The following is a 108,959-nucleotide window of genomic DNA, read 5'->3' as shown; positions in this document are numbered from 1 at the left end:
AGGGGCCTCAGATCGGCCGCACCAAAGTGTGTTTTTTCCTGCCCAGTGAAAGCTTTACGACGTTTTCCGGACTCAAATCCTGAAGCGTGACCGTGCGACGGTCATCGCTGACAGGCTGATCATTGAGCCGCACCGCACCGCCTTGCACATGCCGCCGCGCTTCGCCGTTGGACGCCGCCAGCCCGGCGGTCACCAGCAGCGCCAGGATGCCGACGCCGGCTTCGAGCTTGGCGTTTTCAACCTCGACGCTCGGCAGCGTCTCGGCGAGGGCACCTTCCTCGAAGGTCTTGCGTGCGGTTTCGCTGGCCTGTTCGGCGGCGCCGCGACCATGGAGCAACGCGGTGATCTCCGTGGCGAGGATCTTTTTCGCCTCGTTGATCTCGGACCCACCGAGCTTCTCCAGGCGCGCCACCTCGTCCAACGGCAGCGTCGTGTAGAGCTTCAGGAAACGGCCGACATCGGCGTCCTCCGTGTTGCGCCAATACTGCCAGAATTCGTAAGGCGAGAGCATCTCGGCATCGAGCCAGACCGCGCCCGCGGCGGACTTGCCCATCTTGGCGCCCGACGAGGTGGTGAGCAGCGGCGTCGTCAGCGCATAAAGCTGCGCGTCCTCCATGCGGCGACCGAGATCGATGCCGTTGATGATGTTGCCCCACTGGTCGGAGCCGCCCATCTGCAGACGGCAGCCGAGGCGCTTGTAGAGCTCGACGAAGTCGTAGGCCTGCAGGAGCATGTAGTTGAATTCGAGGAAGGACAACGACTGCTCGCGGTCGAGCCGCAGCTTGACGGAATCGAACGCCAGCATGCGGTTGACCGAAAAGTGACGGCCGACGTCGCGCAGGAAATTGACGTAGTTGATCTCCATCAGCCAGTCGGCGTTGTTGACCATGATCGCGTCATTCGGGCCGCTGCCGAATTTGAGATACGGCATGAAATTGCGGCGGATGCCGGCGAGATTGTCATCGATGTCGCGCGGTGTCAGAAGCTTGCGCGCCTCGTCCTTGAAGGAAGGGTCGCCGATCATCGAGGTGCCGCCGCCCATCAGGGCGATCGGCCGATGGCCGGTCTGCTGCAGCCAGTGCAACATCATGATCTGGATCAGCGAGCCGGCGTGCAGGCTCTTGGCGGTCGCGTCGAAGCCGATATAGGCCGTCACCGTCTCCTTGGCGAAGAGATCGTCCAGCCCGGCATCATCCGAGGTCTGGTGGATGAAGCCGCGCTCGCTCATCGTGCGCAGGAAATCGGATTTGAAGGCAGGCATCTTTTCTTTCCCGAAAGCGTCCGCCCGTCCGGCGCGGGCGTATGTGAAAGCGCGCGTTTAGCACCCAAGCGCGATCAGCAAAAGTGGATTCCGGTTTTGCGCCCGATCGTGCTTCGACCAGGGGCTTGGCAATCACTTGTTGTTGAAACGCCGCAAGCCGCCTCTCGGCGCGGATGCTTGCTTCATTGTTTGTGCTGGCGTAATGAGGCGCGCGCCAAAAGGTCCTTGCAGCCCACGACCTCAAGCGGCACCGCACGGCATCCACCCAATGCCATATCCGACGACAGAGCCCCACGCGACATGCCGGACGCATTGATATCCATCGTCATTCCTTGCAGGAACGAGGCGGCAAACCTGCCGCTGCTGATCGATGAAATCGAGGCGGCGATGACCGGGCGCGACTTCGAACTGATCATCGTCAACGACGGCTCGACCGACGAAACCGCAGCCGTTCTCGCCAGGCAGGCAGCACTTCGCCCGTTTCCCGTCAGGGAATTGCGGCACGAGAAATCCGCCGGCCAGAGCCTCTCGGTACGCTCCGGCGCCTGGGCGGCGCGCGGAAGCATCGTCGCCACGATCGACGGCGATGGCCAGAACGATCCTCAGTACATTCCCATGCTGGTCGACGCCTTGCGGCGGGCCGGGCCCGACTACGGCGCCGCGCAAGGGCAACGCCTGAAGCGCCGCGACAGCAAGGTCAAGCAACTGGCATCGCGGTTCGCCAACTGGCTGAGAAACGCCATCCTGCATGACGAGACGCGCGACACAGGCTGCGGCCTGAAGGCGGTCCACACCGAGATCCTGCGCAAGCTGCCGTTCTTCGACGGCACCCATCGTTTCGTTCCGGCGCTGGTCATCCAGGAAGGATACCATGTCGCGCATTGCGACGTCGTCGACCGCTCCCGCCGCCACGGCAAGTCGAACTACGGAATTTTCGACCGTGGCCTGCAGGGCGTGCTCGATCTCTGCGGCGTCTGGTGGCTGCGCCGCAGGCGTCGCCGGATGCCAAAAGTAGAGGAAATCACGCATGGTTAACGTGCTTCAGGAACTGGTGACCTGGATCCACCGGGTCTTCATCGAACAGTTCAACGCGTGGATCCTGCTCGGCTTCGTCGCCCAGTTCTTTTTCACCATGCGCTTCGTCGTGCAGTGGCTCGCATCGGAAAAGGCCAAGCGAAGCGTCGTGCCGATCGCCTTCTGGTTCTTCTCGCTGTTCGGCGGAGGTCTGTTGCTGATTTATGCGATCAAGCGGCAGGACCCGGTGTTCATCGCCGGCCAGGGCATGGGCTTGTTCATCTACATCAGAAATCTCTGGCTGATCGCCAATGAACGCAAGGCGGCGATGACGAAGGTCGATTGAGCGGCTTTGCGCATCAGGGAAGAATGGTCGGAGAGGCTGGAATATGGCGCTGAACAGGAACTACATCCTTCTTTTCCTGTTCAGCCTGGTGATGACGGTGTCGGGACTTGCGTCCATGCCGCCGCTGGACCGTGACGAGCCGCGCTTCGTCCAGGCCACCAAGCAGATGGTCGAGAGCGGCGATTATGTCGACATCCGCTTTCAGGACGCTTCGCGCTACCAGAAGCCGATCGGCATCTATTGGCTGCAATCCGCGGCCGTGGCTCTGAGCGGCAAGGGCGCCGCCGCACCAATATGGGTCTACCGCCTGGTGTCGACGCTGGGCATCGCCTTGGCCGTTCTCGGCATCGCCTGGACGGGCACCAGGCTTTTCGGAGCCAGTGCCGGCATCGCCGCCGGCCTGGTGATGGCGGCGATCTTCGCCACCGCCTTCGAGGGCCGCGACGCCAAGACCGATGCGATGCTGCTGGCCTGCTGCGTGGCGGCGCAGGGCGCGCTGGCGCAGATTTACCTGGCATCGCGCCGCAACGAGCCCGTCGCCGGCCATCTGTGGTGGATATTCTGGCTGGCGCAAGGGGCCGCGATCCTCATCAAGGGGCCGATCGCCCCACTGCTGTCGGCGCTCACCATCGCTGTCTTGTTTGCATTCGAACGCGACGGGCGCTGGCTGTCGAAGCTCAAGGTGGGGCGCGGCCTGCTGCTCGTCGTGCTGATCGTGTTGCCCTGGCTCGCCCTGATCACCTGGAAAAGCCACGGCGCCTTCCTCCAGCAGGCCGTCGGCAAGGATATGCTCGGCAAGGTCGCCCAGGGCGAGGAATCGCACGGCCTGCCGCCCGGCTTCTACATGTTGACCTATTCGCTGTTCATGTGGCCGTTCGGCCTGATCGCCGTCGGCGCCGGCCTGCAAGCCCTCAACCGGCTGCGCGACGATGTCAGGCTGCGCTTCTGCCTCGCCTGGTACATCCCCTTCTGGCTGGTATTCGAACTGATTCCGACCAAGCTGCCGCACTACGTGCTGCCGGCCTATCCCGGCATGGCGCTGCTGATCGGCTGGCTTTTGACATTGCAGCCGCAGGAAGCCAATGCGCCGCTCCGGCGCTGGCAGCAATGGTTGTGGTGGTCGACTGCATTCGGCCTGGTCGTGGTCAGCCTCGGCCTGGCTGCGGTCTGCGTGGGCGCCCCGATCTATCTCACCCATACTTTCTCGTGGTGGAGCATTCCGGCCGCCGCGTCGGCGCTCGGCGCCGGCTACCTGGCCTTCTCGCGACAGTTGCAAGTGCCGCTTGCCCGTATCGGCGCCGTCGCCGCCTGTGCGGGCATCGCCTACGGGTTGCTGTTTGGTATCATCGCCCCGTCCTTGAAGCCGATATGGCTGAGCCCGGCGATCAACCAGGCTGTGCGCGTCTACAAGCCTTGCGACACCTCGGTGCTGGCGTCGGCGCGGTATCACGAGCCGAGCCTTGTGTTCCTGGTGGGCACGAAAACGATACTGACCGACATCGATGGCGTGGCAAAGCATCTGCTTGCCGACCCCGCCTGCGCGCTGGGGCTGGCGCCGGTCGAGGATGAGCAGAAACTCAATGGATTGCTGGCGGGGCAAGGCAAGGCGGCGAGCCATCTTACGACGATCGACGGGCTCAACTTTTCATCGGGAGACAAAATGTCGCTCGGCCTCTTCCGTATCGCCCAATGAGTTCGACAATGGGATCGGGTTTTCAATGCTGGTGAAACCGCGCCCTTCCGTATCCGTTGCGCCCGCTGCGGTGGTGCGTCGGTCCGTTGGCAATTTCCGCGACACGCTGCGGATCGTGAGAGGGCGCTTCGCCGCTCGTTCCGCCTCGTATCCCAAGGTCCTATGGCCGCTCTGGATCTCGGCCTGGATTTTGCTCACGGCAGCGGCGTTCGTCGGCCTCGACACGCCGGCGGGACTGCTGCACGGCCGGTGGTCGGCGGGCTTCGGCCGGCTCGCCGAGTTCCTGACACAGTTCGGCCTGGGCGGCTGGTATCTCATCCCGCCGGCACTCTTGCTCATAGGGGCCAATCTGACGGACTGGCGAAGCCTGTCGCGGCGGTCATTGATGCTCGTCTACAACTGGACCTGCCTGGCGTTCCTTGCACTGAGCGCCGTCGGTCTGTCCGGCCTGCTGGTCAATGTCCTGAAATATGCGGTCGGCCGGGCGCGTCCGCTCTATTTTCAGGATCTCGGCGTGCTCTCGCTGCGTCCCTTCGCCTTCGATGCGCGCTTTGCCGGTTTCCCGTCCGGTCACGCCACGACCATGGGGGCCGTGTTCGGCATCCTGCTGCTTTTGTTCCCGCGGCGCTGGTACATCGCCTTGCCGATCACGGCCTGCATCGCCTCGACGCGGGTCTTCGTCGGCGCGCATTATCCGAGTGATACCGTCGCCGGCTTTGGTCTTGGCTTTGCCTTCGCGCTGGTTTGCGGACTGGTCTTTGCCCGGCTCGGCTTCATCTTCAGCCCGACACGATCGGGATTGCCGGTGCGCAAGCAGACGTTTCGGCTGATCGGTCGAACAAGCCGAACGGCCGTCTGATCCATCGAGCCTGGGATTTAGTCGCCGTTCAGTCCGCCATAGGACCTTACCAGGTTCACCATGTCGGACGAATTTGCCGTCTCGCTTTCAAGCCCGTGCGCAACGCCTGCGCGATCCGCGACGGGACGGTTCTGGCTGACCTTCCATTTGCCATGGATTTCGGCGATCTCGATCTCCAGCCCGATGATGCCCTTGATCTGCGACTGGATGAACGGGGCAGGCGCATCCGTTACCGCCCATGGCGCCTCACGCGTGCCTTCCTGCGATGCCGTCAGGTCGGCGATCTGCCGCGCCAGCCAGTCCTGATCATCGATCACCTTCGCGGTGCCGCGTACCTGCACGATGGCATAGTTCCAGGTCGGCACCACCTTGCCGGTCTCGCGCTTGGTCTCGTACCAGGACGGCGTCACATAGGCGTCGCTGCCCTGGAAGACGATCAGCACCGTCGAGGCCGGATTGTCGGCGATAAGCCGCCATTGCGGATTGGCTTTGGCCAGATGTGCGCGCAACCTGCCATTTGGCCCGACATCGGCGTCGATCAGGAACGGAATGGCGTCGGCGACCGGCCCTTCGGGTCCGCTGGAAACCAAGAGGCCGAGCGGATGTGCCCGGATCAGCCCGTGCAGCACCTCCGGCCGTGTTTCCTGGAAATGAGGAGGCTGGTACATCGCGATCATCCGTCCTTTAGCGCAGCCGCTTCGGGCGCGGATCCGACAATTCGCCGGCCAGCCGGCGATCGAGATAATCCGCGCATTCCTCGATCAGCAGTTCGGCATCGTTGGCGAAGAAATGATTGGCGCCGGGCAATGTCTTCTGCGTGATGGTGATGCCCTTTTGCGTGTGCAGCTTGTCGACCAGGCCTTGCACGTCCTTCGGCGGCGCCACCTTGTCAGCGTCGCCATGGATGATGAGCCCCGAGGAGGGGCAGGGGGCCAGGAAGGAAAAGTCGTAGGTGTTGGGTTGCGGCGCGACCGAGATGAAGCCTTCGATCTCGGGCCGGCGCATCAAAAGCTGCATGCCGATCCACGAGCCGAACGAATAGCCGGCAACCCAGCAACTCTTGGAATCCGGATGCAGCGACTGCACCCAGTCGAGTGCGGCGGCCGCATCCGACAATTCGCCGGTACCGTGATCGAATTCGCCTTGGCTGCGCCCGATGCCGCGGAAATTGAAGCGCAGCGTGGTGAAGTCGCGCTTCTGGAACATGTAGAAGAGGTCGTAGACGATTTTGTTGTTCATCGTCCCGCCGAATTGCGGGTGCGGATGCAAGACAATGGCAATCGGCGCGCTCTTTTCCTTCGAGGGCTGGTATCGACCCTCCAGACGGCCGGCCGGACCGGTGAAAATGACCTCAGGCATGAAATACTCCAACTTGGGTAATAAGAATGCGCGGCGCCCGGAGAACCTTCCTCTGGCCTTGACGCAGGGCGAGCGTCTTCATAGAAGCTAGTTTAGAATTGTTCAAAACTGGGTGGCCGGAACGCAATCGTCCGGCTGCCCGCGCCGCAAGCCGCGTAAATAGGACGGCTTGCCTTGGAATTTCAAGGAAATAACGCGATATCTCGGTGGAATGGCTTCTGACGGGACCAACTGGAAGAAAATGGCCGGAATGCGCGCCTATCTCGACTACAATGCCAGTGCGCCCCTGCTTGCAGCGGCACGCGAGGCTATGGTCGCGGCGCTCGATGTGGCCGCCAACCCATCATCGGTCCATGCCGAAGGGCGTGCGGCGCGTCGCCTGATCGAAACTGCAAGGCGTGATGTGGCGGAATTGGTGAAGGCCAAGGCTGGGCATGTCGTGTTCACGTCAGGCGCCACGGAAGCCGCCTCGACGCTGCTGACGCCCGATTGGCGGATGGGGCGCGGGACCATCCGCATGAGCCATCTCTATGTCTGCGAAGCCGACCACCCCTGCCTGTTGAACGGCGGGTCCTTCCCGGCCTCGCAGGTGACGCGGATCGGCGTCGACGCCAATGGAATTGTCGACCTCGAAGCAATGGCAAACGCGCTTGCCGCGCACGATAAGGCCGCCGGCCTGCCGCTGGTGGCAATCCATGCCGCCAACAATGAGACTGGTGTCATCCAGCCGGTCGATCGTATCGCCGAAATCGTAAAGGCGGTCGACGGTGTCCTCGTCGTAGACGCGGTTCAGGCGGCAGGGCGCATTTCGATCGACATTTCGGCGGGTTACGCCGACTATCTGATACTGTCGTCGCACAAGATTGGCGGCCCCAAGGGCGTCGGCGCCATCGTCGCCGCTGCCGATCTGATGATGCCGAAGCCGCTCATCAACGGCGGTGGCCAGGAAAAGGGCCATCGCGGCGGCACCGAGAACCTGCCCGGCATTGCGGGATTTGGCGCGGCGGCGCGGGAGGCTCTCATCGGATTGGAGGCCATCGACGCCCTGCGTCGGTGCCGCGACGAGATCGAGGCCATCGTTAAAATGTTGATACCGGACGTGGAAATCTTCGGAACCGGCGCACCGAGGCTTGCCAACACGACATTCTTCGCTATTCCCGGCGCCAAGGCCGAAACGGTACAGATCGCCTTCGACCTGGCCGGTGTGGCGCTGTCGGCGGGTTCCGCCTGCTCGTCGGGTAAAGTCGGTCCGAGCCATGTGCTGAAGGCCATGGGTCAAGGTGACAGTCCGGGTGCGTTGCGCTTGTCGATCGGCGCGGCGACCGGCGCGCAGGACATCGAGGCGTTCCGCCTGGCGTTGGCAGAAATCGCCGCACGTCGGGTGGGCAAGGAGAAGGCCGCGTAGCGGTTGGACGAATTTGGGCCTTTCGGCCTGGTAGAGCCGTGCGTTTCATGCTGGCCGGGTGAATTTCCGGCCGAGGCGCACTATATGAAACTTACGCCGCCGCGGGTGCTCCTTGGGTGCTTATCCGGCGGTGCCATAGTTTGAAAACTGTCGGGCCTTGACCCCGGCGTGGATGGAGAACGCATATGCCTGCTGTGCAGGACACGATCGATCGGGTCCGAAAGATCGACGTCGACCAATACAAATACGGGTTCCAGACCGAAATCGCTGTCGACAAGGCCCCCAAGGGCCTGAGCGAAGACATCATCCGTTTCATTTCAGCGAAGAAGGACGAACCGTCCTGGATGCTGGAATGGCGTCTGGAAGCCTATCGGCGCTGGCTGACGCTGGAAGAGCCGACCTGGGCGCGCGTCAACTATCCCAAGATCGATTTCCAGGACATCTATTACTACGCGGCGCCGAAGAGCACGCCCGGACCGAGCTCGCTCAGCGACGTCGATCCGGAGATCTTGAAGGTCTACGAGAAACTCGGCATTCCGCTGAAGGAGCAGGAGATCCTGGCCGGCGTGCAGAAGACCGATGCGTCCGAGCTCGAGGAAGCCAGCGACAACGTCTACAAGTCCGGCCGCGTCGCCGTCGACGCCGTGTTCGATTCGGTATCCGTCGTCACCACGTTCAAGAAGGAACTGGCGCAGGCGGGCGTCATCTTCTGCTCGATCTCGGAAGCCATCCGCGAGCATCCGGAACTGGTGAAGAAATATCTCGGCTCGGTCGTGCCGACGTCGGATAATTTTTATGCGACGCTGAATTCGGCCGTCTTCACCGACGGCTCGTTTGTCTTCGTGCCCAAGGGCGTTCGCTGCCCGATGGAACTGTCGACCTATTTCCGCATGAACGAGAAGAACACCGGCCAGTTCGAGCGCACGCTGATCATCGCCGAGGAGGGGGCCTACGTCTCCTATCTCGAAGGCTGCACGGCGCCGCAGCGCGACGAGAACCAGCTCCATGCCGCAGTCGTCGAACTGGTGGCGCTCGATGACGCCGAAATCAAATATTCCACCGTGCAGAACTGGTATCCCGGCGACGCCGAGGGCAAGGGCGGCATCTATAATTTCGTTACCAAGCGCGGCGATTGCCGTGGCCACCGCTCGAAGATCTCGTGGACGCAGGTCGAGACCGGCTCGGCGATCACGTGGAAATACCCGAGCTGCATCCTGCGCGGCGACGATTCCAGCGGCGAGTTCTATTCGATCGCCGTGTCGAACGGCTACCAACAGGTCGACAGCGGCACCAAGATGATCCATCTCGGCAAGAACACGTCGAGCCGCATCATCTCCAAGGGCATCGCCGCCGGTTTTTCGCAGAACACTTATCGCGGCCAGGTTTCGGCGCATCGCAAGGCGACCAATGCGCGCAACTTCACCAATTGCGACTCGCTGCTGATCGGCGACCAGTGCGGCGCACATACCGTGCCCTACATGGAAGCCAAGAACGCGACCGCGCAGTTCGAACACGAAGCGACGACGTCGAAGATTTCCGAGGACCAGAAGTTCTACGTCATGCAGCGCGGCATTCCGGAGGAGGAAGCGATCGCGCTCATCGTGAACGGCTTCGTCAAGGACGTCATCCAGCAGCTGCCGATGGAATTTGCCGTCGAGGCACAGAAGCTGATCGGGATCTCGCTCGAGGGCTCGGTCGGCTGACCAGACAGATATTCAGGAAACAAAAGAATGCTTGAGATCAAGAACCTGCATGCCCGCATCGTCGATGACGGCACCGAAATCATTCGCGGCCTGAACCTCTCGGTGAAAGCCGGCGAGGTCGCCGCGATCATGGGGCCGAATGGCTCGGGCAAGTCGACGCTGTCCTACATCCTCGCCGGCCGCGAGGACTACGAGGTCACCGAGGGCGATATCCTCTACAACGGCCAGTCGATCCTCGAAATGGATCCGGCCGAGCGCGCGACTTCGGGCATTTTCCTGGCCTTCCAGTATCCGATGGAGATACCGGGCGTGGCGACCATGGAATTCCTGAAGGTTGCCATGAACGAGCAGCGCAAGGCGCGCGGCGAGGAGCCGCTGAAGATCCCCGAATTCCTGAAGCGGGTGAAGGATGCCGCAGCCTCGCTCAACATGGACATGGCAATGCTGAAGCGGCCGCTCAATGTCGGCTTCTCCGGCGGCGAGAAGAAGCGCGCCGAGATCCTGCAGATGAAGCTTTTGGAACCAAAGCTCTGCGTGCTTGACGAGACCGATTCCGGGCTCGACATCGATGCGCTCAAGATCGTCTCCGATGGCGTCAACGCGCTGCGCTCGCCCGAGCGCGCCATTGTCGTCATCACGCACTATCAGCGGCTGCTCGAACACATCGTGCCCGACACCGTGCACGTGCTCTACAAGGGCCAGGTCATCAAGTCCGGCGACAAGTCGCTGGCGCTCGACCTCGAGGCCAATGGCTATGCCGGCGTGATCGGTGAAGCCGCGTGAGATGCCAGAAGGCAAGGTCAAACTGATGAACATGCACACACAACCCCAGCGGACACCGGCCGAAACAGCGTTGATCGACGCTTTCGGCGAACGGTTGTCGCTGCTGCCGGGCGACGGCGCGGTGATGTTGAAGCGCGACGACGCCATCGAGGCGGTGAAGCACGGACTGCCGACCCGGCGTATCGAATCCTGGCACTACACCGACCTGCGCCGGCTGCTGAATGCGGTGCCGGACTTCGACCCGACGGCCGTGGCCAAAGCCATCGCGCCAGTCGTTGAAGGTTCCACCGTGTTGCCGCTTCTCAACGGCGTGTCGAGCGCCAAAACGCCCGCAATCGAAGGCGTCAGCGTCCAGTGCCTGTCGGAGAAACTGACCGACGGCAGCATCGCGCCTGGGCTCGAGCCCTACGGCAGCGACGATGCCATCGGGGCGTTGAACACGGCTTTCGTCGCCGACGGTTATTTCGTCGACATCGCCGATGGCATCCAAGTGGAAAAGCCGATCGAATTGCAAAACCTGCAGGCCGGCGGCCAGACGCATGTACGCCTGGCCGTGCGCGCCGGCGCCGACGCCAAGGCTGTGATCGTCGAACGCCAGGCCGGCGAGGGCGCGGCCCTTGTCAGCTCGGTCAGCCAGCTCGTGCTCGGCGAAGGCGCCGAGGTGACGTGGCTGATCATCCAGGAGCAGCCGGACACGGCAACGCATCTGGCGCAGTTCAAGGCTCATATCGGCAAGAATGCGAAGCTGACGCTGTTCGTCATGAACGCCGGCGGCAAGCTCGTGCGCCAGGAGGTCGTGGTGAAGACGACGGGCGAGGGCGCTGACTTCCAATTGCGCGGCATCAACCTGCTGGCCGGCGACGCCCACACGGACACCACCATGGTGCTCGATCATGCGGTGCCGCACACCACGTCGACCGAAGTGATCCGCAATGTCGTGACCGGCAAGGCGCGTGGCGTCTTCCAGGGCCGCATCAACGTCCATCAATACGCGCAGAAGACCAACGCCAAAATGGCTTGCAACACGCTGCTTCTGTCGGACGACGGCGAGTTCTCGACCAAGCCGGAACTCGAAATCTTCGCCGACGACGTGGTCTGCGGTCATGGCGCCACCGTCACCGAGATCGACCACAACCATCTATTTTACCTGATGGCGCGCGGCATCGACGAGAAGAGCGCCCGTGGTCTGCTGGTGAAGGCCTTCATCGCCGAGGTGATCGAGGAACTGGACGACGAGGTGATCGTCGAGGCCCTGGAGACCAGGCTCGACGGCTGGTTTGCGGCGCATGGATGAGTGGATAGGGCTCGCTCCGGCGAACACCCCTGATCCGGCCGCTTCGCGGCCACCTTCTCCCACAAGGGGAGAAGGAAGAGCGCCTGACCTTCTCCCCTTGTGGGAGAAGGTGGATTGGCGCGAAGCGCCGAGACGGATGAGGGGCGTTGCACGGAATGAGGCGGTGCCTCAAGAGAGCTTATGATGGACCAGAAAGTCGAAACCTACGACGTCGAGGCGATCCGCCGCGATTTCCCGATTCTGTCACGCGAAGTCTACGGCAAACCTCTCGTCTATCTCGACAATGGCGCCTCGGCGCAGAAGCCGCAGGCGGTGCTCGACGCGGTCCAGCACGCCTATGCCCAGGAATACGCCAACGTCCATCGCGGCCTGCACTTCCTGTCCAATGCAGCGACCGACGCCTATGAGAAGGCGCGGGAGACGGTTCGCCGCTTCCTCAATGCGCCGAGCACCGACAATATCGTCTTCACCTCGAACACGACATCGGCGATCAACACGGTCGCCTATGGCTATGGCATGCCCAATATCGGCGAGGGCGACGAGATCGTGCTGTCGATCATGGAGCACCACTCCAACATCGTGCCATGGCATTTCATCCGCGAGCGGCAGGGCGCCAAACTGGTCTGGGTGCCGGTCGACGATCTCGGCGTCTTCCACATCGAGGAATTCGAGAAGCGGCTGACAGACCGGACGAAGCTGGTCGCTATCACGCAGATGTCGAACGCGCTGGGCACGGTGACGCCGATCAAGGAGATCGTGCGCATCGCGCATTCGCGCGGCATTCCCGTGCTCGTCGACGGCAGCCAGAGCGCTGTCCATATGCCCATCGACGTGCAGGACCTCGACTGCGATTTCTTCGTCTTCACCGGCCACAAGGTCTACGGTCCCTCCGGCATCGGTGTGCTCTATGGCAAGAAGGACATCTTGCAGCGCATGCGTCCGTTCATGGGTGGCGGCGAGATGATCGAGGAGGTGACCGAAGACATCGTCACCTACAACGACCCGCCGCACCGCTTCGAGGCCGGTACGCCGCCGATCGTCCAGGCGATCGGGCTCGGCGCCGCGCTCGATTACATGGAAAAGATCGGCCGCGAGCGCATCGCCGCGCACGAGGCCGATTTGAAGGACTATGCGCACGAGCGGCTGCGCGCCATCAACTCGCTGCGCATCTTCGGCGACGCGCCCGGCAAGGGCGCCATCATCTCGTTCGAGCTGCAAGGCATTCATGCCCATGACGTGTCGATGGTGATCGACCGGCAAGGCGTGGCTGTGCGCGCGGGCACCCATTGCGCCCAGCCCCTGTTGAAACGCTTCGGCGTAACCTCCACATGCAGGGCGTCGTTCGGCATGTATAATACGCGAGCCGAAGTCGATGCTTTGGCTGATGCGTTGGAAAAAGCGCGCAAGTTTTTCGGGTGACGATAATGGAAGATGCCAGCACAGCCACCGATGCTGTTCCCGACGCGGCCGCCAATGCGGTGGTTTCCGCGTCCGCCATTCCCGCCGACGAACTGGCGCGGCTGACCGACGACATCGTTTCGGCGCTGAAGACGGTCTACGACCCGGAAATCCCGGCCGATATCTACGAGCTTGGCCTCGTCTACAAGATCGACATCGAGGACGACCGCTCAGTCAAGATCGACATGACGCTGACCGCGCCCGGCTGCCCGGTGGCCGGCGAGATGCCGGGCTGGGTTGAGAACGCCGTCGGCGCCGTCGAAGGCGTGTCGGGCGTCGAGGTCAACATGACATTCGACCCGCCCTGGTCGCCCGATCGCATGTCGGAAGAGGCGCAGGTGGCGGTGGGCTGGTACTGACGTCGAGTCCGGCACACTTGCGCCAGTGGTAAAACTTCACCATTTTAGGTGAGGAATCATTCGGCAGGCCTTGAACCTGCATGGAATGGAGAAGGAAAAAGATGGGACGCTTTGCCGTCATCACGATGACCGAAAAGGCCGCCGACCGGGTGCGCGAGATCGTTGCCACGCGTGAGAATGCGCATGGCATTCGCCTCGGTATCAAGAAGGGCGGTTGCGCCGGCATGGAATACACGGTTGACCTGGTGACCGAACCCAATACCAAGGACGACCACATCGAGCGCGACGGCGCCCATGTCTATGTCGCGCCGGAAGCAGCACTTTTCCTGTTCGGCACCGAGATGGATTTCGAGCAGACGACGCTGCGCACCGGCTTCACCTTCCGCAACCCGAACCAGAGCTCGGCCTGCGGCTGCGGCGAATCCGTCGAACTGAAGCCGGCCGACCTCAAGGCGCTGGCAGAAGCACGCGCCTCCGCCTGACCTTCCTTCGTCCCGTTTACGGGGAGAAGGTGTCCCCCAGGGCCGGATGAGGGGCAGCGATAGCCCCGCTGCCGGCGTTCGTCATTCGAAAAGCCGCGCAATTGGCTTCCCGCCTGCTGCGCAGACCACTCCTCACCTCCCTTAGAACGCAGCGAAGACACTCACTCCACCCACGTCCCGGTCCGCTTATGCCAGGCGGCGATCGATTCCTCGGGATAGACGTCGAACACCTTGTCGCTCGGCCCGACATCGGGCTCGACCCAGTTGGCCTTGTATTTCAGCATCAGATGCACCTTGCTTGGCGGTTTCGGCAGGTCGCTGTCGATCGCCGAGGCGAAGGGATGGACGAGTTCCGGCCAGGTCGGGTCGTAGAGCCACAGCGCCGATCCGCATTTGCGGCAGAAATTGCGCTCTCCGGTCGAGATTTCGCAATGCGGATGTTCGTCGTCCTCGATCTCGGCCCGATAGACGCCGAGGCTGCTCTTGCCGCGGATGGTCATCGTCTCGTAGTCGGCGCCGAGATTGATGGCAAAACCGCCGCCGCCCTGCTGCTTGCGGCAGATCGAGCAGTAGCACAGCATGAACGGCACGGGCGTGTGGCTTTCCACCTCGAAACGAACGGCATTGCAGCGGCAGGAGCCTTTGAGCAGGACAGGCATGACGGGAAACTCCGGTCGATCCCCTTTCAACCTGTCAGCATGGTTTTGGTTGCGGCGATGACAAGGCCGGATCGCGGTGACATGATCCGCGCATGGACAATGAACGCATAGAAGAACTCTTCCAGAGCCTGGGCCCGGTCAGCATCCGCAAACTGTTCGGCGGCAAGGGCATCTATGCCGACGGCGTCATCGTCGCCATCGTGTTGCGCGGCGAATTGATGCTGAAAGCGGACGAGCAAAGCGCGCCCGACTTCGAGGCCGCCGGCTGCACGCAGTGGACCTACACCGGGTCCCGGCACGGCAAGCTGGTGGCGATGCCCTATTGGAGCATTCCCGACAGTGCCTTCGACGACCCCGACGAGATGGCGGTCTGGGCGCGGCGGGCCTATGAGGCGGGGCGAAGGGCGGGGAAGTGAAGCGCAGCCGTCGAGTTCCTTCACACCCCCCTCTGGCCTGCCGGCCATCTCCCCCGCAAGGGGGGAGATTGCCAGTTTCACTGGCGGCCTGTTTCTTCAACGTTGAAAATTGGCGAAAGCCGGTGTGACGTCTGATCTCCTCCTTGCGGGGGAGATGTCCGGCAGGACAGAGGGGGGGTGCCGTCCCGCCCACATCGGCCTACAGCGCCCTGGCAATCCGCGCCGCCAGCCGAGCATTGTTTTCCACCAGCGCGATGTTGGTCTTCAGGCTCCGGCCGCCGGTGAGTTCGAGGATTTTGGAGAGCAGGAATGGCGTCACCGCCTTGCCGGTGACGTTGAGCGCCTCGGCGGCCTTCTGGGCGGCCTCGATGTAGCCGGCCATCTCGCCGGCCGGGATTTCGTGATCCTCCGGCACCGGATTGGCGATCAGCATGCCGCCGCTCAGGCCCAGCGCCTGTCGCGTCTTGTAGAAATGCGCGATCTCTTCCGGCGCGTGCAAGGTCAGCGGCGCGCGGAACGGCGACTGCCGCGACCAGAAGGCCGGCATGGTCTCGCAGCCATGGCCGATCACGGGCACGCCGCGGGTCTCCAGCACCTCCAGCGTCTTTTCGATGTCGAGGATGGCCTTGGCCCCAGCCGAGACGACGATGACGGGCGTGCGCGCCAGCTCATCGAGATCAGCCGAAATGTCGAAGCTTTTTTCGGCGCCCTTGTGCACGCCGCCGATGCCGCCGGTGGCGAACACCCTTATCCCAACCATATGCGCGGCGATCATTGTGGCGGCAACCGTGGTGCCGCCGGTGCGCCCTTGCGCGACGGCGAAGCCGAGATCGGCGCGAGAGAGCTTCATGGCGTCGCCGGTCATGGCGAGCGATTCGCGTTCTCCGTCGGAGAGGCCGATCTTGATGCGGCCCGCCACCACGGCGATCGTCGCCGGCACCGCGCCGCCGTTCGCAATGATCCTTTCCACGTCGGCCGCCATGGCGCCATTGTCGGGGTAGGGCATGCCATGGGTTATGATGGTGCTTTCCAGCGCAACCACGGGCTTCCCGGCGGCCAAGGCTTGCGCCACCGGCGCGTGGACATCGATGAAGGGGCGGGCGGTGTCTGGGGTCATCTGGATCTCCAATCCGAAGTGCGGCGCATCCTTTCGGATGCCGGTCTCATGCCATTTCCTGCTCTTCGGGCACAAGAGCCAGCGCTTGCGCGAAAGTCGCCGTGGTGAAATCGGGAACGGCGCCCGCGCTTTCAATAGCCAGCGTCGCGGCGGCGACGCCCTCGCGCAGCGCCGCGCGCAAGGGCATGCCGCGCAGTAGGGCGGCGACCGTCGCGCCGGCAAGCGCATCGCCGGCGCCGGTGACGTCCACGACCTTTCTTGGAGGGGGCGGGACGACGGCAAAGCTGCCGTCGCGGTCGAAGCCCAGCACCGGGCCGCCGCCCGCCGTGACCACCGCGCTGTCGAGGCCGGCGCTTCTCAGCCCGTCGAGGACAGTTTTTTGAGAGGCGGCATCGTCAAGCCCGGCAAGCGCCACCGCCTCGCGCCTGTTCATGAAGGCGACGGCCAGGCCGCCGAGCACTGGTGTCAAGCGCACGACCTTGGCCGGTGAAATGGCAATGGCGAACACGGGCTTGCCGGCGGCAAGCGATACCAGCCGCTCCAGAGCCGCCGATGGCAGATTGACGTCGCACAGGACGGCATCTGCGGCGGCGATCTCCTCCCTCACCCTGGAGCGGCGGATCTGCTTTGCAAATGCCAGCTCATAAAGCGCCATGTCGGCAAAGCCGACGAGCAGTTCGCCCTCGCGGTCGATCAGCGCCGTATAGCTCGGCGTCGTGCGGTCGAGGAACACCGCGGACAGGTCGGCAATGCCTGCTTCGGCGATGGCGCGCGAAACCGTGTCGGCGGCGGCATCGCCGCCGCGCACCGACAGCAACGAGCCCGAGACGCCTCGCCGCACCGTGCTGCGCAATGCGTTGAAGACGCCGCCGCCAACGTCCTCGCGCATCGTGCCCGGGTTGGAGGCAGCCGGCACGTAAGCGCCGGACACCTGGCCGCGCCTGTCGATATGGGCGCCGCCCACCGCCAGGACTCTTGGAGATCTCACCATGCGCCGATATGACCTTTGTTGGCGGTCACGCACAAGCGCCATGCTGTGCGACGGAGCTTCGCAGGCAACAACCAGCGATTCGTGAGGCCGGCACGGCGAACCAGCCTGGCCTAATATTCGGGTCATGCTGGAGCCGAATCGTGAGACAAAAAAAGAACAAATCAGGATGTTGCTTATTTTTCAAATGCTTGATCCCTCTTGCCAAATGAGAACAAAAAAGGTACAAATAACCAAGGATTACGGATTGTCCGGCCTTCATTGACGACTACGGGGTGATGTATCATGGCTCAGAACAGCTTGCGGCTTGTAGAGGATAAGGCAGTGGACAAATCAAAGGCTCTGGATGCGGCGCTGTCGCAAATCGAGCGGGCTTTCGGCAAGGGCTCGATCATGCGGCTCGGCGCGAACGAGCAGGTCGTCGAGATCGAAACCGTGCCGACCGGCTCGCTCGGCCTCGACATCGCGCTTGGCGTCGGCGGCCTGCCGCGCGGCCGCATCATCGAGATCTACGGGCCGGAAAGCTCGGGTAAGACGACGCTGGCGCTGCACACGGTGGCGGAAGCCCAGAAGAAGGGCGGCATCTGCGCCTTCGTCGATGCCGAGCATGCGCTCGATCCGGTCTATGCCCGCAAGCTCGGCGTCGATCTCGAAAACCTCCTGATCTCGCAGCCTGACACTGGCGAGCAGGCGCTTGAGATCTGCGATACGCTGGTGCGCTCCGGCGCCATCGATGTGCTGGTGGTCGATTCGGTCGCGGCGCTGACGCCGCGCGCCGAAATCGAGGGCGAGATGGGCGATTCGCTGCCCGGCCTGCAGGCCCGCCTGATGAGCCAGGCGCTGCGCAAGCTGACCGCCTCGATCTCGCGCTCCAACACCATGGTCATCTTCATCAACCAGATCCGCATGAAGATCGGCGTCATGTTCGGCTCGCCCGAAACCACCACCGGCGGCAATGCGCTGAAATTTTACGCCTCGGTGCGTCTCGATATCCGCCGCATCGGCTCGGTCAAGGACCGCGACGAGGTCGTCGGCAACCAGACCCGCGTCAAGGTGGTCAAGAACAAGCTGGCGCCGCCCTTCAAGGTGGTCGAGTTCGACATCATGTACGGCGAAGGCGTGTCGAAGACAGGCGAGCTGGTCGATCTCGGCGTCAAGGCCGGCGTGGTCGAGAAGTCGGGCGCCTGGTTCTCCTACAATTCGCAGCGTCTCGGCCAGGGCCGCGAGAACGCGAAGCTGTTCCTGCGCGACAATCCCGATACGGCGCGCGAGATCGAACTTGCGCTCAGGCAGAACGCCGGACTGATCGCCGAGAAATTCCTTGAGAATGGCGGCTCCGAAGGTGGCGATGATGGGTTCGAGGATGAAGCCGGCGCGATGTAAGCGTTCGCCGGCGCAATTCAAGCGTTCGCCGGCGCGATCTAGCGTTCGGTTTATGGCCCGAGTTCGGCCATAATCCCGGTTCATCAATTTGAGCTTATGTAATCGAGTTCTGTAGTATTGCGTTTCGAACCGCCGGCCCCGTGCCGGCGGTTTGCGTTTTGGGTGGCTGGTGAACCGCGAATTGGCCGGCTTGCGTGTTTCTGGACAGGGTGCCAAGCGGCGGCTAAAAGGCCAGCTCCATCTTCTAAAGCAGAGCCCATTTTCCGCCGGTCCGGCCGGCGGCTCTCTCGAAAAGGCAGCATTCATGAGTGGCGTGAACGAGATCCGGTCGACATTTCTCGACTATTTCCGCAAGGAGGGTCACGAGGTCGTGGCGTCGAGCCCGCTTGTACCGCGCAACGATCCGACGCTGATGTTCACCAATGCCGGCATGGTGCAGTTCAAGAACGTCTTCACCGGCCTGGAGAAGCGGCCCTATTCGCGTGCCACGACCGCCCAGAAAAGCGTTCGCGCCGGCGGCAAGCACAACGACCTCGACAATGTCGGCTACACCGCGCGCCACCTGACCTTCTTCGAGATGCTCGGCAATTTCTCCTTCGGCGACTATTTCAAGGAGCGCGCCATCGAGTTGGCCTGGAACCTCATTACCAGGGAGTTCGGGCTTAAGAAGGACAAGCTGCTCGTCACCGTCTACCACACCGACGACGAGGCGGCCGGCTTCTGGAAGAAGATCGCCGGCTTTTCCGATGATCGCATCATCCGCATCCCAACCTCCGACAATTTCTGGGCGATGGGCGACACCGGGCCGTGCGGGCCATGCTCGGAAATTTTCATCGATCGCGGCGAGCACATCTGGGGCGGTCCGCCCGGCACCCCGGAGGAGGATGGCGACCGGTTCCTGGAATTCTGGAACCTGGTGTTCATGCAGTACGAGCAAGTGACGAAGGACGAGCGCATTGACCTGCCGCGCCCGTCGATCGACACCGGCATGGGGCTGGAGCGCATGGCCTCCATCCTGCAAGGCGTGGAAAGCGTGTTTGAGACCGACCTGTTCCGCCATCTGATCGATGCGGCGTCGTCCGCGCTCGGTCGCGGTCCCGACGCCGAGACCGTCGCATCCTATCGCGTCATAGCCGATCACCTGCGCTCGTCGTCGTTCCTGGTCGCAGACGGCGTGCTGCCATCGAATGAAGGCCGCGGCTATGTGCTGCGCCGCATCATGCGCCGCGCCATGCGCCATGCACAGCTGCTCGGTGCGAACGAGCCGCTGGTGTGGAAGCTGGTGCCGGCGCTGGTTCGCGAGATGGGTCAGGCCTATCCGGAACTGGTGCGCGGCGAACAGCTGATCACCGAGACGCTGAAGCTTGAAGAGACCAGGTTCCGCAAGACACTGGTGCGTGGCCTCGGTTTGCTGTCGGAGGCGACGGAAAAGCTCGGCGCCGGCGACATGCTGGACGGCGAGACGGCCTTCAAGCTTTACGACACCTATGGCTTCCCGCTCGACCTGACGCAGGATGCGCTGCGCCAGCGCAACATCTCGGTCGATCTTGCCGGCTTCACCAATGCGATGGAGCAGCAGAAGGCAGAGGCGCGTAAGCACTGGGCGGGCTCCGGCGAGGCGGCGACCGAAGCGGTCTGGTTCCCGGTGCGCGAAAAATCCGGCGCTACCGAATTCCTCGGCTACGAGACCGAGCAGGCGGAAGGCATTATCCAGGCGCTTGTCCGCGACGGCAAGACCGTCGACAGCGCCGGCAAGGGCGAAGCGGTAGCCGTAGTCGTCAACCAGACGCCGTTCTATGCCGAATCCGGCGGCCAGATGGGCGACACCGGAACCATTTCAGGCGAAGGCTTCTCGATCGAGATTTCCGATACGCAGAAGAAGGCCGACGGGCTGTTCGTGCATCTCGGCAAGGTGGTCAGCGGCACTGCCAGGACGGGTGCCGCCGTCGAGCTGAAGGTTGACCATGCGAGGCGCTCCAGGCTCCGCGCGAACCATTCCGCGACGCATCTGATCCATGAGGCGCTGCGCGAGGTGCTGGGCACCCATGTCGCACAGAAGGGTTCGCTGGTCGCGCCCGAGCGCCTGCGCTTCGACATCTCGCACAACAAGCCCATCTCGCCCTCGGAACTCGAGGAGGTCGAGCGCATGGCCAATGAGATCGTGGTGCAGAACAGCCCGGTGATCACGCGCCTGATGTCGGTCGACGATGCCATTGCCGAAGGCGCCATGGCGCTGTTCGGCGAGAAATACGGCGATGAGGTGCGCGTCGTGTCTATGGGCACGGGCCTACATGGCGCCAAGGCCAACCGCCCCTATTCGGTCGAGCTTTGCGGCGGCACGCATGTCAGGGCAACCGGTGACATCGGCCTGGTGCGCGTCGTGTCCGACAGCGCCGTCGCCGCAGGCGTGCGCCGCATCGAGGCGCTGACGGGCGAGGCCGCGCGCAAGCATCTCGACGAACAGGACCGGCGGCTGAAGGCGGCCGCGGCAACACTGAAAATCTCGCCGGCCGACGTGCCGGCGCGTGTTGAAGCCCTGCTCGAAGAGCGCAAGAAGCTCGAGAAGGAGCTCGCCGAAGCGCGCAAGAAGCTGGCGCTGGGCGGCGGGTCGCCCGCTGACGCGCCGGCCGCCAACGAGACCGTCGCGGGCGTCGGCTTCCTCGGCAAGTCGGTTTCCGGTGTCTCGCCGAAGGATCTGAAGCCGCTCGCCGATGCCGGCAAAAGCTCGCTCGGCTCCGGCGTGGTCGTGTTTGTCGGTGCGGGCGAGGACAACAAGGCGAGCGTCGTGGTCGCTGTCACCGATGATCTCGTCGGCCGCTTCAGCGCCGTCGACCTGGTGCGCGTCGCCTCCGCGGTACTCGGCGGGCAGGGCGGCGGCGGCCGGCCCGACATGGCGCAGGCCGGTGGCCCCGATGCCTCGAAGGCCGACGACGCGATTGCTGCGGTGAGGGCGGCGCTGGAGGCGGCGTGATTCATTGCAGAATTGGGGGGCAACGCTCCAGGCCGGTTGCTTCCCTTCGAGGTCGCGCGGCCCCTCATGATGGGCGGCGCGACATCAATGATCGGCTGTCCGCGAAATCGTTGACCTGAATCGAATATCGCTGCGCTGCGCTGTCGCAGATCAGCCGGCCTTTTCAGTCCTGGCAAAGCTTGCCTGTTTAGCAATACAATCCCACCAGTCCTGTATGTCGGCAAAGCGAGCCAGCAGTTTGCGCCCTTCCGCCACCTTGACGAAATAGCCGATGATCGGTGCCGCATGCAGGTCGGCGAGCGTCAGTTGATTGCCGAGCAACCACGGCCCCGGGGATCTCAATGATGAGAGCGCCTGAAGGACCGTTCCTGCTTGTCGTAATCCGCTGACAATCAGCGCTTCGTCAGGCGACGCCTTCTCCAGCCGCTCCACGGCGACGTCCCAGACCATGGCCCGATAGCCATAAGCGTCGAGCATGCCGATGATCTGGTTCATCCGCGCGCGGCCGCGCGGATCGTTCGGCTGCAAGGGCGGTCCGTCGAAAGCTTCATCGACATAGCGCGTGATCGCGCTGGCCTCGAACAGGCGAAAACCGTCATGCTCGAAGGCCGGGATGCGGCCGAACGGGTGGTGCTCGAAATACCAGCCGGGGATGCCCTCGGCGGCAAAGACATCGACCGGCACAAGCTCATAGTCGACGCCCTTCTCCTCCAGCGCCATGCGCGCTATGCGCACGTAAACGCTGTAGTCCGCGCCGTAGAGGACCGGTTTGGCCATGTTGCCAGTCCTTTGCTTTCGATTTTCGTTGGCCCAAAAAAGCGAAGGCTCCTTCCGGAGCCTTCGGCGTGTTGAACCCGCGGGTGCCTACGCCATCGCCTTCTGCAAATTCTCGTCGATCTTGTCGAGAAATCCGGTGGTCGACAGCCAAGGCTGGTCGGGGCCGATCAGCAGCGACAGGTCCTTGGTCATGAAGCCGGATTCGACCGTCTGGATGCAGACCTTTTCCAGCGTTTCGGCAAAACGCTTCAATTCGGCATTGTCGTCGAGCTTGGCGCGGTGGGCCAGCCCCCGGGTCCAGGCGAAGATCGAGGCGATCGAATTGGTGGAGGTTTCCTCGCCCTTCTGGTGCTGGCGATAGTGGCGCGTGACGGTGCCGTGCGCGGCTTCCGCTTCCACCGTCTTGCCGTCCGGCGTCATCAGCACCGAGGTCATCAGGCCAAGCGAGCCGAAACCCTGCGCCACCGTGTCGGACTGTACGTCGCCGTCATAGTTCTTGCAGGCCCAGACATAGCCGCCCGACCATTTCAGGCTGGAGGCCACCATGTCGTCGATCAGGCGGTGCTCGTACCACAGCTTCTTGGACTTGAACTCGGCCTCGAACTCAGCCTCGTAGACCTCCTGGAAAATATCCTTGAAGCGGCCGTCATAGGCCTTGAGGATGGTGTTCTTGGTCGAGAGATAGACCGGGTAGTTGCGCAGCAGGCCGTAGTTCAGCGAAGCGCGGGCGAATTCGCGGATCGACTCGTCGAGATTGTACATGGCCATGGCGACGCCGGCGCCGGGCGCGTCGAACACGTCGTGCTCGATCACCTGGCCATCCTCGCCGACGAACTTGATCGTCAGCTTGCCCTTGCCGGGAAAACGGAAATCGGTGGCGCGGTACTGGTCGCCATAGGCGTGGCGGCCGACGATGATCGGCTTGGTCCAGCCGGGCACCAGCCGCGGCACGTTCTTCATGATGATCGGCTCGCGGAAGATGGTGCCGCCGAGAATGTTGCGGATGGTGCCGTTCGGCGACTTCCACATCTTCTTCAGCTTGAATTCCTCGACGCGCTGCTCGTCGGGCGTGATGGTCGCGCATTTCACGCCGACGCCGTATTTTTTGATGGCGTTGGCCGAATCGACGGTCACCTGGTCGTTGGTGGCGTCGCGATGCTCGATGCCGAGGTCGTAATATTCAAGCTTGAGGTCGAGATAAGGGTGGATCAGCTTGTCCTTGATGAACTGCCAGATGATGCGGGTCATCTCGTCGCCGTCGAGTTCGACGACCGGGTTCGCCACCTTGATCTTCGCCATGGAAAGAATGCCTCGTTGCTGGGAAATGGGACGGCCTTGCCCGCGTGGCGTTCGGCCGGGGATGCGCCCCTATATCAAAGCGTTTTTGGCCGCGCAAACGACGATCGGTCACGAAAGCGAAGCGATCGCCCCGCCATTTGCGAATGGTTCATTTTCGCGGCCGAATATGGCAGGGGACGCTGAAATGCCGCAAACAGCAGTTCATTGACAATCATGCCCGTCACCAAAGATTCCGATACCGCTTCAGTCGCCAGCCCCGCCATCATCCTCGTGGAGCCGCAGCTCGGCGAGAATATCGGCATGGTTGCGCGCGCCATGGCCAATTTCGGCCTGGTCGAACTTCGCCTCGTCAACCCGCGCGACGGCTGGCCGAACGAGAAGGCGCGGGCGGCGGCCAGCCGCGCCGACCATGTCATCGACGCCGTCAAGGTTTTCGACGATCTCGCCACGGCGATGGCCGACCTGAATTTCGTTTTCGCGACCACCGCAAGGCAACGCGACGGCTTCAAGCCCGTGCGCGGGCCGGTCGAGGCGGGCAGGGTGCTCCGGGCTCGCCATGGCATGGGTCAGCGAACCGGCATCCTGTTCGGCCGCGAGCGTTTCGGCCTCTATAATGACGAGGTTGGCCTCGCCGACGAGATCGTCACTTTTCCGGTCGATCCCGATTTTTCCTCGCTCAACATCGCCCAGGCCGCGCTTCTCATGTCCTACGAGTGGATGAAATCCGGCCTCGAGGACGAGACCAAGACCAACTTTACGGGTCCGGACATGAAGCCGGCCAGCAAGGAAGAACTGCACGGCCTGTTCGCCTATCTCGAAGGCGCACTCGAAGCGCGCGGCTATTTCCGGCCGGCGCCGAAGAAGCCGAAGATGGTTGACAATCTGCGCGCCGTATTGACCCGGGCGGGATTTGCCGAGCCGGAGCTCAAGGTGCTGCGCGGCATCATCTCGTCGCTGGACAGGTTCTCGCCGGCGATGCCGCGCGGCGACGGCTCTCCGGGAGATGATCCAAGGCGGCTTCCGGCAGCGGCGCGCGCCGGCGGTCCCGGCCGCAAGACCAATGCGGATCGTCAGGTGGCCGATGACGACGACAACGCCGCGCCGCCGCTCGGCGGCAAGGGAACCGACAATGACTGATCAGCCGATCCTGATGTTCGATTCCGGCATTGGCGGGCTGACTGTGCTGCGCGAGGCGCGCGTGCTGATGCCCGACCGCCGCTTCGTCTACATCGCCGACGATGCCGCCTTCCCCTTTGGCGCCTGGGAGGAACCGGCGCTGCGGGTCCATATTCTCGACCTGTTCGGCAAATTGCTCGACCGGTTCGCCCCGGCCATCTCGGTCATCGCCTGCAACACCGCCTCGACGCTGGTGATCGATGCGTTGCGCGAGAGATTTCCCGGCCATCCCTTTGTCGGCACCGTGCCTGCGATCAAGCCGGCGGCGGAGCGTACCCGCTCCGGCCTCGTCTCCGTGCTGGCGACGCCGGGCACGGTGAAACGGCAATACACGCGCGACCTGATCAGCAAATGGGCGCAGAAGTGCCATGTCCGGCTGGTCGGTAGCGACCGCCTGGCGGGGCTGGCCGAAGCCTATATGCGCGAAGGGTTCGTCGACGAGGAAGCCGTGCGCGCCGAGATCTCCCCGTGTTTCATCGAGCGCGACGGCATGCGCACCGACATCGCCGTGCTCGCCTGTACGCACTATCCTTTTCTGGTCAACCGCATGCGCAAGACCGCACCCTGGCCGGTCGACTGGATCGATCCTGCCGAAGCGATCGCCCGGCGGGCGATGTCGCTGCTGTCGCCGGTCAATGGACCGTTGCCGCATGGTGAGCCGGACATCGCGGTCTTCACGTCCGGCAAGGCGGATTTTGCCACCAGCCGTTTGATGCAGGGCTTTGGACTGGCGGTCGCCTGATTTCCGGAACATTGGCGAGGCCGTTTCGTTTTCTCCCAGGCAATGAAGGGAGAAAAACCATGCCTGCCACCTCGAAAGCCCAGCAGAAGGCCGCCGGCGCCGCATTGTCGGCCAAGCGCGGCGAGACCAAGAAGAGCGAGCTCAAAGGCGCTTCCAAAGGGATGTACGAATCCATGAGCGAAAAGCAGCTCGAGGAATTCGCCGAAACCAAGCGCAAGGATCTGCCGGAGAAAAAGAAGCACTGAGGGAAGCGCTATTTGGCAACGCCCTTTGTGAAGGGCTCGTCCAATGGCAAGAAATAGGCCCGCGACGGGGTCGCAGGCCTTGATGTTATTGTCTGGTCAATGGCCGACGTAATCAGCGCCAGTGGCGGCTGTTAGCGCCAGTGGCAGCTGTTAGCGCCGGTGGCAGCTGTTAGCGCCAGTGGCAACGTCGCACTTTTTGGCGAATGACATGGCGGTGACCATGGCTCCAGACGACGCGCTTCCTGACCACAATCCGGCATACCTGATGAGGCCGGTGGCCTTGCCAATGCCTTGCCATCGCCGGCTCAGGAGTAATGACGGCCATCGATCCGGCCAACACCGTCGCACCAGTCAGGCTTAGAAAGAACTTCTTCATCCGAATTCAGGCTCCTCTGCTCAAGTCCCTTCCTGGAGCGGTTCAGCTTCGGGGAATCGCCGCCCCGCTCCGGTTTTTTTACACAATCCCGGGTAGAAACCGCTAGCGCTTTCCGGGAATTGTTCTAATACCGCGGGCGCGACAACCTCCCGCCGGATGCGACACCGCATTGAACAACAACACTGAAAATCGTAGATGGTCGCGGGGCGGCGCCAGTTGGAACCTTGACAGCGGTTAAATCTCTGTTTAACAGCGCTCCCAACACCGGGCCGCAACGCCCGGTGGTTTGTTTTGCATGCGCAAGACCTCGACGGAAGCCAGTCTGTTTTCCAAGGTCTTGTTTGAACTGACGTGTCCCGTGGGTTTTTCGCCGCGTTGCGTGGAAAAACCCTGTCAGGTCTCGAAAACGGAGGCCAGAGGAGGGCGCGTTTCCTTCACCCGGACCATGAGGCTCCGGGTTATGTTGTTTTGAAAGGGAATGCGATGAGCAAGCGCGAATCCGCGAAGTACAAGATCGACCGCCGTCTCGGCGAAAACATCTGGGGCCGCCCGAAGTCCCCGGTCAACAAGCGTGAATACGGCCCCGGCCAGCACGGCCAGCGCCGCAAGGGCAAGCTTTCCGATTTCGGCCTGCAGCTGCGCGCCAAGCAGAAGCTGAAAGGCCACTATGGCGACGTTTCGGAAAAGCAGTTCCGCAAGGTCTATGAAGAGGCCGATCGCCGCAAGGGCGACACCTCGGAGAACCTGATCGGCCTGCTCGAGTCGCGTCTGGACGCGGTCGTCTATCGCGCCAAGTTCGTTCCGACCATTTTCGCCGCCCGCCAGTTCGTCAACCACGGCCACGTCAACGTCAACGGCAAGCGCGTCAACATCGGCTCGTACCGCTGCAAGCCGGGCGACGTCGTCGAAGTGCGTGAAAAGTCGAAGCAGCTGGTGATCGTCCTGGAATCGGTCGGCCTCGCCGAGCGCGACGTGCCGGACTACATCGAAGCCGATCACAACAAGATGACCGCGACCTTCTTGCGCATCCCGGGCCTGGCGGACGTTCCGTTCGCCGTCCAGATGGAACCGAACCTCGTCGTCGAATTCTATTCGCGTTAAGCGAAGGCTTTTTGCGAGACCGGAAGGGGCCGCCCATCGAGGCGGCCTTTTCTTTGTCGGCCATGTCCGCTAATCCGGGCGGCAACGAAGCTCCGAACGTTCGTTGCTCCAGGATTTGGAACCGACGCCATGAACATGCTGCCAGACGCTCAATCGCTTGAGCAGGCCGCCGACATCGAAGGCGGTTTTCACCCGCTGTTCGCCGATGTGCCGTCTTCGGTCGAGTTCAACAAATTGCGCAAGCGGCTGCTGCGGCTGACCCGCCAGGCGATCGAGGATTTTTCGATGGTCAGGCCAGGCGAGCGCTGGCTGGTGGCCCTGTCGGGCGGCAAGGATTCCTACGGCCTGCTTGCCATGCTGCTGGACCTCAAATGGCGCGGCCTGCTGCCGGTGGAGCTGCTGGCCTGCAATCTCGACCAGGGCCAGCCGAACTTTCCCAAGCACATCCTGCCCGATTACCTCAATGCCCACGGCATTGCACACCGCATCGAATACCAGGACACCTACTCCGTCGTCACCGACAAGCTGCCGCAGGGCAGCACCTATTGCTCGCTCTGTTCACGCCTGCGGCGCGGTCATCTCTATCGCGTAGCCCGAGAGGAGGGGTGCTCGGCGCTGGTGCTCGGCCATCATCGCGAGGACATTCTCGAAACCTTCTTCATGAACCTGTTCCACGGCGGCCGTCTCGCCGCCATGCCGCCAAAGCTGCTCAACGACGAGGGCGACGTCATGGTGCTGCGGCCGCTGAGCTATTGCGCCGAAATCGATCTGGAAAAGCTCGCCGCGGCGATGCGGTTCCCGATCATCCCTTGCGATCTCTGCGGCAGCCAGGAAGGTCTCCAGCGCAACGCCATGAAGGCCATGCTCGACGATATCGAAAAGCGCATGCCCGGGCGCAAGGACACGATGCTGCGTGCGTTGTCCAACACCAGGCCGTCGCATCTGCTCGACAGGAAACTGTTCGATTTCGCCGCACTCGATGAAACGCTCTCCAGCAGGCAAGACATTTCCGATGACATTTGACGATACCGCGATCGACTGGCTGGCCAGCACCCTGGCCGAAGCAGCCGAAGCCGAAATCATGCCGCGCTTTCGCCGGTTGGGCGGCGGCGACGTCCGCCAGAAGACGTCGGCCGCCGACCTGGTGACGGAAGCCGACGTCAGTGCCGAGCGGCTGATCACCGCCAAGCTGCGTGAGCGCTACCCAACGGCCATGATTGTCGGCGAGGAAGCCTGTTCCGACAATCCGGCGCTGCTCGACGGTCTTGGCGATGCCGATCTGGCTTTCACCATCGACCCGGTGGACGGCACTTTCAATTTCGCTTCCGGCGTGCCGTTGTTCGGCGTCATGCTGGGTGTCGTGGTCCGGGGTGAGACCGTCGCAGGCATCATCCACGATCCGGTCGGCAAGGACTGGCTGATCGGCGCCAGGGGCGCCGGCAGCCATATCAGGCACGCGCATGGCAACCTGGAAAAAGTGCGTGTCGCGGCGCCCGTGCCGATCTCGGGAATGACCGGCTCCGTCTCCTGGCAGTACATGGCCGAACCAGAGCGGTCGCGGCTGGCGCGCAACCAGACGAAAATCCTGTCGCAATTCGCCTATCGCTGCGCCGCGCATGAATATCGCCTGCTGGCCAGCGGCCATGCCCATTTCGTCGTTTACAACAAGCTGATGCCGTGGGACCATCTGCCCGGTGTCCTGATTCATGCCGAGGCCGGCGGCCACGCCGCGCGTTTCGACGCCAGTGCCTACCTACCGTCGCATGTCGGCGGCGGCCTGCTTGTCGCACCCGACCGGGAAAGCTGGCGCGAGTTGCGCAGCGAACTCTGGGCGCAATAGCCGGCTGCCAATTCGATTACCCAGCCGAGCGCCGCAAAGGCGACAATTCAATGCAGATCGGCAATGTGCCCCGAGACGGGTTGATTCTGCGGCTGGAACATCTTGCCGCGTTCGGCGATGAAGATCATCAGCAGGGCTGCGACCGAGACGCTGCAGAAGCCGGCGGCCAATGGCGTCACCGTGCCGTTGAAAGCCTGGCCGATCAGCGTGCCGAGAATGCCGCCGAGAAACGTCTGCATGAAGCCCAGGATGGACGAGGCCGTGCCGGCCAGCTGACCAAGCGGCTCCATAGCCAAGGCATTGAAATTCGCGCCGAGCGCACCGAAAGGGAGCATGGCGCAGGCAAAGAAGGTGACGAACAGCCAGAGCGGCATCTTCATTTCCAGCGAAACGACCAGCCAGGCCAGGCTGATGACCAGAAACAACAGCAGCGCGCTCTGCGACAGGCGGCGCATGCCGATGCGGCCGACAAGACGCGAGTTCAGATAGTTGGAGAAGGCGAGCACGCCGGCAACGCCGGCAAAGATGACCGGAAACAATTCGCCGACATTGAATATGTCGACATAAATCTGCTGCGCCGAGGCGATGAAGCCGAACATGGCGCCGAAGATGAACGTACTGGCGAAGGCATAGCAGATCGCGACGCGGTTGGTCAGCACGATGCGGAACCCGCCGACAATGGCATTGACGGTCAATGGCCGGCGATATTCCGGATGTAGCGTCTCGGGCAGGCGCAGCAGCGACCAGGCCGAGACGACAAGCGCGCCGACGGCCATGGTGACGAAGATCAAATGCCAGGTCGCGAACAGCATGATGAACTGGCCGATGCCGGGAGCAATCACCGGGATCGCCATGAACACCATGAAGATCAGCGACATCACCTCGGCCATGCGCCGGCCATCGAACGTGTCGCGCACGATCGAGACGGCGATGACGCGGGTCGCGGCCGCACCGATGCCTTGCACGGCCCGGCAAAGTAGAAGCGTTTCAAAGCTTGGCGATATGGCGGCCGCGGCGGCCGCCGCCACATAAATGATCAGGCCGGCGACAAGCGGCGCACGGCGCCCGAATCGGTCCGAGAGCGGTCCGAAAAACAGCTGTCCGCCGCCAAAACCCAGAATATAGGCGGTGATGACATATTGCCGGTGGTTTTCGTTCTCGACGCCAAGCGAGGCGCCGATCTGCTGCAGCGCCGGCAGCATGATGTCGATGGCCAGTGAATTGAGCGCCATCAGCGCCGCGCACAGCGCGATGAACTCCCAGCGCGGAATGGGCAATTTGCTTGCCGATTGCGGTGCTGACGTCTGCTGGTCCACGGCAAGTCCGATCTCTCAAACGAAAACGCGCCGGTGGCCCGGCGCATTGGCTCGTCCTGGTCCGGGTCCCGGACGCAAAATTGCCGAGGCGGGGCTGCCCCGGTGCTCAGGGCATGTCGACGGCGACATGCCCAACCGAAATCAGGCGGCGCCTTTGACGCTCACGCCCTTCTCGACAAGGAATGTCTGCAACTCGCCCGCCTGGAACATTTCGCGCACGATGTCGCAGCCACCGACGAATTCGCCCTTTACATAGAGCTGAGGGATCGTCGGCCAGTTGGAGTACTCCTTGATGCCCTGGCGCAGTTCGGCCGAATCCAGCACGTTCACGCCTTTGTAGTCGGCGCCGATATAGTCGAGGATCTGGACAACCTGGCCGGAAAATCCGCACTGCGGGAAACCGGGCGTGCCCTTCATGAAAAGCACGACGTCGTTGCCCTTCACTTCGTTGTCGATGTAGTCGTTGATGCCGCTCATGGAATATCCTTTCCCGCCTGTGGGAGTCAGGCTCGAAGCTTTTCCATCAGATAAACCCATAGGTTGCCCGAAACAAGACTTTAGCCGCGTGGTGGCGTGAATGGCGCAAAAGATGCGGCGTTTTGGGCCAAGCGACTTTGGCGTTGGAAGCCCTAGTCCGGCACGCTGGTCTGCAGCGCCAGCGCGTGCAGCACGCCGCCCATATTGCCCTTCAGCGCGTCATAGACCATCTGGTGCTGCTGCACGCGGCTTTTTCCGCGAAAGCTCTCGGCGACCACTTCGGCCGCATAGTGATCGCCGTCGCCGGCAAGGTCACGGATGGTCACCCTGGCGTCCGGGATCCCCTCCTTGATCAGTTTTTCAATGTCGCGGGCATCCATTGCCATGGCAAATTCCTGTTTTTAGGGCGGGCTGCGGCGTGGCTGCCCGTGCGATGAGAGTCGGGGTGAACCTAAAGCCTTTCCGGCTGGGATTGAAGCCGTTCCGTCCAGCCCCAGCGCGATGGTGACTCACGACGCGTTCTCGCTCTGACCGCCGGCGTCGTCTGCGGGCTCGTCCTCGGGCGTCGAGAAGGTCCGCCCAAGGCTGAAGGTCAGCACATAGAGGGGAAGGTTGATCGCCAGGTTGGCAATCGGCAGGTAGGCGGTCATCCGCCAGACGGGCGAGAAGAACGGCTGGCCGTAGCCATCGCAGGCCAGCGAGGAGCCATACTCCCACAGTGCCCCCAATGCGGCCGCGACGGCGAAAAGTTTTATGCAGGTGAAGATGTGCCTTGTCCGTGCCCGGTCCGGCAGAAGCCGGCTCCAAAGCACCAGGCAGACAAGCGGAACTGCATAGAAAAGGTTTTGCAGGCCAAGCATCGGAAGCGTGTCGTTGGCCGCGGCGAGGAACTCCGCGCGTGTATCCAACCGGACGCAGACCTCGCTCGATGTCGTCGACAGCAGGAAAAAGACGAACGGGCCGAGAAACCAGAAGAAGAACAGCGATGGCCAGAAGACGACTGCAAGCAGTGCCCGGACGGCCAGTTTCCTGTGGTTGAGCATGATTTTTCCGAAAAAATCGTTTCCCACTTTTCGGGATCACGCTCTGCTCAAATGGTCTGATCCATGAAGCGCGGGAACCAGCCTTCGTGCGCGGCGGTCAATTCGCCGAGCGGGATCGCCCGTGCCTCGCCGAGTTTCAGCGTGTTGCCGCCGGTCGAGCCGATCCAGGGCGCGAAAATACCGAGTTCGCCTTGCTGTTTGCGGATCGCGTCCCAGTCCTCACTGTCTGGATCGATTGACAGCGTGAGGAGATAGCGGCCCTGGTCCTCGCCGAACCAGACCGGAATAGGATCGGTGCCGGCCAGTCCGGGGACCGTCGCGCCGATGCCTGATGCCATCGCCATCTCGGCCAGCGCGACCGCAATGCCGCCGTCGGAAACGTCGTGAGCCGCGGTGACGATGCCGGACGCGATGAGGGCGCGCACATGGTCGCCGACACGCTTTTCATGGTCGAGGTCGACCGGCGGCGGCGGGCCGTCGCTGCGGCCGTGGATGTCGCGCAAGTAGACCGATTGGCCGAGATGCGTGCCCCATGAGGCCGGCGCGCCGACCAGCAGGATCATCTGGCCTTGCGCAGCGAAGCCGGCCCGCACCATCTTCGACCAGTCGGCGATCAGCCCGACGCCGCCGATGGTCGGCGTCGGCAGGATGCCCTGGCCATTGGTTTCGTTGTAGAGCGAGACATTGCCGGAAACGATCGGGAAGCCGAGCGCGCGGCAGGCATCGCCAATGCCCTTCACCGCGCCGACCAACTGACCCATGATCTCCGGCCGTTCCGGATTGCCGAAATTGAGATTGTCGGTGGCGGCCAGCGGCAGCGCGCCGGTGGCGGTCAGATTGCGCCAGCATTCGGCCACCGCCTGCTTGCCGCCCTCATAGGGATCGGCCTCGCAATAGCGCGGCGTCACGTCCGACGAGAAAGCCAGCGCTTTGGTCGGATGGCCTTCGACCCGCACCACGCCGGCATCGCCACCGGGAAGCTGCAGCGAATTGCCCTGGATCAGCGTGTCGTACTGTTCCCACACCCAGCGGCGCGACGACAGGTCAGGGCCGCCGAGCAGCTTCAGCAGTGCGTCGGCGACATCGGCCTGCGGAATGTCATTGGCCGCAAGCGGCGCCGGCTTCTTCGGCTCGACCCACGGACGGTCATATTCCGGTGCCTTGTCGCCGAGATCCTTGATCGGCAGGTCCGCAACCTGATCACCCTGATGCAGGACGCGAAAGCGCAGATCGTCGGTCGTCTTGCCGACAATGGCGAAGTCGAGCCCCCATTTGTGGAAGATCGCCTCGGCCTCCTTTTCCTTTTCGGGGCGCAGCACCATCAGCATGCGCTCCTGGCTTTCCGACAGCATCATCTCGTAGGCGCTCATGCGCTCCTCGCGCACCGGAACCTTGTCGAGCTCGAGCTCGATGCCGAGATCCCCCTTGGCGCCCATCTCGACCGCCGAGCAGGTAAGGCCGGCAGCACCCATGTCCTGGATAGCGATGACCGCACCGGATGCCATCAGTTCGAGACATGCTTCAAGCAGGCACTTTTCGGTGAAGGGATCGCCGACCTGCACGGTCGGGCGCTTCTCGTCGATCTTGTCGTCGAATTCGGCCGAGGCCATGGTGGCGCCGCCTACGCCGTCGCGACCGGTCTTGGCGCCGAGATAGACGACCGGCAGGCCGACGCCCTTGGCCTCCGACAGGAAAATCGCGTCCGTCTTGGCAAGACCCGCGGCAAAAGCGTTGACCAGGATATTGCCATTGTAGCGGGCGTCGAAATTGACCTCGCCGCCGACCGTCGGCACGCCGAAGGAATTGCCGTAGCCGCCGACGCCGGAAACCACTCCCGCCACCAGGTGCCTGGTCTTGGGATGATCGGGAGCACCGAAGCGCAAGGCGTTCATCGCCGCGATCGGCCGCGCGCCCATGGTGAAGACGTCGCGCAATATGCCGCCGACGCCTGTCGCCGCCCCTTGGTAGGGTTCGATAAAGGAGGGGTGGTTGTGGCTCTCCATCTTGAAGACGACGCAGTCGCCGTCGCCGATATCGACCACGCCGGCATTCTCGCCGGGCCCCTGGATGACCCGCGGACCGGTCGTCGGCAGCGTGCGTAGCCATTTCTTCGAGGATTTATACGAGCAATGCTCGTTCCACATCGCCGAGAAGATGCCAAGTTCGGTGAAGCTCGGCTCGCGCCCGACGAGGTCGAGGATGCGCTGGTATTCGTCTGGCTTCAGCCCGTGCGCGGCAATGAGCTCGGGCGTGATCGGCACGGAATTGGAAATGGTCATGGGCAGCGGTTTTTATCCGTGGGAGCTTGGGATTTTGAGTCTCCTCTTATCGCAAGCTTTGCGGCCGATACACCCACGGACTGACGAAAAGTGGCTGAATCCGGAGAAAGCCGCGGCGCCTTGAACGCGCGTCCCACCGGACCGGACTCAACCGATGCGCCTCGGTCTTGCCTGGAGGCATGCCGTCGTCCTGAACCGCCGGCGCTCCAAGGCGATGCGGATCAGGAAAAACTGTCGTAGCCGGCGCGGCCTTCGTCGAGGAGCCTCCGGATCGCCGCAACGCCGTCCGCGATGTCCTTGCGCTGCCTGGGCTGCGAAATGCCGAAGCGCACGGCGTGGAAGACCTGCTCGGAACGGCCCGCCTTGAACTCGTCTTCGTCGTCGATCAGCACGCCGTGCTCGAGGCAGGCGTTCTTGAACGTGCCGGAAAGCCAGGGGTCGGGCAAGGTCAGCCAGACAAAGGGTATATTGTCCCGCGACTTGAACTCGAAGCCGGCCAAAGTCTCGCGCACGATGGCGGTGCGGGCGTTGATTTCGGCGATGGCGCGTTTGCGTATGTCCGCGGCCTGGCCCGACAGCACCAGCCGGGCATTCACCTCGGCCAGCAGGAAAGGCATGCCGCCGGTCATCATCTTGTGGGCAACACGGATGCGATGGCGATAAGCAGGCGGGCAGGAAAGCCAGCCGCCGCGAACGCCAGCCGCTACCGATTTCGACAGGCCGCCTGCGACGATGGTGCGCTCGGGTGCATAGTCGGCCAGCATTGGCGTCGGATCTTCGGTCAGGCCGCCGTAAAGATCGTCCTCGATAATGACGACATTGTATTCACGCGCGATCCGCGCGATTGCCTCACGTCGCGCTGCCGGCAGGATCGCCAGCGTCGGATTCTGCACCGTAGGCATCAGAAAGATCATCTTCGGGTGCTTTTGCGCGCAGACGCGCTCGAAATCGTCGGCGTTGAGACCCTGATGGTCCGATGCCACCAGCGCCGTGCGACGACCGATCAGGCCGGCGCTGCGCGAAATCTGCGAATAGGTCAGGTGCTCGAAGGCGACGTAATCGCCGGGCGTGGTCAGTGCGGCGATCGCCGCCATGACAGCGGCATGGGTGCCGAGCGTCGGCACGATCGTATCGGCGCTCGGTCGAAACGAGTTGCGCGACAGCCAACTGGCGCCGGCCTCGAACCAGCGCTCGGGAAAATCCCGCGTGTAGCTCGAAATCTCATGCGCATGATCCGAAGCCGTGCGCGACAGCACTTCGGTGACGATGGCGCCCTGGCCGACATCGGGCGCCGCGGTGCTGTCGAAGCGCAGCTTGCCGCGCGGCGCATCGATGTCGCGCGTGCCTTGCGCGTCCGGCGCTATGAAGTCGGGCTTCGCGTTCTGCCGGCCGAGGACATAGGTGCCGCGCCCGACCTCGCCGCTGACCAGCCCGCGCTCGCGCAACAATTGATAGGCCCTGCCGACCGTGCCGACGGTTGCGCCGATGTCATAGGCGAGATCCCGCTGCGGTGGCAGCTTTGCCCCGGCGTCGATCACGCCGCGGTCGATATCTGACTCAATGCTGTCAGCAAGGCGCTGATAAAGCGGGCCGGAGCTGGCGGTGAGGTCGGGAAGCCAATTTGTCATGGTGACAATTTTGTATATTGCGTCGAACGACGAGTCAATTCACATGCATTGTGTGGAATAAAAGAGTGCAATTTGCAGCTTTGGTAGAGCGAAGATGGATACAATCGAGACAATCAGCCAGACAGCCGCAGGATTGTTCGCCGCGCGACCTGTGGGCCGCGGCGGCTTTGTCAGCCGCATCGTGCGTATGGTCAAATCGCTGGGGCGCTGGATCGACGGCCTGCTGGAGCGCAGGCGCAGCCGGCTCGCCTTGCTGGACATGACCGACGATCAGTTGAAGGACATCGGCATTTCCCGCTGCGACGCCCATCGCGAAGGGATCAGGCCATTCTGGGAATGAACAGGCGCGATGCTGTGTTCAATCCTGCTTGCGTGGCTGCACAACTGGCGCCCTGATCCGCGACAGGCCGCGGTCCGCAAGCACGGCGCCAACGCATAGCGCCAGGAAAAGGGCGGTGATGGCCAGCGAGGCGATGGCGACGCTGGCGATGCCGTTCCTGGCGGCATCGAGGAACGGGTAGGGCACTTCGCCTGTTATGGACGCCCGCGCCAGCGCATAGGCCAGATAGGCGAGCGGATAAAGCATCCACCAGGAAACGTCTTGCCATCGCGTCTTGCCGTCGGCACCGGCGGCCAGCCACCACAGCACGAACAGTGCAGGCGTCACATAGTGCAGCAGCACGTCGCACAGCAGGAACAGGCCCTGCGGCTGCCAGAGGCGTGCCAGCACGGTGGCGTAGACCATGAAGACCACGGTGATGGCGACGGCGACGCCTGCCCGCATCCGCGCTCCGGCAAAGGCCGGAAACCAGGCATGGCCGGCGGGCGACAGCAGCGACGCATGGACGAGCACCGCACCGATGTTGGTCAGGATGGTAAAGAAGCTGAAGTAGAAGACGACCGAACCGATCAGGCCGCGGCCGGCTTCCATCGAGGCCGGAACGGTGATCGAGAACTGCAGGAAAAGACCGGCCAGCCCTGCGACCAGACCCGCGACCTGCAGCAGCCGGCCCATCTTACGCGGCGGCGGCGCAGGCCGGATTGCCGGCCTGCCAGCGGGCGATGTCGGAGCCGATGCGCGCGCCGAGCGGCTCGGCCATCAGCGGACCGAACACGTCTACACGGCTCGAATTGCCTTGCGCCTGCACCACCAGCAGCGGCTTGCCGCCATAATGCTTGGCCGGCACCAGCAGGAAGCGCGGCGTGCCGCTGAACGAATTCAGCTCATTGGCCATCTGGTAGGATTTGAAGGCCGGGTCCTTGCTGGCGATCCAGCATTTGTGGGCGGAGATCGCCACCTGTTCCATGGCCAGCAGCGCCGCGCTCTTGCCGGAAGGCGGCGGAGCGCTCTTCGGACCCGACTGGCAGGATGCCAGCGCAAGGCCGGCGGCAGCCAGGAGAGCAAAGCGAGCAATCGTCAGTCTCATCGTCAGGCCGCCCCCAGGTTCTGAAAGAATTTCGGAAGATATCAGGCGGCGATGCCGAGCGCGCCTTCGAACAACGCCCGCCCGTCATTGCCGCCATGTGCCGCTTCGATCAGGTTCTCGGGATGCGGCATCAGGCCCAGCACGTTGCCCTGGCTGCTGATGATGCCAGCGATGTCGTTGATCGAGCCGTTGGGATTGGTGCCGTCCGCATAGCGGAACACCACCTGGCCTTCGCCTTCCAGGCGTGCAAGCGTCTCGGCATCGGCGAAGTAGTTGCCGTCGTGATGCGCCACCGGCGAGCGGATGATCTGGCCCGGCTGGTAGCGGCGGGTGAACATGGTGTTGGCGTTGGCGATCTCGAGCTTCACCTGCCGGCAGACGAATTTGAGCGAGGAGTTGCGCATGAGCGCTCCCGGCAGCAGGCCGGCCTCGACCAGGATCTGGAAACCGTTGCAGACGCCGATGACCATGACGCCCTTGGCCGCCTTTTCAGCGACCGCCCGCATCACCGGCATGCGCGCCGCGATCGCGCCGCAGCGCAGATAGTCGCCGAAGGAGAAGCCGCCGGGAATGGCGATCAGGTCGACATCCGGGATTTCGGTGTCGGTTTGCCAGACCGTGGCTGGCGCCTTGCCGGAAATCTTGGTCAGCGCCGCGATCATATCGCGGTCGCGGTTAAGGCCAGGCAGGAGGACGACGGCTGATTTCATTTTGGTTCGTAAGGCCTCTGGGTTTCGGCAAGTTGGGGCATCCGTGCCTCCGGCACAACCTCAGGTAAGCGTCACACTATAGTTCTCAATCACCGTGTTCGCCAGCAGTCTGTCGCACATGGCCTTGAGATCGGCCTCGGCCTTGGCCTTGTCGGTCCCGGCGAGCTCGACGTCGAACACCTTGCCTTGCCGCACCGAGCCGATGCCCTCAAAACCTAGCCCCGACAGCGCATGCTCGATCGCCTTGCCTTGCGGGTCCAGCACGCCGTCTTTGAGGGTTACGGTGATACGGGCTTTCATCGATGCTCCTGAATGATCGGTATCGGTCTGCGCCGGACCTGCCGTTTCCGGCAAGCCCGTTGCTGGCAATTAGTGCTTCATGCCCTTCGGCGGCTCGCTCGACGCGACGAGCACCGGTCCGGTTGGACGCGGCGGCTCGTTCTCGTTCATGATACCGAGACGGCGGGCGACTTCCTGGTAGGCCTCCACGAGGCCGCCCATGTCGCGGCGGAAACGGTCCTTGTCGAGCTTGTCCTGCGTCGCCACGTCCCACAGCCGGCAGGAATCGGGCGAGATCTCGTCGGCGACGACGATGCGCATCATGTCGCCCTCGAACAGGCGTCCGCATTCGATCTTGAAATCGACGAGCTGGATGCCGACGCCCATGAACAGGCCGGACAGGAAGTCGTTGACGCGAATGGCCAGCGCCATGACGTCGTCGATTTCCTGCGGGCTCGCCCAGCCGAAGGCAGTGATGTGCTCTTCAGAGACCATCGGGTCGTCGAGCGCATCGGCCTTGTAATAGAATTCGATGATCGAGCGGGGCAGGACCGTGCCCTCCTCGATGCCAAGGCGCTTGGACAGCGAACCGGCGGCGACATTGCGCACCACCACTTCGAGCGGGATGATCTCGACCTCCTTGATCAGCTGCTCGCGCATGTTGAGCCGGCGGATGAAGTGGGTCGGAATGCCCATCCGGTTGAGATGATTGAAGATGTGCTCGGAAATGCGATTGTTAAGCACGCCCTTGCCATCGACGACTTCGTGTTTTTTCTTGTTGAACGCGGTGGCGTCATCCTTGAAGAACTGGATCAGCGTCCCGGGCTCAGGGCCTTCATAAAGTATCTTGGCCTTGCCTTCATAAATGCGGCGGCGATTTTTCATTTGATTTTTCTCTGGATTTGCGGGCAGGCGGCAAGCGACCAGTTCCTGTCCGTCTGCCTAAATTAGTGTGGCGACGGTGGCGTTCAATGCCGGTGTCTATCGTAATCGCCTTGTTTGCTCAATCGGCAAATCCTTTCAATCAACTGCTTTCGGGACCGAAATGCCGCAGCGCAGCAAGCCACGAAGCGTATTGACCGGCCGCCAGCCTTTTGGTTTGTGCTTCGCCATCACATATTCATCAATGCCAGCGAATCGATTTCCATCGGAGGGACGCCATGAGCAACATGAAGGATCGCGAAGAGGGTTTTGAGCGCAAATTCGTGTTCGACGAGGAGCTTCGGTTCAAGGCGTCGGCGCGCCGCAACAAGGCTCTCGGCCTGTGGGCCGCGGAAAAGCTCGGGAAATCCGGCGCCGAGGCCGATGCCTACGCCAAGGAAGTGGTTGTTTCCGATATCGAGGAAGCCGGCGATCACGACGTCTTCCGCAAGATCCGCAAGGATTTCGACGCTGCCGGCGTCAGCCAGTCGGACCATCAGATCCGCCGCACCATGGACGAATTGATGGCGCAGGCCATCGAGCAGATCAAGAACACCTGATCCGGCCGAAGCAGGTTCCGCAAAAATGTCCCACAATTTTGCGACGGAACCTGCGGCAAAAGAATGACTGGACCAATCGACCGCCCGGCCCAGCCGGGCGGTTTTTCTTTGCGTTTCCCGTCGTTTCCGGCTGAAACTGCGATCCTTAGCGAGGAAAGAGCCGATGTCCCTGAAATCCCGCCTTGCGGCCGATGAAACGCTGGTCACCGCATGGTCAGGCGTGCCGGACGCGCTGACCGTCGAAATCCTTGCCAGGCAGGGCTTCGATGCGGTCACGCTCGACATGCAGCATGGCGGCCATCATGAAGACAGCGTGTTGCGCGGCCTGGCGCCCGTGCTTGCCACCGGCAAGCCGGCATTGGTGCGTATTCCCGTCGGCCGTTTCGACATGGCCAGCCGGGCGCTCGATTTCGGCGCCGAGGCGGTGATCGCGCCGATGGTCAACTCGGTGGCGGATGCAAAACTGTTCGCTGCGGCGATGAAATACCCGCCGGTGGGCGAGCGCTCCTGGGGCCCCACCTATGCCTTCCCACGCCATGGCAAGGGTGATCATGCCGAATGGCTGCGCGACAGCAACCAGCGCACCATGGCCTTCGCCATGGTCGAGACGCGGGCGGCGCTCGATGCGCTGGACGGCATCCTCGATACACCCGGTATCGACGGCATTTTCCTGGGGCCATCGGACTTCTCGATTGCCTGGTCGAACGGCACGACCGTCAATTCGACGCTCGAAAGCATGATGGAAACGGTGGGTTCGATCGCCGAGCGTACCCGCAAGGCCGGCAAACATGCGGCGATCTACGTCATCGAACCGGCCATCGCCGGCCGCGTCGTGGCGATGGGCTACCGCCTGCTGGCCACAGGGTCCGAGCACGCGCTGATTTCACTAGGGGCGAAGACGCTGTTGAAAGGCATCAAGGATTCGATCGGCGGCTGAGAGCCGCGATCCGGTCGGGGTCGTCAGGCCTTCAGTTCGGTGAGAAATTTGGCGAAGGTCATCGAACCTTCGGGCCATGGGCCGAAGCCTGAATCGGTGTTGAGGTGACCGGCTTCACCGGCATCGATGAACAGAGATCCCCAGGCGCCGGCAATGTCCTCGGCGACGTGGAAGGCGCAGAACGGATCGTTGCGGCTGGCAATCACCATGGACGGGAAGGGCAACGGCTCGCGCGAGTAGGGGCCGAACGTCATCAGGTGCCTTGGCCGTACCTTCGGATTGGCGACATCGGGCGGCGCCACGAAGAATGCGCCGGCGACCGGCTTGCGAAACTGCGGGACGGCTTGCACCGCCGCGGCAACGCCAAGGGAATGCGCGACGAGGACGACGGGCTTCTCGGCTTCATTGACCGCTTTTGCCACGCCCGCCGTCCAGTCATCGCGCACGGGCTTCGACCATTCCGCCTGCTCGACGCGCCGCGCGGTCGACAGCTTTGACTGCCAGCGGGTCTGCCAGTGCTCGGGTCCGGAGTTGGTGTAGCCCGGGATGATGAGAATATCTGCGTCTTTGACTTTCATGGCGCTGAGATAGCGAGCGTGATTGCCTCATGCAACCGTCGATGGACACGCTCCTGCTTGCAATGGTGAACACCATGTTCGCTTTTCGCTGTCTTGTGTGAACGATCACGATCGCCGATTTGTCCTCTGGAAAGAAACAGCCGTGAAGGACCGCATTTGGTGCTGACACGATGTACAATGATCGCCGGCGCCGGGCTCCTGACCTCGGGGTTTATGCCAAAGCGTCGCCGCAACGGAGACAATCATGAGCGAACTGCCCTTTGCCGCCACCACGCCGGTGAGCGTTGCCCGGGTCGGGCTGAAGGCGCGCGACGCCGAAAGCCTAGCGGCCTACTATCGCGCTGTTGTCGGCTTGCAGGAATTAAGCCGCGCCGATGGCGCGATCACCCTGGGCGCCGCCAACCGTCCGCTGTTGGTGCTGGAGCCGGACGCCTCGGCCAAGCCTGACGATCCGCGCAGCGCCGGCCTGTTCCACACGGCTTTCCTGCTGCCCAGCCGTGCCGATCTCGGCCGCTGGATCAACCACGCCATATCAGACAAGATCGCCATAGAGGGCGCTTCGGACCATCTGGTCAGCGAAGCGCTGTACCTCACCGATCCCGAGGGCAACGGGATCGAGATCTATGCCGATCGCCGTCCGCAGGACTGGACGTGGAACGGCGACAAGATCGCGATGGCGACCGAACGGCTGAACATTCCTTCGGTCGTCGCCGAAGTGCCGGCGGGCGACGCGGGCTGGCAGGGAGCGCCTGAAAACAGCATTGTCGGCCACGTCCACCTGCGCGTCGGCCGGCCGGAAGAGGCGGAAGCCTGGTGGAAACAGGAATTCGGCTTCGACACGGTGGCGAAGTATGGCGGCCAGGCTGTGTTCCTGTCGTCAGGCCACTACCATCATCATATAGGCGCCAATGCGTGGCAGAGCGCCGGCGCCGGCCGCCGCGACCCGGCCCGGTCGGGCCTTGCCTGGGTCGAGATGCGTTCCGACAACGTGGCCAGTGAAACGACCCGCGAAGATCCGTGGGGCACGGTGATCAGGACCATTCCCGGCAAAGCGTGATCGGCAGTTACGTCCTGCGGTACCTTCTCCTCGTATAGCGACGGGGAGAAGGAAAGCCCCTCACGCCTCTCCGAACACCCGCCGGAAGATCGTGTCGACATGCTTGGTGTGGTAGCCCAGGTCGAATTTCTCGCGGATCTCGGCTTCCGGCAAGACGGCGGTGACGTCATTGTCGGCCAGTAGTTCTTCAAGAAAATCAGCGCCTTGCTCCCACACCTTCATGGCATTGCGCTGCACCAGCCGGTAGGCATCCTCACGGGAGACGCCGGCTTGCGTCAATGCCAGCAGCACGCGCTGTGAATGCACCAGGCCGCGGAATTTGTTCATGTTCTTCAGCATGTTGTCGGGATAGACGAGCAGTTTGTCGATGACGCTGGTCAGCCGCGCCAGCGCGAAATCCAGCGTCACCGTCGCATCCGGCCCGATCATGCGCTCGACGGAGGAATGCGAAATGTCGCGCTCGTGCCAGAGCGCCACATTCTCCATCGCCGGCAGCGCGAAGGAGCGCACCATGCGGGCAAGGCCGGTTAGGTTCTCGGTCAACACCGGGTTGCGCTTGTGCGGCATCGCCGACGAACCTTTCTGGCCAGGCGAAAAATACTCTTCGGCTTCCAGCACCTCGGTGCGCTGCAGATGCCGGATCTCGATCGCCAGCCGCTCCACCGACGATGCGATGACGCCGAGCGTGGCAAAGAACATGGCATGGCGGTCGCGCGGGATCACCTGCGTCGATACCGGCTCCGGCTTCAACCCGAGCTTTGCCGCGACATGCTCTTCGACATAAGGCTCGATATTGGCGAAGGTGCCGACCGCTCCCGAAATGGCGCAGGTGGCTATGTCCTCGCGAGCATGCACGAGCCGCTCGCGGCAGCGCGAAAATTCGGCATAGGCTTGCGCCAGCTTGACGCCGAAAGTGGTCGGCTCGGCATGGATGCCGTGGCTGCGGCCGATGGTGACGGTATCCTTGTGCTCGAAGGCGCGGCGCTTCAGCGCCGCAAGCAGCGCGTCGATGTCGGCCAGCAGCATGTCGCTGGCACGCGTGAGCTGCACCGCGAAACACGTGTCGAGAACGTCCGAGGATGTCATGCCCTGATGGATGAAGCGGGCGTCGGGTCCGACGAATTCGGCGAGATGGGTGAGAAAAGCGATGACGTCGTGCTTGGTGACGCGCTCGATCTCGTCGATCGCATCGACGTCGAACTTCGCGGCATTGCCTTTTTCCCAGATGGTCTTCGCCGCCTGTTTCGGGATGACGCCGAGTTCGGCCAGCGCGTCGCAGGCATGAGCCTCGATCTCGAACCAGATGCGGAACCGGGTTTCGGGCGACCATATGGCCACCATTTCCGGCCGGGAGTAGCGAGGGATCATCGGTCAGTCCTGACGTGTCGAGAAATTTGCCCGCGTCCTAACAGAGGCGGACAAAATGCTCAACGCCGCCGCCGCGCAAACCAGAGGCTGGCGGCAAACAAGGCGAGGAACCCGATCGGGAAATAGAGCCTGATGCCCAGCACCACGAACTGGTAGAGCGCCACCGCCATCGTGAAGACGAACTGAAGCCCCCAGGTGAGGGTGAAGGTGGGTGCATGCCATGCGGCATAGTAGGACCGGTATTGCAAGGCATACAGCCCGGCGGTCAGGCCGATCGTCGCGGCGGCGAGACCCACGAATGCCGCCGCGAAGGCGACTTCCCAGCTCCTTCCGCGCGAGACCAGCCGTGCCGCGAACAGGCCAACAGGAAAGGCCAGAGCGCCGCCGCCTGCAAACAGCAGCGTCACGGTGCGGATTTTATCTGGCGTCACCCAACTTTCCAGCAACAGGTTGAGGAGCGCGCTGGCGCCCATCGTGGCGGCCCAAAGCAGCGCGCCGAGCAGCGCCGTGCCCGGCGTTGGTATGGCGCCGCGGAGGCGGCCCAGGGCGCGATGACGCCTGGCGGGGTGGACGAGCGGTGTCACAGGCGGCCGGTCACCGCGATCCAGCGATAGTCCGGGCCTTCGAAGCCATATTGGCGCACCGCGATCAGCACCGCATAGGCGCTGGGATTGTCCATCGAAAATGTCTGCACGGCTCCGATGCGGTAGCCGTTCGGGCAACCCCGGCTCTTGGGGATCGATTTGTCCTCGTGCAACAGCTTCGTCGTACCGCCGGCTTGCGCCTCGACGCGCAGCAGCCGAAAGCCATTGATCTCACCCTGGCTCTCGCAGCCCTTAGTCTCGTTCATGCCGATCTCGTCCAGCCGGAACTCGAGCGGCTGGTCGACTGGCGAGAAGATCGGACGCGGATTGACCGCCATCCGATGCGGGTCGGCGGACATCTCCGTTACCGGGTTGAAGCCTGCGGTGATGCCCTTGTTCGCGGCCAACTCCGCCTGGCTGACGACCGCTTCGCCCTTCTCGCGGGCCTGAATACGAGCCGCCGTCAACGTGGCGTTCTCGTCGTCGAGCCGGACGCGAATAGGCGTTCCCTGGAGAAAGCTGTCGTTGCTGGTGTCGATATAATAGCGATTGGCGTAGGGAAATCCCGATCCATCCTGCACGCCATATTCTTCGAACGCGAAGATGCCGCCGTCCTTGGTGAAGCCCAGGATTTCAAGCTCGGCGACATCCCCGGCCCGGGCGGCGACGACTGCGCAAAACTGCGCAAGCAGGCAAACGGCAAACAGAAGAAGGTTTTGCATGAGGTTTTCCGCCGGCCAACGATATCGCCATTCCCTATCACGACAAGATACCGGCGTCGCGCTGCCCGATAAAGCAAGCGCCATGCATCCAATCGCGGCCTCGTCTGTTATTGTCGGCAGTCCCAATGGAGAACCACCATGACCGACACCAGCAAAATTCGTGAGCATATGGAAGTGATCGGTGCCGATGGCGTTCATGTCGGCACGGTCGACAAAGTCGAGGGGCAGCGGATCAAGCTGACCAAGTCCGACAGCGGCATGGGCACGCATAAGGGGCACCATCATTTCATTCCCCTGAGCCTTGTTGCGGAGGTCGAGGGAAAGAAGGTCTGGCTGTCGGCGAATTCCGACGTCGCGGTCACTTTCGAGGAAGAAAAGTCCGACCCCACCTGATCGCGTATAAGTCAGCGCGACGACCAGACCGGAAACCGATCGCCCTCGGCGGGCGTCGCGGCGAAAACGCCGCGCGTGATGGCGCGCGCCATCGTGGCGCCTGCCGCGGCATAAAGGTCGATTGCCGCGTCGGCTTCGAGCCGGATACCGCTCCTGCCGGTCGCCAGCGCGAAGACCAGATCGCCATCGGCCGGCGTGTGCGTCGGCCATATGGCCCGCACGAAACCGTCATGCGCTGACATGGCCAGGCGCTTTGCGGCGGCCTTTGTGAGAACGGCATCGGTGGCGATAACGGCGATGGTGGTGTTGCCGCCGGCATCCGCCTTGCCCGTGAACGTCTTGTCGCGAAACTTCAAGAGGATGCTTTTGGCGTCGTCCGGCATTGGCGAGGGATAGCCAAGCGCGCCGAATTCATCGCCGATCTCGAACGGAGCCGCCCAGAAATGGCGGCTTCGGCTGATGGTCACCGAGCCGATCGGATTGACCGCCGCCAGCGCGCCGATGGTGACGCCATTGTCAAGCAGCGTCGAAGCCGAGCCAAGCCCGCTCTTGAGATCGGAGGTCAGCGCGCCGGTGCCGGCGCCGGTCGTGCCGATCTGGAAATCCGAACCGGCGGCCTGCACCGTCTCGTAGCCGAGGTCGCGGTATGGCGGATAGCGGCCCCAGTCCTTGTCGCCGCCATTGCGCAGGTCGAACAGGATCGCCGCCGGCACGATCGGCACGCGAAAGCCGCCGACCTCGAAACCGATGCCACGTTCGCGCAGTGCTGCCTGTACGCCGGACGCTGCGTCGAGGCCGAAAGCCGACCCGCCCGACAGCACCACGGCATGGACCGTCTCAACCGAATTGTGGGGTTCGAGCAGGTCCGTCTCGCGGGTACCCGGCGCACCGCCCAGGATCTGGACGCCGGCTACAGCCGGTTCGTCGCAAAGGACTGTCGTCACGCCGGATTTCAGTCGGGCATCGGAGGCATTGCCGACGCTGAGACCGGCGACATCGGTGATCAGGTTGCGCGGGCCGGTGCGAAACATCAGTTGCTTTCCAGCGGTACGAAGCGGGCGCCATCGAAACGGAAGACGCGGTACGGATTCCGGCTGAGGTCGCCCTTCGCATCAAAGCGCACCGGCCCGATCGCCGTGGTGAAATCATGCCCGATGAGCGCTTCCGCAAGGGGCCTGCCGGAGCTTGCCGCTTCCGCCATCGCCGCCTTGGCGGTTTCTACCGCCGCATAAGCCGGCAGCGTGTAGCCGTCCGGCACGATCTTTTGCGAGGCGAACGCCTTGAACACCTTGGGATCGGCGACATCGGCCCATTCGGGGGGAGCGATCATCAGTGTTCCCGTGGCATAGGGCACCGCTCCGGGCGGCGTGCGCAGGTTCTCGCCGCCGGCGAATACGATGCCGGCGTCGAGTTGCGCGGCGTCGCGACCCATGATGGCGATGTCGTCGCCGTCGCCACCGGCAAAGACATGGGTTGCGCCGGCCTTCTTTAGCCGGCCAATCAGACCGATCTGGTTGTCGAGCTGCGGCCGGAACGTATCGACGAACACCGGCTTCAGCGCCGCCTGTTCGGCCGCCGCCCGCAACGTCTCGGCGATCTCACGGCCGTAGATGGTGCCGTCATCGATGACGGCGAACAGTTCGTTCTGCCAAAGCCGGGTAAGGGTGTTGGCGACGGCATTGCGCTCGTCGTCGCCCCTCGGTCCGAGCCGGTAGACCGGCCAGCCGGTCTTGGGACGACGGTCAGTCAGGCTTTCGGTTCGCACGCCAACGGTGATGACGGCGATGCCTGCGTCCTTCAAGATCGGCATCGCCGCCTCGATCGCTTCCGTACAGAGAAATCCCACGACGACATTGACCTTGGCGGTCGCGAATTCCCGGGCTGCCGCGGCCCCCCCATCGGCCGTGCAGGCATCGTCGATGGTCTTGAGCTCGATGCCGTTCGCCTGGGCCGCTACTTCGGCGCCGGCTTCGATCTGCCTGCCAAGGATCGCCGAGGATCCGGAGAGCGGCGCGGCAACGCCGACGAGCAGCGTCTGGGCGTTGGCGGCGCCGGTTAGCAGCAGCCAGGCCAGCGCGGCAGATATCGTTGCCCCGGGTCGCATCCTGTCGAAGACTTCCTCCAAGCGAGCCCGGATGGTCCCGGCGCCACTCCCGCCAAGACCTAAAGGCTGCCCGGTCTTGGCGCAACACGCGAATTTCGGGATATGGGCCAAGCACTTCGCTTGTGGCATGTCATATCTAGCCATATATAGCGGTAGGGTTCAGGCTATGGAAAATCTCCGGTGTTGAAGAAGAACGACATAGGACCGCAGGCCTATCGCGACGCGATGAGCCATTTTGCCGGCCACGTCCATGTGGTGACCACCGACGGGCCGGCCGGCAAGCGTGGCGCGACGGTCATCGCCGCCTGTTCGGTTTCCGATACGCCGCCGACCATTTTGGTCTGCCTGAACCGTGAAAATCCCAAGAACGAGCCGTTCGTGAAAAACGGCAGGTTTGCCTTGAACACGCTTGCCTCGCACCAGGAGCCGCTGTCGATCGGCTTTTCCGGCATCACCGGCCTGCCGGTCGAGGAACGTTTCGCGCTCGGCGAGTGGGATGTGATCTCCACCGGCGCGCCGACCTTGAAGGGCGCGCTCGCCGTGTTCGACTGCGAACTGATCGACACCAAGGACCTGGCCACCCATCGTGTGCTTTTTGGCAAGGTGACAGGCCTGCGCATGGGCGATAATTTGCGGCCGCTGATCTATCACGCCCGCGGCTACCACGTTCTGGAAAGCGGGGCAGAGGCGTCCACGGAGAAGGAATGACCGAGCTAAAACCGCGCCCCGTGCCGCGGACGATCGACGAGACGCTCGATCTCTTGACCGGCGCGGACTATGTGGCGGACCGGTCGTTGGCCACCGTGCTTTTCCTGTCGCTGCGCATGAAGCGGCCGCTGTTCCTCGAGGGCGAGGCCGGCGTCGGCAAAACCGAGATCGCCAAGGTGTTGGCAGAGGCGCTCGGCCGCCGGCTGATCCGTCTGCAATGCTATGAGGGTCTCGACGTCTCGTCCGCCGTCTATGAGTGGAATTATGCCGCGCAGATGATCGAGATCCGCATGGAGGAGGCGGCCGGCAAGGTTGACCGCTCCGACATGGAGCGCAACGTTTTCTCGGAAAAATACCTGATACGCCGTCCGGTGCTCGATGCGCTGACCGGCAAGGCCGGCGCCGCCCCGGTTTTCCTGATTGACGAGCTCGACCGTACCGACGAGGCGTTCGAGGCGTTCCTGCTCGAGATCCTTTCCGATTTCCAGGTGACGGTGCCCGAACTCGGCACGATCAGGGCGGAGGAGCCGCCGATCGTCATCATCACCACCAACCGCACCCGCGAAATCCATGACGCGCTGAAGCGGCGCTGCCTCTATCACTGGGTCGATTATCCCAGCGCCGAGCGGGAGTTGGAGATCGTGCGCCGCAAGGTGCCGCAGGCGAACAGCCGGCTTTCGGCCGAGGTGGTCTCCTTCATTCAGAAGCTCCGCCAGATCGAATTGTTCAAGATGCCGGGCGTTGCCGAGACCATCGACTGGGCCGGCGCGTTGACCGAACTCGACAAGGTCGCGCTCGACCCGGAAACCGTCTCCGACACGATCGGCGTGCTGCTGAAATACCAGGACGACATTGCCCGCATCGGCGAGGGCGAAGGCCGGCGTATCCTCGACGAGGTGAAGGCCGAGCTTTCGGCGGCGGAGTAGGGCTCATGGCCATGCCTCGCGCGGAACCCAGGGAGGCGACTGTCGACGGTCACATCGCCGACAACATCGTCTATTTCGCCCGTGTCTTGCGCAAATCAGGCATGCGCGTCGGTCCGGCCTCGGTCAAGGATGCCATCGAGGCGGTACTTGCCACCGGCATCGGCGCGCGCGACGATTTCTACTGGACGCTGCATGCCGTGCTGGTGTCGCGGCATGAGGACCATGCCATCTTTGACGAGGCCTTCCGGCTATTCTGGAAGTCGCGTGAGCTGATCGAAAAGATGCTGGCGATGCTTTCGCCGGTGGCGCCCGATACCAGGGAGAAGCAGAAGCCACGCGCGGCCGAAAGCCGTGTCAGCCAGGCCATGTTCGCAGGCCACAGCAGGAACCAGCCGGCGCAGGAAATCCCCGAGATCGAGGTCGACGCGCGCTTTACTTTCTCCGGCAACGAGGTGCTGAGGGCCAAGGATTTCGCTCAGATGAATGCCGCCGAGATGGCCGACGCCAGGAAAGCGATCGCCGAACTGCGGTTGCCCTTCGATATGGTGCGGACGCGCCGTTTCAAGGCCGATTCGCACGGTCGCCGCATCGATCCGCGTGCCATGATGCGCTCGGCCGCACGCACTGGGGGCGAACTGATCCTGCCGAAATTCCGCTCGCTCCGCGAAGTGTATCCGCCGTTGGTCGTGCTTGCCGACATTTCCGGTTCGATGAGCCAGTACACGCGCATCTTCCTGCATTTCCTGCATGCTCTGACGGAAAAGCGCCGGCGCGTGCACACTTTCGTTTTCGGCACCAGGCTCACCAATCTGAGCCGACAGATGCGCCATCGCGATCCCGACGCCGCCCTGGCCGACTGTTCCACCGCGGTCAAGGACTGGTCGGGCGGCACGCGCATCGGCGACACGCTGGCCGAGTTCAACCTGATATGGTCGCGGCGCGTGCTAGGACAGGGCGCGGTGGTGCTTTTGATCACCGACGGGCTGGAGCGAGACGAGGTCGACGGCCTGTCGGAGGAAATGGAGCGTCTGCACAAATCCTGCCGGCGGCTGATCTGGCTGAACCCCTTGCTGCGCTTCGACGGTTTCCAGGCGCGCGCCCGCGGCGTCAGGGCGATGCTGCCGCATGTCGATGAATTCCGTGCCGTGCACAATCTCGACGCGCTTGCCGATCTCTGCGCTTCGCTGGACCGGAAGCCTGGATATGCCGTCGATCCGCGGCGATGGATGGAGGGTGGCGCGAGGCGCGCCGCGTAGCCATATGCTGCTGAAGACACATATTTCCGGGAAAAACAGACCCTGAGAGAAGCAACGATGAGCGACAGCATTTATCTCGACGAGGCCCGTGACCCGCTGATCATCGCGGAAGGCTGGATGAAGGACGGCAAGGATGTCGCCATCGCGACCGTTGTCGAGACCTGGGGTTCCGCGCCACGCCCGGCCGGCAGCCATCTGGTCATCGACGCCGACGGCAATTTCCACGGCTCGGTTTCGGGCGGCTGTGTCGAAGGCGCCGTGGTGACGGATGCCATGGACGTCATCGGCACCGGCAAGCCCAGAATGCTGGAATTCGGCGTCGCCGACGAGACCGCCTGGCAGGTGGGCCTTTCCTGCGGCGGCCGCATCAAAGTGTATGTGGAAAGGCTAGGCTGATCTTCGATGGATCCCTATGCGCTGAAAACACTCAACGCCGAGCGCCGCGCGCGCCGCGCCGCGATCCTGGTCACCGATCTTGGTGACGGCCGCGACCGTGTCGTGCGCGAGGGCGATCCGGTCGCCGGCGATCTCGGTGCCGCGATCAGCAAGGCGTTCCGCACCGGGAATTCCGGCTCCGTCGAAGCGGAAGGGCGGACCTTTTTTCTCAACGCGCATCTGCCGCATCCTCGCCTGGTGGTGATCGGTGCCGTGCATATCAGCCAGGCGCTGGCGCCAATGGCCAGGATCGCCGGCTATCCAGTCGAGATCATCGATCCGCGCACGGCTTTTGCCACGTCGGACCGCTTTCCCGATGTCGCTTTGCACGCCGAATGGCCTGAGGAGGTCCTGCAACGACAGCCACTCGACAGCTACACGGCAGTCGCTGCCATCACCCACGATCCCAAGATCGACGATTTCGCGCTGAAGGCGGCGCTCGACGCCAGGTGCTTCTATGTCGGGGCACTCGGCAGCAGGAAAACCCATGCCAAGCGTGTCGAGCGCCTGTTGGCGCTGGGCGCCAGTTCCGAGCAGATCGGTCGCATCCAGGCGCCGATCGGTCTCGATATCGGCGCGGCCAGCCCCGCCGAGATCGCCGTCGCCGTGCTGGCGCAGGTCATTCACGCGTTTCGCTCGCGCGGCCTTGAAGCCAGGGAAGCCGCAGCGTGAAATTCGGCCCGGTTCCTATCGAACAGGCCGAAGGCGCCGTGCTTGCGCACGCGACGACGGTCGGCGAGCGACGTTTCCGCAAAGCGCATCGGCTGAGTGCAGAGGATGTCGGGGTGCTGAAAGCGGCGGGCATCAGCGAAGTCGTCGCGGCCGTGCTTTCTCCCGGCGATCTGGGCGAAGACGCCGCCGCCGAACGGATCGCGACCGGTATGCGCCACCGCAATGTCGCGGCCAAGCCTGCCGCGACGGGGCGGGTCAACCTCCATGCCGAAGCCGCTGGCGTCTTCACCGTCAACAGCGCGATGATCGACGCCATCAATGCCGTCGATCCAACCATCACCATCGCCACGCTTGGCCAGCATGCGCCGGTCGAAAAGGGCCAGATGGTGGCAACCGTGAAGATCATTCCCTTCGCCGTTGGGTCGGCGCTGGTCGATGCGGTCATGGAAATCTGCGCCGGCGGCGAGATCTTTGCCGTCAATGCCTATCGGCCCATTCGTGTCGGTGTTATCCAGACCGTCTTGCCGGGCGTCAAGCCGAGCGTGCTCGACAAGACGCTGCGCGTCACCGAGGCACGGCTGGCGCGTTCGGGCGGGCGGCTGACGGCCGAGCGCCGCACGCCGCACGAGGTTGCGCCGGTTGCCGAGGCGGCCGCCTCGCTGGCGCGCGATAACGACATGGTCGTGATCTTCGGCGCTTCGGCCATGAGCGATTTCGCCGACGTCGTTCCGGCCGCGATCGAGGAAGCGGGCGGTACTGTCATCCGCGCCGGCATGCCGGTCGACCCCGGCAATCTACTGGTGCTCGGCAGGCTCGCCGGCAAGCAGATCATCGGCGCGCCGGGCTGCGCCCGCAGCCCCAAGGAGAACGGCTTCGACTGGGTGCTCGACCGGCTGATCGCCGGCCTCGACGTAACGGCGACCGACATCGCCGGCATGGGCGTCGGCGGCCTGCTGATGGAAATCCCGACACGCCCGCAGCCGCGCGAACCGCTGCCGGCCGTAAGCCGGCTCAAGGTCGGGATCGTGCTTTTGGCGGCAGGCCGTTCGAGCCGCATGGGCGGGCCGAACAAACTTATGGCGCTTTTCGACGGCCAACCGTTGGTCCGCCGTACAGCAGAGCGTGCGCTCGCCTCGAAAGCTTCGGGCACGATCGTCGTTACCGGCCACCAGCGTGAGCGGGTGCGCGGCGCGTTATCGGGCCTGGACGTGACTTTCGCCGACAATCCCGATTTTGCCGATGGGCTCTCCACCTCCCTGAAAGCCGGTATGGCCTATCTGCCGGGAGATGCCGCCGGTGCGATGATCGTTCTCGGAGACATGCCGGGTGTCTCGACCGGCGATCTCGACCGGCTGATCGATGCGTTTCGCGGGGCGGGAGGCAATTTGGTCGTCCGCGCCTCGCACCTTGGCAAACGCGGCAACCCGGTACTTCTGCCGCGCTCGCTGTTCCCGGCTGTCGCCCATCTCGAAGGTGATACCGGCGCACGCCATCTGGTCGAGGCCGGAGGACTTGACGTCGTCGATGTAGAGATCGGCGAGGGCGCGTCCGTCGATGTCGACACTCGCGAGGCGCTGGAAGGCGCCGGCGGCGTGCTGCAGGATTGACAAACCCGGGCCGAATTACGCAAGCCTGCGGTATGGCTTCCGGTTTCATTTCGTTAATGTCAACGCTTCTACCCCCCTCTGGCCTGCCGGCCATCTCCCCCTCAAGGGGGGAGATTGGCAGTTTCGGCGGGGGCGCCCTTCTGCCGGCCGTCGAGATTGGCGAAAGCCGAAATGATGTCCAATCTCCCCCCTTGAGGGGGAGATGGCCGGCAGGCCAGAGGGGGGTGCTCACGCTCCCTGCCTTTCTGATTTCGATATTCTTCCTGTTTTCTGCTGCCCAGGCCTCTGCTCTCCAACTAAAACCCTTCAAGGACGATCTGTTCGCCTATCCCGCTACGCTCTCGTCAGACACCAACGGTGACTACACGGTGATCGACTACCGCGAGATGCGCGACATCAACCAGCGCGACGAGGTGCCGGAAAAGCGCGTGCATGCGCAGTATACCGATACCGGTGTGCGCAAGGTGCAGCAGGATCTGCTGTTGAAAACCGATGCCGGCGACGTCCGGCACATCGCCGTAGGCAAGACGCAAGGGGCTTCCGTCATCGTGCTCTACCTGCACGGGCAGGGCGGCAGCCGCAAGCAAGGTATCGATGACTTCACCTTCGGCGGCAATTTCAACCGCATCAAAAACCTGATGGCAGGCAATGGCGGCCTTTATCTCAGCCCTGACTTCCCAGATTTCGGCGACAAGGGGGCGGCACAGGTCGCGGCGCTGATCGATCACTATGCGCAACAGTCGCCGGGCGCGAAGATCTTCGTCGCCTGCGGCTCGATGGGCGGCGCATTGTGCTGGAAGCTTGCCGCCCGCACGGACACGGGCGGGCAAATCGACGGGCTTCTGCTGCTTGGCTCGCTTTGGGACGAGAGTTTCTTGTCCAGCCCAGCCTTCAGGCGCCACGTGCCGGTTTTCTTCGGTCAGGGCAGCCATGACGTGGTCTTTCCCGTGGCAAACCAGGAATCCTTCTTCCGGTCCATCATCGCCAAATCGAAAGCCTATCCGACCCGCTTCGTGCGCTTCGAGACGGGCACGCACGGCACCCCCATCCGCATGGTCGACTGGCGCGGCGCGTTGAACTGGATGCTGTCGAAGGCGCCCTGATCGGACGCCGCACGGCTCAGGGAGCGGTGTTGTAGTCGACAACCGTCTGCGGGTTTTCCTCGCCGTCATAGGAGGCGTCGACGTCGTACTGGACGAGCGAAAAATCGCCGTTGCGGAACAGATAGGTGCCTGCTGACGAGGCATCGCCGGCGCCGCGCCACTTGTTGAAGGTGGTTATCGTGTGGGCGTCCTGGTCGTAGCTGGAATTGGTCGCCCAGCCGGTGGTCCGGAAGCCGACGATGTGCATGGATTCGACCTTGCCTTCGCTGTCGTTGTTCACGTAGCGGATGTCCATCTCCGGTTCGGTGAACTGCAATTGCCTGACGCCATTCGCCTCGTCGGTCATGTAGTAGATCGAGCTTTCATTGTAGGCGGCCGCCGAGCAGGAAAAATGGAACAGGCGCGTTTCCTTGTCGGGATCGCCGGCCGCCGCATCCTTGTCCCTGTATTTGATGGAAAAAATCTCCGGCTCCTTGGCCGCGAGATCCTTGTCGCATTGGTCGCTATAGCTGGCCAGGAAAGCCTTCTTGGCCTGCTCCAGCGCTGCATCCTTTTTCGGAGGTGGCGGGCCGTCGCCACAGCTAGCGGGCACAGCCTCCTCGAAATCCGCGCTCGACGGCTTCAGCGCCCCGCTGTCGATGAAGATCGGCTGGAATGGCGGCGCCTGAATCTGGGCATTGACCTGGCGCAGCGTGTAGCAGCCGGCAAAGACCTTCGCCTCGCCCTTCTTGTCGGTTGCCTGGATGGCGACCGGCACGCTGTAGTAGATGCTGCCTGCCGCGCCCTCGTTGGATACGGCGCCGGTCCTGACATCCACCTTGTCGGTACCGTCATAGCCCTTGACGAAGCTGTCGAAGTCCTTGGCCGGCTTGGTATCGCCATAATAACCCCAGGCACGTGCGAATTCATGCCGGTTGATGGCACTGTAGAGCGAGCGGACAACTGCCTCGGCGCTCGACCTGTCATCGACGTAGGGCGCCTCGTCGGCAGGTGCCGACTGGGCGATCGAGGCAAGGGAGAACAAGGCAGTCGCTGCGAGAAAAGCGTGTCTCATCGGGAATCTCCACGCAGTAACGGAGATTCTACCACGGTGATTGCGGCGACGTGGTGACGCCTTGCGGGTATCGCTTGAAGAATCGCCCGGGAAGGCGCTAGTTCGCGCTCGCGGCGCTTCAACTGCCCCGGGAGATAATTGCGTGACCCTATCCATGTATGAAGTATCGGTGGCTGTGTTTTCGGCCCGGTTGAAAGCGCTGTCCAGCGTGCTGTCCACGGCCGAACAAAACGCCGGCGAGCGCAAGATCGACCCGCAGGTGTTCCTGACGGCGCGGCTGGCGCCCGACATGTTCGCCTTGACCAGGCAGGTGCAGATCGCCACCGACCATGCCAAGGGAGCCCCATCGCGGCTCGCCGGCCGGGAGATTCCCAAATACGAGGACAATGAGGCGAGCTTTGCCGAATTGCAGGCGCGCATCGCCAAGACGCTTGACCATCTGGCGACGTTCTCCGCGGCCGATCTGGAAGGTTCGGACGAGCAGATTGTCGAGGTCAGGCTCGGCGGGCGCGAGGTCTCGATGGCCGGTTTGCGGTATCTCCTGCATGTGGCCATGCCCAACTTCTATTTCCACCTCACCACCGCCTACGACATTCTTCGCCACAATGGCGTGCCGCTGGGCAAGGCAACGTTCCTGGGCTCACGTTGACGGATCACGCCATCAAGGCGTTGTCCGTCCGGAGCCGGAATATCCCTGGCTGGCCGAACTAGCGAACGGACATTTCGCGGGCGATGCGCGGGAAATCGGCGGGCTTGATGCCGATGTCGGCGCGGTCCGCATTGCTCATGGAATGCAGCAGCGCGAGCGCGGCACGATAACGCAGATGTTCCTGCGGCCGTGGCCGCGCAAACATTTCAGTGAAGAACCCCATAATCCAGGCCCCTGTTGGACCTCCCAGCGTCCGAATATAGGGGATTCGTGACAATTGTGCAGTGCAGCATTTGCATGCCTGCCATGCTCTGCAAAATTTTTTCTGCCATGATCCTGCGTCGCCTGAAACTTTCGCAGATCACGAATCGTATCCCTCTTGCTGGCACATGGCCGGTTTTTCCTCGCCGCTTCTGGCGAATTCCGGACTGCACCAACCGCAGTCCGGCTTTTTGTGACTGACCGGGCGTGGTCCAGCCCCGTAAACCTTCAATTGTTTAAATCGGCGGCATGCATTTTTAACGAGCGGACCCTAAGGTGGATGTCTCGGACACACCGTGAGACTGGGGAGGCTGACATCGTTACCAGCGCCAAGCGGGATTTCGCTTCGTTGCTCGATGATCTCTTCGTCGCCTCCGACAAGGACGGGGGAGGCGAAGAGGCCGCCACTCGCCCGTCGATTCCGTTTGACTATCTTTCCGTCGCCGACGAGCTCCATTCGGGCCGCATCAAGGTTTCTGGCAGCGGATTTGCCACGGAATATCGCGAGGCAGGCGCGGATCTCGCCGCAGAATTCGCGGCTCTGCTCGATCATGCGAAGCTGGCACTTGCGGGCGAAGAGACAAGGCCCGAAGAAAAACTGCCTCCGATCGATCCCGAATCGATTGCCGTGGAATTGGGATTGGACACGCCTAAGGCTGTCGCCGACTTTGGTCGCATGCGCCGCAGTTTCGCCTTTTCCAACCATCCCGATCGCGTCGCGCCGCACCTGCGCCAGCGCGCCATGATCCGCATGCAGGTGGCCAACATGCTGATCGACGAGGCCAAGCGGCGCGCCCTGGCAGGGGCTCGCCGCTAGCGCAGTCTGGTTCACGCAAAAGTCGGCTTGCCGAGGCTTGGAGAGCGCCTCTGCTTTCTTGTAGGATGAAACTTCCTTCCCCGCGCAGCCGCGCAAACTTTTCCCGCCGGAGCACACTTCCATGCACAAACGCCGTCTCGGTCGGACCGATCTTCTTGTCACCCAGATCTGCCTCGGTTCGATGACTTGGGGCCAGCAGAACACCGAAGCCGACGGCCACGCTCAGATGGACCTGGCCTTTTCGCGCGGGGTGAATTTCATCGACACTGCCGAGCTCTACCCGATCCCGCCCAAGGCGGAGACGCAAGGGCGGACCGAGAAGATCATCGGCAGCTGGATGAAGGCAAAGGGCAACCGCGACAAGGTGATACTCGCCTCCAAGGTCGTCGGCCGCACCGCAAACAACTGGTTTCGCGGCGACAGGCCGTCGCAGCTTGTGCGCGCCGATATCTTCGATGCCGTCGACAAATCGCTGATCAGGCTCGGCACGGATTATATCGACCTCTACCAGATCCACTGGCCGGAGCGGGACATACCCTGGGGCGCCAATCCGACGCGCGTCGGCGCCGTGGCGCGCCGCGCTGATTCCGTCGGGGCGCCGACCGGTGAAACGCCGATCGCGGAGACGCTTGCCGTTTTTGATGAACTGATGAAGGCCGGAAAGATCCGGCATTTCGGTCTCTCCAACGAGAGCTCCTGGGGCGTCATGCGCTTCATTGCAGAGGCTGACAAAGCTATTGGTCCACGGGTCGCCTCGATTCAGAACGCCTATAATCTGGTCAACCGGACCTTCGAGGTGAACCTCGCCGAAGTCTGCGATCGGGAAGAGGTCTCGCTGCTTGCCTATTCGCCGCTCGCGCAGGGCTATCTCTCGGGCAAATACGATCACGGCGCGCGCCCGCAGGGATCGCGCTCGCAGCTCTTCAACCGCGGCCAGCGTTACGAGACCCCCAATGCCGCAGAGGCGCAGCTTGAATACAACGAGCTGGCGCGCTCCTTCGGCCTGGAGCCGGCGCTGTTCGCCAACGCCTATGTATCGAGCCGGCCCTTTGTCACGTCGAACATCATTGGCGCGACGACCATTTCGCAGTTGGAAATGGCGCTGTCTTCAGTGGAGGTTGTCTGGACCGAAGAGATGCAGAAGGCAGTGGACGCCATTCATCAGCGGGTCGGCAATCCCTGTCCTTGATCGACTCGGAAGTTGAATTATCTGGGAATAACAGCGCGATGGAGACGATGGTGGATTTTCCGATCGAAACATTGCGTGGAAAATTTCCCGCTCTCGCTCTGACCGATGGAGGTCTCAGGCGCAGCTCGACCTGTCAGCGTGCCTTGGTGCCGAACCCGGTCAGGAAAGCGGTGAGGTTGTCACAGAGTTCGTCGCAGAGATAGCCGCCTTCCTGGACGATTGTCGTCGGCAGGCCGAGCTTGGCGATGGCTTCGCCGATGCGCGAGAAACCTGGCGTCGTCACCGAAAGCCCGCCGAACGGATCACCCTCGAACGCGTCGAGCCCGAGCGCCACGACCAGCGCGTCGGGCGCGAAGGCGCGGATGCGCTGGAACGCCACCTGAAGCGCTTCCAGAAACGCCGCGTCGGCGGATTTGCGTGGCAGCGGCAGGTTGAAATTATAACCGAGGCCGGGGCCTTCGCCGCGCTCGTCAGCATGGCCCCAGAAGAACGGATAAAACCGCACCGGATCGGCATGCAGCGAGACGGTGAGCACGTCGGGCCGCCCATAGAAAATGCCTTGCGTGCCGTTGCCGTGATGCAGGTCAACGTCAAGGATCGCCACGCGTGCCGCCTGTTTGCGCAGTACCTGCGCCGCCACAGCCGAATTGTTGATGAAGCAGAAGCCGCCGGCGACATCGGCGAACGCATGGTGACCGGGCGGGCGGCAAAGCGCATAGGCGGCCGGCGCGCCCGCCATCACCGCTTCCGCCGCTTCGACCGCGCTCCAGGCGCTCCACAGCGCGCTTTGCCAGGTCTCGCCAGAGATCGGGCAGGCCGTGTCGGCCATGTGGTATCCAGCCTGGCCGACCGCGGAGGCCGGATAGGAGCCGTTGCGCACGATCGGGTGAATGTTGGGGATCACTTCCGCCGAGGCACCCTCGATGCGTTGCCAACGCGTGTAGATATGCTCCAGGAAATCGAGATATTCGGGCGTGTGCACCGCCGCGACCGGACCAAGTCCGTGATTGCGCGGCCGCTCGATCGTGCAGCCGGCCGATTTTGCGCCTGCTAACAATCTCTCGACGCGCTCCGGCTTTTCCGGATTGGGCTGCGGGGCGCCGCTGGAAAGGAAAGCCTTGGGGTCGTGGCGCTTCTGCTCCTGCGCGTAGAAGGCTTTCATTCTTTTTTCTCCGGCGCGTCGGCAAAGGCGAAGAAGGCGTCGCCGATGATCTTCTGCGTCTGCTCGTAGCTCGACCAGGCGATGCCCAGCCGTTCATAAAAGGCCTTTGCGCTCTCATTGTCGGTATCGACGGACAATCTGAGATAAGCGCCGCCTTGCTTGCGGCACTCGGCCGCGACGCGCCGCAGCAGGCGCTCGCCGATCCTGCGACCGCGAAACCGGTCCTCGACATAGAGGTCCTGCACATAGACGCCGGGCCGCCCCATCCAGGTCGAGAAGATCGGGAAATAGAGGCACAGTCCGGCGAATTCGCCATCGACTTCGGCGATCAGGGTCGAGAAGGCAGGTCTTTCGCCAAAGCCCCAGGTCCTGAGATCGTCTGGCGTTGAGACGATTTCTTCGGGCGCGCCGATATGGGTGCCGAGCTTCAGAATTGCGGCATGGATGGTTTCGACGTCTTCGATTCGTCCGGGGCGGAGGAGGATTTTTTCCGGACTTGTCATGGCAAGCAGGGAGCCAAGGTGTGACGGAGCACTATCATCTCAGCCAGTCGCATTAAAACGCTACCCTGTCGCCACCCTTCAGCGCCAGCATGTCGCGTGCTTCGGCCGGGGTGGCAACCTCCAGCGACAGTCCATCGAGAATGCCACGGATACGGCGCACCTGATCGGCATTGGATTTCGCCAGCTGGCGGCCGTCGTAGAGACTGTCTTCGAGCCCGACACGGACATTGCCGCCCATGGCCGCGGCGATAGAGATCAGCGGCATCTGGTGGCGGCCCGCGGCCAGCACCGAGAACTGGTAGCTGTCGCCGAACAGCTTGTCGGCGATGCGCTTCATGTGGATGAGATTGTCCGGATCGGCGCCAATGCCGCCAAGAATACCCAGCACGAACTGGATGAACAGCGGCCCCGACACCAGCCCACGGTCGCGGAAATGCGCCAGCGAATAGAGATGGCCGACATCGTAGCACTCGAATTCGAAACGCGTGCCGCAGCCCTTGCCCAGTCTCTCGAGAACGCCCTCCATATCCGCGAAGGTATTCTTGAAGATTGTGTCGCGTGTGGCTTCCAGCAGCTTCGGTTCCCATTCGTGTTGCCATTCCCTTGGCTTGTCGAGCATCGGGAACAGCGCGAAATTCATCGAGCCCATGTTGAGCGAACACATTTCGGGCTCGGCCCGCAAAGGTGCCGCCAGCCGCTGGTCCAGCGTCATCAGGGAGGAGCCGCCGGTTGTGATGTTGATCACCGCCGACGTCGCCTGCTTGATGCGCGGCAGGAACTGCATGAACACGTCCGGATCGGCCGTAGGCCGTCCGTCTTTTGGGTCGCGGGCATGCAAGTGCAGGATCGAGGCGCCGGCCTCGGCCGCGGCGATGGCATCCGCCGCGATCTGTTCCGGCGTTACCGGCAGATAAGGCGACATGGACGGTGTATGCACCGAGCCGGTGACGGCGCAGGTGATGATGACCTTTCTCGGCGCCATTGTTTTATCCCCGGCCTTCGACCGGAAGGTCGAGTTCGGCAGCCAGGACTTCGAGCGAGTCGCCGATGATGGAGATGATCTCGCCGACCTGCTCGCTGGTGACGATCATCGGTGGTGCGACCATGAAATTGTCGCCGTCGACACCGCCCTTGACCTTGCGGCCGTAGATGATCAGCCCGCGCTCATAGGCGAGGTCGAGCAGGCGCTGCGTCGCCTTCCTGCTCTGGTCGATCGGCCGCAGCGTTTCGGGATCGGCAAGCATCTCGGCGCCGGTGAGCAGGCCCTTGCCGCGCACGTCGGCGATGAACGGGAAGCGCTCGGCTAGCTCTCGCAATCCGTCCATCAGCACATCGCCCATGGCGGCGGCATTGGCGATCAGGTCGAGGCGGTCCATTTCGCCGAGCACGGCCAGCCCTGCGGCGCAGGCGAGCGGATTGCCGGCATAGGTATGGCCGTGCTGGAAGCCGCCGGAGGCGAGCAGCGGCTGCACCAGCCGCATCGGCGCCGCCAGCGCGCCGAGCGGCGCGTAACCCGATCCCAGGCCTTTTGATAGCGCGACGATGTCCGGCTTGCAGTTCCAATGGTCGCCGCCGAGGAATTTTCCCGTGCGGCCGGCGCCGCTCATCACTTCGTCATGGATGAGCAGGATGCCGTAGCGGTCGCAGATTTCGCGGATGCGCCCATAATAACTGTCCGGCGCGACAAGCGCCGCTGTCGCCGCGCCGCCGATCGGTTCCATGATGAAGGCGACCACGCTCTCCGGCCCCTCGGCCAGGATCTTCTCCTCCAGCATGTCGGCATAGCGGAGACCGCGCTGTTCCATCGAGAGATTGTCGCGGTCGCGCCAGGCCGCCGGTGCCGGCACGGTCGGCATCACCCGCATCATTGGCGTGAAGGTCTCGGCCAGCGCGTAGTCGCCGGTGATCGACAGTGAACCCAGCGTGCCGCCGTGATAGGAGGGGAAGCGCGTGATCACCTTCCAGCGGCTGGCCTGGCCGGTGGCCACCGCCCACTGCCGCGCCAGCTTGATGCAGGATTCGGTCGCTTCCGAGCCGCCTGAGACGAAGAAGATGCGATCCATGCCTTCGGGCAGCTTGCCGGCCAGCTCACGCGCCAGCTCTTCTGCCGGTTCGTTCTCGAAATGCAGCCGGTAGGCGAAGGTGGCGCGGTCCATCTGCCGCTTCATGGCGTCGAGCACATTGCGGTTGGAATGACCGATATTGGCGACCATCGGGCCGCTTGATCCGTCGATGAAGCGGCGGCCGTCCTGCGTCCACATATAGATGCCCTCGGCACGGTCGATCAGCGGCCGGCGCAGGCTGGAGAGATAGAACAGATGCGATTGGCGCCGGGCTTCGGTGTCCGGGGCGGCGGTCTGGGCTTTCGACATGTCAGGACTTTCCGAGATAACGATCGAGGACATTTTGGGTAACGCGTTCGACCATCGGGTCCTGCCTCAGCAGGCCGGCGACCCATTCGCAGCTTCCGGCGTGGAAGACCTCGCCCTTGCCGCGCGGGAAATTGACGATCATGCCGTTGCCGCGTTTGACTTTTTCCAGATTGGCGTCGCTCCGATCGCCGAACAGCGTCTCGGCGCTGAAGCGACCATCCTCGTCGGTGAGAAACTGATCCTCGATCGGGATATCGGCGCTTTCCTCGACCTGGCTGGCCATGCCGACGGCGAGAACCTGCAAGCCGTCCGGTGCGCCGCTGGTCGCGGTCGGGTAGGGAAGGCCGCCGCGGATTTCGAAATCCAGCCCGTCGACCTCATAGCCATAGACATGGCTGTCGGCGCCAAGCAGGTCGCCATAGTAGATGCCGGTTCCGGCAAAGGCCCAGTGCTCGGGCCGATACACGGGAAAGCCGCGCACGCCGCGTGGCGCGCAGCCGCCCCATCCGGCATAGAGGCCGCGTGTGGCGTTGAGCCCGAAGGTCGCCGAACCCGGCCGGCCGATCTCGGGCGCCTCCCAGGAATTGGTGGCGCGGGTGACGTCGCCGCCGCGATAGGCGGGGTCCTCGGCTCGGGCGCGGTATTTGTAGCAGACCTGCCGCCGGCCTTCATCCTCCAGCCGCGTCTGCCACATGAAGTTGCCGGCGAAGCGCGCCGCATGGCCGCCACGTTCGACGTAGCTGTCGACCGCATCGCGCATTTCCCAGGTCCAGTACTCGTCATGGCCGACAAAGACGGCGCAGTCGTAGCCATCGAGAATGTCGGGCGAGAAATGCAGATCGTGCTGGCTGGCGAGATCGACGGCGTAGCCCGCCCGTTCGGCGAAGCGGAAGAAGTGGCTGTCATAGCTCGCCCAGCCCGACGATGCGTATTTCTTCGAATGGCCGGTGGCGAGCGCCCATTCCATGTGTGGATAGCGCGGCACTGTCTTCGGCGGCACCGCGACTTCCAACGGCACACGCGGCGCCTCCTTGGGCAGCACGACGAAGCCGCGGCACCAGGGGCGCTGCGTCGAGACGATCGGAGAATATTCGTTACGGTCCGGCCCGGTGATGCCCTGGTAGTGATTGGAGCCGCCCCAGGTGTTGTAGGCGAGCCAGGTGCCTGTCGCCGCCACCTGCAGCACACGGCCTGGCTTCTTGCCGGGCAGGGGCGCGACGATGAAAAGATGATGGGATTGGATCGGCTTGCCGTCGCGGCCTTCAGCAGTCAGCGTCACCCGGTAAGCGCCGGACGGCCAGTCGCTGCCGACGCTGAATTCGAACGAGGCTTCCCAGCCGCAGCCTTCGGCCGAGCACTGGTCTGGACTTTCCTGCCAACGCGCCGCAATGCCGGACTTCTCGAACACCTTTGTCTCGGTGCCGCCGTCGCGGACGATCGTCATGCTGAAGGACGGAGCCGTCGAACTGACATGCAGCGTCACTGTCTCGCCGGCGCGGTAGGAAAAGCGGTCGCTGTAGCACCAGATTTCGCCGCGCTCGCCATCCATGCCCGGCCACTCATAATAGTGGCCGCGCACTGCGTGCCGGCGCTGCTCCGGCGTCAGTCCGAAATCGGGGAATTCAGTGGTCAATCTGGTCATCGTCGTACTCAGGCGGAAAGGTATTTCTTGAGGAAGGTGCGGGTGCGTTCTTTTTGCGGGGCGCGGAAGATGTCGCCCGGCGGGCCTTCTTCCACCACCACGCCGCCATCCATGAACAGCACCCTGTCGGCCACTTCGCCGGCAAAGCGCATTTCGTGCGTTACGATGAGCATGGTCATGTGCTCGGCGGCAAGCTGCTTCATCACCGCGTTGACCTCGTCGACCAGCTCCGGATCGAGCGCCGAGGTGGCCTCGTCGAACAGCATCACCTTGGGCTGCATGGCCAGCGCGCGGGCAATCGCGACGCGCTGCTTCTGCCCGCCCGAAAGACGCGAGGGATAGGCGTCGATCTTGTCGGAGAGCCCGACCTTGGACAAAAGACCAAGCGCCAGCGCACGAGCTTCGGCTTTCGGCATGCTTTTCAGGATCACCGGCCCCATCGTGATGTTCTCGATCACGGTCAAATGCGGGAACAGGTTAAAGTGCTGGAACACCATGCCCATCTGCTGGCGCACCTTGTTGATGTGCCTTTCGAACGCCTGGCCATGCAGCTTCTGGTTGACCTGCAGGCCGTCCAGCCAGACCTCACCGCTGTTCAAACCCTCGAGATGGTTGATGGAACGCAGCAGCGTGCTCTTGCCGGAGCCGCTCGGGCCGATGATTGCGACGATCTGCCCACGTTCGACCGATAGGTCGATACCTCTGAGGACCTCGACGGCGCCAAACGATTTGCGTGCGCCGCGGACCTCGACCATCGGCCGCTGCGTGCTCATCGGGAAACCTCCACATGTCTTTCGAACCTATGCAGGGCCGCTTCGAGTGCGAGGTTGAGAATGTAGTAGAGCGCGGCGGCAGTGATGTAGAATTCGAAAGGGCGAAACGTTTCGCTGATCGCCAGTTGCGCCGAGTGAACCAGCTCGGCAATGCCGATGACCGAGACGATGGAGGATTCCTTCAACAGCGCGATCAAATTGCTGCCGATCGGCGGCGCCGTGTTGCGGATGGCCTGCGGTATCACGACATGGCGCAGCGTCTGCCACTTGCCGAAGCCGATGCTGCGTGCACCTTCCGTCTGGCCGACATCGACGGCCACGATGCCCGCGCGGATGACATCGGCATTGTAGACGGCAAAATGCAGTCCAAGGCCGACAATGCCGGCCACGAGGGCAGGGATGTCGATGCCGACCTGCACCAGGCCAAAATAGATCAGGAAGAGCTGCAACAGCAGCGGCGTGCCCATGAACACCCACATGAAGGCGCGCACGGGGTAGGCCAGGATTGCCGGCGCGTAGAGTACGACAACCGCAAAGAAGATGCCGCCGGCGAAGCTAAGCGCTCCCGCCGAGACCGTCAGCACTGATGTCCACCAGGCGCCGGTCAGCAGAAGATCCCAGTAGGGCGCGATGACTGTGAAATCCAGGCCTTGCATCGTGTTCTGCCTCAGACGATCGCGAAGCGTTTGTCGAGCATGTCGACTATGCGGGCGACGGCATAGACCATGATCATGTAGAGCAGGGCCGCGACGCCGAAGATTTCGAACGGCTTGTAGGTGGAGCCGATGAAGCGCTGCGCGGTGTAGGTCAATTCCACGACCGAGATGGTGGACACCAGGGCCGAGCCTTTCAGCAGCGCAACCGTGTTGACGCCGAGCGGGCGGATCATCAGCCTGGCGGCTTGCGGCAGCACCACCTTGCGCAAGGTCTGGAACCGGCCGAATCCGATCGTGCGGGCTGCCTCCGTCTGGCCGCGGTCGACCGCCACCACCGCGCCCCGGATTGATTCCGCCATATACGCGCCGATATTGAGGCCGAGGCCGATCACGCCGGCCGCGAACGGATCCAGATTGATGCCGATCTGCGGGCCGCCGAAATAGAGCACGAAGAGCTGGATCAGGCACGGTGTGCCGCGAAACAGGCTCACATAGAGCGTGCCGACGGCCCGCAGGATCGTCGATCTCGACATTCTTGCGGTCGCGGCAAGTGCTGCCACGGCCAGCCCCAGAACCAGGGCCAGCGCTGTCAGTTCCAGCGTCACCAAGGCGGCTTCCACGAAGAACGGGAAGACGCGCTGCATCAAGGAGAAATCCATGGAATGGCCCGGCGCAGTGGCTTTCGGCTTCAGGCGGCCTGGACCGCCGAAGCCTGGCGAAGTTAGCGGATGTCGCTGCCGACCCAGTGCATCGATATCTTCTCGTAGGTACCATCGGCCATCATGCCGTCCAGCGCCTTCTGCATGGCGGCCTTGAGCTCGGGATTGTCCTTGCGGATGGCGATGCCGATGGCGACGCTGCCGCCTTCGATACCCGGCGTGTCGAGCTTGCGTACCTTCTCGCCGGTCTCCTTGACGGCGACCATGACCGGAATGTTGTCGACGACGATGGCGTCGACGCGGCCCGCCTTCAATTCCAGCAGCAATTCCGGCAGCCCCTTATAGGTGCGGATGTCCCAGCCGCCCTGTTGGCGCGCCCATTTCTCATGCGTTTCGCCGAGCGTCACGCCAAGGGTCTTGCCCTTGAGTTCGTCGAGGCTCTGCACCTTGGAATCCTGGTTGACGAAAACCGCACGGCCGGCGTGATAGTAGGGGCCGACGAAATCGACCACCTTCTCACGCTCCGGCGTGATCGTCATCGAGCCGACCACGGTGTCGTATTTGTTGGCGAGCAGGCCGGCGATGATGCCGTCCCAGGCGGTCGTGATGATGGTGCCCTTGACACCGATACGCTCGGCGATGGCCTTGCCGATATCGGCGTCGAAGCCGACGACCTCGTTCTGGTCGTTGACGAAGTTGAAGGGGGGATACTGCCCGCTCATGGAAATCTTCAATTCGCCCGCCGCCTTGACCTTCTCGAGGTCATCGGCCCTGGCCGAGACGTTAGCGAAGGAAGACGCAAACAGCAGCGCCGCGACGGCAATGCCGGAAAATACCTTGTTCATTTGAAACCTGTCCTCTGGATGGAGCGCGAAGGCTTGTTCTTGGGAGGCGTTGGGGCGCACTCCTGACGGCAATGATTGCCTTTGCGGTAGCATTGCGCAAATAGATAATGGAAATAGGGAGCATAGATATCAGGAATGGCATTGCCGCGCCCCGAACGGCTGGTCTGGGATCTGGACTGGAACCTTTTGCGGACATTCGTCGTCATCGCGGAGGTGAAGAGCATCACGCGTGCCGCCGAGAGGCTGAACCTCAAGCAGCCAAGCGTCAGCAATGCGCTGCGGCGGCTGGAAGACCGGGTCGGCCGGCGGCTGGTCGAACGCGATGCGACGCGCTTCGAGCTCACCGAGGTTGGACGGCTTCTCTACGAGCAGAGCATCGAGGTGTTCGGCACCATATCGCAGCTGCCGCTCTTGATGCGCGGCATCAGCGACGATGTCACCGGCCACGTCATGATCGCGACCGCCAGCCATGTGGTCTCGCCGCTGTTCGATCGGGCGCTGTCGGAATTCCACCGCAACTATCCGCGCGCCAGCATCACCATTTCGGTCGCGGCAAGCACCGAAGTGGCCAAGCAGGTGAGGGAGCGCCGTGCTTCGTTTGGCGTCTGCCTGGTCAGCCAGCGCGATCCGGCGCTGCAATACGACATGGTCTATCGCGAGTTCTTCGGCTTCTTTTGCGGGCCGCGGCACAGGCTCTATGGGCAAACCGGACTGACACTCGCCGATCTCCGCGACGAGCCGTCAGTATCGTTCCAGACCGACCATATTTCGGATGCGCTGCGGCCGGTCGCACTGTTGCGTAGCGAAGCACGGCTGAACGCCGATGTCGTGGGCGTTTCGTCGAGCCTGGAGGAGGTGCGGCGCATGATCGTCGCCGGGCTCGGCATCGGCCCGCTGCCGCTGCATGTGGCGCGGCGCGATGTGGCCGACGGCGCGCTGTGGCGGCTGCCGCCCTATGATGCGCCGCCGGCCATCGATATCTTCCTGCTGGTCAATCCGGACAAGGCGATGAACCGCGCCGAGAAGGCGTTGCTGTCAGGGCTGCAGGCGCTGATTGCCGAGACGCCGCTCGAGGACCGTATCTACAAAGGCTGATACGCAATATCGACTGCGCGGCGGCAGACAAACACGGTTGCCTCCGCCCTATTCGTCGCCACGCCCTTGGCCCTCGTCAACAAAGCGACTATCTCAGGACAAGGCGGCGTTCCGCTCGGGGGGTCGACATGCTCAGAGTGCAGAAGGTCAAGGTCGACGACATCTACGTGCCGACGGCGCGTAAGAAGACGCTGCATCCCGAGACGGTCCGTCATCTCGCCGAGGACATTCTGGAAAATGGCATGAAGATGCCGATCCAGGTCCGTCACGACGGCAAGCGTCATATCCTGGTAGAAGGCCTGCATCGGCTGGAAGCGGCCAAGTGGCTCGGCGAGACCGAGATCGATGCCTATCTGGTGCAAGCCAAGCGCCACTGACGCGTCCTCGATTTCGCCGTTGATCCCCATCCACGGGAAAGCCCCGGAATTTCTCCTTGATGATGTCGGTTTGCATTTCGCTGGTTCGTCCTTGGGACGGAAGCCGGGTCAGACCAATATTCTCGATCGGTTTTCGCCCAGGTTGGGGCCGATGCACCAGCCAGCTCAAGAACGCACCGACACACGGACAGACTGGAGGAGATCGATATGTCCAAAGCCCTGCTTTTCGCCATTCTTGCTTCGGCCGCGGCGCTTCTCGCCTGTCCGGGCATCGCCAACGCAAACGAGGTAAAATCTGCCATGACGACCGAAGCGAAGACACCGCCGAAGCCTGAAAAATCCGGCCTGCTGCCGATCAACGGCCTGAATTACTATTATGCCGTCCACGGCAAAGGCGAGCCGCTGCTTCTGCTGCATGGCGGTCTCGGCACAGCGGACATGTTCGCCCCCATTCTGCCGAAGCTTGCCGAACATCGCACTGTCATCACCGTCGACCTGCAAGGCCATGGCCGCACCGCGCTTGGCGACCGGCCGTTCACGCTGGAGGCGATGGGCGACGACATGGCTGATATCGTCAAACGGCTTGGTTACGGCGAGGTCGACGTCATGGGTTATTCTCTGGGCGGCGGTGTCGCCTTCCGGATGGCCGTCCAGCACCCCGAAGCGGTGCGCCGGCTTGTGCTGGTCTCGACCGGCTATGCCGCCGACGGTTTCTATGACGAGATGCGTCCCCAGCAGGCGCAGGTGAGCGCGGCAGCGGCCGATTTCATGAAGGACACGCCGATGTACAAATCCTACGTCGCCGTGGCGCCGCATCCCGAGGAGTTCCCGAAGCTGCTCGACACGCTCGGCAACTTCATGCGCCAGAACTACGACTACTCGGCCGATGTTCCCAAGCTGAAGATGCCGGTCATGCTGGCCTACGGCGACAGCGACATGTACAAGCCCGAGCACGAGATCAAGTTCTACCAGATGCTCGGCGGCGGTTTGAAGGACGCCGGCTGGATGCGTGAAAACCTGTCGCGGAACCGCCTGGCGATCCTGCCCAACCGGACCCACTACGACGTCTTCTTCGCTCCAGAGCTGACGGCCGCCGCGCTGCCGTTCCTCAACGGTGAGACCAAGGTGAAGAGCTGGGATGAGGTGGTCGGCGAAACCGAATAGCTTGCCCGGCACTGGCTGCCGGCGGTCTCCTTCGAGGCGGCCGGCAGTTTTTGTCGCCGCAGCCATCGCAGCCGTCGATGGGATCGCATCAATGCTATTGAATTGACCCGATGTCGGGCGTCGATAGTCTCGCATCAAATCTTCTCAGGAACGGACGCGGCAATGGCTAACTATCAGGGCGGATGCCTGTGCGGGGCGGTGCGTTATCGCGCCGACGTCGAGCCCGTCAAGGAACGCATCTGCCATTGTCGGCTTTGTCAAAAGGCGATCGGCGCCGCCTTCAATGCGCGTGTGCTGTTTCGCATCGACGATGTGACGGTCGAAGGGCCGTTGGCGACCGCGAACAGCTCGCCGGATATTAAACGCGGGTTTTGCCCAAGCTGCGGTACGACGATGTTTTCGCGGCGCGATGCCGCCGGCATTATAGGCGTCACCACCGGGTCACTCGACGATCCATCCGTCTTCAAACCGCAGATGCACATCTGGACCGCCTCCAAGCAGCCCTGGGTGGCGCTCGATGACGGCTTGCCGCAGCACGAAGGCGCGCCGCCTGCCTGAGGTCTCCGGCCTCCCTTCCCGCCTTATGAAAGAAGGTGGATCGGCGCTTGAGCGCCGAAACCGATGAGCTGTGCCGGATGAAGCGGGCCAACAGAAGGGTGAAATTACGTGACCGTGACAAAAATTAATCGAAACAGTCACGAAATAACCGAAACAGTCACGCGAAAGCCGGCAAAGCGTCATTGGCGAGCCATCATTGTCTCCCTATTTAACCGGTGCGGGCCGGCATTCGAGGAGACGACGGATGAACGACAGCATCAGTACCCTGGACGAGCTTTTGAGCGATCCGATGGTCCTGCTTGTGATGGAGCGCGATCGTGTGCGCCCGGAACAGGTGCGCATGCTGCTCGAACGGGCGCGTCGGCCTTCCGTCGAGGAGCCGGTTGTGCCGCCGGCGCACGTGATCGCCAGGGCGTGCCAGAAACTCTGGCTGTGCCCCTGATCGCATCGTGATTTCCTCCAGTTTTTGCAGGCCGACCCGCCGGGCCGGTCTGGCCACTGCCTGGTGCTGCCAACGCGCCGAGGCGGCGCGGTGTTGATATTCGAACGCGCCTTCCGCACTCGCTGACGCCCATTCCCGGGTGCCAGTTCACAAATCCGTAAATTGATTTTCCGTCCCATGGCGGTATGGCTTGCCCAGGGGCCGATCGCCCCAGTCGTTCCCCGCGCAACTCCGATCTCTCTGACATGGAATTCGACATGGCCGACAGCTGCATGCAAGGCATGGACATGGGCTTTGTCGGCCTGGGCTACGCCAAGGTCGCATTTCTCGGCTTGGTGCAAGGCATCACCGAACTGCTGCCAATTTCCTCGACCGCCCACATGCGCGTCGTCCCGGCGATGCTGGGCTGGCAGGATCCCGGCTCCGCTTTCTCCGCCGCCATGCAGCTTGCGGCCCTCGCCGCGGTGATCAGCTACTTCTGGAACGATGTCAGGGACATCCTGTCCGGTTCGGTCAGTGCCTTGAAACGGCGCGATTTGGCCGACCGACATTTCCGGCTGGCGCTCTGGATCGTGCTGGCGACGATCCCGATCGTCATCGCCGGCGTGGCTCTGTCTGGCCTTCTCAACGCCTGCAATTCGCCGCTGCGCGGCCTCGGGGTCATCGGCTGGGCCTGCATCGTCATGGCACTCCTGCTGGCGCTGGCCGAACTCCGTGCCCGCCATGCGCGCACCATGGGCCAGGCCTCCATGGCCGATGCGCTGCTCGTCGGCATCGCCCAAATCGGCGCATTGATCCCGGGCGTCTCGCGGTCCGGTTCGACCTTGACGGCAGCACTGGGGCTCGGCTTTAAGCGGGAAGAAGCGGCGCGCTTTTCATTCCTGCTGGGGCTGCCGGCCATCGCACTCGCCGGTCTCAAGGAGCTCTGGGAACTGCACAAGGCCCATCTCGATGCCCATGGCTGGTCGATCCTCGCGGTCGGCCTGGTCGTCGCCTCGCTATCCGCCTTCTTCGCCATATGGGGCCTGATGCGCGTGCTGGAACGCTTCTCAGCCTGGCCTTTCGTCATTTATCGCGGCGTGCTCGGCATCGCCTTGCTGCTGGGCCTGGCGATGGGATGGCTTGCCTGAAGCAATGCCGGAAAGCGCGCAGCGGTTTTCCGCGGCGTCAAACAAGGGACTAAAAGGCAACTCCAGGAATGTGCGAGCCGGTGTTGCTTCGGCGCAACCCCGGTCGGGCATGCGTCGATCGCCAAAGATGTGATCGGCCGCCTTCATTGACTCCAGGCAAAATCCATCTTTAACGTTCTGTTAACAAAAATAGATGGGTGGGGCCGTATGGCATCCTCGGTGGGTTGGCGCCGCAAGGCGAGGGGTTTGGGGTTTGCGTTGGCGCTGACGGCTTTTTGTTCGGCCGCGGGTTTGGCGAATGCGGGACCGCTTTCCATGACTATCGGCGGGCAAACCTCCCAGCCGATCGGGCACTATGATTTTTGCAAGGTCCATTCTGCCGAATGCTCCATCCGCTCGCCCGCCAACGCTCCGGAGAGCATGACCGGCCAGCTGTTGCGGGAAATTTCCGCCGTAAATCTCTCGGTCAACACCCGCGTCAAGCCGATGAGCGACATGGACAACTACGGCAAGGATGAGTGGTGGGCCTACCCCGATAACGGGTTTGGCGACTGCGAAGACTACGCGCTTGAAAAGCAGCGCGAGCTCCAGGCCGCCGGCATTGCAATCGCCAATCTGCTGATGACGGTGGTGCGCAAGCCGGACGGCGAAGGCCACGCCGTGCTTACGGTGCGCACCGACAAGGGCGATTTCGTCCTCGACAATCTCAGCGACAAGGTTCGCCTCTGGAACCAGACAGGCTATCGCTACCTGAAGAGACAGGCGAGCGACAACAGCGGTCGCTGGGTTTCCATCCTTGGCGGCGACGAGCGGCTCGTCAGCTCTGTTCAATGATGTCGCCGATGTCTTGCGTCGGCAGCCGCACTTCGACCTTGGCCGTTTGATCCATTCCCGCTTGGGACCGTTCTTGCGTCGTGCCGGCGAATGCTGGCGGCGGCTCGTTGGAACCGGCAATCCGGTGCGCGCATGGATCTTTTGACTGTCCTCCAATCCGCGCCATTACTGCTCGCGCTGATCAAGACCGCGCTGCCGTCGGCGGCGGCGATCGGCATGGGAGTCGGCCAATGGTTCGCCTCGTTGCCGCCGTGCCGCGATTTCGTCTTCGAGGTCACCAGCTACCTGGTCTGCGAGGTCGATCCCAGGCAATATCGGATCGAATTGTTCTGGAAGGATCCGGCCGGCAAGCCCTATCAATCGCTGCACAATCTCGACGATGCCCAGCGGCGGGCCGGGCGCACGATGCTGTTCGCCATCAATGCCGGAATGTACCATCCAAACCTCGCGCCGGTCGGCCTGTATGTCGAGCGCGGGCAGGAACTGGCCTCGGCGAAGGTCGGGTCGGGAAGCGGCAATTTTTCGCTCCAGCCCAATGCTATTTTCTACATCAGCGACGGCAAGGCCGCGGTCCGCGCGACAAGGGATTTCTTAGAGAAGCGTCCGCCCACCGATTATGCCACGCAGTCCGGGCCGATGCTGGTGATCAACGGCAAGTTGCACCAGAAATTCCGGGCCGACAGCACCTCGCGCAAGACGCGCGACGGTGTCGGGGTGCGAAAGGACGGCGTCGTCGTCTTCGCCATTTCGAATGGCACGGTGACATTCCATGCATTCGCACGCCTGTTTCGCGACGGGCTCGGCTGCGACAATGCGCTGTTCCTCGACGGGTCGATATCGAGCCTGCTCGCGCCGGCCATCGGCCGCAATGACGACTACTGGAACCTGGGGCCGATGATCGGCGTCTTCAGGCGATAGGATCGGCAGGCCTAGATTGCGCTTGTCACCGCGCACGGCCGACACTCGGAACCGTGCCCAACATGCTTAAAAACTTGATTCAATCTTTATTGGTAATTTCTCGTTCATAACTAGACCTGGTTTGTCCGTCGGCCGTTGCCTTCGGTCTGTTGTGTTTGAGTACAGGTCCAGATGCGGTTACCAGGCGCCGTCAGTTTCGTGATCGCAACGCTGTGCCTTGCCGGCTGCTCGTCGACATCCGGCATGGACGCGCTGGACATCCAGAAGCCGTCGAACGAGATCACCAACTCGGTGGTGCGACCAAGCGCGCCGATCGCATCCGCCCCAGTGACCAAGGCCGAACGGAGAATGGCAGCCGAACGCAGGATGGCGGAAGCCATGCCGGTGGACGAGAATGTCCGACCTTACGGCCTGGCGGAGGAAGAGACGGTGGCGTTTCCGGCGCCCGACCTGCCGGACAGCGTCGAGCCGCCGGTCGTCGAGCCGGCGGCGCTTGTATCGCCGCCGAAGCTCTTGTCACGGGCGGCACCGCCGATGCTGGCCGGGCCTGTCACGCGCTACGGCTTTCGCGATGCCAAGCCGATCAATTTCGGCCGCTCTTCGCCGCGACACCTTGCCGTGCATGGCGTCGACGTGTCGCGCTGGCAAGGCAACGTCAACTGGGAGAAGCTGCGCGCCCAGGGCGCCAATTTCGCCTATATTAAAGCGACCGACGGCGGCGACCATCTCGATCCGATGTTCACCAGGAATTGGCGCAACGCCGACGCCGCAGGGCTGAAGCGCGGCGCCTATCACTTCTTCTACTGGTGCCGCACCGCCGGCGAGCAGGCCGACTGGTTCATCCGCAACGTGCCCAGGGTCGAGGGCGCCTTGCCGCCGGTGATCGATGTCGAATGGAATGGCGAATCCAGCTGCAAGCGGCGGCCGTCGCGCGAAAAGGTGCTGGAGAAGATGCAGGTGTTCATGGACAAGCTTGAACGCCATTACGGCCAGCGGCCCATCATCTACACCGCGCCCGATTTCTACCGCGACAATCTTCGCGGCGAATTCCTCGATTATTCGTTCTGGCTGCGCGCCGTGGCGCAGCACCCCTCAAAGGTCTATCCCGGCCGCAAATGGCTGTTCTGGCAATATTCCGGCTCCGGCCTATCGCATGGCGTCACCGGCCGCATCGACCTCAACGTCTTCCACGGCGACGAGCGCCAATGGCGCGCCTGGGCCGGCGGCCGGCAGATGGTGGCCGACGCGGATTGAAACAAGCCATCAGGCTTGGCGTGCTTCGCTCTCCCAGGTCTCCGCCGGTTTGGCCAGCAAATGGGAGACGATGATGAGCATCCGCGGAGGCTTCGGCCGTTTCAGCGAATAAGCAAGACATTGCCGTCGTCATGATGTCTATGTGCGGGCTCCTGAACTCCGGGGGAGATGAGTTGGAACTCAAATTTCTGTTGGTCGGCTTTGCCTGCGCGGTCGCCGGCGGGCTGTCGATCGTCACTTTCCTGAAATGGCGAGAGGTCAAAGCGGTCAGCCGCTGGTTGCCGGCGCCGGGAAAGATCATCTCCTCGCGCGTCGAAGCGCGCGAGGTCCGAAGCTCCGGCTCCGGGTCTGACAGCAGCGATTCCACCGAGATCCGCAATTTTCCGGCGATCACCTTCGAGTACAAGGTGGATAAGAAGACATTTCAGAGTTCGCACTACAGCGTGCAGGAAAATCTGGGGAATTTCGAAGTCGCCGAAACCCTTGCGCGATTTCCCCGCGGCGCAGCCGTGACCGTCTTCTATAACCCTGTCGATCCGGCCAAGGCCGTGATCGAGCGCACCATGCCGGAGGGCGCCTTCAAATTCATGGTGCAGCTTTCCGCCGGGCTGGTGGTCGGCGCCCTGGTGTTGGTGTTTTCCGTCGGCGGTGTCCTGGAGGCGATCGGCCCGTATTTGCCCAAGCCGCAGTATGTCGGTGCGGCGGCTCTGTTGCTGTTCATGGGCCTGTTTGTCCTGCGCATGGGCTTCGTCCAGAAATCGATGGCCGAGCAGGCGGCAAAATGGCCGGTCGCCGTCGGCCGCATCGACGCGTCGGGCCTGCAGGCGATCAAAACCCGCGAGCGGACCGGGAGCTATCGGCCCTGGCGTACTGTTTTCAAATCCCGCATCGTCTACAGCTATGGCGTCGCCGGCCAGCGATACAGTGCCGATCGCGTCGCTTTCGGCGCCAGCGTGACGGCTTCGTTGCCAGGCCTCGTCGGGGCTCAGGCGCGGTGCTATGTCGAGGGCACCAAGGTGGACGTGCACTATGACCCCGCCAACCCTGCTTCGGCGGTGCTCGAATGCAGGGTGCTCGGATTGTGGGTGCTGTGGGTCTGTTCGGTTGGCTTTCTCGGCAGCGCTGCTTTTCTGGTCGGGCTGGTCTGACGCGAACGCCTCAGCAATGCACAAGAAGTCCGCTGTCGAAGCCAGGCCAGGTGAACCGCATCGTGGCGCCATGCCTCTCGATATGGATGACACGAGTGAAGGGCTCCTCCAGTGACGGGTACGATCCGTAGCACCGGCTAGCATGTACCACCCAGCCGGTCGGCGACTTGCGAAATGACGCGTGCTCGCAGCCGAACTCGGGCAGCGACAGGGCCGCTCGGTCTACGGAGTAGACGGTCTGGCGTTGGATGTCGGCGGCCGCGTGGCAGTTCAGTCGGTCGCTGGACCAAGTCCCGACATAGGGCGACGCCGCCAGCGCAGCACCAGTCGCGAATGCGGACATTGCCATCGTAATCACCAAACGTCGCATCACCACCCCTCGATCAGTGCGCTCGACCATACAGGCTGTTGGGTTGCGAGAGATAAGTTTTCGTCCAAGGAGCCGACAATGCAGCCGTTCCGGATTTCGCTTATGCTTTTGCGTGGATGATGCGACTGTGCGGGACGGTATGCGGCCAGCATTTGGCTTTCACAACGCTTTCCCAGGGACATTTGATGATCACCCGTAAACTGGCCTTCGTCTTCGCGGGTCTGCTCAGTTCGATGCAGGTGGCGAACGCCGGGGAATGCTTGCTGAGCCATGCCACCTATCGGGAGCAGCGCTCCGGTGCGGTCATGCAATTCCGGCCGCTCGCCAATGAGCCGGCGGCACTGACGGCGCAGGTGTTTTCGCTGGCCGTGCCCAAGACCGATATCCGCCTCCCGGCCGATATCACCTGGACCAACGGCAGGAATTCGTTGCCGCTCGGCACCATCCGCCATCCCTGCACCGACGATGACCGCGAAGCGGGGCTGCAGGACGGCAGCGGCCTGTGCAGGATATGGGAGGGCCAAGTCTATGCCTTGACCGGAGGCGGCGCCGAGCAGTTGAACTCGCGCGAAGCGACGCCGGCGCCGAAAGGGCTGCTGCTGCCGGATTTCGGCGTGGCTTTCACCGATTGGGTCGACTTCGCCAACGCCAACCCCGGTGGCTCGGCGTGGGATGTCTTCACTTTGACAGGATGCAGCGATGAATAGCGCCATGATATCGATCGTCTGGGGCAGCGCCCTGTTTGCGTCCGTGGCAATATCGGCCGTGGCACGAGCGGATGAACCGGCGCCGTCGCGCCCGCCCATCGACAAATGCGCCTGGGAAAGGCTGACCGACAAAACCGTCGGGCTCGCCGCCTGGGTGCAGCGCTGCGATTTCGGTTTCCGCCAGATCCACTTTGAGTTCGCAGGCGAGGCGCTCGCCGTCAAATACAGCGATGGCGGCGCGGCCGATCCTCTGGTTGAGGTATTCGACATCAAGCCCGGCGAAACTGCCGAAGCCGCGTTGCAGCGGCTGTTCCTGGAAAAGACCGACAACGCCGTCGGCGCACGCTGCGTGCTCGCCCCCTACACGGAAGGAACCGTGCCCGCCGGTGTCAAACGCTATACATTCAGCCCCGACGCCGCCTACGCGAAAGAGCTGAAGGCACTTGCCGACCCCAACGAGGTCCCCGAACCGCCCTGCGGCGACTGGGGCGAGATGCCCGATGGCATCCAGTATTTCGAGATACCGGCGGGTGCGGCGCAAAAGCTGCTGTTTGTCCGGATTGGCCAGGACGAGCCGCTGTTTGATGAGCAGACGCTGCGAGTGTTGCCGGCGGAATAGGTGCTGAGGTCAGAGGCTGATCTGGATTGGAAGGATCGCAGCGGCGCCTTCTATGCCTCTACATATTCTGCCAGGCTGACACTTTCGGGCACATCCAACCCATCGGCACGCAAGCCCTCGATATGAAAGCGTATTGCGTCGCGAATCTCGGTTTCCACCTCAGGCACCGTCGCGCCGGTCGCGATACAGCCGGGCAGGTCCGGCACATAAGCAGAAAAATTATCTCCTGCTTTTTCAATCACCACAGCGTAACGCATGTCGTCACTCCTTTAACCCGGACTGCTTGAGGATGCTGTTCAATGTCCCTGGTGCAACCTCTTCAGACGACTTGCCGGCCACGGTGACGCGGCCGGCTTTTATCTTGTGCTTATATTGGCGATGGCTGCCCTTGGTTGCAACCAGATACCAGCCATCGGTCTCCAGCAAGCGAATGACTTCGCGGACTGTAAGCCGAGGCGGCATCAGCTCTCAGCTGCACCCGCTCGTGCTTCCACACGTATCGCACTTCTCGCAGGTGCCGTTCCGCACCATGGTGAAGTTGTGGCATTCCGAGCATTCGTTGCCGGTGTAGCCCTGCATCAGCGATTGCTGGCGCCGGGTGGCGGCGAGCGCCTTGGCTTCCGCGGCTTCGTGCGCGGCGGCGTTGGAGAACAGCCCCTCGGCACCCGAAGCCTCGGCTTCCTCCTCGGCGATGTCCTCGACCAGTTCCCTGGCGCGTTCCTCATAGTCGCGCTTGTAGGCGATGGCCTCGTCGCTCGCCGGCTTCAGCGCCAGCACGTTGGAGCCAGAGAAGGCCGTCGGCGCCACGCGGGCAGGGGCCGTGGCCGGGCCAGACCCGCCAAATCCCTTAGGCTCGGCGCCCGACACCAGCTTGACCGGCGAGGCACCGCGATAAAGGCCCTTGGAGAACGGCGTGGCCTTGCCTTCGGTGATGCCGCGGCCAAGTGCCGTCTTGTCAAAATCCGACTGGTCGACATGGGCGAGGTCGTGGCGGTTGAGATAAGAGACCGCAAGTTCGCGGAACACGTAGTCGAGGATCGACGTCGCGTTCTTGATCGCGTCATTGCCCTGCACCATGCCGGCCGGCTCGAACTTGGTGAAGGTGAAGGCTTCGACAAATTCCTCCAGCGGCACGCCATATTGCAGGCCGAGCGAGATGGCGATGGCAAAATTGTTCATCATCGCCCGGAAGGCAGCGCCTTCCTTGTGCATGTCGATGAAGATCTCGCCGAGACGCCCGTCGTCGAACTCGCCGGTGCGCAGGTAGACCTTGTGGCCGCCGACGACCGCCTTCTGCGTATACCCCTTGCGGCGGTTCGGCAGTTTTTCGCGGTCGCGGTAGAGACGCTCCACGACGCGCTCGACGATCTTTTCGGTGACCTGCACCGCACGCTGCGCGGCAGGCGCGGCGACCAACTGTTCGATCGCCTCGTCCTCGTCCTCCTCGCCATCGGCGAGCAGCGAGGCATTGAGCGGCTGCGAGAGCTTCGAGCCGTCGCGGTAGAGCGCGTTGGCCTTCAGCGCCAGCTTCCACGACAGCATGTAGGCGTTCTTGGCGTCCTCCACCGTGGCGTCATTCGGCATGTTGATGGTCTTGGAAATGGCGCCGGAAATGAAAGGCTGTGCCGCCGCCATCATCTGGATGTGGCTGTTGATCGACAGCGAGCGCTTGCCGATCTTGCCGCAGGGGCTGGCGCAGTCGAACACGGGAAGGTGTTCGGCTTTGAGGAAGGGCGCTCCCTCGAGCGTCATCGCACCGCAGACATGGATGTTGGCGGCTTCGATGTCCTTCCTGGAGAAGCCCAGCGCCGGCAGCATCTCGAACGAGAAGTCGTTGAGCTGCTCGTCGGTGAAGCCAAAGGTCTCCTTCACCCAGTCGGCGCCCAGCGTCCACTGGTTGAAGACGAACTTGATGTCGAAGGCCGACTTCAGCGCGGCATTCAGCGCCGCGATCTTGTCGTCGGTGAAGCCCTTGGCCTTGAGCGAGCCGGGGTTGATGCCGGGCGCCTGGTTGAGATTGCCATGGCCGACGGCGTAAGCCTCGATCTCGGCGATCTGGCTTTCCGAATAGCCCAGCGTGCGCAGCGCTTCCGGCACGGCGCGGTTGATGATCTTGAAATAGCCGCCGCCGGCGAGCTTCTTGAACTTCACCAGCGCGAAGTCGGGTTCGATGCCTGTTGTGTCGCAATCCATGACCAGCCCGATCGTGCCGGTCGGCGCGATGACGGTCGCCTGCGCGTTGCGATAGCCGTGCTCCTCGCCGAGTTCGATGGCGCGGTCCCAAGCAGCCTTGGCGTGCGTCGCCAACTCCTGCTGCTTGAGGTCGGAAGCGACCAGCGGCACCGGGTTGACGGCCAGCTTCTCGTAGCCGTCCTTGTCGCCATAGGCGGCGCGGCGATGATTGCGCATGACGCGCAGCATGTTCTGCGCATTGCGGTCGTAATCGGGGAAGGCGCCGAGCTCGGACGCCATCTCCGCCGAGGTGGCGTAGGCGGTGCCGGTCATGACGGCGGTGAGCGCGGCGCAGATGGCGCGGCCCTCATCGGAATCGTAGGGAATGCCCGAGGTCATCAACAGGCCGCCAATATTGGCATAGCCGAGGCCCAGCGTGCGGTAGTCGTAGGAGAGCTTGGCGATCTCCTTCGACGGGAACTGCGCCATCATGACCGAGATTTCCAGCACGATGGTCCATAGCCGCACCGTATGCTCATAGGCAGCGATGTCGATCGTGCCGTCGGCATTGCGGTAGGGGAGCAGATTGATCGAGGCGAGATTGCAGGCCGTGTCGTCGAGGAACATGTATTCCGAGCACGGGTTGGATGCCCGGATCGCACCGGCGGATGCGCAGGTGTGCCAGTCGTTCATCGTCGTGTTGAAGTGCAGGCCCGGATCGGCGGATGCCCAAGCGGCGTAGCCGATCTTTTCCCAGAGATCCCTGGCCTTCAGCGTCTTCAGCACCTTGCCGTCCTTGCGGGCGGTGAGATGCCAGTCGGCATCATCCTCGACGGCGCGCAGGAAATTGTCCTTCAGCGACACCGAATTGTTGGAGTTCTGGCCCGACACGGTGAGGTAGGCGTCGGAATCCCAGTCGGTGTCGTAGGTCTTGAACGACATCGAGATGTAGCCCTGCTTGGCGAACTGGATGACGCGGTAGATATAGTTCTCCGGCACCGCGTCCTTTTTGGCCGCCTTGATCTCGCGCTTCAGTGCGGTGTTGACGGCGGGGTCGAAGCAGTCGTCGTCATGGCCTTCGCAGTTGACGCAGGCCTTCATGATCGCTTCGAGATGCTTCTTGACGATCTTGGAGCCGGTCACCAGCGAGGCGACCTTCTGCTCTTCATTGACCTTCCAGTCGATGAATTCCTCGATGTCGGGGTGATCGGCGTCGACGATGACCATCTTGGCGGCGCGGCGCGTCGTGCCGCCCGACTTGATGGCGCCCGCGGCGCGGTCGCCGATCTTGAGGAAGCTCATCAGGCCGGACGAACGGCCGCCGCCGGACAGCTTTTCGCCCTCGCCGCGCAGCAGCGAGAAATTGGAGCCGGTGCCCGAGCCGTATTTGAACAGGCGCGCCTCGCGCACCCACAGATCCATGATGCCGCCCTCATTGACGAGGTCGTCCTGCACGCCCTGGATGAAGCAGGCATGCGGCTGCGGGTGCTCGTAGGAGGATTTCGACTTCGTCAGCTTGCCGGTGAACGGGTCGACATAGAAGTGGCCCTGGCTCGGGCCGTCTATGCCATAGGCCCAGTGCAGGCCGGTGTTGAACCATTGCGGCGAGTTCGGCGCCACGCGCTGGGTGGCCAGCATATAGGCAAGCTCGTCGCGGAAGGCGCGCGCGTCTTCCTCCGACTTGAAATAGCCGCCCTTCCAGCCCCAATAGGTCCAGGTGCCGGCCAACCGGTCGAAGACCTGGCGGGCGTCGATCTCGGACCCGTAGCGCTCGGCTTCCGGCAACTTGGCAAGTTCGGCCTCGTCGGCGACTGAGCGCCACAGGAAGGAGGGAACATCGTTCTCCTCGACCTTCTTCAGCCGCGCGGGGACGCCGGCCTTGCGGAAATATTTCTGCGCCAGGATGTCGGCGGCGACCTGGGAGAATTGCGCCGGCACGTCGATATTGTCCAAGCGGAACACCACCGAGCCATCCGGATTCTTGATCTCGGAGAGCGCCTTGCGGAATTCGATCTCCGCGTAAGCCGATTGTCCCTGTCTGGTGAAACGACGCTCGATGCGCATTGGTCCGGTCCCTTTTGTCTATATATAGCGCTTTCGTCAGGAGATTTCTGCTCCCAATGCGAAACGCGCATGTCCGCCGTCTGCCGGCGTTCGAAAACGGCCGGCTCTCCATTTTCGCGGTCTTCGTCCGCCTTGCTGGTCAAACTTCTTGCGAAGCGCCTGTCCAACTCACCGACGAACCCGCGGGTCCCTCAAAACTGATTTTTTCCGATTCCCTCACTCGAGGGAAATTCACATTATCTAGCGTCGAACCTGCCTGCAAACACTAAATATAGTGTTAACAGACAATTTATTCCAGTCCGACAATTCTCCCTTTTATCGCCCACGCCCCACAATCCCAACGCTTCCGCCAGCCTCGTAAACAGGCGGAAATGTGGGGAAAAACGCACATAATCCGGGAAAAAGACCGGGCTCAGAACTTTCCGGTCGCGCTCTCAACAGGAGCGCATGGCCTATAAAAGGCGACTCGTTTTGCGCCGTCAAGGATTCGTTTGCGTAGCTTTTGTGACCTCAACATCTTGTGTGTCACACATGTGGATAACGGGGATAGAATGGAGCTGCCGCGGTAGCCCCCGGCCGAGGGGACAAAGACGCGCTTGTCAGGCTTCGCGACGGCTCCGGGGCGTGATCCAGGCACAGACCATCTGGCGCATCCGACGTCGCGGATCAGCCGTAATGCGTCCTGGGCTTCGGCTCGGTTCCGGTGAAGTGCACCCCGATCCGGCCGTTGCGGCGCCAGCGGACCTCGCATCGATAGCCGATGCCGTCGACGGGCACATAGAGAAGGAAATGATCCGGAATCGTTGCTTCGGGCGGAACCTTGAGTTCGGCGCCACCTTCATTTTGATTGCGCAGCGTGCAGCCAACTTCCGAATTCGAGATGCCCGTGATGATCGTGCCGCCCTTGAGCACGCGCTGGCGATGCTCGCGCTTGTGCTCGTCGGATCTCTCTGGATTGGGATTTGCGGGATTTGTCATCGGTAAAACGCCAGGATCGGATCAGATCCTATTACGTCTTCATTAGAAAAGCATTCACGCCGCAGGCGCCCCCGTCCGAGCTGCTTGGTGGCGCGGCCGGTCCCGGTTCAGGCAAACCGACGCGGGTCGGCGCAGAAATAGGCGATGATCTGGCAAAGATCCGGTTCGTTGACCATGCGCACCGCTTCGCTCGAACTGACCCATTTGCGGGTGCGGGAGCGTTTTTCCTTCCAATGGTCGGCGACCTTGTCGACATGCAGCGGGAACACCAATACCTCGCATGGCACTTCCTCGCCGGAGGCCAGGGCCTTGGCGTAGAAGTAGCGGCCGGCCTCGAGATGCGAGATCGTCCCGCGCAGTCCGGCTTCCTCGACAGCCTCGCGCGCCGCGGCTTCGCAAAGCGGCTCCCTGGCTTCAGGCCAGCCCTTCGGAAGCACCCAGCGGCCGGTATCGCGGCTGGTAATCAGCATGATCTCGACGCTGTTTCCGGTTTCGCGCCAGGGCAGGGCGGCTACCTGCAGACGGCACGGCGCGGTGCCGAAGAGTCGCCGGACCCTTTCGGCCAGATGGTTGTGCGTCGTTGGCCTCGTCAGCATCGGAGAAGCTAGCCCCAGCCTCCAGAATCGTTTGCCGTCTCACGAATCTTACGGCCAATTGTCGGCAATAAAAGTAAAAACTTTCATCAGGATGGCCGATTTTCGCCAATAGACGCCGATTTCCGCGCGCCAGCCAGCCTCGCGAGACCCTTTGCCTAGTGGATGAGACTTCCCTGCGGCTCGATTTGCAGCAGGTTGCTTGCCGCGAATCAGCCGGCGTGATCGTCGGCGATCGGCTTCTGGTAGGTGAAGCCCATGTCCCAGGGAAAATAGATCCAGGTATCCTGACTGACCTCGGTGACGAAAGTATCGACCAGCGGCCGCCCCTTCGGTTTGGCGTAGACGGTGGCGAAATGCGCCTTCGGCATCATGGCGCGCACGATGCCAGCCGTCTTGCCGGTGTCGGTCAGGTCGTCGATAATCAGCACGCCCGCGCCGTCGTCGGCAAGCAGGGCCGGCGTGACCTCCTTCAGCACCTGCAGCTGACCCTGGCTGCTGTAGTCATGATAGGAGGCGACGCAGACCGTCTCGATAACGCGTATGCCAAGCTCCCGCGAGATGATCGCCGCCGGCACGAGGCCGCCGCGCGTGATGCAGACGATCGCTTTCCATTGCGCCTTGTTGGTGCCGGCAAGCCGCCAGGCGAGCGCGCGCGCATCGCGGTGGAACTGGTCCCAGGAGACGGGAAAGGCTTTTTCGGGAAGGGACATCTTTCGCGCACTCCGCAGCACGCGCGGTCGCGCGCAGAAAACAGGGGAATGCGCGCGGAAGTAACTGGAAAACCTCGCGCTTGGCAAGAGCGGCCGCAAACGACACTGTGAACTTACCGCGACAGGAAAGCCGCCACCGGCGCGGTGCGCAGCACGGAGCGCGTCACTCCGCCGAACAGGAGCTGGCGCAGCCACGAGTGGCTGTAGGCGCCAAGCACCAGCAAATCGGCGCCGGTCTCCGCGATCCTGGTCTGGATCACCTCGTCGACCGAGGTGCCGCCCGATCTCTGCACCGAGACACTCACGCTGGCGCCATGACGCGACAAGGCGGAAGCGATTTCCGCTCCGGCGGCCTCGGGGCGTTCATCGAGCGTGTCCGGCGGATCGATGACCAGAATGTCGGTTTTGTCGGCCTCGATGATGAAGGGCAGCGCATCGAAGGCGGCGCGTGCGGCCTCCTTGCTGCCGTTCCAGGCAAGCAGCACACGCTTGAAGGTGGTGATCAGTGGACCCAGGTGCGGCACTACCAGCACCGGCCGTCCGGCGTCGTAGACCAGTGTGTCGACGTCGGCGCTCGCATCGCCGCCCGTCTCGCGCTGCGCGGCGATGATCAGGTCGGCGGCACGCACGCTTGAAATGCCGGTCAGGGCGCTGTCGCCGGAAAAACTCTCCAGGCTGTGCCATTCGAAGGACAGGCCGGAATTCTCGATATGCCTGAGAAACGCGGCCCGCAGCTTTTCGGCCCGTTCGCGGTTCATGTCGGCCGAAACCTGCAGGAACTCGGTGTCGGGAAAGCCGGTGGCCGACGTGTAGGGCACCGGAAGCGCTTCGGCGTGGATGCCGATCAGATGGCTCTGGAAGCGGCCGGCAAGCGGAATGGCGAAGTCGAGCACGCGCTCCGCGTCCTGCTCGTTCTGCAGAATGGCGACGATGGTCTTGAAGCGCATGGTGATCCCCTCATTTTGCGAGCGATCCGCCCGCGGCAAGGAAACGTCGCCGCGTTGTGCTTGGTTCCGGCCTGGACCGGATCAGCTCGCGCTGCTGGCAAAGCCGGCCACCATCGCCTCGACATCGGCGCGCGCAGCGTCCAGGGCCTGCTGGCTGCGGGCACGGACCACCAGTTCGGTCCAGAACTTGCCGTCGCCGTATTTCGGATAGGAGCCGATGATCGTGTCCGGATGCGCTTTCTGGATCTCGCCCAGCGGCCCGCCGACGAGACCTTCGCCGAACGGGCAATGCACCGCTGCCGACAGCATTTTCGTGCCGGCTTTCAGCGTCGGCACGACATTGTCGAGCATGGCCTGGAAGATCGAGGGCACGCCCGCCATCACGTGGACATTTCCGATGCGGAATCCGGGCGCGACCGACACCGGATTGTCGATATGGTCGGCGCCGCGCGGCATTCGGGCCATGCGCTTGCGGGCCTCGGTGTATTCGATGCCGCGAGCGGCATAGCTTGCTTCCAGCAGGGCATAGGCCTTGGCATCGTATTCGCACGGCACGCCGAAGGCCTTGGCAATCGAATCGGCTGTGATGTCGTCATGGGTCGGGCCGATGCCGCCGGTTGTGAACACATAGGTATAGCGAGCCCGCACCGCATTTACCGCGGCGACAATCTCGTCTTCCTCATCGGGAACGATGCGCACCTCCTTCAGGTCGATGCCGATGGCCGTCATGATGTCAGCCAGATGGCCGATATTCCTGTCCTTGGTGCGGCCGGACAGGATCTCATCGCCGATGACGAGCATGGCGGCGGTAACGATTTCGGGCATCGATGGCTCCGGCAAAAACGGGTCGCCTGAAATAGCGCGGCACGCGGCCAGCGGCAATGCCATCCGACCGGTGAACAAACTGTGCCCGCATACGCGGTATTCCCCGAATATTGGCGCCCTAAGTACCCTGGCGTGGCTGGGGCGGGCGAGGATCATCACGTCAAGGAGACGCAAATGGCCAAAGTACTTGTTCTCTACTATTCGAGCTGGGGTCACATGGAGCAGATGGCCAAGGCCGCAGCCGAAGGCGCTCGCGAAGCCGGTGCCGAGGTGACCATCAAGCGCGTCGCCGAACTCGTGCCCGAAGCGGTCGCCAAGGCCGCCCACTACAAGCTCGACCAGGAAGCGGCGATCGCCAGCCCGCTGGAACTGAGCGACTATGACGCGATCATCGTCGGCGCCTCGACGCGTTACGGAATGATGTGCGCGCAACTGAAGAACTTCTTCGACCAGACCGGCCCGCTATGGGTCAAGGGCGCGCTGATCAACAAGATCGGCTCGGTGATGTCTTCGACCGCGACCCAGCACGGCGGCGCGGAACTGGCGCTGATCAGCACCCAGGCCATGCTTCAGCACCACGGCATGATCATCGTTCCCCTGTCCTATGCCTATCAGGCTCAGATGGGCAACGATGTCGTGCGTGGGGGAGCGCCCTACGGCATGACCACCACAAGCGACAGCGACGGTTCGCGCCAGCCTTCGGCGCAGGAACTCGAAGGCGCGAAGTTCCAGGGCGGGCGCGTCGCCGAAATCGCCGCGAAGCTGCACGGCTGATCGTTGTGCCGCCGGTGCCTGCCGGCGTTGCTCCTGCTGGCGATGCTTGTGGTCCACGCCGTGGATCGTCGCTTCACCGACGCTTCACAACGAATTCAAGGAACCATTCGGCTGATGACTGGTTTGCCCCGTGTCGCACCCAAGGCGACGAAGACAAAACGGAGTGATCCAATGTACAAAAAACTTTTCGCGGCATTCGTTCTGACGGCCGGTCTTGCCACATCGGCGATGGCGCAGTCGACTGACGGCAGGTATTACAACCATGACAGTTGGTGGAACAATTGGTCGCTGTTCGGCAATGAGGATTCATCAGCCATCGACCAGAGCACCACCGGGAGCATCAACGTATACGGCTCCGGGTTGAGCACCCAAGGCAATACCGGTGGGATGGGCCCATGTGCTCACAACACTCCAGGTCCGGACGCCAATGCTCAAGGCAACGTCAATGACCAGTACTGCGGCAAATAATCAGCCGTAAGCTCCCTGCTGACCGTAGGACGTTTTCTCTCCCGACGTCCGCGGTCGGCGCTCCGGGGCGGCCGGCCTTTGGGGCGATCGGGCTTTGGGCTGAAAGATCAGTCGGAAACCTCGGTCTGCGGCCGGTCGCGTCCATCAGCCAGTTCCTCATGCCATTTGCCGTCGGCATCCTCGTACTGGATGCCGTCCGTCGACCCCGCGACCTGCTGCTCGGCTGAAGCGATCTCGGCGGCCCGCAACGCGTCCTGATGCGTGGGAAACGTCTCCGAGAAGGTCGCTCCGACCTTGTAGGCCCAGCCGCCGTCATGCTCGACTATCTTGTAAGTCAGCTTCGCCATCAAAAACCTCCGGTTTAAAGGTCCGTCCGCTCAATGCAGGCGGTCGTCGGACAGCTTGTCGTCTGGCACCAGCACTTCCGATTCCCTGGCGGCTTCGATAAGGGCCCGGCGCGCATCCGCTGTCGAACGATAACCTTCCAGCACTTTGAGGCAAGTGTCGAGAGCATCACGATGACGGGGGCCGCGATTGAGCGGCCAAACCGTCATCAGGCACTCCGCCGCCTCTTGGGTACTGCGGATGTGGCGATATTTGCCGACATGGCCGAGTTCGACCACGACCGGTGTTTCAAAAGGCTTGTTGTCCATCATGGCCGCAACGCAAAGCAGTCAATTTGGTTGCAACCGTGTCCTCAGCCTGCGCCCAAACGTCCCAGACCTCCTTGGAAGCTCCATTGCGCGGTCGTTCGACGACGCGTTCCGCCCTTCTCGGAAGGGTCGCTCAGCCCGCCGCCTTCATCCAGTGCTGCATCGTCGTCACCGAGCGCGCGAGCTGCGGCGCGGGATGGATCGTCTCGCTGAACGTGGCGGCCGCTCGCCACCCCCAGCGCGGGTCGGCGAGGAAGGCGCGCGCCAGCGCAACCATGTCGGCGCGGCCTTCGGCGATGATCGCCTCTGCCTGCTTGGGATCGTCGATCAGACCGACCGCGCGGGTAGGGATGCCGGCGCCCCTGCGCACGGCTTCCGCCAGATGCACCTGATAGCCGGGGCCGGAGGGCAGTTTCTGCAAGGGCGAATTGCCGCCGCTCGAGCAACAGAGATAAGCGACGCCTTCGGCCTTCAGCGCTTTCGCCACTTCGATCGCATCCTCGACGTCGAAACCGCCATCGACCCAATCCTTGACCGACAGCCGGGCGCCCAGCATCAGGTTTGGCGCTGCCTTTTTTACCGCCTTGGCGATCTCGACGACAAGACGCATGCGGTTTTCCAGCGAGCCGCCCCAGCGGTCCGTGCGTTGGTTGGAGAGCGGCGACAGGAACTGGAAGATCAGATAGCCGTGCGCCGCGTGCAGCTCGATGAAGTCGAAGCCCGCGCGTTCGGCCCGCCTCGCCGCCTCGGCGAACCGCTCGATGAGCTGGAGGATCTCCTCTTCCTCCAGCGCTCGCGGCACGTTCCAGCCGGTATCGTAGGCGATTGCCGAGGCCGAGACGGTCTGCCAAGGATCCTCGTTCGGCTGCAGCGGTCCGCCCCCCTCCCAAGGCTTGCGGTTCGAGGCCTTGCGGCCGGCATGGGCAAGCTGAGTGCCGAATTTGGTGCCGGGTGCGGCCACGCGCCTTGCTGCGTCCAGGGCGCGGCGCGCAGCGGCTTCATTGTCTTCGGAATAGAGGCCGAGGCAGCCATGGCTGATGCGGCCACGCCGCTCGACATCGGTCATCTCGACCGTGACCATGCCGGCGCCGGACATTGCCAGGTTCATCCAGTGGTGGAGATGCCAGTCGCTCGCCGAGCCGTCCTCGGCCGAATACTGGCACATCGGCGCGACGGCGATGCGGTTGGGAAAGCTCAAGCCATCGAGCGTGATCGGCTGGAAAAGCGATGTGGTCATGAACGAAACTCCGGGAATAGGATGCGCTATTTAGGCGATCGATCGCCGCCATGCCACACACGAGAGAGTGAAATGCTTACTGGACCAACCGCTGCCCCGATTGCGTGAACGCCGATTCGCGGCTACGCCTCCCGGGCAACGTGGAGGCAGCCGATGGAAGATCGTATCCGCATCCGTTCTGAAGAAATCCTATCCGACGACTGGGCGATTCTGAAGAAGACCGTCCTCGACTACCGTCGCCGCGACGGACAATGGGAGACACAAATCCGCCAGACTTACGATCGCGGCGATGGCGCGGTGATCCTGCCCTATGATCCCCAGCGTTCAACCGTGCTCCTGGTGCGCCAGTTCCGCTATCCCGCCTATGTCACCGGCCACCGCGAACCGCTGGTCGAGGCCTGCGCGGGACTGCTCGACGAAAACGATCCGGAGACCTGCATCCGCAAGGAGGCGGAGGAAGAGCTCGGCTATCGGCTGAACCATGTGGAGCGGCTGTTTTCGCCCTATATGAGCCCGGGCAGCGTCACCGAGCGGCTCTGGTTCTTCACCGCCCTCTATTCGCCCGCCGACCGCATTTCGGCCGGTGGCGGCGCAGCGGACGAAGGCGAGGACATCGAGGTGCTGGAAATGCCGCTCGACGAGGCTCTGGCCGGCATTGCCGATGGCCGCATCATCGACGCCAAGACCATCATCCTGATCCAGCATCTGAAGCTCCATCCGATCGCTGTTTGACCGATACCGGTCGCCCCTGCGGGACGAAGAATCGGTGCGGGGCGAATGAAAACGAAGTGTTTTGCACAACGCTTTTTTGGGACTGCATGGGCCCCGATTGACGAGATCGCCTAGGTAGTTGAAACGAAAGGCGCGCGGACGTGGCGGAATTGGTAGACGCAAGGGACTTAAAATCCCTCGATCTCTGATCGTACGGGTTCGATTCCCGTCGTCCGCACCACCTTAACTCTACTTCAATGCTCTGCAGAGCCTAGCCGCCACCAACGGGTGCCACCCGGGTCTCTTAGCGGCGGCTCGGCGACCGTGCGCCGAGGCGCGCCGTCGGCTATGGGCCCTCGGCGAACGTTGCCACGATCCGCCGACCTGAAACGACGGATCGTGGCGTTCAAGCGCTCACTGGATAATCTTTACGATCTTGCGTGTGCCGGGATCCACGACGACGGTGTGATTGTCCACGACGACGTAGCGATATTTGACGTTGGGAATTTCATGAAGCTCGACCGTGTCGGGCAGGGCGGTCCCGACGTTGAGCTCGACGCCGGGAATCTTGACTGAGGCCAGAGGCTGTTTCTTTACGTATTCTTGTATGACGGTTTCGTCCTGCGGCTGAATGACCACATCCTGTGCGGCGGCGGCACCGATGCCGGCAAGCAGCAGGAATCCCGCTACGACGGTTGTAAGATCGGTTCTCATTGTTGCTTCCTTTCTCTCTCGTTGGGCTTGACGCGAAGCGCGGTGGCGCCCGAAGGATTGCCAGGGTTGGCAAGGGCTCCCAATGCTGGCCATCGATCAGGGGAACCATCGTTCGATGGCCTGTCAGGCAATCGCTCTTAGACGCGTGAGTTCCAAACAACCGTGGGTTTGGGCCTTTTGCGCGCCACGATCTGACTTTGGTCGCATGTTCAATAGGACCCAAGCCCTAGCAGTGGAACCGCCGGTAGGAAGCGTGCGTTGCGTTTGCTAATGATCTTCAACTGGAGGCCGATCATGGCAGCCGGGCCCGCTGTGGTAAATTCTGGCGGCAGCGCTGCCGTGGCCATTGTTCTGGCAGCGGAAAAAATATTCGGCGTCAAGATTGACGCTCCCAAAGCCAAAGTGCCGTCCGCATCGGCGAATCCGGCAGCTCCGTCGAACGGTGGCTGATGTCAATCCGACGCTTTGTGAGGCAAAGCATGAACCCTGGTTCCATCAAAACTGATGGCCGTGACCGTGTCACAATCCCCGACAACGACAATCACATGGCTGGCGTCGACAACAAGCCGCTCTTGAAAAGTATCCAGAGCGACGATTTTGCTGACGCGCTTTGCGCGAGAGCCGAGCGGTTCGCGACCAAGGTGGTCGTGGCAATGGCGATTTGTTTGACATCGACACTGGTCGCCGGCGTTTATTTTTTACTGGCGCCCTCTTGAGGGACCAGAAGCTCAAGCTGGAGAGCACGACCGGCCTCTCATACCCGGGCTGCGATTAAGCACTCATTTTCAACAGGGAAGACCCGCCTGGCTTCCTCCACTTCCCTTGTTGTCAGTCCGCCGCTCGCGGGCACGGCCCGGCAGGGTTGGCGATCAGCCGGGCCGGATTGCACAATATTAGTCGTTGCTGTCGTAGATCACCACTGGGTGATGCCGGTGGTGACGGCGTTCAGTTGAGCCCGTTATGACGACGGTGTCGCGGCGATGATGCCGGCGACCTTGGTCATAGAAGGCCACCGTGCCATGGCGCCGATGATGGAGGCGCTGGCCCTGATCGTTGATCACTGCCAGGTGACGGTGATGATGGCGATGGGTTTTGATGACGACGTCGGCTTCTGCCGCCGAAGCGACAACCGGCATTGCAACGAAAACGAGCGCCATGGCACTTGTCAGAAAAATCGCTTTCATAAGTGTTTCTCCATTCCAGATCCCTCGGGGGTAGTTTCACGACAGCTCAAGCCGCACGAGATCTCGATTTGAGCTTTCTGCCTGCGAACTGAGCAGGGGGTTGAGGGTGCAAATGATTGTAACCCTGCTCTCGTGGGCACATGAAGGACCATTGCTGCACCCGTTCAACAAATGGAAGGAATGCGAGTACGTTCCTTGCAGGAGAGCTGATCGGACCTCTGCTGTAGGTATTCGGACCAAGGTCTTGCTGATGTTCTTGGACCTTCGTCCGCACTTGCGGTTCGATGGCTCTTTTCTCGATGCAATTCTTTGAGTGTTCACTGCGCGATCGGGCGCGGGTACTGCGATGGCGGACGCGCGCCTGCGTGCGAGGGCAGGATCATAAACGGCACGCGGCATCAAGTGCTGCGCCGGTGACGTTCAGACAAGCGGGCATGGTGATACTGGTGCGATCACGCAATTCCGCGCGCCGCAGGCAATGATACGGTGTCTGCGCGGCGGATCTGATCCGTCGAGGCCGGCGTCTACCAGGCCCAACCCATCCCCCCGCCCACTGGGGGACGCCGGCCCCTCAGTCCTTGGAATTGCCGTAGAATTGCCGTCGCGGACCATGCGAGATCGAGCATGATTCTGCCCGGTGACCGGGCGCGGCGATGGGGCTCAGAACTTGTAGCTCAGATTGATGCCGACCGTATTCAGCTTCACATTCTGGTCGCGATCGAGAAAATCGTCCGGCGCATCAAAATGCTCCTTGCTGAAATCATAGTAGCGATACTGCGCCCCGACGACGAACCTGTCGGTCAGCGCATAGTCGACGCCGGCCCCAACCGTCCAGCCTATGCTGGTTCGAGTGTCGTCGAACGAGGTACCGGCATCTTGGGAGGTTTCGATGCCGGCAAAGGCGACGCCGCCGATGCCGTAGATCAGGAACCGATCCATCGCATAGCCGCCCTTGGCATTGATGGAACCGAACCACTTGACATCCGTGCCGAGCAGATTTCCCGCACCCAGTTCTTCGGCGCCCTTTGCCGAGGAATAGTTAAGCTCTGCTTCGGCGCCGAGCACAGCCTGGTCGAATTGCCACAGACCGGCGACATGGCCACCGACGAAACCGCCGTCGAGGTCTGGCGAGGCGGCAAACGGCTCGCCCTCGGTTCCCGAAATGTCGGAACTGCCCCAGCCATAACCGCCTTGCAGGCCGGCATAGTAGCCGGTCCAGTCGAAACCGGGGGCGGTCATCGGCACATCGGCCACAGGTTCGGCTGCGAAAGCCGGTGCGGCCAGAGCGGCAAGAAAACCGACACTTGCAAGCATTAGGCGACGCATCGAACTCCCCGAACGAAGAGCTGGAAGATCCTGGCAGGCACGGTAACCCGATTTGCGGCAAAACGGAATCGCATTTCTGTGCGGCTGATTTACGCCCCCCGTCGGTCTTGGAACGATCGGGAGAAAGTGTGAGGCTGGTCAAAACCGTGGCGGCTTGGCACAGTCGGGCAAACAGGAGTCGCTTCATGGCGAACACGCCGTCGGGCAATAAGCCCAGACCTTGGACTGAAATGGCGACACATCTGGTCGATGTCGCCATGGGCAGGAAACCCGCGGATCTCGTCATCCGCAACGGGCGCTGGGTCAATGTCCACTCCGGCGAGATCGTAGCCGGCACCGACATCGCCATTGTCGGCGGCCGCTTCGCCTATTGCGGCCCGAATGCCGGCCATGCCATCGGGCAGGGCACCAAGGTGGTCGATGCCGGCGGGCGCTATCTGGTGCCCGGTCTTTGCGACGCGCACATGCATGTCGAGAGCGGCATGGTGACGGTGACCGAATTCTGCCGCGCGGTGATCCCGCACGGCACGACTTCGATGTTCATCGATCCGCACGAGATCGCCAATGTGCTCGGCCTGCCCGGCGTGCGGCTGATGCATGACGAGGCCGTCGCCATGCCGATCAACGTGCATGTCCAGATGCCGTCCTGCGTGCCCTCGGCCCCCGGGCTCGAACATGCCGGTGCCGAACTGACGGTCGCCGACGTCGCCGAGGCGATGGGCTGGGAAAACATCATCGGGCTGGGCGAGGTGATGAATTTCCCTGGCGTCGCCGCCAACGATCCTGTGATGTCGGGCGAGATCGCCGCGACCGTGAAAGCCGGCAAGACCGTCGGCGGGCACTATGCCTCGCGCGATCTCGGCTTGCCGTTCCATGGCTATGTCGCCGGCGGCCCGGAGGATGACCATGAGGGCACGCGCGCCGAAGATGCCATCGCCCGCGTGCGCCAGGGTATGAAGGCGATGCTTCGGCTAGGCTCGGCCTGGTACGACGTCGCCTCGCAGATCAAGGCGGTTACCGAGGGCGGCATCGATCCGCGCAATTTCATCCTGTGCACCGACGACAGCCATTCCGGCACCTTGGTTCACCAAGGGCATATGGACCGCGTGGTCCGCCACGCCATCAGCCAGGGCTTGAAACCGGTGACAGCGATCCAGATGGCGACGCTCAACACCGCTCAGCATTTCCGGCTGGAGCGCGAGATCGGATCGATCGCGCCGGGGCGGCTGGCTGACCTTTTGATCGTCTCGGATCTCGCCGAAATGACCATCGACGAGGTCTATGCGCGTGGCGTCAGGCTGGCCAGGGCCGGCAAGCTCGACATCGACATTCCGGTCTACGACTATCCCAAGGCGGCGAAGAACACCGTCAAGCTCGGCAAGAAGCTGAAGGCCAACGATTTCGATATCACGGCACCCAATGGCGCGAACGAGGTTCGGGTTCGGGTCATCGGGGTCATCGAAAATCAGGCACCGACGCGGGCGCTGGAAGCGGATCTCGCCGTCGAGGACGGGCTGGTCGCCATGGATCGCCGCAACGACGTCTGCCAGATCGCGCTGGTCGAGCGCCACAGGGGTACCGGCGGCGTCACCAATGCCTTTGTCTCCGGCTTCGGCTACATCGGCGATTGCGCGATGGCGTCGAGCGTGGCGCATGATGCCCACCACATCATCGTCGTCGGCACCAACAAGCGGGATATGGCGCTTGCGGTCAACCGACTGGGCGAGGTCGGCGGCGGCGTCGTGCTGTTTTCCAAGGGTAAGGAACTTGCACTGGTCGAAATGCCGATCGCCGGGCTGATGTCGGACGAGCGGGCCGAAATCGTAGCGGCCAAGGCCGACAAACTGACCGAGGCCATGCGCCAGATGGGCTGCTCGCTGAACAACGCCTACATGCAGCACTCGCTGCTGGCGCTGGTCGTCATTCCGGAGCTCAGGATTTCCGATGTCGGCCTGATCGACGTGACGACCTTCCAGAAGGTCGACCTCTTCGTATAAGAGCAGTTGCGGTCGCTTCGCTCATCCGCCGGTGGCGATCGTCAGCACCTTGAACGGCGTGGTGATGACGATCTCGGCGACCGAGCCGACGGCCTTGCCGAGGCCTTGGCCGAGATTGTTGAGCTGCACTGGAGGTTCGTCCGACGCCAGGCCGGCCGGGGCCCGCAGCCGGTCGCCGAGCAACTGAACCAGGATCGGATTGTCGGCGAATTTGGCGTGGTTCAGCCGGTCGCCACCCTTGGTCTGGCTGAGATCGACCACAGACACGCCATAGCTGGCCAGATCGGCCGCGTCGCCATAGTCGCCGACGCGGGGCTTGTCGCCCGAAATCAGGGAAGACAGTTTGAGCGCCCGGTCGTCCGCGGAAAGCAGGATGGCGAACGGTTTGTCCGGCTTGCCGTAGCGGATCATCTGTTTCTTGAACACGTCGACGTCGATGTCGGGCGAGGCCAGGATGACATAACCAAGCTTGCCGTCGAGATCGCGGTCGCCGGTGATGGCAAGCTGGCGCAGCGCCTCCATGGTCACCCATGTTCCCATCGAATGGGCGACGATGTCGATGCTCTTAGCCCGCGTCTTGGCCAGCATCCTGAGCGTTGCCTCGAGGTCGTCACGCGCCGCGTTGGCGCTCTCCTTGTCGTAGATGTAGCCCGTCGCCTTGCCGCTCGAGGCCCAGGAGAACAGCACCGGCGTGCCCGGATATTTCGTGTCGTGCGCGATCTGCGTCAGCCGGTAGATGCCGTCGTCGAAACCATTGTTGAACCCGTGCACGAAAACCAGCGCACGGTCGCCGCGCATGGCGATGTCGGCACCGACCGCCTTGGCGAATTGCGGCGCATCCGCATAGAACGCGACATCCTTGGCGGTGAAATCCTTGGCTGGATTGCTGTTGGCAGACCCCCGGACACGCTCGATCATGCCGACCTTGTGACTTTTCGGCACGGTGACGTCGACCCGGGCGAAGCTGGTGGTCAAGGAGCGATCGCCGTCGAATACCTGCCGCGGGTCCTTGGTCGCCTTCTGGCGGGTGGTGGCGACGAATATCTCGTGGGTGGCCGCGATGTCGGACGCGGGTACGGCAACCGTCGTCCTGTTCAGCAGATCGTGCGTGTTTCGGCCGGCGCAGCCTGCGACCAGCAGCGTGAACGCAATGACGACGAAACTCTTCGAATGCACCGTCACACGCCGGCTCCCGCAAAGGAGGACGTCAAACGCGTGACGTCGCTGGATATTTCGATAAGGCCAGAGGCCGGCGCGGTCCAGTTCAAAGTTGGTCGAGTCTGTCGCAAGGCCGAGCGGGCCACGCGAACCCGCGGCGATGCATCTATTGGCCGAGCAGGCTGATGCGGTCGGTCACGTCGCGGTCGCTGGCAAATCCATCGTCTTCGCGCAGCCGTTGGCCGATCATCTTCACCAGCGCGGGATTGTCGGCGAATTTCGTATGGTTGAAACTGTCCGCTCCCTTGATCTTGGAGAGGTCGACGACCGTTACGCCGTAGGATGCAAGGTCGGCGGCGTCCTTGTAGTCGCCGACGCGCGGCCGCGCGCCGGCAATCAGACCGGAGAGCCGGAGCGCGCGGTCATCATCGGACAACAACAGGATGAACGGCTTGTTGGGTTTGCCATAGCGGCGCATCTGGCTCTTGAACACGTCGACATCGATGTCGGGCGATGCGAGCACGACGTCGCCGAGCTTGCCGCCGAGATCACGGTCGCCGGTGATGGCGAGCTGGCGCAGCGTCTCCATGGTCACCCAGGTTCCCATCGAATGGGCGACGATATCGATGCGCCGCGCGCCGGTCTGCGCCAGCATGCGCAACGTCACTTCGAGCTGGTCGCGCGCAGCGCTGGCGCTTTCCTTGTCGTAGACATAGTCGGTGGTCTTGGCGCCGGATGCCCAGGAAAACAGCACGGGCGTGCCGGGATAGCCGGAATCGTGGACGATCTGGGTCAGGCGGTAAACGGCGTCGTCAAAGCCGGTGTTGTAGCCATGGACGAAGACCATGACGCGGTCGCCGCGCGCCGCGATGTCAGCACTTAGCGCATTGGCGAATTTCGGCTGGGTGTCGTAGCCGACGACCTCGGAGGCCATGAAATACTTGGCCGGATCGTTCGACTTGCCGCGCGAGCGGCGTTCGATCTGCCCGGTCTGGTGGATGCCGGGCACGGTGACGTTGACGCGGGCGTAGTTCAGCGTGGCCGATCGCTCGCCGTCGAAGACCTTGTTCGGATCGTCGGATTTCTTGCGCGTGGTGGCGATGAAGATGCTGTGATTGCCGGCGATCTCGGTCACCGGCGCTGCCACGATGGCGCTGCCGAGCAGTTCCTGGGTCTGCTGTCCCGCGCAGCCCGCGACAAGCAAGGCTAGGCCAATGGCAAAAATCGTCTTCAACGGCACGTCTGAAATTCCACTCCGGCCCGAAAAGGCCAATCGCCTCCGCAAGTCTCCCCCGACAGCGCAAGTGCGGCGGAAGTAAGTCGTGCCCAGCCGAAAAGCGGTCGGCGTCTCGCGACCGCCGCCGCAGTGTTGCACGAAAGCCAGACTGCATCAGGGCGGGCCCTTTCGGGGCTTGGCACCCGCATGAATTTCAAGAATTACATTAACAATCGCCTCCAACTAACGGCAAATGCGTCACTAAATGCCGACCGCTTGGGAACATGAGTGACGGGGCAATGGTTTCACGGGGTCGCCTGTGCAATAGACGGAATCGGGTTGCTTGGCGGCAAGGCTCGCGACAAAAGGGCGTTCCGCAGCCAATCGATGATAGACGTTTTCAAACGACATGCGTTCAAGGTGGCTTTCCGATGACCAGCTTCTCTTCCCGTGTTGCCACCGCTGCTTCCGCGATCCGCCGGATCTTTCCGGAAACGCCGCTGCAGGAGAACGACTATCTGTCGAAGAAGACCGGCGCGCGGGTGCTTTTGAAGCGCGAGGACCTGAGCCCGGTGCGCTCCTACAAGATCCGCGGCGCCTTCAACTTCTTCCGCAAGGCACTTGGCGAAGGCAATCAGGCCGAACTGTTCGTCTGCGCTTCCGCCGGCAATCATGCGCAGGGTTTCGCCTTCGTCTGCCGTCATTTCGGTAAAAAGGGCGTTGTATTCATGCCGGTGACGACGCCGCAGCAGAAGATCGACAAGACGCGGCTGTTCGGCGGCGACTTCGTCGAGATCAGGCTCGTCGGCGATTTCTTCGACGATTGCTATCGCGCCGCCATCGAATTCACCGAAAGCGCCGGCGCTCATATGGTGCCGCCCTTCGACCACAAGGACATCATCGAGGGACAGGCGACGGTCGCCTATGAGATCGCCCACCAGATGCCCGGCGCGGGCATGCCCGACATCGTCATGCTGCCGGTCGGCGGCGGAGGTCTGGCCGCAGGGGTGACGCACTACTTCGCCGATCAGGGGCGTGAGGCGCGCTTCGTCTTTTGCGAACCGGCAGGGGCGCCAAGCCTGCGCGAGAGCCTTGCGGCGGGAAAACGGCTCAAACTCGCCAAGGTCGATAATTTCGTCGACGGCGCGGCGGTCGCCGAGATCGGCCGTGAGCCCCTGCGTCACCTCAAGGACTTCGCCGCCGACACGGTGCGGTTGATCCCGGAAAACCGGCTCTGCGCGACCATGATCGAGATGCTCAATGTCGAGGGCGTGGTGCTGGAGCCGGCCGGCGCGCTGGCTATCGATGCGCTGAAGGATTTTTCCAGGAAGGAAATCCGCGGCAAGACCATCGTGGCGGTGGTTTCGGGCGGCAATTTCGATTTCGAACGGCTGCCGGACGTCAAGGAACGGGCACTGCGCTTCGAGGGCCTGAAGAAATACTTCATCATCCGCTTTCCGCAGCGGCCGGGCGCGCTGCGCGACTTCCTTGAAATGCTGGGGCCGGACGACGACATCGCCCGGTTCGAATATCTGAAGAAGTCGGCACGCAATTTCGGCTCGGTTCTGATCGGCATCGAAACCAAGGATCGCCGCAATTTCGACCTGCTGAAAGCGAATTTCGAGGCCGAAGGCGTCCAGTATCAGGATATCACCGACAACGAGACATTGGCCGGGTTCATCATATGAGCGGAAACGTCTTCATCGCCCTGTTTTCAGGCATCAATGTCGGCGGCAACCGCATCGTCAGGATGGCCGAGTTGCGGGCGTTCTTGGAGGATCTCGGGTTTTGCGATGTCGCTACCTACGTGCAGAGCGGCAACGCGGTGTTCCGGGCGAAGGAGGGAGACGCCGCCACGCTGACCAAACAGATCGAAGCGGCTTTCGAGGAGAAATGGGGTTTTCATTCGCGCATCATGGTGCGCGATCTCGGCTGGGTCGAACGGCTGGTCAGGGAAAATCCCTATCCGGAGATTGCCGAGGAGCCGACAAAGCTGCACGCGTATGCGCTGGAGCGCGCGCCTACCGCCGAGGAGGCGGCACGGCTGGCCGAAAGATGTACGGGTCCGGAGCGGTTCGAGATCAAGGGCGACGTGCTTTACCTGCATGCACCCGACGGACTGGGCAAATCGGTGTTTGCCAATCTCATTCCACGCGTACTGAAGGTACCGGGCACTGCGCGCAACTGGCGGTCGGTGCTGGCGCTGCTGGAGATGGCCGGCAAGCCCGGCGGCGGCTGATTAATGCCTGCCGTAATGCGCAGACAAGAGCCTACGCCGCCTCGGCGCGTTTCCAGTCGAACGTCAGCTCCTCGCGAAACGCAAAGCGTTTGATGTGGTCGGCGACGACGCTTTCGAGGCGTTCGATAGAGCCGGGGTCGTCGCTCGATACGGTGATGTGCAGCGCAGCTCCATCGGCATCCATGATGGTGCGGCCGAGCGAAAGGTCGATGGCGCCATGATTGGGATCGAATTCAACGGGGAATTTGTGCGCCCAATGTTTGCACAATTGCTGCAGATAACGGCTTGCATGTGCGGTGGTGACATCGGCATGGCTGATCGTCATGAAGGGATCTCCGAGGGTGAAACGCACGAAACGGTGCCCGCTTTCGAGGCGGGCGCTATCGCCGCATAGATAGGCGCAAGCTCGCCCGCCGCCATAGGCCGGCTGCGGACCGCTCGAAAAGGTGATCGATCACCAGCTTCCGGTGTTCGGCATCGACGCCCACGGTTCGGCCTTTGCCTTCGCCGGACCTTTCTGCAGAAGTTCGATCGAGATTCCGTCCGGCGACTTGACGAAAGCCATGTTGCCGTCGCGCGGCGGCCGGTTGATGGTGACACCGCTGTCCATCAGCCGCTGGCAGGTGGCGTATATGTCGTCGACTTCATAGGCGAGGTGGCCGAAATTGCGGCCGCCCTTGTAGTCTTCCGGGTCCCAATTGTAGGTGAGCTCGACCAGCGGTGCTTTCTCGTCGATGCCGCTTTGCTCGTCTTCCGGCGCGGCCAGGAAGATCAGCGTATAGCGGCCCTGCTCGTTCTCGTAGCGGCGCACTTCCTTCAGGCCGAGCTTGTTGCAGTAGAAATCGAGCGAAGCATCGATGTCGGCGACGCGAACCATGGTGTGCAGATAGCGCATGTGATTTCCTCGATTTGTTGGGTTGCGGCGCAACATAGGGGTGGGCCGTCCAAAGGGCAAATCCCAGGCGGCTGCCGGCGCCGCCAAAGAACAAATCCGGTATTCGCATAATGAACCGTGAAAAAAGGCACGTCAGGTCTTGCACTCACCGGAAGCCGCAGTGTTAATCTGGTGTCAAGAATCAGTTGCGGTGTTCTTGAAAAAAGGGGGCATTCTTATGGGGGAAAAAGCCTCTTTGACGGGGCGGTCCGAAACCCTTGGCGACGCCATGAAGCGCGACGAAGGCGGCGATGCCGTCGATCTGACCGAAATATCCGGCGCCATCAAGTGGTTCGATGTAGCCAAGGGCTATGGCTTCATCCTCCCGGATGACGGCGTTTCAGGCGACATCCTCCTCCATGTGACATGCCTTAGACGGGATGGTTTCCAGACTGCTCTGGAGGGAGCGCGCGTTGTCTGCCTCGTCAAGCAGGGCGAGCGTGGATTGCAGGCTTTCCGGGTTCTCTCGATGGATGTCACCACAGCGGTCCATCCCGCGGAAATGCAGGAACAGCGCACCCATGTCTCGGTGACACCCGAAAGCGGGCTGGAACGTGCCTTGGTGAAGTGGTTCAACCGCACCAAGGGGTTTGGTTTCCTGACCCGGGGCGAGGGCACCGAGGACATCTTCGTCCATATGGAAACCTTGCGTCGCTACGGCATCACCGAGCTTCGGCCGGGGCAGGTCGTGCTTGTCCGCTTCGGGCGCGGCGACAAAGGCCTTATGGCTGCCGAAATCCACCCCGATATGGGAACCTTGCCGGTCGCGCATTAGGGCGGTTGCCGAGGATTTTCGCATGACACATAGGAACTGGCTGACGGCGGGCGCAATGTGCGTCCTGGCTGCCGTCATCGTCGCCGCGGGCGCCTATTTCTATTTGCCTGCACCGACGGCGGCCGACAGCCGGGTGATGACCCTGCCGGTGGACCCGACGCCGCTGGTCGTGGCGACGAAAGGCGGAGATCGCTCCTTTTCCATCGAAATCGCCGACACCGATGCTGAACGCGAGGCCGGCTTGATGTATCGCCAGGACATGGCGGACGATCACGGCATGTTGTTCGTCTTCGACATGCAGCAGCAGGTCAACTTCTGGATGCAGAACACGCCGATGCCGCTTGACCTGGTTTTTATCGGCCAGGATGGCAAGATCCGGGCGGTCAAGCACGGCGAGCCGCAATCCCAGGCGCTGATTTCGCCCGGCGTGCCGGTGCGCTTCGTGCTTGAGCTCAAGGCGGGCACCGCCGCCAGGAACGGTATCGATTATGGCGACCTGGTGCGCCATCCGGCCGTTGGCACCATATCAGGCCCCGAGGTGCCGCCATCGGACAATGGCGATGCGCCGAACGGCGGTGGCGGTTGAGGACGCGGGCAGTATAGCCGATGCAGTTTTTTTCCCATGACGGGTTCGATATCGCCTTCCTCGACCGCCAGCCGGAATCGGGCCGGGGCGATCCTGTGCTGATGATCCATGGCTTTGCCTCCAGCCATTACGTCAACTGGGTTTCGCCCGGCTGGTTCAAGACGCTGAACGATGACGGCTACCGCGCCATTGCGCTGGACAATCGCGGCCACGGCTCGTCATCGAAAAGCTACGAAGAGGCAGATTACACCTCGGCCCGGATGGCCTCGGACGCGGCTGCTTTGCTCGATCATCTCGGCATCGGGCGCGCCCATGTCATGGGCTATTCGATGGGCGCGAGGATAGCGGCATTCCTGGCGCTGTCGGATCCCGACAAGGTGGCGACGCTGGTCTTCGGCGGTCTCGGCATCGGCATGATCGACGGCGTCGGCGATTGGGATCCGATCGCGGCAGCCCTTCTTGCCGACGATCCGGCCAAGACCACTCATCCCCGCGGCCGTTCGTTTCGCGCCTTCGCCGACCAGACTCGCAGCGACCGCCGGGCGCTCGCGGCCTGCATCGCCACCTCCCGCGAGTTGCTGAGCGAGGATGAAATTGCCCGGATCGCCCAGCCGACGCTGATCGCCGTCGGCACCACCGATGACATTGGCGGCTCGCCCGACGAACTTGCCGCACTGATGCCCAACGCCAAGGCTTTCCACATCGAAGGCCGTGACCATATGCTGGCCGTCGGCGACAAGACCTTCAAGCGGCGTGTGCTGGAATTCTACGCCGAAAATCCGCTTTGACCCGGCGTAAGAGCCCGATAAACCGAAAGGCACAAGCCCGATATCACGCCGGTTTTTGCAGCGCTTCGAGCGACCGGGTGACATTCAGCCTGGCCTGCTGCTCGAAGCGCCGGCGGAATTCCTCGCTGTGGAAGATGTGCGGGCGTGTCAGGAAGCTGTTCAGCACCGCGCCACGTCCGGCCCGCCATATCGGCTCCTCCACCCATTGATATTCGGCGCGGATCGCGCGCTCATAGGCATCGAATGCATCCGGCGCTGCGCCGAGGATCGACAGGTCCATGTCCAGGAAAAGAGCGGCGTCACGCACCGCGGCCGTGTCTTCGAAGCCCGGCAACTGGTGTGTTGCGGTGGCAAGGATCATGGCGCAGATGCGGCCGAGGCGCTGGGCGTCGATGCGGCCCGCGAGCTTCTTTTCCGCGAGCGCTGCGCTTTGCGCCTCATTGTCCTTGGCCCGGCTGTCATAGACGGCGTCGTGGAACCAGATCGCCGCCTCGACGGCCTCGGGATCGCCGAGCAGCTTCCGGTACTCGCCGGCGAGCGCCAGCATCGCCTCGATATGGGCAAGGTTGTGGTAGTGGCGATCCCGTCCCTCATAGAGGGCGGAAAGCTCGCGTTTGAGGGCATTGTCGAGCAAGAGTTCATTTTCCATGCCGGCTTGAATTCCCGCGAACCAAATCCATTTGACAGAGCACTAAGGAAAATTGAGTTCAATCGTGCTATGATCTGGCTTATATGTGCGGCCCGATATTAGGCAAGGCGGCAGGACGACGTCGATGAACAGCATCAGCATTTCCCGACACAGCGCGTTGCAGCCGGTCGATCCGATCTGGCGCTCGATCCGGGACGAAGCGATGGACGCGGTCAATCGCGACCCGCTGCTCGCCGCCTTCCTCTATTCGACCATCCTCAACCAGGAGAGCCTGGAGGAGGCGGTCATCCACCGGCTGGCCGAGCGGTTGGCGCACCAGGACATTGGCTCCGATCTCATCCGCCAGACCTTCAAATCGATGCTGGCCGACGACAAGGATTGGCCGACCACCGTGCGTGTCGATATCCAGGCCTATTACGACCGCGATCCGGCCTGCGACCGCTTCATCATGCCGGTTCTCTACTTCAAGGGATTTCACGCCATCCAGACCCACAGGCTGGCGCATTGGCTGTGGAACCAGGGGCGCAAGGATTTCGCGCTCTATCTGCAAAGCCGTTCGTCCTCGGTCTTCCAGACCGATATCAATCCGGCGGCCCGCATCGGCAAGGGCATCTTCATCGACCACGCCACCGGTCTGGTCGTCGGCGAGACAGCGGTCGTCGAGGACGACGTGTCGATCCTGCACGGTGTCACGCTCGGCGGCACCGGCAAGGCCGGCGGAGATCGCCACCCCAAAATTCGTCGTGGCGTCTTGATCGGTGCCGGCGCCAAGATTCTCGGCAACATCGAAATCGGCCATTGCTCTAAGATCGCCGCCGGTTCGGTGGTGCTGTCGCCGGTGCCGCATAACAAGACGGTCGCAGGCGTGCCGGCTCGCGTCGTCGGCGAGACCGGCTGCGACCAGCCGTCGCGCCAGATGGACCAGCTTCTGCCGTCGCAGACGATGGACCAGGTCGTCAGCTTCGACATCTAGTTTTACTGAGGGGCGTCGCGGAGTTTCGCACTGCTCGCGCCGGCGGCTTCGATTGCCGTGCAATACGGCGAGCTTGCCTTTACATGGCCATCGTCGACGTGTCAGAAGCGCCGTTCAAACGAGCAAGCCCGACGATTGGAGAAGACTGTTGAAGCCTGACGAAATCAGAAAGCTGGACGCCTATTTCAAGCGCGTCTTCCAGAACCCCAAGCTCGAGGTCAAGGCACGGCCGCGCAAGGAGGATTCGGCCGAAGTCTATGTCGGCGACGAATTCCTCGGCATCGTCTTCAAGGACGAGGATGACGGCGACTACAATTTCTCGATGGCGATCCTCGACATCGATCTGGGCTGATCCTTGCATCCCATGGCGATGCCGGACGCAAACGCGACCGGCCTTTCCCGTCAACGTCCGGCCTTTAGGGCACGCCCGGCCTCGGCGGTGATTGCCGCGTCAAGCGCCTGCCAACCCCCCAGAAATTCCTTCGGGAAGCGATAGGTGAGGCTGAGATCCTCGCCGACATGGATGTCGCGCTCGCAAGGCGCCAGCGATTGTTCTGCTGCCGGCCCGCTCAGGCAGCGGGCCACGAATGGGTCCTTGCCGGGCCGGTTGCCGACAACGAGCACCTCGTTGAGGTAACCTGATTTCGCGTTGAAACCGTAAATCGTCGTGCCGCCCGGACCTGCCGTGCCGGGCTGCACGATCAGCGCGCTGTAGATCGGCCCAAAACGTCCGCTCATGTCGCGAGACATCATCTGCTGTTCGAAGGACAGGAAGACGATGCTTTTGGCTGGCCCCGTGTGGTTGAAATCGCCGCGGGCGGCCTCGCTGTAGCCATCCATCTGGGGATAGCGCAGATAGAGGTCGAGCCGCGAGGCGATGCCGTCGCGCCGCGCCTGTTCGAAACGGATAAAATTGGCAGGCACGGCGATGACATTGTTGCCGACCACCACCTTGCGCATCGTCGCATCATCCGTGTAGCCGGCCATGGCGATCGAATGGCCGAACCATTTGCCGCCCAGGCTGATTGCGACCGACAGCAGGGCGAGTGCTGCGAAGGCGTAGAACACCCGCTTCATCAGCGTGGAATCGACCACGGTGAATTGGGGGTCGTCGGCGATCGCTGCCTGCTTCATCTCTGTCCCCGGATTCCTGTCCCGTGACGGCACGCATCGCACGGCACGGCTCTTGCAGTCCTTCCAGCGACTGTGCGATTTCATGGTAAACGGAAGGTAAAGATGGGCCCGGTTGAGCTAACTGCGTTCGCTTTTCTTGTCGGGTTGACGGCTTGCGGGCTGGTCGGATCGGCGATGGAGTTGGTTGCCGGGCGCAAGGTCGCGTTCACCGAGCCTTATGTGTCCTCCGCGCACGTACTGCGTTCGCTCGCCGCCACGGCGTGCGCCGGGCCGTTCATGCTGGTCAACGATGCCTTGGACGCCCGCCGCGAGGGTCGCATTTCGTCGGTGGCGCTGATTTCCTGTGGCTGCACGGCGGTCGCCTGGACGCTGGCGCTCGGCATCGTTCTTGTGGCCGTTGCGTGTTGGGAGGTGTCAACCTAGGGTCGTTCGACTTCCAGGCTTGAGACGAATCGGAGACCAGAAATGCCGCTTTATGCGATCGATGGCACCGAACCGAACTTCGCGGATGCGGGCTCAAACTGGATCGCGCCCGATGCGACGCTGATCGGCGACATCAGCATCGGCCGCAATGCCGGCTTCTGGTTCGGCGTCGTCATCCGCGGCGACAATGAACCTGTCGTGATCGGCGCCGACACCAACGTGCAGGAGCACACGGTCATGCACACCGATCCCGGCTTCCCGCTGACCATTGGCGAAGGCTGCACGATCGGCCACCGCGCCATGCTGCATGGCTGCACCATCGGCGATAACAGCCTGATCGGCATGGGCGCAATCGTGCTCAACGGCGCCAGGATCGGCAAGAATTCGCTGGTCGGCGCCGGCGCGCTGGTCACCGAAGGCAAGGAATTCCCGGACAATTCGCTGATCGTCGGCTCGCCGGCCAAGGCGATCAGGGTGCTGGACGAGACGGCGATCGCGAGGCTGCGAGCCTCGGCCGCGCACTATGTCGCCAACGGCAAGCGCTTCAAGGCGGGGTTGAAGAAGGTCTAGGCCAGAAATGGCGGAGCCGGCCCGGGGACGGGGCCGGCTCCTTAGACCCGGTCGTTGGGACGGGGAGGGTGGGGACTCGACCGGGTTTCTCCTTAGGCGCATCGCCTTGATGCGTAGCGCCTGGTCTCTGGTTCACGCGTGCCGGTCCCCTAACGCTGCGCGTTGATCGCCATGGATCGACGCCTTCAGCGGACGCTGGCGACCGCGTCGGCGCGGCCGTCGTTGATCGTCACCCAGACGCCGGAATTGGTATCCGACTGTCGCTTGAGGTAGGTGTAGTCGGTGTCCGTCCAGGACAGGACCTTGGTTTCCAGATTGTCGAGGATGAATTCGCCGAGGCTGGTGCGCACGGTCAGCACCGCGTGGCCGTCACCGTTCGGCTGACGCGCGACCGTCATCAACAGGTTGCCGGCCGGAACGCCGGCGTCCATCAGCTCGCGGCGCTTTTCCAGCGCGTAGTCCTCGCAATCGCCATAGCCATTGTCGGGATAGGCCCAATATTCCTCGACGCCGTTGTTTTCCATGTCGGTGCGCGGCTTGACGCGGGTATTGACCGAATTGTTGATGCTGAGGATCGTCGCCCACAGCTTGCGGGTCAGTTCGACCGGCGCCCCCTTGGGTGTCCGCTCGCTGCATTCGCCCGGTATGCGCTGGCAGAATTCATAGTGTCCGACAGGCTGTGTGGTGCGGCCGCCGGTGTGCATATAGGCCGGTCCCGCGGCATATGCTGATCCCCAAGCGGAAAGCTGCATCGCCATTGCCATCAGCAACAGCTTGCCTCTCGTTTTCTTCATTGTTTTTGTCTCCCCGTTCGAGGGAGACATTGCCACAGGTGGATTTATTCGACGCAAAAGCGCGCAGTAGATATTGAGTAAAACGTCCCTAGAATAGGTATCAAATTTGAAACTTTTGAGTGGTCAATCGTTGTCGTGAAATACAAAAAAACCGGCCGCGAAGGCCGGTTTTGATCTTAACGCTGTTCGGCCTTCAGGCGCGCGGCGTGTTGAATTCCGAATCGAGCGTCTCAGGCCGCTGGATGACGGCGAATTCGATGGCGACGCCATCCTCGAAATGACGCACGATCTGTCCGCGCATGGTGCCGAGCATGACCTGGACGCCGATCGCCGGCTTGACGTCGATCTCGATCGCGGCGCCGGAGAGCGACAGGTCGATGATGCGGCACTGGTACTGACGGCCGTCGGTGAGCTGCAGGATGCTGGTCGGGTTGCGGGGGGCGACGCGCTCGTGGCGGCGGTCTTCCGGCAGATCGAGCTCGTGCTTGTTGGCGAGCCACGTCAATTGCGCGGCGAGCTTGTCCTTCTTGCGGTCCGACGCAATAACCGTCATTGCGAAACCGTCCTGCAAGGTGCGGGTGACGACGCCTTCTATGCGGCCGATATGGTCGACATAGGCGATGACCTTTTCACCGGGCATGCCGATGCGGTCCGTGCGAAACGCGACGTTACCCGGCGACATATCGACGACCTGGCAAGGATGTTCGGTGCGGTCTTCCAGCATGAAGCGCCCGTATATCTTGACCCGGACGCGCTGAAAGTTACGTCTCTCAGCTTGGGACGGCGCGTAGTCGACCGCCGCTGACCTCATGACTGCCTACACCCCGTTTGGCATCCCCGCGCGCCGATGCCAGGGACTTCATCCCAGAACTACAGCAAAGCGGGTTAACAAAGGGGAAAAACGGGCAGGCGGGGCTGTAGGATCGTCAACTATTCCTCGCGCCCGCCATCGAAGACGACGAGGTGGCGGATGCGGCGCGCTCGGCCGAGCGCGGAGATGGTTTCGGGCGCCTCCAGTTCGGCGGGAACAAGCGAGGGAACGTCGATCGCCGGCCGGCTCGCCAGCAACTCTTTTTCGGGATCGATGACACGGATCGAATCGATCAACGCGTCCGTGAGCGGGTCGGCGCCCAGCCAGAACGGCTTCTCCACAGCGCTGATCACGCCAAGGCAACGCGGGTTTTCGACGCCGCCATCCAGCGGCAAGGCAAGCAGTTCGAACTTGTTGGAACGGCCGTTGCGGCTGAAGCCCTCGAACATGATCAGCACGACGGATTTCTGGTCGAACACGCCATGGATCAGCTTCGAGACCAGCCGCTGGTCCTTCTCGCGCCATAGCGAGGGAAAGGAGAACCCCTTGAGTTCGCGGCCATAGGAGGCGCAGAGCCTTGTGCCGGCCAGCCGGAACACCGCTTGCCCACGCGTGTCCCTTTCCAGGATGAAGGTGTCGGCCAGCAGCGACTTGATATCGGCCGGCTCCACTTCCGAGCGCTTCGGGGCAGGGCGTCCATCACGCAAGCGGTTCCAATACTGGAACAGCGTGATCGATCCGTTCTGGTTCATGCTAAGCAGCTCCGCGCATTCTGTCGTCTGATGTCCCATCGGTGAACAGAAGGGCGCCCTCCGATGACCTACATGCGTTGGGGAGCAGGAAGCGTGCCAGCGTCGTTAACACTTGTTCACGGGTCGGGGCCGTTAAGGTTAACAAGTGGTTTACGTTGCGCCCGGTCGAGCCGCGTGGCACACAAAAACCACTCCAGAAGCGGTCGTTTCGCGACGATCGGCAGCACTTCAGTCAAGAGTTCGGGGGAACAGGGGACTCGACAGCCGTTCAAGGGAAACCTTGGACGGCTTTCTTTTGATTCGGCACTTTTGATTCGCGCTCGGCGATTCGCCCTTTGTGGTCCGGCGGGCAGTGGTCTAGATGCTCGCAACGACGAATCCTGGACCGAGTGCTAGTGCGCATGAGT

124 protein-coding genes and 1 tRNA gene (1 of these 125 only partly in view) are annotated in these 108,959 nt (G+C 62.7%); 64 read left to right on the top strand and 61 right to left on the bottom strand.

Annotated elements, in window-relative coordinates; translation table 11 throughout:
- Positions 1-7: 7 nt before the first annotated feature.
- Positions 8-1,261: a tyrosine--tRNA ligase gene (gene tyrS / locus FJ972_RS19625; RefSeq protein ID WP_140522026.1), complete on the bottom strand. Its 1,254-nt coding sequence runs from the start codon at positions 1,259-1,261 to the stop codon at positions 8-10.
- A 300-nt stretch (positions 1,262-1,561) separates the two neighbouring features.
- Here tyrS and FJ972_RS19620 point away from each other — a divergent pair, with 300 nt between their 5' ends.
- From FJ972_RS19620 to FJ972_RS19605, 4 genes are all read left to right on the top strand, one after another.
- The gene (locus FJ972_RS19620; protein ID WP_140522028.1) at positions 1,562-2,296 is read left to right on the top strand and encodes a glycosyltransferase family 2 protein; all 735 of its coding nucleotides are present in this window, start codon (positions 1,562-1,564) and stop codon (positions 2,294-2,296) included.
- Positions 2,289-2,621, top strand: coding sequence for a lipid-A-disaccharide synthase N-terminal domain-containing protein (locus tag FJ972_RS19615; RefSeq protein ID WP_140493889.1), 333 nt, complete (start codon positions 2,289-2,291; stop codon positions 2,619-2,621). The genes FJ972_RS19620 and FJ972_RS19615 overlap by 8 nt, the downstream gene beginning before the upstream one ends.
- A 43-nt stretch (positions 2,622-2,664) precedes the next feature.
- Positions 2,665-4,314, top strand: coding sequence for an ArnT family glycosyltransferase (locus FJ972_RS19610; RefSeq protein ID WP_181173487.1), 1,650 nt, complete (start codon positions 2,665-2,667; stop codon positions 4,312-4,314).
- A 190-nt stretch (positions 4,315-4,504) separates the two neighbouring features.
- Positions 4,505-5,173: a phosphatase PAP2 family protein gene (locus FJ972_RS19605; protein WP_226880350.1), complete on the top strand. Its 669-nt coding sequence runs from the start codon at positions 4,505-4,507 to the stop codon at positions 5,171-5,173.
- 17 nt (positions 5,174-5,190) lie between these two features.
- Here the strand turns inward: FJ972_RS19605 and FJ972_RS19600 are convergent, their stop codons facing one another.
- Positions 5,191-5,841: an FMN-binding negative transcriptional regulator gene (locus FJ972_RS19600; protein WP_140493885.1), complete on the bottom strand. Its 651-nt coding sequence runs from the start codon at positions 5,839-5,841 to the stop codon at positions 5,191-5,193.
- A 16-nt stretch (positions 5,842-5,857) separates the two neighbouring features.
- Complete coding sequence (locus FJ972_RS19595; protein ID WP_140493883.1) at positions 5,858-6,532, bottom strand: alpha/beta hydrolase; 675 nt, start codon at positions 6,530-6,532, stop codon at positions 5,858-5,860.
- A 241-nt stretch (positions 6,533-6,773) separates the two neighbouring features.
- Between FJ972_RS19595 and FJ972_RS19590 the strand changes: the two genes are divergently transcribed.
- From FJ972_RS19590 to sufA, 7 genes are all read left to right on the top strand, one after another.
- On the top strand, positions 6,774-7,937 hold the full coding sequence (locus tag FJ972_RS19590; RefSeq protein ID WP_140522190.1) for a cysteine desulfurase family protein: 1,164 nt from the start codon (positions 6,774-6,776) through the stop codon (positions 7,935-7,937).
- A gap of 185 nt (positions 7,938-8,122) precedes the next feature.
- Positions 8,123-9,640 carry a Fe-S cluster assembly protein SufB gene (gene sufB / locus FJ972_RS19585; protein WP_140493879.1) on the top strand — a complete coding sequence of 506 codons (1,518 nt, stop codon included), beginning with the start codon at positions 8,123-8,125 and terminating at the stop codon, positions 9,638-9,640.
- Positions 9,641-9,667: 27 nt separating this feature from the next.
- The gene (gene sufC, locus FJ972_RS19580) at positions 9,668-10,423 is read left to right on the top strand and encodes a Fe-S cluster assembly ATPase SufC (protein ID WP_140522032.1); all 756 of its coding nucleotides are present in this window, start codon (positions 9,668-9,670) and stop codon (positions 10,421-10,423) included.
- 25 nt (positions 10,424-10,448) lie between these two features.
- Positions 10,449-11,717: a Fe-S cluster assembly protein SufD gene (gene sufD / locus FJ972_RS19575; protein ID WP_140522034.1), complete on the top strand. Its 1,269-nt coding sequence runs from the start codon at positions 10,449-10,451 to the stop codon at positions 11,715-11,717.
- A gap of 183 nt (positions 11,718-11,900) precedes the next feature.
- On the top strand, positions 11,901-13,136 hold the full coding sequence (locus tag FJ972_RS19570; protein ID WP_140494998.1) for a cysteine desulfurase: 1,236 nt from the start codon (positions 11,901-11,903) through the stop codon (positions 13,134-13,136).
- Between the two features lie 5 nt (positions 13,137-13,141).
- Positions 13,142-13,534, top strand: coding sequence for an SUF system Fe-S cluster assembly protein (locus FJ972_RS19565; RefSeq protein ID WP_140493873.1), 393 nt, complete (start codon positions 13,142-13,144; stop codon positions 13,532-13,534).
- Between the two features lie 101 nt (positions 13,535-13,635).
- Positions 13,636-14,016 carry a Fe-S cluster assembly scaffold SufA gene (gene sufA, locus FJ972_RS19560; RefSeq protein ID WP_006206001.1) on the top strand — a complete coding sequence of 127 codons (381 nt, stop codon included), beginning with the start codon at positions 13,636-13,638 and terminating at the stop codon, positions 14,014-14,016.
- Positions 14,017-14,177: 161 nt separating this feature from the next.
- Here the strand turns inward: sufA and FJ972_RS19555 are convergent, their stop codons facing one another.
- Positions 14,178-14,675: a GFA family protein gene (locus FJ972_RS19555; protein ID WP_140522036.1), complete on the bottom strand. Its 498-nt coding sequence runs from the start codon at positions 14,673-14,675 to the stop codon at positions 14,178-14,180.
- 92 nt (positions 14,676-14,767) lie between these two features.
- Between FJ972_RS19555 and FJ972_RS19550 the strand changes: the two genes are divergently transcribed.
- Positions 14,768-15,091 (top strand): TfoX/Sxy family protein, encoded by a 324-nt coding sequence (locus FJ972_RS19550; protein ID WP_140522038.1) that lies wholly within the window; start codon positions 14,768-14,770, stop codon positions 15,089-15,091.
- 199 nt (positions 15,092-15,290) lie between these two features.
- Here the strand turns inward: FJ972_RS19550 and FJ972_RS19545 are convergent, their stop codons facing one another.
- Positions 15,291-16,208, bottom strand: coding sequence for a pseudouridine-5'-phosphate glycosidase (locus FJ972_RS19545; protein ID WP_140522040.1), 918 nt, complete (start codon positions 16,206-16,208; stop codon positions 15,291-15,293).
- A gap of 46 nt (positions 16,209-16,254) precedes the next feature.
- Positions 16,255-17,199 (bottom strand): carbohydrate kinase family protein, encoded by a 945-nt coding sequence (locus tag FJ972_RS19540; protein WP_140522042.1) that lies wholly within the window; start codon positions 17,197-17,199, stop codon positions 16,255-16,257.
- A 282-nt stretch (positions 17,200-17,481) separates the two neighbouring features.
- Here FJ972_RS19540 and recA point away from each other — a divergent pair, with 282 nt between their 5' ends.
- Together recA and alaS are read left to right on the top strand one after the other, a co-directional pair.
- Positions 17,482-18,579: a recombinase RecA gene (gene recA, locus FJ972_RS19535; protein WP_010909075.1), complete on the top strand. Its 1,098-nt coding sequence runs from the start codon at positions 17,482-17,484 to the stop codon at positions 18,577-18,579.
- Positions 18,580-18,883: 304 nt separating this feature from the next.
- The gene (gene alaS / locus FJ972_RS19530) at positions 18,884-21,550 is read left to right on the top strand and encodes an alanine--tRNA ligase (RefSeq protein ID WP_140522044.1); all 2,667 of its coding nucleotides are present in this window, start codon (positions 18,884-18,886) and stop codon (positions 21,548-21,550) included.
- A gap of 150 nt (positions 21,551-21,700) precedes the next feature.
- Here alaS and FJ972_RS19525 read toward each other — a convergent pair whose 3' ends face one another.
- Both FJ972_RS19525 and FJ972_RS19520 read right to left on the bottom strand, forming a co-directional pair.
- Entirely contained in the window at positions 21,701-22,327 is a 627-nt protein-coding gene (locus FJ972_RS19525; protein ID WP_140493859.1) for a glutathione S-transferase family protein, read from the bottom strand.
- A gap of 87 nt (positions 22,328-22,414) precedes the next feature.
- A complete protein-coding gene (locus FJ972_RS19520; protein WP_140493857.1) occupies positions 22,415-23,626 on the bottom strand; it encodes an NADP-dependent isocitrate dehydrogenase in 1,212 nt (403 codons plus the stop codon).
- A gap of 213 nt (positions 23,627-23,839) precedes the next feature.
- On the opposite strand from FJ972_RS19520, the gene FJ972_RS19515 reads away from it, so the two are divergent.
- Genes FJ972_RS19515 through FJ972_RS19505 form a run of 3 tightly spaced genes read left to right on the top strand, consistent with a single transcriptional unit; the run spans position 23,840 to position 25,789 of the window.
- Positions 23,840-24,763: an RNA methyltransferase gene (locus tag FJ972_RS19515; RefSeq protein ID WP_140493855.1), complete on the top strand. Its 924-nt coding sequence runs from the start codon at positions 23,840-23,842 to the stop codon at positions 24,761-24,763.
- The gene (gene murI / locus FJ972_RS19510) at positions 24,756-25,544 is read left to right on the top strand and encodes a glutamate racemase (protein WP_140493853.1); all 789 of its coding nucleotides are present in this window, start codon (positions 24,756-24,758) and stop codon (positions 25,542-25,544) included. The genes FJ972_RS19515 and murI overlap by 8 nt, the downstream gene beginning before the upstream one ends.
- Before the next feature lie 59 nt (positions 25,545-25,603).
- Complete coding sequence (locus FJ972_RS19505; RefSeq protein ID WP_140493851.1) at positions 25,604-25,789, top strand: DUF3008 family protein; 186 nt, start codon at positions 25,604-25,606, stop codon at positions 25,787-25,789.
- A 169-nt stretch (positions 25,790-25,958) separates the two neighbouring features.
- Here FJ972_RS19505 and FJ972_RS19500 read toward each other — a convergent pair whose 3' ends face one another.
- Entirely contained in the window at positions 25,959-26,165 is a 207-nt protein-coding gene (locus FJ972_RS19500) for a hypothetical protein (protein ID WP_140522046.1), read from the bottom strand.
- A gap of 483 nt (positions 26,166-26,648) precedes the next feature.
- On the opposite strand from FJ972_RS19500, the gene rpsD reads away from it, so the two are divergent.
- From rpsD to FJ972_RS19485, 3 genes are all read left to right on the top strand, one after another.
- A complete protein-coding gene (gene rpsD / locus FJ972_RS19495) occupies positions 26,649-27,266 on the top strand; it encodes a 30S ribosomal protein S4 (protein WP_140522048.1) in 618 nt (205 codons plus the stop codon).
- A 129-nt stretch (positions 27,267-27,395) separates the two neighbouring features.
- The gene (ttcA, locus tag FJ972_RS19490) at positions 27,396-28,289 is read left to right on the top strand and encodes a tRNA 2-thiocytidine(32) synthetase TtcA (protein ID WP_140493845.1); all 894 of its coding nucleotides are present in this window, start codon (positions 27,396-27,398) and stop codon (positions 28,287-28,289) included.
- Positions 28,279-29,106 carry an inositol monophosphatase family protein gene (locus FJ972_RS19485; protein WP_140522050.1) on the top strand — a complete coding sequence of 276 codons (828 nt, stop codon included), beginning with the start codon at positions 28,279-28,281 and terminating at the stop codon, positions 29,104-29,106. The genes ttcA and FJ972_RS19485 overlap by 11 nt, the downstream gene beginning before the upstream one ends.
- Before the next feature lie 47 nt (positions 29,107-29,153).
- On the opposite strand, the gene FJ972_RS19480 is transcribed toward FJ972_RS19485, so the two are convergent.
- The 6 genes from FJ972_RS19480 to FJ972_RS19455 all read right to left on the bottom strand — a co-directional run bounded on the left by FJ972_RS19480 (position 29,154) and on the right by FJ972_RS19455 (position 35,849).
- Positions 29,154-30,422, bottom strand: a complete 1,269-nt coding sequence (locus tag FJ972_RS19480; RefSeq protein ID WP_140493841.1) for a multidrug effflux MFS transporter — start codon at positions 30,420-30,422, stop codon at positions 29,154-29,156.
- A gap of 141 nt (positions 30,423-30,563) precedes the next feature.
- Positions 30,564-30,899, bottom strand: coding sequence for a Grx4 family monothiol glutaredoxin (gene grxD / locus FJ972_RS19475; protein ID WP_013532137.1), 336 nt, complete (start codon positions 30,897-30,899; stop codon positions 30,564-30,566).
- Positions 30,900-31,051: 152 nt separating this feature from the next.
- On the bottom strand, positions 31,052-31,285 hold the full coding sequence (locus FJ972_RS19470) for a BolA/IbaG family iron-sulfur metabolism protein (protein ID WP_140493839.1): 234 nt from the start codon (positions 31,283-31,285) through the stop codon (positions 31,052-31,054).
- 123 nt (positions 31,286-31,408) lie between these two features.
- Positions 31,409-31,942: a hypothetical protein gene (locus FJ972_RS19465; RefSeq protein WP_140522052.1), complete on the bottom strand. Its 534-nt coding sequence runs from the start codon at positions 31,940-31,942 to the stop codon at positions 31,409-31,411.
- Between the two features lie 47 nt (positions 31,943-31,989).
- Positions 31,990-34,221, bottom strand: a complete 2,232-nt coding sequence (gene purL, locus FJ972_RS19460) for a phosphoribosylformylglycinamidine synthase subunit PurL (protein ID WP_140522054.1) — start codon at positions 34,219-34,221, stop codon at positions 31,990-31,992.
- 221 nt (positions 34,222-34,442) lie between these two features.
- A complete protein-coding gene (locus FJ972_RS19455) occupies positions 34,443-35,849 on the bottom strand; it encodes a PLP-dependent aminotransferase family protein (protein ID WP_140493832.1) in 1,407 nt (468 codons plus the stop codon).
- Positions 35,850-35,943: 94 nt separating this feature from the next.
- On the opposite strand from FJ972_RS19455, the gene FJ972_RS19450 reads away from it, so the two are divergent.
- Positions 35,944-36,189: a DUF1127 domain-containing protein gene (locus FJ972_RS19450; protein ID WP_140522056.1), complete on the top strand. Its 246-nt coding sequence runs from the start codon at positions 35,944-35,946 to the stop codon at positions 36,187-36,189.
- An 18-nt stretch (positions 36,190-36,207) separates the two neighbouring features.
- Here FJ972_RS19450 and FJ972_RS19445 read toward each other — a convergent pair whose 3' ends face one another.
- From FJ972_RS19445 to purC, 5 genes are all read right to left on the bottom strand, one after another.
- Positions 36,208-36,864 (bottom strand): Pr6Pr family membrane protein, encoded by a 657-nt coding sequence (locus FJ972_RS19445; RefSeq protein WP_140522058.1) that lies wholly within the window; start codon positions 36,862-36,864, stop codon positions 36,208-36,210.
- Position 36,865: 1 nt separating this feature from the next.
- Positions 36,866-37,276, bottom strand: a complete 411-nt coding sequence (locus FJ972_RS19440; RefSeq protein WP_140517698.1) for a hypothetical protein — start codon at positions 37,274-37,276, stop codon at positions 36,866-36,868.
- A 41-nt stretch (positions 37,277-37,317) separates the two neighbouring features.
- The gene (purQ, locus tag FJ972_RS19435; protein WP_140493824.1) at positions 37,318-37,986 is read right to left on the bottom strand and encodes a phosphoribosylformylglycinamidine synthase subunit PurQ; all 669 of its coding nucleotides are present in this window, start codon (positions 37,984-37,986) and stop codon (positions 37,318-37,320) included.
- Positions 37,987-38,046: 60 nt separating this feature from the next.
- A complete protein-coding gene (gene purS / locus FJ972_RS19430) occupies positions 38,047-38,286 on the bottom strand; it encodes a phosphoribosylformylglycinamidine synthase subunit PurS (RefSeq protein WP_140522060.1) in 240 nt (79 codons plus the stop codon).
- A 69-nt stretch (positions 38,287-38,355) separates the two neighbouring features.
- Positions 38,356-39,150: a phosphoribosylaminoimidazolesuccinocarboxamide synthase gene (gene purC, locus FJ972_RS19425; RefSeq protein WP_127282327.1), complete on the bottom strand. Its 795-nt coding sequence runs from the start codon at positions 39,148-39,150 to the stop codon at positions 38,356-38,358.
- A gap of 275 nt (positions 39,151-39,425) precedes the next feature.
- Here purC and FJ972_RS19420 point away from each other — a divergent pair, with 275 nt between their 5' ends.
- Entirely contained in the window at positions 39,426-39,746 is a 321-nt protein-coding gene (locus tag FJ972_RS19420; protein WP_140493820.1) for a DUF1476 domain-containing protein, read from the top strand.
- 163 nt (positions 39,747-39,909) lie between these two features.
- Positions 39,910-40,683 carry an HpcH/HpaI aldolase family protein gene (locus tag FJ972_RS19415; protein ID WP_140493818.1) on the top strand — a complete coding sequence of 258 codons (774 nt, stop codon included), beginning with the start codon at positions 39,910-39,912 and terminating at the stop codon, positions 40,681-40,683.
- A 23-nt stretch (positions 40,684-40,706) separates the two neighbouring features.
- On the opposite strand, the gene FJ972_RS19410 is transcribed toward FJ972_RS19415, so the two are convergent.
- A complete protein-coding gene (locus FJ972_RS19410; RefSeq protein WP_140522062.1) occupies positions 40,707-41,261 on the bottom strand; it encodes an RBBP9/YdeN family alpha/beta hydrolase in 555 nt (184 codons plus the stop codon).
- A 244-nt stretch (positions 41,262-41,505) separates the two neighbouring features.
- Between FJ972_RS19410 and FJ972_RS19405 the strand changes: the two genes are divergently transcribed.
- Positions 41,506-42,318 carry a VOC family protein gene (locus FJ972_RS19405; protein WP_140522064.1) on the top strand — a complete coding sequence of 271 codons (813 nt, stop codon included), beginning with the start codon at positions 41,506-41,508 and terminating at the stop codon, positions 42,316-42,318.
- 60 nt (positions 42,319-42,378) lie between these two features.
- On the opposite strand, the gene purB is transcribed toward FJ972_RS19405, so the two are convergent.
- From purB to FJ972_RS19390, 3 genes are read right to left on the bottom strand one after another with little or no spacing between them, the layout of a single operon-like run.
- On the bottom strand, positions 42,379-43,686 hold the full coding sequence (gene purB, locus FJ972_RS19400; protein WP_140522066.1) for an adenylosuccinate lyase: 1,308 nt from the start codon (positions 43,684-43,686) through the stop codon (positions 42,379-42,381).
- 59 nt (positions 43,687-43,745) lie between these two features.
- The gene (locus FJ972_RS19395) at positions 43,746-44,270 is read right to left on the bottom strand and encodes a hypothetical protein (protein ID WP_224519150.1); all 525 of its coding nucleotides are present in this window, start codon (positions 44,268-44,270) and stop codon (positions 43,746-43,748) included.
- A complete protein-coding gene (locus FJ972_RS19390; RefSeq protein WP_140493810.1) occupies positions 44,267-44,992 on the bottom strand; it encodes a DUF2259 domain-containing protein in 726 nt (241 codons plus the stop codon). The genes FJ972_RS19395 and FJ972_RS19390 overlap by 4 nt, the downstream gene beginning before the upstream one ends.
- A 138-nt stretch (positions 44,993-45,130) precedes the next feature.
- On the opposite strand from FJ972_RS19390, the gene FJ972_RS19385 reads away from it, so the two are divergent.
- Complete coding sequence (locus tag FJ972_RS19385; protein ID WP_140493808.1) at positions 45,131-45,385, top strand: DUF2171 domain-containing protein; 255 nt, start codon at positions 45,131-45,133, stop codon at positions 45,383-45,385.
- Between the two features lie 11 nt (positions 45,386-45,396).
- Here FJ972_RS19385 and FJ972_RS19380 read toward each other — a convergent pair whose 3' ends face one another.
- Positions 45,397-46,416: a P1 family peptidase gene (locus FJ972_RS19380; protein ID WP_140522067.1), complete on the bottom strand. Its 1,020-nt coding sequence runs from the start codon at positions 46,414-46,416 to the stop codon at positions 45,397-45,399.
- A complete protein-coding gene (locus FJ972_RS19375) occupies positions 46,416-47,489 on the bottom strand; it encodes a branched-chain amino acid ABC transporter substrate-binding protein (RefSeq protein WP_140522069.1) in 1,074 nt (357 codons plus the stop codon). Before FJ972_RS19375 ends, FJ972_RS19380 begins: the two co-directional genes overlap by 1 nt.
- Positions 47,490-47,669: 180 nt before the next feature.
- Between FJ972_RS19375 and FJ972_RS19370 the strand changes: the two genes are divergently transcribed.
- The 7 genes from FJ972_RS19370 (at position 47,670) to FJ972_RS19340 (ending at position 54,196) form a co-directional block, all read left to right on the top strand.
- Positions 47,670-48,197 (top strand): flavin reductase, encoded by a 528-nt coding sequence (locus FJ972_RS19370; RefSeq protein ID WP_140493802.1) that lies wholly within the window; start codon positions 47,670-47,672, stop codon positions 48,195-48,197.
- Positions 48,194-49,123 (top strand): AAA family ATPase, encoded by a 930-nt coding sequence (locus FJ972_RS19365; RefSeq protein WP_140493800.1) that lies wholly within the window; start codon positions 48,194-48,196, stop codon positions 49,121-49,123. Before FJ972_RS19370 ends, FJ972_RS19365 begins: the two co-directional genes overlap by 4 nt.
- An 11-nt stretch (positions 49,124-49,134) precedes the next feature.
- Entirely contained in the window at positions 49,135-50,379 is a 1,245-nt protein-coding gene (locus FJ972_RS19360; RefSeq protein ID WP_140522192.1) for a vWA domain-containing protein, read from the top strand.
- A gap of 57 nt (positions 50,380-50,436) precedes the next feature.
- Positions 50,437-50,775, top strand: a complete 339-nt coding sequence (locus tag FJ972_RS19355) for an XdhC family protein (RefSeq protein WP_140493798.1) — start codon at positions 50,437-50,439, stop codon at positions 50,773-50,775.
- Positions 50,776-50,781: 6 nt separating this feature from the next.
- Positions 50,782-51,486 (top strand): XdhC family protein, encoded by a 705-nt coding sequence (locus tag FJ972_RS19350; RefSeq protein WP_140517689.1) that lies wholly within the window; start codon positions 50,782-50,784, stop codon positions 51,484-51,486.
- The gene (locus tag FJ972_RS19345) at positions 51,483-53,093 is read left to right on the top strand and encodes an NTP transferase domain-containing protein (protein ID WP_140493794.1); all 1,611 of its coding nucleotides are present in this window, start codon (positions 51,483-51,485) and stop codon (positions 53,091-53,093) included. The genes FJ972_RS19350 and FJ972_RS19345 overlap by 4 nt, the downstream gene beginning before the upstream one ends.
- 254 nt (positions 53,094-53,347) lie before the next feature.
- Positions 53,348-54,196 (top strand): alpha/beta hydrolase family protein, encoded by an 849-nt coding sequence (locus FJ972_RS19340; RefSeq protein ID WP_140522194.1) that lies wholly within the window; start codon positions 53,348-53,350, stop codon positions 54,194-54,196.
- A 16-nt stretch (positions 54,197-54,212) separates the two neighbouring features.
- On the opposite strand, the gene FJ972_RS19335 is transcribed toward FJ972_RS19340, so the two are convergent.
- Entirely contained in the window at positions 54,213-55,250 is a 1,038-nt protein-coding gene (locus FJ972_RS19335; protein WP_140522071.1) for a DUF1176 domain-containing protein, read from the bottom strand.
- A 142-nt stretch (positions 55,251-55,392) separates the two neighbouring features.
- On the opposite strand from FJ972_RS19335, the gene FJ972_RS19330 reads away from it, so the two are divergent.
- Entirely contained in the window at positions 55,393-55,899 is a 507-nt protein-coding gene (locus tag FJ972_RS19330) for a DUF1993 family protein (RefSeq protein ID WP_140493790.1), read from the top strand.
- A 58-nt stretch (positions 55,900-55,957) separates the two neighbouring features.
- Here FJ972_RS19330 and FJ972_RS19325 read toward each other — a convergent pair whose 3' ends face one another.
- A complete protein-coding gene (locus FJ972_RS19325) occupies positions 55,958-56,122 on the bottom strand; it encodes a hypothetical protein (RefSeq protein WP_140493788.1) in 165 nt (54 codons plus the stop codon).
- Between the two features lie 387 nt (positions 56,123-56,509).
- Here FJ972_RS19325 and FJ972_RS19320 point away from each other — a divergent pair, with 387 nt between their 5' ends.
- A complete protein-coding gene (locus FJ972_RS19320; protein ID WP_140494990.1) occupies positions 56,510-56,977 on the top strand; it encodes a hypothetical protein in 468 nt (155 codons plus the stop codon).
- 121 nt (positions 56,978-57,098) lie between these two features.
- On the top strand, positions 57,099-58,166 hold the full coding sequence (locus FJ972_RS19315; RefSeq protein ID WP_140493785.1) for an aldo/keto reductase: 1,068 nt from the start codon (positions 57,099-57,101) through the stop codon (positions 58,164-58,166).
- Positions 58,167-58,299: 133 nt separating this feature from the next.
- Here FJ972_RS19315 and FJ972_RS19310 read toward each other — a convergent pair whose 3' ends face one another.
- The 9 genes from FJ972_RS19310 to FJ972_RS19270 all read right to left on the bottom strand — a co-directional run bounded on the left by FJ972_RS19310 (position 58,300) and on the right by FJ972_RS19270 (position 66,778).
- On the bottom strand, positions 58,300-59,328 hold the full coding sequence (locus FJ972_RS19310) for a histone deacetylase family protein (protein WP_140493781.1): 1,029 nt from the start codon (positions 59,326-59,328) through the stop codon (positions 58,300-58,302).
- Positions 59,325-59,831 carry a GNAT family N-acetyltransferase gene (locus tag FJ972_RS19305; RefSeq protein ID WP_140493779.1) on the bottom strand — a complete coding sequence of 169 codons (507 nt, stop codon included), beginning with the start codon at positions 59,829-59,831 and terminating at the stop codon, positions 59,325-59,327. Before FJ972_RS19305 ends, FJ972_RS19310 begins: the two co-directional genes overlap by 4 nt.
- Before the next feature lie 52 nt (positions 59,832-59,883).
- A complete protein-coding gene (locus FJ972_RS19300) occupies positions 59,884-60,813 on the bottom strand; it encodes a 3-keto-5-aminohexanoate cleavage protein (RefSeq protein ID WP_140493777.1) in 930 nt (309 codons plus the stop codon).
- Positions 60,814-60,817: 4 nt separating this feature from the next.
- Complete coding sequence (locus tag FJ972_RS19295) at positions 60,818-62,203, bottom strand: aspartate aminotransferase family protein (protein ID WP_140493775.1); 1,386 nt, start codon at positions 62,201-62,203, stop codon at positions 60,818-60,820.
- Between the two features lies 1 nt (position 62,204).
- On the bottom strand, positions 62,205-63,845 hold the full coding sequence (locus FJ972_RS19290; RefSeq protein WP_140493773.1) for a N,N-dimethylformamidase beta subunit family domain-containing protein: 1,641 nt from the start codon (positions 63,843-63,845) through the stop codon (positions 62,205-62,207).
- A gap of 8 nt (positions 63,846-63,853) precedes the next feature.
- Complete coding sequence (locus FJ972_RS19285; RefSeq protein ID WP_140493771.1) at positions 63,854-64,618, bottom strand: amino acid ABC transporter ATP-binding protein; 765 nt, start codon at positions 64,616-64,618, stop codon at positions 63,854-63,856.
- Positions 64,615-65,274 carry an amino acid ABC transporter permease gene (locus FJ972_RS19280; protein ID WP_140522073.1) on the bottom strand — a complete coding sequence of 220 codons (660 nt, stop codon included), beginning with the start codon at positions 65,272-65,274 and terminating at the stop codon, positions 64,615-64,617. Before FJ972_RS19280 ends, FJ972_RS19285 begins: the two co-directional genes overlap by 4 nt.
- Before the next feature lie 11 nt (positions 65,275-65,285).
- Positions 65,286-65,933, bottom strand: coding sequence for an amino acid ABC transporter permease (locus FJ972_RS19275; RefSeq protein WP_140522075.1), 648 nt, complete (start codon positions 65,931-65,933; stop codon positions 65,286-65,288).
- A 62-nt stretch (positions 65,934-65,995) separates the two neighbouring features.
- Positions 65,996-66,778 carry an ABC transporter substrate-binding protein gene (locus tag FJ972_RS19270; RefSeq protein WP_140493765.1) on the bottom strand — a complete coding sequence of 261 codons (783 nt, stop codon included), beginning with the start codon at positions 66,776-66,778 and terminating at the stop codon, positions 65,996-65,998.
- Between the two features lie 135 nt (positions 66,779-66,913).
- On the opposite strand from FJ972_RS19270, the gene FJ972_RS19265 reads away from it, so the two are divergent.
- From FJ972_RS19265 to FJ972_RS19220, 10 genes are all read left to right on the top strand, one after another.
- On the top strand, positions 66,914-67,873 hold the full coding sequence (locus FJ972_RS19265) for a LysR family transcriptional regulator (RefSeq protein ID WP_140493763.1): 960 nt from the start codon (positions 66,914-66,916) through the stop codon (positions 67,871-67,873).
- Between the two features lie 128 nt (positions 67,874-68,001).
- The gene (locus FJ972_RS19260; protein ID WP_006206067.1) at positions 68,002-68,250 is read left to right on the top strand and encodes a ParB N-terminal domain-containing protein; all 249 of its coding nucleotides are present in this window, start codon (positions 68,002-68,004) and stop codon (positions 68,248-68,250) included.
- Between the two features lie 207 nt (positions 68,251-68,457).
- On the top strand, positions 68,458-69,414 hold the full coding sequence (locus FJ972_RS19255; RefSeq protein ID WP_140493761.1) for an alpha/beta fold hydrolase: 957 nt from the start codon (positions 68,458-68,460) through the stop codon (positions 69,412-69,414).
- A gap of 162 nt (positions 69,415-69,576) precedes the next feature.
- On the top strand, positions 69,577-69,972 hold the full coding sequence (locus FJ972_RS19250) for a GFA family protein (RefSeq protein ID WP_140522077.1): 396 nt from the start codon (positions 69,577-69,579) through the stop codon (positions 69,970-69,972).
- Positions 69,973-70,216: 244 nt separating this feature from the next.
- Entirely contained in the window at positions 70,217-70,414 is a 198-nt protein-coding gene (locus FJ972_RS19245; RefSeq protein WP_140493757.1) for a hypothetical protein, read from the top strand.
- Positions 70,415-70,671: 257 nt separating this feature from the next.
- Positions 70,672-71,544: an undecaprenyl-diphosphate phosphatase gene (locus FJ972_RS19240; protein ID WP_140517674.1), complete on the top strand. Its 873-nt coding sequence runs from the start codon at positions 70,672-70,674 to the stop codon at positions 71,542-71,544.
- Positions 71,545-71,751: 207 nt separating this feature from the next.
- A complete protein-coding gene (locus FJ972_RS19235) occupies positions 71,752-72,378 on the top strand; it encodes a transglutaminase-like cysteine peptidase (protein ID WP_140517673.1) in 627 nt (208 codons plus the stop codon).
- Between the two features lie 132 nt (positions 72,379-72,510).
- A complete protein-coding gene (locus tag FJ972_RS19230; RefSeq protein WP_140522079.1) occupies positions 72,511-73,296 on the top strand; it encodes a phosphodiester glycosidase family protein in 786 nt (261 codons plus the stop codon).
- A 171-nt stretch (positions 73,297-73,467) separates the two neighbouring features.
- Positions 73,468-74,550, top strand: a complete 1,083-nt coding sequence (locus FJ972_RS19225) for a GH25 family lysozyme (RefSeq protein ID WP_140517671.1) — start codon at positions 73,468-73,470, stop codon at positions 74,548-74,550.
- 173 nt (positions 74,551-74,723) lie between these two features.
- Positions 74,724-75,698: a DUF3592 domain-containing protein gene (locus FJ972_RS19220; RefSeq protein WP_226880337.1), complete on the top strand. Its 975-nt coding sequence runs from the start codon at positions 74,724-74,726 to the stop codon at positions 75,696-75,698.
- Between the two features lie 10 nt (positions 75,699-75,708).
- On the opposite strand, the gene FJ972_RS19215 is transcribed toward FJ972_RS19220, so the two are convergent.
- Positions 75,709-76,047, bottom strand: coding sequence for a hypothetical protein (locus tag FJ972_RS19215; protein WP_224519152.1), 339 nt, complete (start codon positions 76,045-76,047; stop codon positions 75,709-75,711).
- Positions 76,048-76,253: 206 nt separating this feature from the next.
- Here FJ972_RS19215 and FJ972_RS19210 point away from each other — a divergent pair, with 206 nt between their 5' ends.
- Together FJ972_RS19210 and FJ972_RS19205 are read left to right on the top strand one after the other, a co-directional pair.
- Positions 76,254-76,775, top strand: coding sequence for a hypothetical protein (locus tag FJ972_RS19210; RefSeq protein WP_140517670.1), 522 nt, complete (start codon positions 76,254-76,256; stop codon positions 76,773-76,775).
- Positions 76,768-77,394, top strand: a complete 627-nt coding sequence (locus FJ972_RS19205) for a hypothetical protein (RefSeq protein ID WP_140517669.1) — start codon at positions 76,768-76,770, stop codon at positions 77,392-77,394. Before FJ972_RS19210 ends, FJ972_RS19205 begins: the two co-directional genes overlap by 8 nt.
- A 50-nt stretch (positions 77,395-77,444) precedes the next feature.
- Here FJ972_RS19205 and FJ972_RS19200 read toward each other — a convergent pair whose 3' ends face one another.
- The 8 genes from FJ972_RS19200 to FJ972_RS19165 form a co-directional block, all read right to left on the bottom strand.
- A complete protein-coding gene (locus tag FJ972_RS19200; protein WP_140517668.1) occupies positions 77,445-77,651 on the bottom strand; it encodes a type II toxin-antitoxin system HicB family antitoxin in 207 nt (68 codons plus the stop codon).
- A gap of 4 nt (positions 77,652-77,655) precedes the next feature.
- Entirely contained in the window at positions 77,656-77,856 is a 201-nt protein-coding gene (locus FJ972_RS19195) for a type II toxin-antitoxin system HicA family toxin (RefSeq protein WP_140517667.1), read from the bottom strand.
- A gap of 6 nt (positions 77,857-77,862) precedes the next feature.
- Complete coding sequence (locus FJ972_RS19190) at positions 77,863-81,630, bottom strand: vitamin B12-dependent ribonucleotide reductase (RefSeq protein ID WP_140522081.1); 3,768 nt, start codon at positions 81,628-81,630, stop codon at positions 77,863-77,865.
- Positions 81,631-82,296: 666 nt separating this feature from the next.
- Positions 82,297-82,608, bottom strand: a complete 312-nt coding sequence (locus FJ972_RS19185; RefSeq protein WP_140493741.1) for a PilZ domain-containing protein — start codon at positions 82,606-82,608, stop codon at positions 82,297-82,299.
- Between the two features lie 107 nt (positions 82,609-82,715).
- Complete coding sequence (locus FJ972_RS19180) at positions 82,716-83,204, bottom strand: NUDIX hydrolase (protein WP_140493739.1); 489 nt, start codon at positions 83,202-83,204, stop codon at positions 82,716-82,718.
- Between the two features lie 209 nt (positions 83,205-83,413).
- The gene (gene gpt, locus FJ972_RS19175) at positions 83,414-83,914 is read right to left on the bottom strand and encodes a xanthine phosphoribosyltransferase (RefSeq protein WP_140493737.1); all 501 of its coding nucleotides are present in this window, start codon (positions 83,912-83,914) and stop codon (positions 83,414-83,416) included.
- 113 nt (positions 83,915-84,027) lie between these two features.
- Positions 84,028-84,861: a universal stress protein gene (locus tag FJ972_RS19170; protein ID WP_140493736.1), complete on the bottom strand. Its 834-nt coding sequence runs from the start codon at positions 84,859-84,861 to the stop codon at positions 84,028-84,030.
- 81 nt (positions 84,862-84,942) lie between these two features.
- Positions 84,943-85,686, bottom strand: a complete 744-nt coding sequence (locus FJ972_RS19165) for a competence/damage-inducible protein A (RefSeq protein WP_140522083.1) — start codon at positions 85,684-85,686, stop codon at positions 84,943-84,945.
- A gap of 174 nt (positions 85,687-85,860) precedes the next feature.
- Here FJ972_RS19165 and wrbA point away from each other — a divergent pair, with 174 nt between their 5' ends.
- Both wrbA and FJ972_RS19155 read left to right on the top strand, forming a co-directional pair.
- On the top strand, positions 85,861-86,460 hold the full coding sequence (gene wrbA, locus FJ972_RS19160) for an NAD(P)H:quinone oxidoreductase type IV (protein WP_140517663.1): 600 nt from the start codon (positions 85,861-85,863) through the stop codon (positions 86,458-86,460).
- Positions 86,461-86,631: 171 nt separating this feature from the next.
- Entirely contained in the window at positions 86,632-86,928 is a 297-nt protein-coding gene (locus FJ972_RS19155; RefSeq protein WP_140522085.1) for a hypothetical protein, read from the top strand.
- A 107-nt stretch (positions 86,929-87,035) separates the two neighbouring features.
- Here the strand turns inward: FJ972_RS19155 and FJ972_RS19150 are convergent, their stop codons facing one another.
- The 3 genes from FJ972_RS19150 to FJ972_RS19140 all read right to left on the bottom strand — a co-directional run bounded on the left by FJ972_RS19150 (position 87,036) and on the right by FJ972_RS19140 (position 88,818).
- Positions 87,036-87,275, bottom strand: a complete 240-nt coding sequence (locus tag FJ972_RS19150; protein ID WP_140493732.1) for a DUF2188 domain-containing protein — start codon at positions 87,273-87,275, stop codon at positions 87,036-87,038.
- Positions 87,276-87,305: 30 nt separating this feature from the next.
- A complete protein-coding gene (locus FJ972_RS19145) occupies positions 87,306-87,584 on the bottom strand; it encodes a DUF982 domain-containing protein (RefSeq protein ID WP_032920128.1) in 279 nt (92 codons plus the stop codon).
- 130 nt (positions 87,585-87,714) lie between these two features.
- Positions 87,715-88,818 carry an NADH:flavin oxidoreductase/NADH oxidase gene (locus FJ972_RS19140; RefSeq protein ID WP_140522087.1) on the bottom strand — a complete coding sequence of 368 codons (1,104 nt, stop codon included), beginning with the start codon at positions 88,816-88,818 and terminating at the stop codon, positions 87,715-87,717.
- Positions 88,819-88,971: 153 nt separating this feature from the next.
- Between FJ972_RS19140 and FJ972_RS19135 the strand changes: the two genes are divergently transcribed.
- The gene (locus FJ972_RS19135) at positions 88,972-89,550 is read left to right on the top strand and encodes an NUDIX domain-containing protein (RefSeq protein ID WP_140522089.1); all 579 of its coding nucleotides are present in this window, start codon (positions 88,972-88,974) and stop codon (positions 89,548-89,550) included.
- A 134-nt stretch (positions 89,551-89,684) separates the two neighbouring features.
- Positions 89,685-89,770 (top strand) — tRNA-Leu (locus tag FJ972_RS19130).
- A gap of 173 nt (positions 89,771-89,943) precedes the next feature.
- Here FJ972_RS19130 and FJ972_RS19125 read toward each other — a convergent pair.
- A complete protein-coding gene (locus FJ972_RS19125; RefSeq protein WP_140493726.1) occupies positions 89,944-90,243 on the bottom strand; it encodes a DUF1236 domain-containing protein in 300 nt (99 codons plus the stop codon).
- A 294-nt stretch (positions 90,244-90,537) separates the two neighbouring features.
- Between FJ972_RS19125 and FJ972_RS19120 the strand changes: the two genes are divergently transcribed.
- Together FJ972_RS19120 and FJ972_RS19115 are read left to right on the top strand one after the other, a co-directional pair.
- Positions 90,538-90,693, top strand: a complete 156-nt coding sequence (locus FJ972_RS19120; RefSeq protein ID WP_181173486.1) for a hypothetical protein — start codon at positions 90,538-90,540, stop codon at positions 90,691-90,693.
- A 29-nt stretch (positions 90,694-90,722) separates the two neighbouring features.
- Positions 90,723-90,959, top strand: coding sequence for a hypothetical protein (locus tag FJ972_RS19115; protein WP_140522091.1), 237 nt, complete (start codon positions 90,723-90,725; stop codon positions 90,957-90,959).
- A 177-nt stretch (positions 90,960-91,136) separates the two neighbouring features.
- Here FJ972_RS19115 and FJ972_RS19110 read toward each other — a convergent pair whose 3' ends face one another.
- Positions 91,137-91,427, bottom strand: coding sequence for a hypothetical protein (locus FJ972_RS19110; RefSeq protein ID WP_140493723.1), 291 nt, complete (start codon positions 91,425-91,427; stop codon positions 91,137-91,139).
- 660 nt (positions 91,428-92,087) lie between these two features.
- Positions 92,088-92,753: an outer membrane protein gene (locus FJ972_RS19105; RefSeq protein WP_140522093.1), complete on the bottom strand. Its 666-nt coding sequence runs from the start codon at positions 92,751-92,753 to the stop codon at positions 92,088-92,090.
- 185 nt (positions 92,754-92,938) lie between these two features.
- On the opposite strand from FJ972_RS19105, the gene ade reads away from it, so the two are divergent.
- Entirely contained in the window at positions 92,939-94,750 is a 1,812-nt protein-coding gene (gene ade / locus FJ972_RS19100; protein ID WP_140522095.1) for an adenine deaminase, read from the top strand.
- A gap of 21 nt (positions 94,751-94,771) precedes the next feature.
- On the opposite strand, the gene FJ972_RS19095 is transcribed toward ade, so the two are convergent.
- Both FJ972_RS19095 and FJ972_RS19090 read right to left on the bottom strand, forming a co-directional pair.
- A complete protein-coding gene (locus FJ972_RS19095) occupies positions 94,772-95,932 on the bottom strand; it encodes an alpha/beta hydrolase (protein WP_140517656.1) in 1,161 nt (386 codons plus the stop codon).
- A gap of 142 nt (positions 95,933-96,074) precedes the next feature.
- Positions 96,075-97,148, bottom strand: a complete 1,074-nt coding sequence (locus tag FJ972_RS19090) for an alpha/beta hydrolase (RefSeq protein ID WP_140493715.1) — start codon at positions 97,146-97,148, stop codon at positions 96,075-96,077.
- Positions 97,149-97,555: 407 nt separating this feature from the next.
- Here FJ972_RS19090 and ilvA point away from each other — a divergent pair, with 407 nt between their 5' ends.
- Positions 97,556-98,812 carry a threonine ammonia-lyase IlvA gene (gene ilvA / locus FJ972_RS19085; protein ID WP_140493713.1) on the top strand — a complete coding sequence of 419 codons (1,257 nt, stop codon included), beginning with the start codon at positions 97,556-97,558 and terminating at the stop codon, positions 98,810-98,812.
- Positions 98,809-99,363 (top strand): DUF1697 domain-containing protein, encoded by a 555-nt coding sequence (locus tag FJ972_RS19080; protein WP_140522097.1) that lies wholly within the window; start codon positions 98,809-98,811, stop codon positions 99,361-99,363. Before ilvA ends, FJ972_RS19080 begins: the two co-directional genes overlap by 4 nt.
- 31 nt (positions 99,364-99,394) lie before the next feature.
- On the opposite strand, the gene FJ972_RS19075 is transcribed toward FJ972_RS19080, so the two are convergent.
- Both FJ972_RS19075 and gloA read right to left on the bottom strand, forming a co-directional pair.
- Entirely contained in the window at positions 99,395-99,688 is a 294-nt protein-coding gene (locus FJ972_RS19075) for a DUF2218 domain-containing protein (protein ID WP_140522099.1), read from the bottom strand.
- 129 nt (positions 99,689-99,817) lie between these two features.
- Positions 99,818-100,258, bottom strand: a complete 441-nt coding sequence (gloA, locus tag FJ972_RS19070; protein ID WP_140522101.1) for a lactoylglutathione lyase — start codon at positions 100,256-100,258, stop codon at positions 99,818-99,820.
- A 268-nt stretch (positions 100,259-100,526) separates the two neighbouring features.
- Here gloA and FJ972_RS19065 point away from each other — a divergent pair, with 268 nt between their 5' ends.
- From FJ972_RS19065 to FJ972_RS19055, 3 genes are read left to right on the top strand one after another with little or no spacing between them, the layout of a single operon-like run.
- On the top strand, positions 100,527-101,072 hold the full coding sequence (locus tag FJ972_RS19065) for a cold-shock protein (protein WP_181165163.1): 546 nt from the start codon (positions 100,527-100,529) through the stop codon (positions 101,070-101,072).
- Between the two features lie 22 nt (positions 101,073-101,094).
- The gene (locus FJ972_RS19060; RefSeq protein WP_140522103.1) at positions 101,095-101,658 is read left to right on the top strand and encodes a DUF192 domain-containing protein; all 564 of its coding nucleotides are present in this window, start codon (positions 101,095-101,097) and stop codon (positions 101,656-101,658) included.
- A gap of 20 nt (positions 101,659-101,678) precedes the next feature.
- The gene (locus tag FJ972_RS19055; protein ID WP_140522105.1) at positions 101,679-102,446 is read left to right on the top strand and encodes an alpha/beta fold hydrolase; all 768 of its coding nucleotides are present in this window, start codon (positions 101,679-101,681) and stop codon (positions 102,444-102,446) included.
- 43 nt (positions 102,447-102,489) lie between these two features.
- Here the strand turns inward: FJ972_RS19055 and FJ972_RS19050 are convergent, their stop codons facing one another.
- On the bottom strand, positions 102,490-103,095 hold the full coding sequence (locus tag FJ972_RS19050; protein WP_140522107.1) for a hypothetical protein: 606 nt from the start codon (positions 103,093-103,095) through the stop codon (positions 102,490-102,492).
- Between the two features lie 124 nt (positions 103,096-103,219).
- Here FJ972_RS19050 and cysE point away from each other — a divergent pair, with 124 nt between their 5' ends.
- Both cysE and FJ972_RS19040 read left to right on the top strand, forming a co-directional pair.
- Positions 103,220-104,068, top strand: a complete 849-nt coding sequence (gene cysE, locus FJ972_RS19045; protein ID WP_140522109.1) for a serine O-acetyltransferase — start codon at positions 103,220-103,222, stop codon at positions 104,066-104,068.
- Between the two features lie 148 nt (positions 104,069-104,216).
- On the top strand, positions 104,217-104,420 hold the full coding sequence (locus FJ972_RS19040; RefSeq protein ID WP_019857879.1) for a DUF3126 family protein: 204 nt from the start codon (positions 104,217-104,219) through the stop codon (positions 104,418-104,420).
- Positions 104,421-104,470: 50 nt separating this feature from the next.
- Here FJ972_RS19040 and FJ972_RS19035 read toward each other — a convergent pair whose 3' ends face one another.
- Complete coding sequence (locus FJ972_RS19035; protein WP_140522111.1) at positions 104,471-105,202, bottom strand: hypothetical protein; 732 nt, start codon at positions 105,200-105,202, stop codon at positions 104,471-104,473.
- 102 nt (positions 105,203-105,304) lie between these two features.
- Between FJ972_RS19035 and FJ972_RS19030 the strand changes: the two genes are divergently transcribed.
- Together FJ972_RS19030 and FJ972_RS19025 are read left to right on the top strand one after the other, a co-directional pair.
- On the top strand, positions 105,305-105,625 hold the full coding sequence (locus FJ972_RS19030) for a DUF6949 family protein (protein WP_140522113.1): 321 nt from the start codon (positions 105,305-105,307) through the stop codon (positions 105,623-105,625).
- 42 nt (positions 105,626-105,667) lie between these two features.
- Entirely contained in the window at positions 105,668-106,195 is a 528-nt protein-coding gene (locus FJ972_RS19025; protein ID WP_140517648.1) for a gamma carbonic anhydrase family protein, read from the top strand.
- 185 nt (positions 106,196-106,380) lie between these two features.
- On the opposite strand, the gene FJ972_RS19020 is transcribed toward FJ972_RS19025, so the two are convergent.
- The 3 genes from FJ972_RS19020 to FJ972_RS19010 all read right to left on the bottom strand — a co-directional run bounded on the left by FJ972_RS19020 (position 106,381) and on the right by FJ972_RS19010 (position 108,552).
- Positions 106,381-106,989 carry a transglutaminase-like cysteine peptidase gene (locus tag FJ972_RS19020; protein ID WP_140517647.1) on the bottom strand — a complete coding sequence of 203 codons (609 nt, stop codon included), beginning with the start codon at positions 106,987-106,989 and terminating at the stop codon, positions 106,381-106,383.
- 193 nt (positions 106,990-107,182) lie between these two features.
- Positions 107,183-107,800, bottom strand: a complete 618-nt coding sequence (locus FJ972_RS19015) for a PilZ domain-containing protein (RefSeq protein ID WP_140493689.1) — start codon at positions 107,798-107,800, stop codon at positions 107,183-107,185.
- Between the two features lie 119 nt (positions 107,801-107,919).
- Positions 107,920-108,552, bottom strand: a complete 633-nt coding sequence (locus tag FJ972_RS19010; RefSeq protein WP_140493687.1) for a PAS domain-containing protein — start codon at positions 108,550-108,552, stop codon at positions 107,920-107,922.
- A 401-nt stretch (positions 108,553-108,953) separates the two neighbouring features.
- Between FJ972_RS19010 and FJ972_RS19005 the strand changes: the two genes are divergently transcribed.
- Positions 108,954-108,959, top strand: the 5' end (the start) of a protein-coding gene (locus FJ972_RS19005) for a rhomboid family intramembrane serine protease (RefSeq protein WP_140522115.1). The gene runs 753 nt beyond the window's last position; only the first 6 of its 759 coding nucleotides appear in the window; it begins with the start codon at positions 108,954-108,956; the stop codon falls past the right edge of the window.

The organism is Mesorhizobium sp. B2-1-1, from assembly GCF_006442975.2.
Taxonomy (GTDB): domain Bacteria; phylum Pseudomonadota; class Alphaproteobacteria; order Rhizobiales; family Rhizobiaceae; genus Mesorhizobium.
Note: the sequence above shows the minus strand (reverse complement) of the source record. Positions and strands in the feature narration are given on the sequence as shown.

Bases quoted from the DNA above. Each gene is read 5' to 3' on its own strand.
- tyrS (WP_140522026.1), bottom strand. From the start codon at position 1,261: ATGCCTGCCTTCAAATCCGATTTCCTGCGCACGATGAGCGAGCGCGGC.
- FJ972_RS19620 (WP_140522028.1), top strand. From the start codon at position 1,562: ATGCCGGACGCATTGATATCCATCGTCATTCCTTGCAGGAACGAGGCG.
- FJ972_RS19615 (WP_140493889.1), top strand. From the start codon at position 2,289: ATGGTTAACGTGCTTCAGGAACTGGTGACCTGGATCCACCGGGTCTTC.
- FJ972_RS19610 (WP_181173487.1), top strand. From the start codon at position 2,665: ATGGCGCTGAACAGGAACTACATCCTTCTTTTCCTGTTCAGCCTGGTG.
- FJ972_RS19600 (WP_140493885.1), bottom strand. From the start codon at position 5,841: ATGTACCAGCCTCCTCATTTCCAGGAAACACGGCCGGAGGTGCTGCAC.
- FJ972_RS19595 (WP_140493883.1), bottom strand. From the start codon at position 6,532: ATGCCTGAGGTCATTTTCACCGGTCCGGCCGGCCGTCTGGAGGGTCGA.
- FJ972_RS19590 (WP_140522190.1), top strand. From the start codon at position 6,774: ATGGCCGGAATGCGCGCCTATCTCGACTACAATGCCAGTGCGCCCCTG.
- sufB (WP_140493879.1), top strand. From the start codon at position 8,123: ATGCCTGCTGTGCAGGACACGATCGATCGGGTCCGAAAGATCGACGTC.
- sufC (WP_140522032.1), top strand. From the start codon at position 9,668: ATGCTTGAGATCAAGAACCTGCATGCCCGCATCGTCGATGACGGCACC.
- sufD (WP_140522034.1), top strand. From the start codon at position 10,449: ATGAACATGCACACACAACCCCAGCGGACACCGGCCGAAACAGCGTTG.
- FJ972_RS19570 (WP_140494998.1), top strand. From the start codon at position 11,901: ATGGACCAGAAAGTCGAAACCTACGACGTCGAGGCGATCCGCCGCGAT.
- FJ972_RS19565 (WP_140493873.1), top strand. From the start codon at position 13,142: ATGGAAGATGCCAGCACAGCCACCGATGCTGTTCCCGACGCGGCCGCC.
- sufA (WP_006206001.1), top strand. From the start codon at position 13,636: ATGGGACGCTTTGCCGTCATCACGATGACCGAAAAGGCCGCCGACCGG.
- FJ972_RS19555 (WP_140522036.1), bottom strand. From the start codon at position 14,675: ATGCCTGTCCTGCTCAAAGGCTCCTGCCGCTGCAATGCCGTTCGTTTC.
- FJ972_RS19550 (WP_140522038.1), top strand. From the start codon at position 14,768: ATGGACAATGAACGCATAGAAGAACTCTTCCAGAGCCTGGGCCCGGTC.
- FJ972_RS19545 (WP_140522040.1), bottom strand. From the start codon at position 16,208: ATGACCCCAGACACCGCCCGCCCCTTCATCGATGTCCACGCGCCGGTG.
- FJ972_RS19540 (WP_140522042.1), bottom strand. From the start codon at position 17,199: ATGGTGAGATCTCCAAGAGTCCTGGCGGTGGGCGGCGCCCATATCGAC.
- recA (WP_010909075.1), top strand. From the start codon at position 17,482: ATGGCTCAGAACAGCTTGCGGCTTGTAGAGGATAAGGCAGTGGACAAA.
- alaS (WP_140522044.1), top strand. From the start codon at position 18,884: ATGAGTGGCGTGAACGAGATCCGGTCGACATTTCTCGACTATTTCCGC.
- FJ972_RS19525 (WP_140493859.1), bottom strand. From the start codon at position 22,327: ATGGCCAAACCGGTCCTCTACGGCGCGGACTACAGCGTTTACGTGCGC.
- FJ972_RS19520 (WP_140493857.1), bottom strand. From the start codon at position 23,626: ATGGCGAAGATCAAGGTGGCGAACCCGGTCGTCGAACTCGACGGCGAC.
- FJ972_RS19515 (WP_140493855.1), top strand. From the start codon at position 23,840: ATGCCCGTCACCAAAGATTCCGATACCGCTTCAGTCGCCAGCCCCGCC.
- murI (WP_140493853.1), top strand. From the start codon at position 24,756: ATGACTGATCAGCCGATCCTGATGTTCGATTCCGGCATTGGCGGGCTG.
- FJ972_RS19505 (WP_140493851.1), top strand. From the start codon at position 25,604: ATGCCTGCCACCTCGAAAGCCCAGCAGAAGGCCGCCGGCGCCGCATTG.
- FJ972_RS19500 (WP_140522046.1), bottom strand. From the start codon at position 26,165: ATGAAGAAGTTCTTTCTAAGCCTGACTGGTGCGACGGTGTTGGCCGGA.
- rpsD (WP_140522048.1), top strand. From the start codon at position 26,649: ATGAGCAAGCGCGAATCCGCGAAGTACAAGATCGACCGCCGTCTCGGC.
- ttcA (WP_140493845.1), top strand. From the start codon at position 27,396: ATGAACATGCTGCCAGACGCTCAATCGCTTGAGCAGGCCGCCGACATC.
- FJ972_RS19485 (WP_140522050.1), top strand. From the start codon at position 28,279: ATGACATTTGACGATACCGCGATCGACTGGCTGGCCAGCACCCTGGCC.
- grxD (WP_013532137.1), bottom strand. From the start codon at position 30,899: ATGAGCGGCATCAACGACTACATCGACAACGAAGTGAAGGGCAACGAC.
- FJ972_RS19470 (WP_140493839.1), bottom strand. From the start codon at position 31,285: ATGGCAATGGATGCCCGCGACATTGAAAAACTGATCAAGGAGGGGATC.
- FJ972_RS19465 (WP_140522052.1), bottom strand. From the start codon at position 31,942: ATGCTCAACCACAGGAAACTGGCCGTCCGGGCACTGCTTGCAGTCGTC.
- purL (WP_140522054.1), bottom strand. From the start codon at position 34,221: ATGACCATTTCCAATTCCGTGCCGATCACGCCCGAGCTCATTGCCGCG.
- FJ972_RS19455 (WP_140493832.1), bottom strand. From the start codon at position 35,849: ATGACAAATTGGCTTCCCGACCTCACCGCCAGCTCCGGCCCGCTTTAT.
- FJ972_RS19450 (WP_140522056.1), top strand. From the start codon at position 35,944: ATGGATACAATCGAGACAATCAGCCAGACAGCCGCAGGATTGTTCGCC.
- FJ972_RS19445 (WP_140522058.1), bottom strand. From the start codon at position 36,864: ATGGGCCGGCTGCTGCAGGTCGCGGGTCTGGTCGCAGGGCTGGCCGGT.
- FJ972_RS19440 (WP_140517698.1), bottom strand. From the start codon at position 37,276: ATGAGACTGACGATTGCTCGCTTTGCTCTCCTGGCTGCCGCCGGCCTT.
- purQ (WP_140493824.1), bottom strand. From the start codon at position 37,986: ATGAAATCAGCCGTCGTCCTCCTGCCTGGCCTTAACCGCGACCGCGAT.
- purS (WP_140522060.1), bottom strand. From the start codon at position 38,286: ATGAAAGCCCGTATCACCGTAACCCTCAAAGACGGCGTGCTGGACCCG.
- purC (WP_127282327.1), bottom strand. From the start codon at position 39,150: ATGAAAAATCGCCGCCGCATTTATGAAGGCAAGGCCAAGATACTTTAT.
- FJ972_RS19420 (WP_140493820.1), top strand. From the start codon at position 39,426: ATGAGCAACATGAAGGATCGCGAAGAGGGTTTTGAGCGCAAATTCGTG.
- FJ972_RS19415 (WP_140493818.1), top strand. From the start codon at position 39,910: ATGTCCCTGAAATCCCGCCTTGCGGCCGATGAAACGCTGGTCACCGCA.
- FJ972_RS19410 (WP_140522062.1), bottom strand. From the start codon at position 41,261: ATGAAAGTCAAAGACGCAGATATTCTCATCATCCCGGGCTACACCAAC.
- FJ972_RS19405 (WP_140522064.1), top strand. From the start codon at position 41,506: ATGAGCGAACTGCCCTTTGCCGCCACCACGCCGGTGAGCGTTGCCCGG.
- purB (WP_140522066.1), bottom strand. From the start codon at position 43,686: ATGATCCCTCGCTACTCCCGGCCGGAAATGGTGGCCATATGGTCGCCC.
- FJ972_RS19390 (WP_140493810.1), bottom strand. From the start codon at position 44,992: ATGCAAAACCTTCTTCTGTTTGCCGTTTGCCTGCTTGCGCAGTTTTGC.
- FJ972_RS19385 (WP_140493808.1), top strand. From the start codon at position 45,131: ATGACCGACACCAGCAAAATTCGTGAGCATATGGAAGTGATCGGTGCC.
- FJ972_RS19380 (WP_140522067.1), bottom strand. From the start codon at position 46,416: ATGTTTCGCACCGGCCCGCGCAACCTGATCACCGATGTCGCCGGTCTC.
- FJ972_RS19375 (WP_140522069.1), bottom strand. From the start codon at position 47,489: ATGCGACCCGGGGCAACGATATCTGCCGCGCTGGCCTGGCTGCTGCTA.
- FJ972_RS19365 (WP_140493800.1), top strand. From the start codon at position 48,194: ATGACCGAGCTAAAACCGCGCCCCGTGCCGCGGACGATCGACGAGACG.
- FJ972_RS19360 (WP_140522192.1), top strand. From the start codon at position 49,135: ATGCCTCGCGCGGAACCCAGGGAGGCGACTGTCGACGGTCACATCGCC.
- FJ972_RS19355 (WP_140493798.1), top strand. From the start codon at position 50,437: ATGAGCGACAGCATTTATCTCGACGAGGCCCGTGACCCGCTGATCATC.
- FJ972_RS19350 (WP_140517689.1), top strand. From the start codon at position 50,782: ATGGATCCCTATGCGCTGAAAACACTCAACGCCGAGCGCCGCGCGCGC.
- FJ972_RS19335 (WP_140522071.1), bottom strand. From the start codon at position 55,250: ATGAGACACGCTTTTCTCGCAGCGACTGCCTTGTTCTCCCTTGCCTCG.
- FJ972_RS19325 (WP_140493788.1), bottom strand. From the start codon at position 56,122: ATGGGGTTCTTCACTGAAATGTTTGCGCGGCCACGGCCGCAGGAACAT.
- FJ972_RS19315 (WP_140493785.1), top strand. From the start codon at position 57,099: ATGCACAAACGCCGTCTCGGTCGGACCGATCTTCTTGTCACCCAGATC.
- FJ972_RS19310 (WP_140493781.1), bottom strand. From the start codon at position 59,328: ATGAAAGCCTTCTACGCGCAGGAGCAGAAGCGCCACGACCCCAAGGCT.
- FJ972_RS19305 (WP_140493779.1), bottom strand. From the start codon at position 59,831: ATGACAAGTCCGGAAAAAATCCTCCTCCGCCCCGGACGAATCGAAGAC.
- FJ972_RS19300 (WP_140493777.1), bottom strand. From the start codon at position 60,813: ATGGCGCCGAGAAAGGTCATCATCACCTGCGCCGTCACCGGCTCGGTG.
- FJ972_RS19295 (WP_140493775.1), bottom strand. From the start codon at position 62,203: ATGTCGAAAGCCCAGACCGCCGCCCCGGACACCGAAGCCCGGCGCCAA.
- FJ972_RS19290 (WP_140493773.1), bottom strand. From the start codon at position 63,845: ATGACCAGATTGACCACTGAATTCCCCGATTTCGGACTGACGCCGGAG.
- FJ972_RS19285 (WP_140493771.1), bottom strand. From the start codon at position 64,618: ATGAGCACGCAGCGGCCGATGGTCGAGGTCCGCGGCGCACGCAAATCG.
- FJ972_RS19280 (WP_140522073.1), bottom strand. From the start codon at position 65,274: ATGCAAGGCCTGGATTTCACAGTCATCGCGCCCTACTGGGATCTTCTG.
- FJ972_RS19275 (WP_140522075.1), bottom strand. From the start codon at position 65,933: ATGGATTTCTCCTTGATGCAGCGCGTCTTCCCGTTCTTCGTGGAAGCC.
- FJ972_RS19270 (WP_140493765.1), bottom strand. From the start codon at position 66,778: ATGAACAAGGTATTTTCCGGCATTGCCGTCGCGGCGCTGCTGTTTGCG.
- FJ972_RS19265 (WP_140493763.1), top strand. From the start codon at position 66,914: ATGGCATTGCCGCGCCCCGAACGGCTGGTCTGGGATCTGGACTGGAAC.
- FJ972_RS19260 (WP_006206067.1), top strand. From the start codon at position 68,002: ATGCTCAGAGTGCAGAAGGTCAAGGTCGACGACATCTACGTGCCGACG.
- FJ972_RS19255 (WP_140493761.1), top strand. From the start codon at position 68,458: ATGTCCAAAGCCCTGCTTTTCGCCATTCTTGCTTCGGCCGCGGCGCTT.
- FJ972_RS19250 (WP_140522077.1), top strand. From the start codon at position 69,577: ATGGCTAACTATCAGGGCGGATGCCTGTGCGGGGCGGTGCGTTATCGC.
- FJ972_RS19245 (WP_140493757.1), top strand. From the start codon at position 70,217: ATGAACGACAGCATCAGTACCCTGGACGAGCTTTTGAGCGATCCGATG.
- FJ972_RS19240 (WP_140517674.1), top strand. From the start codon at position 70,672: ATGGCCGACAGCTGCATGCAAGGCATGGACATGGGCTTTGTCGGCCTG.
- FJ972_RS19235 (WP_140517673.1), top strand. From the start codon at position 71,752: ATGGCATCCTCGGTGGGTTGGCGCCGCAAGGCGAGGGGTTTGGGGTTT.
- FJ972_RS19230 (WP_140522079.1), top strand. From the start codon at position 72,511: ATGGATCTTTTGACTGTCCTCCAATCCGCGCCATTACTGCTCGCGCTG.
- FJ972_RS19225 (WP_140517671.1), top strand. From the start codon at position 73,468: ATGCGGTTACCAGGCGCCGTCAGTTTCGTGATCGCAACGCTGTGCCTT.
- FJ972_RS19215 (WP_224519152.1), bottom strand. From the start codon at position 76,047: ATGGCAATGTCCGCATTCGCGACTGGTGCTGCGCTGGCGGCGTCGCCC.
- FJ972_RS19210 (WP_140517670.1), top strand. From the start codon at position 76,254: ATGATCACCCGTAAACTGGCCTTCGTCTTCGCGGGTCTGCTCAGTTCG.
- FJ972_RS19205 (WP_140517669.1), top strand. From the start codon at position 76,768: ATGAATAGCGCCATGATATCGATCGTCTGGGGCAGCGCCCTGTTTGCG.
- FJ972_RS19200 (WP_140517668.1), bottom strand. From the start codon at position 77,651: ATGCGTTACGCTGTGGTGATTGAAAAAGCAGGAGATAATTTTTCTGCT.
- FJ972_RS19195 (WP_140517667.1), bottom strand. From the start codon at position 77,856: ATGCCGCCTCGGCTTACAGTCCGCGAAGTCATTCGCTTGCTGGAGACC.
- FJ972_RS19190 (WP_140522081.1), bottom strand. From the start codon at position 81,630: ATGCGCATCGAGCGTCGTTTCACCAGACAGGGACAATCGGCTTACGCG.
- FJ972_RS19185 (WP_140493741.1), bottom strand. From the start codon at position 82,608: ATGACAAATCCCGCAAATCCCAATCCAGAGAGATCCGACGAGCACAAG.
- FJ972_RS19180 (WP_140493739.1), bottom strand. From the start codon at position 83,204: ATGCTGACGAGGCCAACGACGCACAACCATCTGGCCGAAAGGGTCCGG.
- gpt (WP_140493737.1), bottom strand. From the start codon at position 83,914: ATGTCCCTTCCCGAAAAAGCCTTTCCCGTCTCCTGGGACCAGTTCCAC.
- FJ972_RS19170 (WP_140493736.1), bottom strand. From the start codon at position 84,861: ATGCGCTTCAAGACCATCGTCGCCATTCTGCAGAACGAGCAGGACGCG.
- FJ972_RS19165 (WP_140522083.1), bottom strand. From the start codon at position 85,686: ATGCCCGAAATCGTTACCGCCGCCATGCTCGTCATCGGCGATGAGATC.
- wrbA (WP_140517663.1), top strand. From the start codon at position 85,861: ATGGCCAAAGTACTTGTTCTCTACTATTCGAGCTGGGGTCACATGGAG.
- FJ972_RS19155 (WP_140522085.1), top strand. From the start codon at position 86,632: ATGTACAAAAAACTTTTCGCGGCATTCGTTCTGACGGCCGGTCTTGCC.
- FJ972_RS19150 (WP_140493732.1), bottom strand. From the start codon at position 87,275: ATGGCGAAGCTGACTTACAAGATAGTCGAGCATGACGGCGGCTGGGCC.
- FJ972_RS19145 (WP_032920128.1), bottom strand. From the start codon at position 87,584: ATGATGGACAACAAGCCTTTTGAAACACCGGTCGTGGTCGAACTCGGC.
- FJ972_RS19140 (WP_140522087.1), bottom strand. From the start codon at position 88,818: ATGACCACATCGCTTTTCCAGCCGATCACGCTCGATGGCTTGAGCTTT.
- FJ972_RS19135 (WP_140522089.1), top strand. From the start codon at position 88,972: ATGGAAGATCGTATCCGCATCCGTTCTGAAGAAATCCTATCCGACGAC.
- FJ972_RS19125 (WP_140493726.1), bottom strand. From the start codon at position 90,243: ATGAGAACCGATCTTACAACCGTCGTAGCGGGATTCCTGCTGCTTGCC.
- FJ972_RS19120 (WP_181173486.1), top strand. From the start codon at position 90,538: ATGGCAGCCGGGCCCGCTGTGGTAAATTCTGGCGGCAGCGCTGCCGTG.
- FJ972_RS19115 (WP_140522091.1), top strand. From the start codon at position 90,723: ATGAACCCTGGTTCCATCAAAACTGATGGCCGTGACCGTGTCACAATC.
- FJ972_RS19110 (WP_140493723.1), bottom strand. From the start codon at position 91,427: ATGAAAGCGATTTTTCTGACAAGTGCCATGGCGCTCGTTTTCGTTGCA.
- FJ972_RS19105 (WP_140522093.1), bottom strand. From the start codon at position 92,753: ATGCGTCGCCTAATGCTTGCAAGTGTCGGTTTTCTTGCCGCTCTGGCC.
- ade (WP_140522095.1), top strand. From the start codon at position 92,939: ATGGCGAACACGCCGTCGGGCAATAAGCCCAGACCTTGGACTGAAATG.
- ilvA (WP_140493713.1), top strand. From the start codon at position 97,556: ATGACCAGCTTCTCTTCCCGTGTTGCCACCGCTGCTTCCGCGATCCGC.
- FJ972_RS19080 (WP_140522097.1), top strand. From the start codon at position 98,809: ATGAGCGGAAACGTCTTCATCGCCCTGTTTTCAGGCATCAATGTCGGC.
- FJ972_RS19075 (WP_140522099.1), bottom strand. From the start codon at position 99,688: ATGACGATCAGCCATGCCGATGTCACCACCGCACATGCAAGCCGTTAT.
- gloA (WP_140522101.1), bottom strand. From the start codon at position 100,258: ATGCGCTATCTGCACACCATGGTTCGCGTCGCCGACATCGATGCTTCG.
- FJ972_RS19065 (WP_181165163.1), top strand. From the start codon at position 100,527: ATGAAGCGCGACGAAGGCGGCGATGCCGTCGATCTGACCGAAATATCC.
- FJ972_RS19060 (WP_140522103.1), top strand. From the start codon at position 101,095: ATGACACATAGGAACTGGCTGACGGCGGGCGCAATGTGCGTCCTGGCT.
- FJ972_RS19055 (WP_140522105.1), top strand. From the start codon at position 101,679: ATGCAGTTTTTTTCCCATGACGGGTTCGATATCGCCTTCCTCGACCGC.
- FJ972_RS19050 (WP_140522107.1), bottom strand. From the start codon at position 103,095: ATGGAAAATGAACTCTTGCTCGACAATGCCCTCAAACGCGAGCTTTCC.
- cysE (WP_140522109.1), top strand. From the start codon at position 103,220: ATGAACAGCATCAGCATTTCCCGACACAGCGCGTTGCAGCCGGTCGAT.
- FJ972_RS19035 (WP_140522111.1), bottom strand. From the start codon at position 105,202: ATGAAGCAGGCAGCGATCGCCGACGACCCCCAATTCACCGTGGTCGAT.
- FJ972_RS19030 (WP_140522113.1), top strand. From the start codon at position 105,305: ATGGGCCCGGTTGAGCTAACTGCGTTCGCTTTTCTTGTCGGGTTGACG.
- FJ972_RS19025 (WP_140517648.1), top strand. From the start codon at position 105,668: ATGCCGCTTTATGCGATCGATGGCACCGAACCGAACTTCGCGGATGCG.
- FJ972_RS19020 (WP_140517647.1), bottom strand. From the start codon at position 106,989: ATGAAGAAAACGAGAGGCAAGCTGTTGCTGATGGCAATGGCGATGCAG.
- FJ972_RS19015 (WP_140493689.1), bottom strand. From the start codon at position 107,800: ATGAGGTCAGCGGCGGTCGACTACGCGCCGTCCCAAGCTGAGAGACGT.
- FJ972_RS19010 (WP_140493687.1), bottom strand. From the start codon at position 108,552: ATGAACCAGAACGGATCGATCACGCTGTTCCAGTATTGGAACCGCTTG.